102 protein-coding genes, 1 pseudogene and 1 CRISPR repeat array (2 of these 104 cut by a window edge) are annotated in these 115343 nt (G+C 72.1%); of the genes and pseudogenes, 60 read left to right on the forward strand and 43 right to left on the reverse strand.

Translation table 11 applies throughout. The features are described 5' to 3' along the window. The 3 genes in view from IAG44_RS41470 to IAG44_RS41480 are tightly spaced (each overlapping or abutting the next) and all read left to right on the forward strand, a layout consistent with a single transcriptional unit that may run on beyond the window. Positions 1-62 carry the end of an MFS transporter gene (locus IAG44_RS41470; RefSeq protein WP_187752165.1) on the forward strand. 1177 nt of this gene lie to the left of the window's left edge, so 62 of the gene's 1239 nt are visible here — the last part of the coding sequence; its start codon lies off the left edge, out of view; the stop codon is at positions 60-62. Continuing rightward, positions 59-691: an NADPH-dependent FMN reductase gene (locus IAG44_RS41475; RefSeq protein ID WP_187752166.1), complete on the forward strand. Its 633-nt coding sequence runs from the start codon at positions 59-61 to the stop codon at positions 689-691. Before IAG44_RS41470 ends, IAG44_RS41475 begins: the two co-directional genes overlap by 4 nt. Beyond that, positions 688-828 carry a hypothetical protein gene (locus IAG44_RS41480; protein WP_187752167.1) on the forward strand — a complete coding sequence of 47 codons (141 nt, stop codon included), beginning with the start codon at positions 688-690 and terminating at the stop codon, positions 826-828. The genes IAG44_RS41475 and IAG44_RS41480 overlap by 4 nt, the downstream gene beginning before the upstream one ends. Before the next feature lie 90 nt (positions 829-918). Here IAG44_RS41480 and IAG44_RS41485 read toward each other — a convergent pair whose 3' ends face one another. Both IAG44_RS41485 and IAG44_RS41490 read right to left on the reverse strand, forming a co-directional pair. After that, positions 919-2160: an SLC13 family permease gene (locus tag IAG44_RS41485; protein ID WP_187753114.1), complete on the reverse strand. Its 1242-nt coding sequence runs from the start codon at positions 2158-2160 to the stop codon at positions 919-921. A 121-nt stretch (positions 2161-2281) separates the two neighbouring features. Then, positions 2282-3391, reverse strand: coding sequence for a PrpF domain-containing protein (locus IAG44_RS41490; RefSeq protein ID WP_187752168.1), 1110 nt, complete (start codon positions 3389-3391; stop codon positions 2282-2284). Positions 3392-3558: 167 nt separating this feature from the next. Here IAG44_RS41490 and IAG44_RS41495 point away from each other — a divergent pair, with 167 nt between their 5' ends. Next, positions 3559-4512: a LysR family transcriptional regulator gene (locus IAG44_RS41495; RefSeq protein ID WP_187752169.1), complete on the forward strand. Its 954-nt coding sequence runs from the start codon at positions 3559-3561 to the stop codon at positions 4510-4512. Between the two features lie 52 nt (positions 4513-4564). On the opposite strand, the gene IAG44_RS41500 is transcribed toward IAG44_RS41495, so the two are convergent. Genes IAG44_RS41500 through IAG44_RS41510 form a run of 3 tightly spaced genes read right to left on the reverse strand, consistent with a single transcriptional unit; the run spans position 4565 to position 7329 of the window. Beyond that, positions 4565-5776: an FAD-dependent monooxygenase gene (locus IAG44_RS41500; RefSeq protein WP_187752170.1), complete on the reverse strand. Its 1212-nt coding sequence runs from the start codon at positions 5774-5776 to the stop codon at positions 4565-4567. A 39-nt stretch (positions 5777-5815) separates the two neighbouring features. Further along, entirely contained in the window at positions 5816-6040 is a 225-nt protein-coding gene (locus tag IAG44_RS41505; protein WP_187752171.1) for a hypothetical protein, read from the reverse strand. Between the two features lie 47 nt (positions 6041-6087). Further along, complete coding sequence (locus IAG44_RS41510) at positions 6088-7329, reverse strand: MFS transporter (RefSeq protein ID WP_187752172.1); 1242 nt, start codon at positions 7327-7329, stop codon at positions 6088-6090. A gap of 125 nt (positions 7330-7454) precedes the next feature. On the opposite strand from IAG44_RS41510, the gene IAG44_RS41515 reads away from it, so the two are divergent. Next, entirely contained in the window at positions 7455-8399 is a 945-nt protein-coding gene (locus IAG44_RS41515) for a LysR family transcriptional regulator (RefSeq protein WP_187752173.1), read from the forward strand. Positions 8400-8408: 9 nt separating this feature from the next. Continuing rightward, entirely contained in the window at positions 8409-9467 is a 1059-nt protein-coding gene (locus IAG44_RS41520) for a GlxA family transcriptional regulator (protein ID WP_187752174.1), read from the forward strand. Here the strand turns inward: IAG44_RS41520 and IAG44_RS41525 are convergent. From IAG44_RS41525 to IAG44_RS41545, 5 genes and pseudogenes are all read right to left on the reverse strand, one after another. Beyond that, positions 9368-9937, reverse strand: a complete 570-nt coding sequence (locus tag IAG44_RS41525; protein WP_223006848.1) for a hypothetical protein — start codon at positions 9935-9937, stop codon at positions 9368-9370. The genes IAG44_RS41520 and IAG44_RS41525 overlap by 100 nt on opposite strands. 109 nt (positions 9938-10046) lie before the next feature. Beyond that, positions 10047-11264, reverse strand: coding sequence for an MFS transporter (locus IAG44_RS41530; RefSeq protein ID WP_187752175.1), 1218 nt, complete (start codon positions 11262-11264; stop codon positions 10047-10049). Positions 11265-11509: 245 nt separating this feature from the next. After that, positions 11510-12175 (reverse strand): annotated as a pseudogene (locus tag IAG44_RS41535) (cation efflux transmembrane domain-containing protein); the annotation flags it as partial. A gap of 1 nt (position 12176) precedes the next feature. Next, complete coding sequence (locus IAG44_RS41540; RefSeq protein WP_187752177.1) at positions 12177-12512, reverse strand: ArsR/SmtB family transcription factor; 336 nt, start codon at positions 12510-12512, stop codon at positions 12177-12179. Positions 12513-12539: 27 nt separating this feature from the next. Further along, positions 12540-13055, reverse strand: a complete 516-nt coding sequence (locus IAG44_RS41545) for a 2OG-Fe(II) oxygenase family protein (RefSeq protein WP_246562979.1) — start codon at positions 13053-13055, stop codon at positions 12540-12542. A 158-nt stretch (positions 13056-13213) separates the two neighbouring features. Here IAG44_RS41545 and IAG44_RS41550 point away from each other — a divergent pair, with 158 nt between their 5' ends. Beyond that, entirely contained in the window at positions 13214-14410 is a 1197-nt protein-coding gene (locus IAG44_RS41550) for an RNA-guided endonuclease InsQ/TnpB family protein (RefSeq protein WP_187752178.1), read from the forward strand. A 13-nt stretch (positions 14411-14423) separates the two neighbouring features. Here IAG44_RS41550 and IAG44_RS41555 read toward each other — a convergent pair whose 3' ends face one another. Together IAG44_RS41555 and IAG44_RS41560 are read right to left on the reverse strand one after the other, a co-directional pair. Next, positions 14424-15002 (reverse strand): 2-oxoglutarate and iron-dependent oxygenase domain-containing protein, encoded by a 579-nt coding sequence (locus tag IAG44_RS41555; RefSeq protein WP_187752179.1) that lies wholly within the window; start codon positions 15000-15002, stop codon positions 14424-14426. Positions 15003-15135: 133 nt separating this feature from the next. Further along, positions 15136-15828 carry a TetR/AcrR family transcriptional regulator gene (locus tag IAG44_RS41560; RefSeq protein ID WP_187752180.1) on the reverse strand — a complete coding sequence of 231 codons (693 nt, stop codon included), beginning with the start codon at positions 15826-15828 and terminating at the stop codon, positions 15136-15138. Between the two features lie 53 nt (positions 15829-15881). On the opposite strand from IAG44_RS41560, the gene IAG44_RS41565 reads away from it, so the two are divergent. Together IAG44_RS41565 and IAG44_RS41570 are read left to right on the forward strand one after the other, a co-directional pair. Beyond that, on the forward strand, positions 15882-16976 hold the full coding sequence (locus IAG44_RS41565) for an FAD-dependent oxidoreductase (protein WP_187752181.1): 1095 nt from the start codon (positions 15882-15884) through the stop codon (positions 16974-16976). A gap of 137 nt (positions 16977-17113) precedes the next feature. Further along, the gene (locus IAG44_RS41570) at positions 17114-18910 is read left to right on the forward strand and encodes an alpha-L-fucosidase (protein ID WP_187752182.1); all 1797 of its coding nucleotides are present in this window, start codon (positions 17114-17116) and stop codon (positions 18908-18910) included. A gap of 55 nt (positions 18911-18965) precedes the next feature. Here IAG44_RS41570 and IAG44_RS41575 read toward each other — a convergent pair whose 3' ends face one another. Beyond that, positions 18966-19535: a TetR/AcrR family transcriptional regulator gene (locus IAG44_RS41575; protein WP_187752183.1), complete on the reverse strand. Its 570-nt coding sequence runs from the start codon at positions 19533-19535 to the stop codon at positions 18966-18968. A 143-nt stretch (positions 19536-19678) separates the two neighbouring features. Between IAG44_RS41575 and IAG44_RS41580 the strand changes: the two genes are divergently transcribed. The 5 genes from IAG44_RS41580 (at position 19679) to IAG44_RS41600 (ending at position 25574) form a co-directional block, all read left to right on the forward strand. After that, positions 19679-20302: a (2Fe-2S)-binding protein gene (locus tag IAG44_RS41580; protein ID WP_187752184.1), complete on the forward strand. Its 624-nt coding sequence runs from the start codon at positions 19679-19681 to the stop codon at positions 20300-20302. After that, complete coding sequence (locus IAG44_RS41585; RefSeq protein ID WP_187752185.1) at positions 20302-21285, forward strand: FAD binding domain-containing protein; 984 nt, start codon at positions 20302-20304, stop codon at positions 21283-21285. Before IAG44_RS41580 ends, IAG44_RS41585 begins: the two co-directional genes overlap by 1 nt. Beyond that, positions 21282-23498, forward strand: a complete 2217-nt coding sequence (locus IAG44_RS41590) for a xanthine dehydrogenase family protein molybdopterin-binding subunit (RefSeq protein ID WP_187752186.1) — start codon at positions 21282-21284, stop codon at positions 23496-23498. Before IAG44_RS41585 ends, IAG44_RS41590 begins: the two co-directional genes overlap by 4 nt. After that, on the forward strand, positions 23495-24589 hold the full coding sequence (locus tag IAG44_RS41595) for an XdhC family protein (protein ID WP_187752187.1): 1095 nt from the start codon (positions 23495-23497) through the stop codon (positions 24587-24589). The genes IAG44_RS41590 and IAG44_RS41595 overlap by 4 nt, the downstream gene beginning before the upstream one ends. Positions 24590-24704: 115 nt before the next feature. After that, positions 24705-25574: an alpha/beta fold hydrolase gene (locus IAG44_RS41600; protein ID WP_187752188.1), complete on the forward strand. Its 870-nt coding sequence runs from the start codon at positions 24705-24707 to the stop codon at positions 25572-25574. A gap of 290 nt (positions 25575-25864) precedes the next feature. Here the strand turns inward: IAG44_RS41600 and IAG44_RS41605 are convergent, their stop codons facing one another. Next, positions 25865-26209, reverse strand: a complete 345-nt coding sequence (locus IAG44_RS41605) for a hypothetical protein (protein ID WP_187752189.1) — start codon at positions 26207-26209, stop codon at positions 25865-25867. 343 nt (positions 26210-26552) lie between these two features. On the opposite strand from IAG44_RS41605, the gene IAG44_RS41610 reads away from it, so the two are divergent. Continuing rightward, positions 26553-27554 (forward strand): acyl-CoA desaturase, encoded by a 1002-nt coding sequence (locus IAG44_RS41610; protein ID WP_187752190.1) that lies wholly within the window; start codon positions 26553-26555, stop codon positions 27552-27554. A 42-nt stretch (positions 27555-27596) separates the two neighbouring features. Beyond that, entirely contained in the window at positions 27597-27995 is a 399-nt protein-coding gene (locus IAG44_RS41615; protein WP_187752191.1) for a DUF5994 family protein, read from the forward strand. A gap of 102 nt (positions 27996-28097) precedes the next feature. Here the strand turns inward: IAG44_RS41615 and IAG44_RS41620 are convergent, their stop codons facing one another. Further along, complete coding sequence (locus tag IAG44_RS41620; protein ID WP_187752192.1) at positions 28098-28592, reverse strand: DUF5994 family protein; 495 nt, start codon at positions 28590-28592, stop codon at positions 28098-28100. Positions 28593-28916: 324 nt separating this feature from the next. On the opposite strand from IAG44_RS41620, the gene IAG44_RS41625 reads away from it, so the two are divergent. Beyond that, entirely contained in the window at positions 28917-29408 is a 492-nt protein-coding gene (locus IAG44_RS41625) for a DUF5994 family protein (protein WP_187752193.1), read from the forward strand. 7 nt (positions 29409-29415) lie between these two features. On the opposite strand, the gene IAG44_RS41630 is transcribed toward IAG44_RS41625, so the two are convergent. Continuing rightward, a complete protein-coding gene (locus tag IAG44_RS41630; protein ID WP_187752194.1) occupies positions 29416-30183 on the reverse strand; it encodes a GAF and ANTAR domain-containing protein in 768 nt (255 codons plus the stop codon). Then, a complete protein-coding gene (locus IAG44_RS41635; protein WP_246562985.1) occupies positions 30180-31232 on the reverse strand; it encodes a GAF and ANTAR domain-containing protein in 1053 nt (350 codons plus the stop codon). The genes IAG44_RS41630 and IAG44_RS41635 overlap by 4 nt, the downstream gene beginning before the upstream one ends. A gap of 483 nt (positions 31233-31715) precedes the next feature. Between IAG44_RS41635 and IAG44_RS41645 the strand changes: the two genes are divergently transcribed. From IAG44_RS41645 to IAG44_RS41655, 3 genes are read left to right on the forward strand one after another with little or no spacing between them, the layout of a single operon-like run. Continuing rightward, complete coding sequence (locus tag IAG44_RS41645) at positions 31716-32441, forward strand: hypothetical protein (RefSeq protein ID WP_187752196.1); 726 nt, start codon at positions 31716-31718, stop codon at positions 32439-32441. A gap of 19 nt (positions 32442-32460) precedes the next feature. Continuing rightward, positions 32461-34083, forward strand: coding sequence for a hypothetical protein (locus IAG44_RS41650; protein ID WP_246563011.1), 1623 nt, complete (start codon positions 32461-32463; stop codon positions 34081-34083). A 2-nt stretch (positions 34084-34085) separates the two neighbouring features. After that, positions 34086-34778 carry a TIR domain-containing protein gene (locus IAG44_RS41655; RefSeq protein WP_187752197.1) on the forward strand — a complete coding sequence of 231 codons (693 nt, stop codon included), beginning with the start codon at positions 34086-34088 and terminating at the stop codon, positions 34776-34778. 65 nt (positions 34779-34843) lie between these two features. Here IAG44_RS41655 and IAG44_RS41660 read toward each other — a convergent pair whose 3' ends face one another. Next, on the reverse strand, positions 34844-35674 hold the full coding sequence (locus IAG44_RS41660; RefSeq protein ID WP_246563030.1) for a macro domain-containing protein: 831 nt from the start codon (positions 35672-35674) through the stop codon (positions 34844-34846). A 176-nt stretch (positions 35675-35850) separates the two neighbouring features. On the opposite strand from IAG44_RS41660, the gene IAG44_RS41665 reads away from it, so the two are divergent. Then, positions 35851-37257, forward strand: a complete 1407-nt coding sequence (locus IAG44_RS41665; RefSeq protein ID WP_246563057.1) for an AfsR/SARP family transcriptional regulator — start codon at positions 35851-35853, stop codon at positions 37255-37257. Between the two features lie 538 nt (positions 37258-37795). Here the strand turns inward: IAG44_RS41665 and IAG44_RS41670 are convergent. Beyond that, a complete protein-coding gene (locus IAG44_RS41670; protein WP_246565158.1) occupies positions 37796-37993 on the reverse strand; it encodes a lysozyme family protein in 198 nt (65 codons plus the stop codon). 187 nt (positions 37994-38180) lie between these two features. Between IAG44_RS41670 and IAG44_RS41675 the strand changes: the two genes are divergently transcribed. Both IAG44_RS41675 and IAG44_RS41680 read left to right on the forward strand, forming a co-directional pair. Then, positions 38181-38567, forward strand: a complete 387-nt coding sequence (locus IAG44_RS41675; RefSeq protein WP_187752199.1) for a hypothetical protein — start codon at positions 38181-38183, stop codon at positions 38565-38567. Positions 38568-38706: 139 nt separating this feature from the next. Further along, the gene (locus IAG44_RS41680) at positions 38707-39084 is read left to right on the forward strand and encodes a hypothetical protein (protein ID WP_187752200.1); all 378 of its coding nucleotides are present in this window, start codon (positions 38707-38709) and stop codon (positions 39082-39084) included. A gap of 348 nt (positions 39085-39432) precedes the next feature. Here IAG44_RS41680 and IAG44_RS41685 read toward each other — a convergent pair whose 3' ends face one another. Next, on the reverse strand, positions 39433-40392 hold the full coding sequence (locus IAG44_RS41685) for an MAB_1171c family putative transporter (RefSeq protein WP_187752201.1): 960 nt from the start codon (positions 40390-40392) through the stop codon (positions 39433-39435). After that, complete coding sequence (locus tag IAG44_RS41690) at positions 40379-40882, reverse strand: hypothetical protein (protein ID WP_187752202.1); 504 nt, start codon at positions 40880-40882, stop codon at positions 40379-40381. Before IAG44_RS41690 ends, IAG44_RS41685 begins: the two co-directional genes overlap by 14 nt. Positions 40883-41453: 571 nt before the next feature. Here IAG44_RS41690 and IAG44_RS41695 point away from each other — a divergent pair. From IAG44_RS41695 to cas2e, 9 genes are all read left to right on the forward strand, one after another. Beyond that, a complete protein-coding gene (locus IAG44_RS41695; protein WP_187752203.1) occupies positions 41454-42293 on the forward strand; it encodes a helix-turn-helix domain-containing protein in 840 nt (279 codons plus the stop codon). A gap of 69 nt (positions 42294-42362) precedes the next feature. Continuing rightward, positions 42363-46111: direct repeats of the CRISPR family, unit length 29 nt; unit sequence CGGATCACCTCCGCTCGCGCGGAGCCGAC. A 192-nt stretch (positions 46112-46303) separates the two neighbouring features. Beyond that, on the forward strand, positions 46304-49162 hold the full coding sequence (gene cas3 / locus IAG44_RS41700) for a CRISPR-associated helicase Cas3' (protein WP_187752204.1): 2859 nt from the start codon (positions 46304-46306) through the stop codon (positions 49160-49162). 234 nt (positions 49163-49396) lie between these two features. Then, positions 49397-50953 (forward strand): type I-E CRISPR-associated protein Cse1/CasA, encoded by a 1557-nt coding sequence (casA, locus tag IAG44_RS41705; RefSeq protein WP_187752205.1) that lies wholly within the window; start codon positions 49397-49399, stop codon positions 50951-50953. Positions 50954-50987: 34 nt separating this feature from the next. Further along, positions 50988-51719 carry a type I-E CRISPR-associated protein Cse2/CasB gene (gene casB / locus IAG44_RS41710; RefSeq protein ID WP_187752206.1) on the forward strand — a complete coding sequence of 244 codons (732 nt, stop codon included), beginning with the start codon at positions 50988-50990 and terminating at the stop codon, positions 51717-51719. A 42-nt stretch (positions 51720-51761) separates the two neighbouring features. After that, positions 51762-52937 (forward strand): type I-E CRISPR-associated protein Cas7/Cse4/CasC, encoded by a 1176-nt coding sequence (gene cas7e, locus IAG44_RS41715; RefSeq protein ID WP_187752207.1) that lies wholly within the window; start codon positions 51762-51764, stop codon positions 52935-52937. Next, positions 52934-53755 carry a type I-E CRISPR-associated protein Cas5/CasD gene (gene cas5e / locus IAG44_RS41720; RefSeq protein ID WP_187752208.1) on the forward strand — a complete coding sequence of 274 codons (822 nt, stop codon included), beginning with the start codon at positions 52934-52936 and terminating at the stop codon, positions 53753-53755. The genes cas7e and cas5e overlap by 4 nt, the downstream gene beginning before the upstream one ends. Beyond that, on the forward strand, positions 53752-54423 hold the full coding sequence (gene cas6e / locus IAG44_RS41725; RefSeq protein WP_187752209.1) for a type I-E CRISPR-associated protein Cas6/Cse3/CasE: 672 nt from the start codon (positions 53752-53754) through the stop codon (positions 54421-54423). The genes cas5e and cas6e overlap by 4 nt, the downstream gene beginning before the upstream one ends. Then, positions 54420-55400, forward strand: a complete 981-nt coding sequence (cas1e, locus tag IAG44_RS41730; RefSeq protein ID WP_187752210.1) for a type I-E CRISPR-associated endonuclease Cas1e — start codon at positions 54420-54422, stop codon at positions 55398-55400. Before cas6e ends, cas1e begins: the two co-directional genes overlap by 4 nt. A gap of 20 nt (positions 55401-55420) precedes the next feature. After that, a complete protein-coding gene (gene cas2e / locus IAG44_RS41735) occupies positions 55421-55732 on the forward strand; it encodes a type I-E CRISPR-associated endoribonuclease Cas2e (RefSeq protein ID WP_187752211.1) in 312 nt (103 codons plus the stop codon). Between the two features lie 1042 nt (positions 55733-56774). Here the strand turns inward: cas2e and IAG44_RS41740 are convergent. Beyond that, positions 56775-57533: a hypothetical protein gene (locus IAG44_RS41740; RefSeq protein WP_246563061.1), complete on the reverse strand. Its 759-nt coding sequence runs from the start codon at positions 57531-57533 to the stop codon at positions 56775-56777. A 190-nt stretch (positions 57534-57723) separates the two neighbouring features. Further along, complete coding sequence (locus IAG44_RS41745) at positions 57724-59505, reverse strand: ABC transporter ATP-binding protein (RefSeq protein ID WP_187752212.1); 1782 nt, start codon at positions 59503-59505, stop codon at positions 57724-57726. Between the two features lie 307 nt (positions 59506-59812). Between IAG44_RS41745 and IAG44_RS41750 the strand changes: the two genes are divergently transcribed. Then, positions 59813-60499, forward strand: coding sequence for a hypothetical protein (locus IAG44_RS41750; protein ID WP_187752213.1), 687 nt, complete (start codon positions 59813-59815; stop codon positions 60497-60499). 235 nt (positions 60500-60734) lie between these two features. Here the strand turns inward: IAG44_RS41750 and IAG44_RS41755 are convergent, their stop codons facing one another. Then, entirely contained in the window at positions 60735-61442 is a 708-nt protein-coding gene (locus IAG44_RS41755; RefSeq protein ID WP_187752214.1) for a B3/B4 domain-containing protein, read from the reverse strand. A 186-nt stretch (positions 61443-61628) separates the two neighbouring features. On the opposite strand from IAG44_RS41755, the gene IAG44_RS41760 reads away from it, so the two are divergent. From IAG44_RS41760 to IAG44_RS41770, 3 genes are all read left to right on the forward strand, one after another. Next, positions 61629-62204, forward strand: a complete 576-nt coding sequence (locus IAG44_RS41760; RefSeq protein WP_187752215.1) for a helix-turn-helix domain-containing protein — start codon at positions 61629-61631, stop codon at positions 62202-62204. Positions 62205-62431: 227 nt separating this feature from the next. Beyond that, a complete protein-coding gene (locus IAG44_RS41765) occupies positions 62432-63241 on the forward strand; it encodes an MBL fold metallo-hydrolase (RefSeq protein WP_187752216.1) in 810 nt (269 codons plus the stop codon). Between the two features lie 35 nt (positions 63242-63276). After that, positions 63277-63729 carry a nuclear transport factor 2 family protein gene (locus IAG44_RS41770; RefSeq protein WP_187752217.1) on the forward strand — a complete coding sequence of 151 codons (453 nt, stop codon included), beginning with the start codon at positions 63277-63279 and terminating at the stop codon, positions 63727-63729. Positions 63730-63825: 96 nt separating this feature from the next. On the opposite strand, the gene IAG44_RS41775 is transcribed toward IAG44_RS41770, so the two are convergent. Beyond that, positions 63826-64680 (reverse strand): NmrA family NAD(P)-binding protein, encoded by an 855-nt coding sequence (locus IAG44_RS41775; RefSeq protein WP_223006850.1) that lies wholly within the window; start codon positions 64678-64680, stop codon positions 63826-63828. Here IAG44_RS41775 and IAG44_RS41780 point away from each other — a divergent pair. From IAG44_RS41780 to IAG44_RS44055, 8 genes are all read left to right on the forward strand, one after another. Beyond that, the gene (locus tag IAG44_RS41780) at positions 64672-65064 is read left to right on the forward strand and encodes a winged helix-turn-helix transcriptional regulator (RefSeq protein ID WP_246563073.1); all 393 of its coding nucleotides are present in this window, start codon (positions 64672-64674) and stop codon (positions 65062-65064) included. The two genes, IAG44_RS41775 and IAG44_RS41780, sit on opposite strands and share 9 nt — an antisense overlap. Positions 65065-65150: 86 nt before the next feature. Beyond that, a complete protein-coding gene (locus tag IAG44_RS41785) occupies positions 65151-65978 on the forward strand; it encodes a helix-turn-helix domain-containing protein (RefSeq protein WP_187752219.1) in 828 nt (275 codons plus the stop codon). Positions 65979-66048: 70 nt separating this feature from the next. After that, positions 66049-66489 carry a cupin domain-containing protein gene (locus tag IAG44_RS41790; RefSeq protein ID WP_187752220.1) on the forward strand — a complete coding sequence of 147 codons (441 nt, stop codon included), beginning with the start codon at positions 66049-66051 and terminating at the stop codon, positions 66487-66489. Next, entirely contained in the window at positions 66486-67205 is a 720-nt protein-coding gene (locus IAG44_RS41795; RefSeq protein ID WP_187752221.1) for an SGNH/GDSL hydrolase family protein, read from the forward strand. Before IAG44_RS41790 ends, IAG44_RS41795 begins: the two co-directional genes overlap by 4 nt. Positions 67206-67326: 121 nt before the next feature. Then, positions 67327-69804 (forward strand): NACHT domain-containing protein, encoded by a 2478-nt coding sequence (locus IAG44_RS41800; protein WP_187752222.1) that lies wholly within the window; start codon positions 67327-67329, stop codon positions 69802-69804. A gap of 114 nt (positions 69805-69918) precedes the next feature. Next, a complete protein-coding gene (locus IAG44_RS41805) occupies positions 69919-70479 on the forward strand; it encodes a TetR/AcrR family transcriptional regulator (protein WP_187752223.1) in 561 nt (186 codons plus the stop codon). Positions 70480-70509: 30 nt separating this feature from the next. Then, positions 70510-71058, forward strand: coding sequence for an MDR/zinc-dependent alcohol dehydrogenase-like family protein (locus IAG44_RS44050; protein ID WP_246565160.1), 549 nt, complete (start codon positions 70510-70512; stop codon positions 71056-71058). Further along, positions 71055-71663, forward strand: coding sequence for a zinc-binding dehydrogenase (locus tag IAG44_RS44055; RefSeq protein WP_281404343.1), 609 nt, complete (start codon positions 71055-71057; stop codon positions 71661-71663). The genes IAG44_RS44050 and IAG44_RS44055 overlap by 4 nt, the downstream gene beginning before the upstream one ends. Before the next feature lie 54 nt (positions 71664-71717). Here the strand turns inward: IAG44_RS44055 and IAG44_RS41815 are convergent, their stop codons facing one another. Next, entirely contained in the window at positions 71718-74219 is a 2502-nt protein-coding gene (locus tag IAG44_RS41815) for a tetratricopeptide repeat protein (protein WP_187752225.1), read from the reverse strand. Between the two features lie 209 nt (positions 74220-74428). Between IAG44_RS41815 and IAG44_RS41820 the strand changes: the two genes are divergently transcribed. Next, positions 74429-76216 (forward strand): eCIS core domain-containing protein, encoded by a 1788-nt coding sequence (locus IAG44_RS41820; RefSeq protein ID WP_425508506.1) that lies wholly within the window; start codon positions 74429-74431, stop codon positions 76214-76216. A gap of 91 nt (positions 76217-76307) precedes the next feature. Further along, on the forward strand, positions 76308-77351 hold the full coding sequence (locus IAG44_RS41825) for a LacI family DNA-binding transcriptional regulator (protein WP_187752226.1): 1044 nt from the start codon (positions 76308-76310) through the stop codon (positions 77349-77351). Positions 77352-77391: 40 nt separating this feature from the next. On the opposite strand, the gene IAG44_RS41830 is transcribed toward IAG44_RS41825, so the two are convergent. From IAG44_RS41830 to IAG44_RS41875, 10 genes are all read right to left on the reverse strand, one after another. Continuing rightward, entirely contained in the window at positions 77392-79116 is a 1725-nt protein-coding gene (locus tag IAG44_RS41830) for a cellulase family glycosylhydrolase (protein WP_187752227.1), read from the reverse strand. Next, positions 79116-81269 (reverse strand): glycoside hydrolase family 36 protein, encoded by a 2154-nt coding sequence (locus tag IAG44_RS41835; protein WP_187752228.1) that lies wholly within the window; start codon positions 81267-81269, stop codon positions 79116-79118. Before IAG44_RS41835 ends, IAG44_RS41830 begins: the two co-directional genes overlap by 1 nt. 24 nt (positions 81270-81293) lie before the next feature. Then, entirely contained in the window at positions 81294-83279 is a 1986-nt protein-coding gene (locus tag IAG44_RS41840; protein WP_187752229.1) for a beta-galactosidase, read from the reverse strand. 7 nt (positions 83280-83286) lie between these two features. Continuing rightward, entirely contained in the window at positions 83287-84261 is a 975-nt protein-coding gene (locus IAG44_RS41845; RefSeq protein WP_187752230.1) for a carbohydrate ABC transporter permease, read from the reverse strand. Then, the gene (locus IAG44_RS41850; protein ID WP_246563086.1) at positions 84258-85196 is read right to left on the reverse strand and encodes an ABC transporter permease; all 939 of its coding nucleotides are present in this window, start codon (positions 85194-85196) and stop codon (positions 84258-84260) included. Before IAG44_RS41850 ends, IAG44_RS41845 begins: the two co-directional genes overlap by 4 nt. Continuing rightward, positions 85193-86866, reverse strand: a complete 1674-nt coding sequence (locus tag IAG44_RS41855; protein WP_187752231.1) for a type 2 periplasmic-binding domain-containing protein — start codon at positions 86864-86866, stop codon at positions 85193-85195. Before IAG44_RS41855 ends, IAG44_RS41850 begins: the two co-directional genes overlap by 4 nt. A 227-nt stretch (positions 86867-87093) precedes the next feature. After that, entirely contained in the window at positions 87094-88104 is a 1011-nt protein-coding gene (locus IAG44_RS41860) for an ABC transporter permease (RefSeq protein WP_187752232.1), read from the reverse strand. After that, positions 88097-89605, reverse strand: coding sequence for a sugar ABC transporter ATP-binding protein (locus tag IAG44_RS41865; protein ID WP_187752233.1), 1509 nt, complete (start codon positions 89603-89605; stop codon positions 88097-88099). The genes IAG44_RS41860 and IAG44_RS41865 overlap by 8 nt, the downstream gene beginning before the upstream one ends. 20 nt (positions 89606-89625) lie before the next feature. Beyond that, positions 89626-90693, reverse strand: a complete 1068-nt coding sequence (locus IAG44_RS41870) for a sugar ABC transporter substrate-binding protein (RefSeq protein WP_187752234.1) — start codon at positions 90691-90693, stop codon at positions 89626-89628. A gap of 70 nt (positions 90694-90763) precedes the next feature. After that, the gene (locus IAG44_RS41875; protein WP_187752235.1) at positions 90764-92071 is read right to left on the reverse strand and encodes an enolase C-terminal domain-like protein; all 1308 of its coding nucleotides are present in this window, start codon (positions 92069-92071) and stop codon (positions 90764-90766) included. A 169-nt stretch (positions 92072-92240) separates the two neighbouring features. Here IAG44_RS41875 and larA point away from each other — a divergent pair, with 169 nt between their 5' ends. The 4 genes from larA to larE are packed head-to-tail and all read left to right on the forward strand — an operon-like array spanning position 92241 to position 96190. Then, positions 92241-93521 (forward strand): nickel-dependent lactate racemase, encoded by a 1281-nt coding sequence (gene larA, locus IAG44_RS41880; protein ID WP_187752236.1) that lies wholly within the window; start codon positions 92241-92243, stop codon positions 93519-93521. Beyond that, positions 93518-94216 carry a nickel pincer cofactor biosynthesis protein LarB gene (gene larB, locus IAG44_RS41885; RefSeq protein ID WP_187752237.1) on the forward strand — a complete coding sequence of 233 codons (699 nt, stop codon included), beginning with the start codon at positions 93518-93520 and terminating at the stop codon, positions 94214-94216. The genes larA and larB overlap by 4 nt, the downstream gene beginning before the upstream one ends. After that, the gene (gene larC / locus IAG44_RS41890; RefSeq protein WP_187752238.1) at positions 94213-95388 is read left to right on the forward strand and encodes a nickel pincer cofactor biosynthesis protein LarC; all 1176 of its coding nucleotides are present in this window, start codon (positions 94213-94215) and stop codon (positions 95386-95388) included. The genes larB and larC overlap by 4 nt, the downstream gene beginning before the upstream one ends. Then, on the forward strand, positions 95378-96190 hold the full coding sequence (gene larE, locus IAG44_RS41895) for an ATP-dependent sacrificial sulfur transferase LarE (protein ID WP_187752239.1): 813 nt from the start codon (positions 95378-95380) through the stop codon (positions 96188-96190). Before larC ends, larE begins: the two co-directional genes overlap by 11 nt. Before the next feature lie 9 nt (positions 96191-96199). Here the strand turns inward: larE and IAG44_RS41900 are convergent, their stop codons facing one another. The 5 genes from IAG44_RS41900 to IAG44_RS41920 are packed head-to-tail and all read right to left on the reverse strand — an operon-like array spanning position 96200 to position 102173. Beyond that, entirely contained in the window at positions 96200-97096 is an 897-nt protein-coding gene (locus IAG44_RS41900) for an amidohydrolase family protein (RefSeq protein WP_187752240.1), read from the reverse strand. Continuing rightward, a complete protein-coding gene (locus IAG44_RS41905) occupies positions 97093-99066 on the reverse strand; it encodes a DUF8034 domain-containing protein (protein WP_187752241.1) in 1974 nt (657 codons plus the stop codon). The genes IAG44_RS41900 and IAG44_RS41905 overlap by 4 nt, the downstream gene beginning before the upstream one ends. An 8-nt stretch (positions 99067-99074) precedes the next feature. Further along, a complete protein-coding gene (locus IAG44_RS41910) occupies positions 99075-99971 on the reverse strand; it encodes a carbohydrate ABC transporter permease (RefSeq protein WP_187752242.1) in 897 nt (298 codons plus the stop codon). Then, positions 99961-100872, reverse strand: a complete 912-nt coding sequence (locus IAG44_RS41915) for a carbohydrate ABC transporter permease (protein WP_187752243.1) — start codon at positions 100870-100872, stop codon at positions 99961-99963. The genes IAG44_RS41910 and IAG44_RS41915 overlap by 11 nt, the downstream gene beginning before the upstream one ends. Beyond that, entirely contained in the window at positions 100869-102173 is a 1305-nt protein-coding gene (locus IAG44_RS41920) for an ABC transporter substrate-binding protein (RefSeq protein WP_187752244.1), read from the reverse strand. Before IAG44_RS41920 ends, IAG44_RS41915 begins: the two co-directional genes overlap by 4 nt. Positions 102174-102479: 306 nt before the next feature. Here IAG44_RS41920 and IAG44_RS41925 point away from each other — a divergent pair, with 306 nt between their 5' ends. Both IAG44_RS41925 and IAG44_RS41930 read left to right on the forward strand, forming a co-directional pair. Further along, entirely contained in the window at positions 102480-103241 is a 762-nt protein-coding gene (locus IAG44_RS41925; RefSeq protein ID WP_187752245.1) for a FadR/GntR family transcriptional regulator, read from the forward strand. A 205-nt stretch (positions 103242-103446) separates the two neighbouring features. Next, positions 103447-105687 carry an alpha-L-fucosidase gene (locus IAG44_RS41930; RefSeq protein ID WP_187752246.1) on the forward strand — a complete coding sequence of 747 codons (2241 nt, stop codon included), beginning with the start codon at positions 103447-103449 and terminating at the stop codon, positions 105685-105687. 25 nt (positions 105688-105712) lie between these two features. Here IAG44_RS41930 and IAG44_RS41935 read toward each other — a convergent pair whose 3' ends face one another. Next, entirely contained in the window at positions 105713-106768 is a 1056-nt protein-coding gene (locus IAG44_RS41935) for an endonuclease/exonuclease/phosphatase family protein (RefSeq protein ID WP_187752247.1), read from the reverse strand. 87 nt (positions 106769-106855) lie between these two features. Here IAG44_RS41935 and IAG44_RS41940 point away from each other — a divergent pair, with 87 nt between their 5' ends. Next, positions 106856-107527 (forward strand): response regulator transcription factor, encoded by a 672-nt coding sequence (locus IAG44_RS41940; protein WP_187752248.1) that lies wholly within the window; start codon positions 106856-106858, stop codon positions 107525-107527. 128 nt (positions 107528-107655) lie between these two features. On the opposite strand, the gene IAG44_RS41945 is transcribed toward IAG44_RS41940, so the two are convergent. Then, on the reverse strand, positions 107656-108249 hold the full coding sequence (locus IAG44_RS41945) for a TetR/AcrR family transcriptional regulator (protein ID WP_187752249.1): 594 nt from the start codon (positions 108247-108249) through the stop codon (positions 107656-107658). A gap of 101 nt (positions 108250-108350) precedes the next feature. Between IAG44_RS41945 and IAG44_RS41950 the strand changes: the two genes are divergently transcribed. From IAG44_RS41950 to IAG44_RS41980, 7 genes are all read left to right on the forward strand, one after another. Beyond that, the gene (locus IAG44_RS41950; protein WP_187752250.1) at positions 108351-109775 is read left to right on the forward strand and encodes an amidase; all 1425 of its coding nucleotides are present in this window, start codon (positions 108351-108353) and stop codon (positions 109773-109775) included. Between the two features lie 362 nt (positions 109776-110137). Further along, positions 110138-110455 (forward strand): hypothetical protein, encoded by a 318-nt coding sequence (locus IAG44_RS44060; RefSeq protein WP_246563089.1) that lies wholly within the window; start codon positions 110138-110140, stop codon positions 110453-110455. Between the two features lie 311 nt (positions 110456-110766). Beyond that, positions 110767-111978, forward strand: coding sequence for a glucuronoarabinoxylan endo-1,4-beta-xylanase XynC (xynC, locus tag IAG44_RS41960; protein ID WP_187753121.1), 1212 nt, complete (start codon positions 110767-110769; stop codon positions 111976-111978). 191 nt (positions 111979-112169) lie between these two features. Then, entirely contained in the window at positions 112170-113306 is a 1137-nt protein-coding gene (locus tag IAG44_RS41965; RefSeq protein ID WP_187752251.1) for a PQQ-dependent sugar dehydrogenase, read from the forward strand. A 274-nt stretch (positions 113307-113580) separates the two neighbouring features. Next, a complete protein-coding gene (locus IAG44_RS41970; protein ID WP_187752252.1) occupies positions 113581-114222 on the forward strand; it encodes a hypothetical protein in 642 nt (213 codons plus the stop codon). Between the two features lie 124 nt (positions 114223-114346). Further along, positions 114347-115216: a glycine betaine ABC transporter substrate-binding protein gene (locus tag IAG44_RS41975; RefSeq protein WP_187752253.1), complete on the forward strand. Its 870-nt coding sequence runs from the start codon at positions 114347-114349 to the stop codon at positions 115214-115216. A 40-nt stretch (positions 115217-115256) separates the two neighbouring features. Beyond that, positions 115257-115343, forward strand: partial view of a hypothetical protein gene (locus IAG44_RS41980; RefSeq protein ID WP_187752254.1) — the beginning only. Its footprint extends 276 nt past the window's final position; only the first 87 of its 363 coding nucleotides appear in the window; it begins with the start codon at positions 115257-115259; the stop codon falls past the right edge of the window.

Below are 115343 nucleotides of genomic sequence, written 5' to 3' on the forward strand. Positions count from 1 at the left end.
CCGGCCTGCTCATCGCCCTCACCGGGCTGCGACCCGGCACCGACCGAAAGGGACAGGCATGACAGAACCGGCCACAGCGGATCCAGCGCCCCCGGCCTCCGACACGGGGCCGATCCGGCTGACGGTGATCATCGCGAGCGTGCGCGAGGGGCGGCTCGGCCCCGTCGTCGCGACCTGGTTCACCGAACGGGCCACGGCCCACGACGACGTCGTCGTCCGGGTCGTCGACCTGCGCGCGTACCCGCTGCCCCTGGTCATGCCCGAGCCCGGCCACGCCCCGCCGCCGGACGCCGCCCGCGTACGGCGACTGCTGGCCGGACAGCTGGCCGAGGCCGACGCGTTCGTCGTGGTCACGCCCGAGTACAACCACACCGTTCCGGCGGCACTGAAGAACGCCATCGACTGGTTCCACGAGGAATGGGCCGCCAAGCCCGTCGGCTTCGTCTCCTACGGCGGGCTGAGCGGGGGCCTTCGGGCCGTGGAGCACCTGCGGCAGATCTTCGCCGAACTGCACACGGTCTCCGTACGTGACTCGGTGAGCTTCCACAACGCGTGGGACCGGTTCGACGAGCGGGGCCGTCCGCTGAACCCGCAGGACTGCGAAGGCGCGGCGAAGGTGCTGCTGGACCAGCTCACCTGGTGGGGGCGGGTACTGCGCCGGGCCCGGAGCGAACGGCCGTACGGGACATGACGGCGGACCGGACGACGGTGATCGCGCAGACGGCCGAGCACCCGCCGAAGGCCCTGGTGGACGCGCCCGCGCCCTTGCTGGCGGGAGAGGACGAGCGGGAACCGGAGGAGTCGCACATCCTGCGCGGCATCGACTGAGACCGCGGGAGCGGGAAGGAGCGGCCCCGGCCGGCGGACGGCAGGAGAGCGATGCCGTCCGCCGGCCGAGGCCGGGCCCGGGAGCGGACGTCAGGACCAGGGCAGCACCAGCGCCCCCCACGCCACCACCGGCCCCAGCGCCACGATGCCCGTCGTGTAGCCGATGACCTGGCGGTAGAAGCGCCGGGGATCGACGCCGCGCGCGTTGCTGAGGACGAGCGCCCCGTTGGTGGAGAAGGGCGAGGTGTCGACGATGGTCGTGGAGACGGCGAGCGCGGCGATGAGGCCGGCGGCGCTGAGGTGGGAGGAGAGCAGCAGGGGGACGGCGATCGGGATGATCGCGGTGAGGATCGCCGTCGAGGAGGCGAACGCGGAGGTGACGGCCACGGTGAAGCAGAGCAGCAGGGCGACGACGAGCGGCGCGCCCAGGTTCGCGGCGTGCTCGGAGACGTTCTCGATGACGCCGGCCTTCTCCAGCATCGCGATGTACGTCATCATCCCCGCGACCAGGAGCAGCGTGGACCAGCTGACCCCGTCGACGGCCTTCTCCTGCCGCTTCATGTCCACCAGCGCGAGCAGCGCGCCCGCGGCCAGCGCGAGGAACCCGATCTCCAGGTGGAAGCCGAGCGCGCCGACGACCAGGGCCAGCAGACAGCCGAGGGTGAGCCACTGCCGCCAGTCGGGCCTGCCGGAGACGCCGAGGTCGTCGTCCCCGGCCTCCCGCACCACGCCCTCGGCCAGCGGCGCCGGACGCTTCGCCAGCAGGACGTAGGTGAGCACCGCCAGCAGCAGGTTGATCACGAAGCTCGCGGTGAACAGCGTCACCGCCGACACGTGCAGGTCGGTCTTGTCGACGAGCCCGAGCACCAGCGCACCGGACACGGCCAGCGGGGAGAACGCCCCCGCATGCCCGCCGCTGATCACCATCATGCCGACGACCAGCGGATTGAGCTTGTACCGGTAAGCGAAGTTCATGCCGATCGGCGCGAGGATCGCGACCGCCGCCGGGGTGAACGTCCCGAACGCCGTCAGCAGCGCCGCCACCAGGAACAGCACCCAGGGAATGAGCTGCACCCTGCCCCGCACCAGCCGCACCCCGGCCAGCACGAGCCAGTCGATGGTCCCGTTGCGCCGGGCGACGGAGAACAGGTACGTGACACCGACGATGGTGACGAACAGCTTCGCCGGGAACCCGTCGAACAGCTCGTCCTCGGTGAGGCCCAGCGAGGCGGTACCGACCGCGAAGGTGGCGACGAAGGCGAGGATGCCCAGGTTGATCGGCAGCACGGTGCCGACCACGAACATCACCAACAGGGCGCCTATGGAGATCACTTCAGCAGACATCTTTGTCCTTGGTGCGGGTGGGGACGGGGAGACGCGCACCCGAGGGCACGCGGACGTCCCGGTGCGGCCGGCGGGGGACCGGCCCGGCCGGGACGAGGATCGTCGCGGCTCAGGCGGCCCTGACACCGCCCGAATGCGGAACGTAGATCCGGGCGTCGGCCAGCAGCCGCGCCGCCCGCCGCACGGTGACCCGGCGCGGCAGACCGTCCTCGACGTCGGCGCAGCGCACCGCGACGACGCCCGCCGGCGTGCCGACGCGCAGCCACTCGGAGGTCGGCCCGCCCGCCGCCCGCGCGACCACGGACCCCTCCAGCAGCCCGGCCGCCGCGACCGCGACGGCGGAGGTCAGCCCGATCGCGGGGTGCGGCGCGTTCATGGAGAGCATCCGCACCGACACGTCGTAGTCCCCGGCACCGACCGGCTCCCCGAGCGTGGTCGTGTACGGCGCGGGCGGGCCGACCAGCCCCACCTTGGGCACCGCGTCCCCCGGCTCCGCACCCGCCGCCACCAGCCCCATCAGCACGGCGGCGGCATGCCGGACCGAGCGCAGCCAGGCGACGTCCGCGCCCATCCGCTCCAGCGACTCGACCCCGGTGCGCCCGGCGCTCGCCGCGTCGACCAGGACCACCGGGGCGCCCGCAGTCACCATGCTCACGCGCACCGGCCCGGCACCGCCGACCCGCAGCTCCTCGGCGGCGCGCCCGGTGGGCAGCAGCGCGACGGCAGGATCCCGGAAGGTGAGGCCGACCCCGACCCCGCCCGCCCGCGTCCCCGGCACCGTCTGGCTGCCGAAGTGGCTCACCACACCCCCGGGCGTGTCCACGAGCCCTTCCAGGACCGCGCCCGTGTTGGTGTTGCGCATCACCACGCGCGTCCGGTCACCGGTGACCGGCACCAGCCCCTTGGCCACCGCGTACAGGGCCACGCCCGTCGCACAGTTGCCGCAGTTGCTCGTCCACTCCACCGCCCCCGTCCCGATGCCGACCTGCGCGAACAGGTAGTCGACGTCGACGCCGGGCTCGGGGGAGACGCCGACCACGGCCGCCTTCGAGGTGGTGGGGGTCGCCCCGCCCACCCCGTCCAGCTCGACGGGGTCGGTGGCGCCGTACGCGGCGACCAGCAGTCGTTCGAGGTCGGCGCGGTCGGCGGGGACCTCGACCTGGCTGAACAGCCAGCACTTGCTGGTGCCACCACGCACCAGGGTCGCGGGAATGTGCACGTCTGAAGCTCTTCCTGGATCAAGGGGAGGGAAGACACCGAGACCGCGTGACGGCCGTGTTGCGGGCCGGTGAACAGCTCGGTGACTGCGCAGACCTTGACAGAGGCGTGCCTTCGGAACAATCGCAGTTCGCTTCACCAGGGTTTAGCTCGGCTAAAGTCACCGGCATGCTCAACGTCCGCCGCCTGCTGCTGCTCACCGAGGCCACCGAACGCGGTTCGCTCACCGCCGCCGCGCAGGCCCTCGGCATGACCACCTCCGCCGCCTCCCAGCAGATGTCCCTCCTCGAACAGGAGGCGGGCCAGCCCCTCATCGAGCGCCTGCCCCGGGGCATCCGCCCCACCCCGCCGGGCGCCGCCCTGGCCGAACGCGGCCGGGCCATCCGCCGTGAACTGCGCGCCGCCCAGGCCGACCTGGACTCCTTCGCCGCCCTCGACCAAGGCACCCTGCGGCTCGGCTCGTTCCCCACCGCGAGCGCGTCCCTGCTGCCGCTGGCCCTCACCCGCTTCCGCCGCCGCCACGCCGGGATCCGCATCGAGGTGCGCGCCGGAGTCCTCGCCGAACTCCGGGAGATGCTGCACACCGGCGAAGTGGAGCAGGGCCTGCTGTGGGACTACGAGTGGAACCGCCTCGACGACTCCTCCCTCGCCCTCACCCACCTCCTCGACGACCCCACCGTCCTCGTCGTCCCCGCCGACTCACCCCTGCGCACCCACCCCGCCGCACGCCTCAGCGACCTCGCCGACCAGGAGTGGATCATCCGCGCCGACAACCACCCCGTCGCCGACGTCCTGCGCCGCAGCTGCCGCCAGGCGGGGTTCGAGCCGCGCATCGCCTACTCCTCGCACGACTACCAGGAGGCCCAGGCCATGGTCGCCGCCGGCCTCGGCATCGCCCTTGCACCCCGCCTCGCCCTCACCAGCCGCCGCAGCGACGTCCGCCTCCTGCCGTTCGCCTCCGACGTCCCCGCCCCCACCCGCCGCATCCTCCTCGCCCGCGCCGCGACCCGCCCCGCCACCCCGCCCGCACAGGCGATGGCCCGCGTCCTGCGGACGGTGGCACAACGGTTCACCGCGCCGGACCTGCACCGGACACAACTCGGCGCGGTGCGGAGGGGATGACGGCGAGCAGGTGCCGCGAGTCAACTGCCTCGCAGCACCGGCGAGTTGACTACTAACGCTTCAACTCCCGCCCCCCGAACGGCCCCGTCCCCGTCACCTCGGCCCACCACATCCCCAGGCTCTCCTGGTCCAACGCCCCCCACTCCGGCGTCTCCAGGACCAGCCCGCGCCCGAGCCGCCGGCCCAGCTCCACCATGGCCTGCCCGGACGGCGCGCGGTCCGCGTCGTACGCGGCCAGGGCCTCCGTCCAGGTCGCCGTCGAGGTGAGCGCGGCTTCGAGGACGGTGGCGTCCTGGAGCGCCTTGACGGCGCCGGCGCCGGTGTGCGGGCGGGCGACCGTCGCGGCGTCGCCCACCAGGAAGGCCCGGCCGACCGCGTAGTGGGGCGCCGTGAAGTCGTACAGGGGCTGGAGGAAGAGTTCGTCGTGGGTCGTCGCGCGCACCAGGCCGCCCCAGAAGGCGGGCAGCAACTCGTCGGCCACATGGGCGAGATGGGCGCGCAGCCCGTCGCCCGCCGTGCCGGGCGGCAGGCTCGTCGGCGTCCGCATGCCCTGGTCGAGGCCGGCCGGCGGGACGGTGTAGAGGACCCAGTTGACGCGGTGCCCGCCGGCCCCGTCCGGGATGCGGTACACGACGAGATGGCCGCCCGGGAAGACGACGTACGCGCACTCGTCCTCGGCCCACAGCTCCGCGTCGCCCAGCCGCTCCACCGGGTAGGCGCCGCGCCAGGCCAGGTAACCGGCGTACTCGGGCAGGACGTCGGCGTACAGCGCGGCCCGGACGGTCGAGCGGTAGCCGTCCGCGCCGATCACCACGTCGTAGCGCTCGGTCCGCCCGCCCGCGTGCACCTCGGCGCCCCCGGGCGTGAACTCGACGGCCTCGATCGCCGAACCGGCCCGGAAGTCCGCCGTCGCCGGCACCCGGCCGCGCAACTCCCGCCACAGCGGACCCCAGTTGTAGCTGTGGAACGGGAACGGATCCGTCGCGATCGCCCGGCCCAGGGGGCTGCGGACGTCGCTGTCGTCGCGGACGTACCAGCGCCGGCGGGTTATCGGCACCCACGGGACGGCCGCGTCGATGTACCCCGCCGACTCCAGCTCCGCGTGCCGGGCGTTGTGCACGGCCACCCCGACGCCGCGTTCGGCGAGGCCGTCCGCCGCGCGCTCGTACACGGTGATGTCCTCGGCCCCGCCGCGCTCCAGCGCGATCGACGCCGCGCACCCCGCGATGCTCCCGCCGACGATCGCGACCCTGCCACCACGCATGCCACTCACTCCCAGTTTGCTGTTGTGCACGCCGCGATCCTAGGCGGACGACCGCGAACTCCCCGGCGCCGGGCGGCCGGAGAGGGCGGACGCGGCCAGCGGACGGGGCGCGCCCAGCGGCGGATCGCGTCGACCGTGTCCTCCGGCCTCGCGCACCGTCTCCCGGCTCGCGGCGACCCGCGCCGGCAGGGTGTCCTCGCCGTACTCCGGGTGCCGGGCGAAGCCGATGAGGACTGGATCCAGCCCGATGTCCGTGTTCCCCACGCCTGATGTATCCGCATACCGTCCGGTGACGGCGGTGCGGATGGCCCTCACCGGCGCGCAACCGCTGCCCGCTCGCGCCCCGGCGTGCGCTCCCGCCGGGGCAGGAGGAGCGGCGTCGCCAGGACGAGCAGACCGGCGGCGACGAGCGCGGTGCGGGGGCTGGTCACGTCGGCGAGGAGCCCGGCGAGCGCGGTGAGGACCGCGATGGACGCCTGCTGCCCGATCGACCAGGCCGACAGCGTACGGGCGACGAGATGCCCGGGGGTGTGCGCGAGCCGGTACGTGGCGAGCACCGGCGCGAACAGGCTCATGTTGACGATGATCGCCAGCTCCACGGCCATCACGGTGACGAGCCCGACGACACCGGGCCCGACGAGGACCAGGCCGATCAGCCAGACGGCCCGCAGCGCGCCGGCGGTCCGCAGCACCGCGTCCTGCCCGTAGCGGGCCACGACCGGGCGGGCCAGCCGGGAGCCGATGAGCCCGCCGACACACGGAACGGCGAAGGCGAGGCCGTACTGCCAGGGCGAGAACCCGAGCCCGCGCAGCATGAGCACGGCCAGCAGTGGCTCGGTGGCCATGATCAGACCGGAGACGAGCACGGTGTTGAGGTAGAGCGCCCGCAGCCCGGGATGGCGCATGATGTGCCGCCAGCCGTCGAGCCACGCACCCGCCCGCGCCCGGCCCTCGCCGGCAGCCGGCGGCGCCTCCTCCTTGCCGCCGATCGCCGCGATGCCCAGCGCGGACAGCAGGTAGCTGAGCGCGTCGGCGAGCACGGTGGCGACCGGCCCGAACACCCCGATCGCCGCCCCGCCCAGCGGCGGACCGACCGCGATGGAGCTCCAGTTCGTCGACTCGAACCGCGCGTTGGCCACGAGCAGGTCGTCCGGCCGCACGAGGGCCTTGAGGTAGGCGCCGCTCGCCGCACTGAACGCGATCTTCGCAGTGGCGACCACGGCCGACACCACGAGCAGGTGGACGAAACCGAGCCGCCCGAACGCGTAGGCCACCGGGACCGTCGCCATGGCCGCGCACCGGACCAGGTCCATCCCGATCATGACCGGGCGCTTGCGCCGGAACTCCACCCACGGCGCGAGCGGCACCGCGAGCAGCGCGCCCACCGCGGGCCCCACCGCCGACAGCGCGGACACCTCGGCGGGCCCCGCGTGCACCACCAGCACGGCGATCAGGGGCAACGCCCCGAACCCCAGCCCGGACCCGTAGGCGCTCACCGCGTACGCCGCCCACAGCCACCCGAACCGCCGGCCCAACCGCCTCCTGCCCGCCATCCCCGCACACCTCTCGGAACAAATCCACATTGACCGGCGAGAGCTAACCGAGCAGCACAACCGCAGGTCAAACAACCGTCCGGCCGCCAACCCACAACCATCCGTTGTTCACTAAGGTGACCGGCGTGGACCTCGAAGCCGTACGCACCTTCGTCGCCGTCGCGGAAGCGGGCCGCTTCCAGGAAGCCGCCGCCGACCTGTCGATCACCCAGCAGGCCGTCTCCAAGCGCGTCGCCCTGCTGGAGAAGAACCTGGACGTGCGCCTGTTCACCCGCACCGCCCGAGGCTCACGGCTCACCGTCGACGGACAGGCGTTCCTGCCGCACGCCCGTGAACTGCTGCGGGCGGCCGAGCGGGCCGACGCGTCCGTCCGCCCCGGCCGGCGCGCGCTGCGCGTCGACGTCGTCAACCGGCGGGTCGTGATGGCGGGACTCGTCCAGGACTTCTACCGCCTGCGCCCCGGCACCGAACTCGACGTCCTGAGGCTGGACACCGACGTCGAGGGCGCGATCGCCGCCGTCGACGCCGGCACGATCGACGCCACCTTCCACGCGGTCCCCCCGCAGCAGCACCTGCCCGACGGGATCAGGACGGCCCGGGTGATCGACGAACCGCACCAACTCCTCGTCGGACCGCGCCACCCGCTCGCCGACGCCCGCGCCGTCACCCCGGGGGAACTCGCCGGCCACCGGATCTGGATGCCCGGTCTGGACGCCCGAGGCGAAGTCGCCGTCTACTACGACGAACTCGCCGCCGCCTTCGGCCTCACCATCGACGTGGTGGGACCCGTCTTCGGCAACGAGGCGCTGCTGGACGAGATCGCCGACTCCGCCGACCTGGGGACCCTGGTCGGCGAAGGCTCCCGGTACCTGTGGCCGGACAGCTACGACCTGCGGCGCGTACCGATCCGGGATCCCGCGCCGGTCTACCCGCTCTCCCTGATCTGGCGCGCCGACAACCCCCACCCCGCGCTCACCGAACTCCGCGCCCACCTGCTCTCCCGGCGGACGAGCCCACCCGGCACCGACGTCTGGACACCTCGGTGGTCACGGCCCGGCCGGTCCCAGTAGGGTCGCCGCATGGAGGGGCACCCGGTCGTGGTCGTCGTCGGTTATCCCGGCGCGGAGTTGCTGGACATCGCCTGCCTGACCACGGCGTTCGACTACGCGAACCGGGCCGGGGCCACCCCCGCCTACCAGGTGCGCGTGGTGACGCCGGGCGGCGGGGCGATCGCGTGCCAGTCCGGGCTGACGCTGCGGGCGCAGGGCGCGCTGGAGCGGTTCCGGGGCCCGCTGGACACGGTCGTCGTGTCGGGCGGCGAGGGACACGAGGCGGCTGCCGCGAACGGCGGGCTGATCGCCCACGTCCGCAGGCTGGCCCGCGTGTCCCGACGTGTCGCGTCCGTGTGCACCGGCGCCTCGGTGCTCGCCGCGACCGGACTGCTCGACGGCCGCCGGGCCACCACGCACTGGCTGTTCGCCGACCTGCTCGCCGCCAGCTACCCCGCGGTCGACGTCGACCCGGCGCCCGTCTACATCCGCGACGGCCGGGTGACGACGGCGGCCGGGGTCACCAGCGCGCTGGACCTGGCGCTGGCGTTCATCGAGGAGGACCACGGCGGCGAACTGGCCCGGCAGGTGGCCCGCGGCCTGGTCACCTACCTCCAACGGCCGGGGAACCAGGCCCAGATGAGCATGTTCGTCGCCGCCCCGGCCCCCGCCGACGACCTGGTCCGCGACCTCGTGGCACGGGTGCGCGCCGCGCCGGAAGCCGACCTGCGGATCACCACGCTCGCCGCCCGCGCCGGCGTCAGCGAACGCCACCTCACCCGCCTCTTCCTCGCCCACACGGGACAGACCCCGGCCCGCTACGTGCGCCTCGCCCGCACCGAGGCCGCCGCCCGGCTCCTCACGTCCAGCCGGCTGTCCCTGGCCCAGACAGCCGCCCGCTGCGGCTTCACGTCCGCCGAGACGCTGCGCCAGGCGTTCGTCGCCCTGTACGGCGTCACGCCGTCGCACTACCGGGCCACCCAGACCGGTCAGGCCACCGCCACCACGACGGCGCCGATCCCCAGCGGCACGTCCAGCAGCACGCAGAACTCGGCCAGCGACCTGGGCACCACCTCGTCGCGCAGGTAGTGCCGCAGATCCCACGCCGCGTGCGCCATCAGCGCGAGACCGGCCAGCGCCAGCCCGAGCCGGGGCGCGAGGAACAGCGCGGTCACCGCGAGAGAGCCGTACCCGAGCAGGGCGACGGTCTGCGCGGTCAGCACCGGCCGGGACGCGCCCGTCACCACGCCGACGACCACGAGCGCCCCAGCCGCGCCCCCCACCCCGCCCCACCACACCAGCCCGGCCACCTCGCTCACCACGACCACCACAGACCCACCGGCGATCCCCGCCCACGCGATCCACGGCCGCCCCCACGCCGCCGCGCCGAGATAACACAGTGCGGCCACACACAACGTGATCGCCACCGACTCCCGCTCCACCCCGGCGGCGAACTGGAGCCCGGCAGCCACCAACCCGAGCACACTCGGCCAGCGATACAGAACCCCGCGCCCCTCACGGGCTCCGGCGTCCACGGTCACGGATCTCATCATCGTCATGCCGACGACCGTGCCCGCACCCCACCCACCGCGTCGAGCCCACCCCGACCGTCGGTCCGAAATCCTGGGACACCTGTCGGACAGACCCGGCCCCGGCGCGGCGTCCCGCTCACCGCACCCCCCGCTCCGTCCGCAGGAACGCGGCGGCGAGCAGGCCGAGGCCGCAGAACGCCGCCCCCGTGAGCATCACGAGGGACGGTCCCGAGTGGTCGAGGGCGAGGGCGCCGGTGAGGGCGCCGAGGGCGATGGAGATGTTGAAGCACAGGACGTAGAGGGAGGTCGCCGCCTCGCGGGCCCGGGGCGCGCTGCGGAAGACCAGGGTCTGGAGGGCGACGGGCAGCGCGGAGTAGGCGAACCCCCAGGCGAGGAGGAAGAAGAGGGCGCCGGGCAGCCATGAATCGGTGAGCAGCAGGAGGGCCATCGACGCGCCGGTGCAGGCGAGAAGGGCGAGGAGCACGGTGCGCAGCGCGGGCCCGCGTCCGATCAGCGTCCCGGACAGGAAGTTCCCGGCGACCCCGGCGACGCCGACGCCCAGCAGGAGCACACCGACCGCGTCCGACGGCACCCCCACGTTGCGCAGCAGGAAGGGCGTGACGTACGTGAACGCCGCGTAGTGCCCGACGACGACGATCGCGGTCACCGCAAGGGCCGTGCGCAGGTTCCCGGCCCGCAGCAGACGCGGCAGCTCGGCGAGGTGCACGCCGCCGCTCGGCGGCATCGGCGGCACGAGCAGGACGGTCGCGGCGAGGGCGACCGCGCTGCACGCGGCGAGCCCCCAGAACGCCGCACGCCAGTCGAGCCACTGCCCGACGACCGTCCCGAGCGGCACCCCGACGACCGACGCGAGGGAGATCCCGGAGAACACGACGGCCGTCGCCCGCACGGCCCGCTCCGGCGGCACCAGCCGTACGGCCACGCTCGCGACGATCGCCCACAGCACACCGTGGATGAACCCCACCAGCAGCCGCACCAGCATGAGCCACGCGTAGCCCGTCGCCGTCGCGGTCAGCACGTTGCCGACGACGAACACGGCCAGGACGACGACCAACAGCCGCCCCCGGTCGAGCCGGCGCGTGGCCGCCGTCAGGAACGGCGCGAGCGCGCCCGCGAACAGGCCGTACAACGTCACCGTCAGCCCGACCGACCCCTCCGAGACACCCAGGCCGGCCGCCATCTCGGGGAGCAGGCCGATGGGCATCGTCTCCGTCGTGGTCACGGTGAACACGCCGAACGCGACGGCGAGGACGGCGAGCCAGGGCCTGCGGCCGGGGGCGGGCGGGACGGTTTCGACGGCGGGCGGTGACTGCCGACTGCGCGAGGACGCCAACGTTTCGCTCCGGGACGGTGGGGGCGGTCGCCTCCATCCTCACCGAGACCGGCAACCGCACGGACAGCCGGGGGTCAGCTGTCCCCGAGTCCGCCGCGCGCCTCACCGAGCCGACCGGCCCCGCCCGCTGACACCGAGGCAGGCGAGGCTCCCCGGACATCACCGCGACGCGACGGGCCCCGCGTCGCCCGCGCCGGGACGACGAGAGTGCCTGGCCCGGACTCCCGGCCCGGCTGCCCGCAAGGCCCCGTGCCGCAGCCGCACCCGTCCGCCGCCCTGGGCGCGCAGCACCCCTCGCCCCGCCAGGCGTCCCGCCCCTCCTTCACCGCGACGACGGCGATGACGAGCGCGGCGACCGGATCGGCCCAGGACCAGCCGAGACCGGCGTTGAGCAGCAGACCGGCCAGGAGGACGCCGGAGAGGTAGGTGCACAGCAGTGTCTGCTTCGAGTCCGCGACGGCCGAGGCGGACCCGAGTTCACGCCCGGCCCGGCGCTGCGCGGCGGACAGGAACGGCATCACGGCCAGGGACAGCGCGGCGAGCCCGATCCCGGTGACCGACCGGTCCGCCTCCCCGGCACCGGCCAGCGCACGGACCGCGTCGACGCCCACATAGGCGGCCAGCGCGAAGAACGAGAGGGCGACGATCCGCAGCGCCCGCCGCTCGCGCCCCTCCCGGACGGTGTGGTCACCGGCCGAGAACTGCCAGGCGATCGCGGCGGCCGAGGACACCTCGACGACCGAGTCCAGCCCGAACCCGATGAGCGCGGACGACGAGGCGGCGGCCCCGGCGCCCAGCGCGACGACCGCCTCGACGACGTTGTAGCCGATCGTCACGCCGACCAGCACCCGTATCCGGCGGACCAGCAGCTCGCGCCGGACCGGCGAGGGTCCGACGGGGATCGACACCACGTCAGCAGCACCCCTTCGCGTCGGCGTCGGGGCAGCTCCGGTCCGCCTCGACCGCCACCACGGCGGCCCGCAGGTCGTCCAGGGCGCGCCCGAGGCGTTCGTCGGCGAGCTCGTAGCGCGTACGGCGGCCGTCGGGGACGGCGACGACCAGACCGCAGTCCCGCAGACACGCCAGGTGGTTCGAGAGGCGGGTGCGTGAGATCCCGAGCGTGTCGGCGAGGTCCGCCGGGTGGGCGGGGGCCTGTCGCAGGGCGAGCAGGATCCGGCAGCGGATCGGGTCGGCGAGCGCGCGGCCGAAGCGGGCCAGCACGTCGATGTCGGAGGCGACGGTCAGCATCCCACGACAGTACAGACAATCCTGAATTCAGGAAACCCTGAACTGTCGTGGCGGGTGTCCGGCCGACGCCGCCCGCACCCGCGCCGCCTCGCGCACCGCGCCGGTGTTGGCCTTGCCCTGCCGGGAGCCGGCGAGTTTGGCCCTGATGTGGTCGCGGACGAGGACCGGCTCGTAGGCGAGGCCGTCGTCCGCGTCGAGGTGGCTGGGGAGGGTCGAGACGACGGCGTCGATGTTGCCGTCGTGGAAGTAGGCGACCGAGCGGCGGCGCCGGACGGTGCCGTCGACGACCGGGGGCTTCACCCGGTGCAGGGTGGACATCCAGCGGTCGTTGGTGAGGCGGGCGGTGAGGTCGCCGAGGTTGACGAGGAGGGCGCCGTCGACGGGGGAGACGTCGTGCCAGGCGCCGTCGGCGGACAGGACCTGGAGCCCGGGGACCTGGTCGGCCCACAGGACGGTGACGAAACCGAAGTCGGTGTGCTCGCCCATGCCGGTCAGGTCGCCGTCGAGGGCGGCGCTGCCGTCCGGGAGGGCGTAGTGGTTCATCGGTTCTTCCCTTCGTGGATACCCCGTCCTTCAGGGCGGGGAGGGAACGAAGCTCCTGCGGAGCAGGGCAAGAAAAGCCGGTTCGCCGCCAGGGCGGACCGGTGTTCATCCCCAACTGTCCGCGCTCCGTCACAAACTGATGCAGTAATATGTGAGCCGTGAAGACCGCCCACGTGAAGCGGGCTTTCAAGTACCGCTTCTACCCGACCGATGCGCAGGCAGCCGAGTTGTCGCGCACGTTCGGATGCGTGCGGAAGGTCTACAACCTCGCCCTCGCGGCGCGCACCGAGGCGTGGACGCGGCAGGAGCGGGTGAACTACGACCAGACGTCGGCGATGCTGACGGCCTGGAAGAAGACCGAGGAGCTCGCGTACCTCAACGAGGTCTCCTCCGTCCCGCTGCAACAGGCCCTGCGCCACCTTCAGGTGGCGTTCACGAACTTCTTCGGCAAGCGGGCGAAGTACCCGCGGTTCAAGTCGCGGAAGAAGTCGCGGAAGTCCGCCGAGTACACGACCAGCGCGTTCCGGTTCCGGGACGGGAAACTGACTCTGGCGAAGATGGCAGAGCCGCTCGACATCGTGTGGTCCCGTCCGTTCCCCGAAGGTGCGGCGCCGTCCACGGTGACCGTGTCGCAGGACGCGGCCGGACGCTGGTACGTGTCCATGCTGGTCGAGGACCCGACGCTCAAGCCACTCCCCGCCATCGATACGGCCGTCGGCGTGGACGTCGGACTCAACCACCTTCTGACCCTGTCGACCGGGGAGAAGGTCTCCAACCCCCGGCATGAGCGCAAGGACCGTGCCCGTCTGGCCAAGGCCCAGCGGCAGCTTGCCCGCAAGGCCAAGGGTGACGGCGCCAACCGGCGCAAGGCCCGTCAGAAGGTCGCCAAGGTGTACGCCCGAATCGCCGATCGGCGCCGGGACAACCTGCACAAGCTGACCACTCGGCTCGTTCGTGAAAACCAAACGATCGTGATCGAGGACCTCACCGTTCGGAACATGGTGAAGAACGGCAGACTGGCCCGCGCCATCAGCGACGCGGCGTGGGCCGACTTCCGGTGCATGCTCGAATACAAGGCAGTCTGGTACGGGCGCGAAGTGATCGCGGTCGACCGCTGGTTCCCTTCGTCCAAGCTGTGCTCCACCTGCGGCACCTTGCGGGACAAGATGCCGCTGAGCGTCCGTGAGTGGACGTGCGACTGCGGGACGACCCACGACCGGGACGTCAACGCGGCGAAGAACATTCTGGCGGCCGGGCTGGCCGTGTCTGTCTGTGGAGCTGGTGTAAGACCTCAACGGAGAACTCCGGGCGGGCAGTCGGCGACGAAGCAGAAACACCTACGGCGCGAGCCGTAGGAATCCCCTCCCTTCAGGGAGGGGAGGAAGCCAACCGCAGCACGTCCACCGAGTGGTCGGTGATCCCGGCGAAGAAGCCGGCCGGCAGGCCGAGCGCGTCGGCGAAGACCGACGTGAGCGTGCGCGCGACCCGGCCCGCCTCGGCGAAGTACGCCTCCGTCCGGGCGCGGAACCCCTCGACGTCGGGCCAGACGTTGATGCCGTAGTCGTCCTCGGACAGGTCGAGGTGGGGGAGCGACCGGGCCTCCGTGCCGACGTTGAACGCCTCGAAGAAGTCGTTCATGCGCCCGGCGGACTCGACGCCCAGACTCAGGCTCAGCGACTCGCTCCTGGGCGGGCTGTACCCGCGGTTGGCGCCCTCGACGCGGTAGGACTTCTTGACGTCGGCCGGCAGGGCGAAGAAGCCGTCCACGGCCTCCTTCAGGCCCTCCAGTACGGCGTCCGGGATCCCGTGGCCGAGGACCTGGACGAAGCCGACCGTCGAGCAGGCGGCGTCCATCAGCCGGCTGACCTGGGCCTTCTCCTCCGGTGTCCCGGCGTGCGTGTAGGGGCTGATGTCGACGACCGGGACCGCGAAAGCGGGGCGGGACATGGGCTCTCCTCCTCGGGGTGCCGTCACGCGGCCGGCGCGGGCAGGAGTCGGCGGCGGTCCTCGCATTCTCCCAGGCACGCCGACGCCGCGTCATCCGACGAGACGCCGGCGCCGCGTCATCCGGCGAGCGCGCTCACCCCGCCGCCCGCCCGAGCTTCGCCGCCACCGCGTCCAGCACCCATTCGAGCCCCGTCGAGAACGTGTCCTCCGCGTCCATGTCGGTGCCGTCGTGGACGGCCTGGGAGAGGGAGGGGAAGCGGCCGGTGGCGAGGAGGCGCGTGACGTGGGGGCCGTGGGCGCGCTGCCAGGCGTGCTTGGAGAGGCCGGAGGCGCGCTCGGCGCGGAGGTCGGCGATCTCGCGGCGGATCGCGCCGGTGGTGTACGCGCTGACCGTTCCCACGGCACGCAGCACGGTGTCGATGTCCGTGAGGCCGGTGAGCGCGGAGAGGGTCGACTCGGTGACGGCGAGACCGTTGGGGCCGAGGCCGGGACGGCCGCCGAGGAGGTCGGCGAGCCATTCGTGGCGCAGGGCGGCGTGCCGGGTGCGGTGGGCGAGCGTGCGCAGCGCCTCGCGCCAGTCGCCGGGCGGCGACTCGGGCAGGATCTCGCCCTGGACCTCGTCGAGCATGAGGTCGTACAGCTCCTCCTTGGTCGCGATGTACCCGTACAGCCGCATCGGCCCGGCGCCGAGCCGGGCGGCGACCTTGCGCACGGACACCGCGTCGAGCCCGCCCTCGTCGGCGAGTGCGACGGCGGCGGCGACGATCCGCTCCCGGTCGAGCGGCACGGGGCGGTTCGGCGGCTCCGGCCGGTCCCAGACAGTCATGGTCACATCGTACTGTTGCGATACGGCGTAGCGAGAAAATACAGTGTATCGACATGAGACAGCGTATCGCCGTGGTCGGCGCGGGCCCCGCCGGCCTCACCTTCGCCCGCGTCCTGCACCGCCACGGCCACCCCGTCACCGTCCTCGAACGCGACCCCGCCCCCGACGCCCGCCCGCAGGGCGGCACCCTGGACCTGCACGAAGGGCTCGGTCAACTCGCCCTGGAGAAAGCGGGCTTGCTCGCCGAGTTCGACGAACTCTCCCGCCCCGAGGGCCAGTCCATGCGCATCCTGGCCCCCGACGGCACCGTCCTGCGCGACTGGCCCGCCCGCCCCGGCGATCGCGCGAACCCCGAGATCGACCGGGGCCGGCTGCGCGACCTGCTGCGCGGCCCCCTCGACGTCCGGTGGGGGAGTGCGGTGACGGCGGTGACGCCGGGCACCCCAGGCGGCGTCCGCGTCGACCTCGCCGACGGCCGTCAGGAGGTGTACGACCTCGTCGTCGGCGCGGACGGCGCCTGGTCGCGCGTCCGCCCGGCGCTCTCGCCCGCGACGCCGCGCTACACCGGCGTCACCACGGTCGAGACGTCCCTGGACGACGTCGACGCCCGCCACCCCGGCCTCGCCCGGCTGATCGGCGACGGCTCGCTGGCCGTGTACGGCGTCCACCGCGCGATCGTCGCCCAGCGCAACAGCGGCGGGCACGTCAAGGTGTACGCCCAGTACCGGGCGCCGCTGGAGAGCCGGCCGGCGTCCGACGCCGACGCCGTACGGGCGGGGCTGCTGGACCTGTTCGCCGGCTGGGCCGCCCCCGTCCTCGAACTCCTGCGCCACGGCACCGAGTTCACCCACCGCCCGCTGTACGTCCTGCCTGTCGGCCACACCTGGACCCACCTCCCCGGCGTGACGCTCCTCGGCGACGCCGCCCACCTGATGCCACCGCTCGGCGCGGGCGCGAACCTCGCCATGCTGGAGGGCGCGGAACTCGCCGAGACCGTGCTCGGCACCGGTGACCTGCGCACCTTCGAGCAACACATGTGGGCCCGCGCCGAACACTGGGCGAGGATCACCACCACCGGCCTGGACCGCCTCACCGGCCCGGACCCCGCCCGGGCGATCGCCCACTTCGACGAGGTACAGCCCGCCTGAGCCCCGGAAGGGTGCCGCATATACATCCAATGTCTGAAGGGAAAAGCGCAACTACTGCCCGCACTCTAGACAGCGAGACCCGGCTCCTCCTATAAATCCATCCGATGTCTACCTCGCCGATCAACGGAGCTGCCCCCATGTCCTCAGCCCGTCTCAGCAGACGTTCCGTGATGAAGGCCGCCGCGCTGGCCGGGGGAGTGGCGGCCTTCGGGCTGCCGCAGGCCCTGTGGCCCGCCACGGCCGAGGCGTACCCGGTCCCGGCGAAGATGGAGTGGTGGTACCGGGCCAGGTTCGGGATGTTCATCCACTTCGGCTCCTACTCCCACCTCGGCCACGGCGAGTGGGCGTTCTACAACGAGAACTGGGCCAAGGCCCCCTACCAGACCCAGGTCAGCGAGCCGTTCGACCCGGCCGACTTCGACGCCGCCGCCATCGCCGAACTCGCCGCGAACGCCGGCATGAAGTACCTCGTGATCACCGCCAAGCACCACGAGGGCTACGCGATGTGGGACTCGGACGTGGCGGGCTTCACCGACACCACCGGCACCCGGCAGTACAACCTGCACGACTACAGCGGCCACCGGGCCGACGTCCTCGCGGAGCTGAAGCGCGAGTGCGAGAGCCGGGGCGTCCGCTTCGGCCTGTACTACTCGATCATGGACTGGAGCCACGGGTCCCAGGTCGCCAACCACACCACCAACTTCTCCACCATGACCCTGGCCGCCCGCGGCGCCTACATCGCCGACATGAAGGCCCAGTTGCGGGAGCTGCTGGACCGCTACGACCCCGCCGTCCTGTGGTTCGACGGCGACTGGTGCGGCAACCCGGCCACCCCCACCCCCGACGACTGGTGGATCGAGCGGGACGGCCAGGACCTGTACGACTGGCTGATCAGCCGCAAGCCCGACCTCGTCGTGAACGAGCGGGTCAAACGCGACCTCGGCCTCGGCGACTTCATGTGCCCGGAGGAGAAGGTCCCCCCGGCGCCGCTGGAACGCCCCTGGGAGACCTGCGTCACCATGAACGGCGCCTGGGGCTACAACCAGGCCCGGGAGAACTCCTACCGATCGGTGCGCGACCTCCTGCGCGAGTACGTCACCGTCGTCTCCCGCGACGGCAACTACCTCCTCAACGTCGGCCCCAAGGGCGACGGCACCCTCACCCCGGGCACCGTGAACGTCCTGAACGGCTTCGCCGCCTGGATGCGCACCTACGGCGACAGCATCCACGGCACCAGCGGCAGCCCCTTCGCCGCCGAACCCTCCTGGGGCAAGGTCACCAAGAAGGACGGCAAGCTCTTCGCCCACGTCTTCACCTGGCCCGCCGATGGCGTGCTGCGCATCCCGGCGGTCCACAACACCGTCACCCGCGCCTACCTGCTGAACAACCCCGCCGTCTCCCTCGCGTACACCGCCGGCGCCGGCACCATCGACGTCACCGTCCCGGCCGGCGCGCCCCACCCGGACGTCTCCGTCGTCTGTGTCGAGGTCACCGGCATGCCCGCCGTCCTCGCCGACGGCGTCTACCGGCTGGTGTGCGCCAACAGCGGCAAGGCCCTCGACAACGGCGACGTCACCACCGACGGCGGTCCGGTGGTCCAGTGGACCCCCAACGGCGGCACACCCCAGCAGTGGCGGCTCACCCACGCCGGGCACGGCTACTACACGCTGGTCAGCGCCCGCAGCGGCAAGGCCCTCGACAACGGCGGCGTCACCACCGAGGGCGCCAAGGCCGTCCAGCGCACGCCCGGCACCGGGGCCTCGCAGCAGTGGGCGGTCTCCGCGCTCGGCGGGGGCCGCTACAAGCTCGTCAACCGCCACAGCGGCAAGGCGCTGGACAACGGCAACGTCAGGACCGAGGGGAGCGCGGTCGTCCAGTGGACCTCCAACTCCGGTACCCCGCAGCAGTGGGGGGTGACCAGGACCGGGAACTGAGGGTTCGCGTGCACGGGCCGGCCGGCGGTACAGCCGCGCCGGCCCTTTCGCGCGGTCAGGCCCAGGCCGTGGCGAGCCGGCGGGCCATCGCGCGCAGGGCCGGCCGCGCGGGCGCGGGCGCGCCCGTCATCACCGACAGGGCGAGCGGCCCGCACAGTTCGGCGACGGCGAACCGGTCCTCCGGCACCGCGCCGAGGCGGGAGCGGACGTGGTCCAGCACGACGCGGGCCGGCGCCCCCAGCAGGTCGGCGTCGGCGACGAGACGGCCGACCTCCGGATCGTGCTGGGCTTCCCCCAGCAGCGCCCGGTAGGCGGCGCCCGCCGGTGAGGCCGTGAGGAAGGCGGCCAGCCCGGCCAGGAAGTCGGTCAACGTGCGGACCGGGTCGGCGTGGGCGGTGACGGCCAGCTCGCCGCGCGCGTCCTCGGCACAGGCTTCGACCAGGATGTGCGCCTTGGTCGGCCACCACCGGTACACGGTCATCCGCCCCACCCCGGCGCGCTCCGCGATGCCCTTCATGGTCATCGCGGAGTAGCCGACCTCCACGAGCAGATCGTCGACGGCGTGCAGGACGGCGACACGGGCGCTCTCGCTGCGCGGGCGCCCGGGGGCGACGGAACCAGTCATGCCGGACAGAGTATCGAGATATTTCGAGGCTTCATGTATCGAATCTGCTAGGGTTTCGATGCACGGAGCCTCGTTATGACTCCGACCCTCCGCACCACGGCACGACCCGGACCACCCGCGATCAGCCGAGGAGACGCAGCAGGATGCCCGACCACGACAAACACGACGACACCGACGAAGCACCCATCGCCCGGCACAGCCGCCGGACCGTACTCAAGGCGAGCGGGTTCACCCTGGTCGCCACCGGCGGTGCGCCGATCACCACCGCCCAAGACGGCGAACGACCCGCGCCACCCGCACCGACCGCCGACGTGACGCTCGACGTCAACGGCACAACCCATCACCTCACCGTCGAGGCCCGCATGACCCTCCTGGAGACCCTGCGCGAACGCCTCGGCCTGACGGGCACGAAGAAGGGCTGCGACCGGGGCGAGTGCGGCGCCTGCACGGTCCTCGTCGACGGCCGGCGCGTCAAGTCCTGCCTGACCCTCGCGGTCATGGAGGACGGCCGGGAGATCACCACCGTCGAAGGGCTGGCCCGAGGCGAGCAACTGCACCCCGTGCAGGAGGCGTTCATCCGCCGGGACGCCTTCCAGTGCGGGTTCTGCACCCCCGGACAGATCATGTCCGCCGTCGCCTGCGTCGACGAGGGCCACACGGGCTCCGACGACGAGATCCGGGAGTGGATGAGCGGCAACCTCTGCCGGTGCGGCTGCTATCCGAACATCGTCGACGCCGTACGGGACGCGGCGAGGGAGCACGCGTGATGAAACCGTTCGACTACACACGCACGACACGCGCGTCCGAGGCCGTACGCCTGGTGGCGGCCCGCCCGCAGGGCGCGTTCGTCGCGGGCGGCACCGAACTGCTGAACCTCGTCAAGGACCAGGTCGTCGCCCCGGACCTGGTCGTGGACATCAGCCGGCTCCCGCTGTCCGGCGTCGAACTGCGCGACGGCACGTTACGCGTGGGGGCGCTGGCCCGGATGCGCGAGGTCGCCGACCACGCGGACGTCCGCACGGCGTTCCCCGTCCTCGCCCAGGCGCTGCTGGCCTCCGCCTCCCCGCAGATCCGCAACCGGGCCACCATCGGCGGGAACCTCATGCAGCGCACGCGGTGCTGGTACTACCGCGACGCCGGCAGCCCCTGCAACAAGCGCGCACCCGGCAGCGGATGCCCGGCTCTCACCGGGCAGAACCGCCGGCACGCGATCCACGGCGGCAGCGGCCACTGCATCGCCGTCCACCCCTCCGACCTCGCGGTCGCACTGACGGCTCTGCGGGCCACCGTGATCGTCCTCGGCCCGCAGGGCACCCGTGCCGTCCCGCTGGAGGACTTCTACCTCCTGCCAGGCACGACCCCGCACAAGGAGACGGCACTGCGCCACGGCGAGCTGATCACCGAGGTCACCGTCCCCGCGAGCCGCCCCGCCCGCCACTCCCGCTACCTCAAGCTGCGCGACCGGGCGACGTTCGAGTTCGCCGTCGTCTCCGTGGCCGCGGCGCTGACCATGGACGACGGCGAGGTGAGCGACGCCCGCCTCGCCTTCGGGGGCATCGCCCCGCGGCCCTGGCGCTCGGCCGAGGCCGAAGAGGCCCTGCGCGGACGGCCGTTGACCGGCGCCACCATCGAGTCGGCCGCCCGAGCACTGCTCAGCGGCGCGCGACCCCGCAGGCACAACGCGTTCAAGGCCGAGCTGGTACGCCGTGCCCTGGCCGACGTCCTGACCGGCCTGGGAGGCGGGCGATGAGCCGGATCGTGGGCAGGCCCGTGCCCCGCGTCGAGGGCCGCGCGAAGGTGACCGGCGCGGCCGAGTACACCGCCGACGTGCACGTCCCCGGCGCCCTGCACGGCGCATGGGTGCTCAGCACCGTCACCCGGGGACGGATCACCCGCCTGGAGACCCGGCGGGCCGAACGCTCCGCCGGTGTGGCCGCCGTGCTGACCCACCGCACCATGCCACGCCTGACCGTCCCCGAACCGCACCTGCTGGTCAAGCGCTTCCTCCCGCTCCAGGACACGGAGATCCACCACCAAGGCCAGCCCGTCGCCCTCGTCCTCGCCGAGACCCCGGAACAGGCCCGGCACGCGGCGACCCTCGTGAACGTCTCCTACAACCACGACATCCGGCCCGTCGACACGGTCTTCGAAGACGCCCTGGACGACGCCTGGATCCCCCCACCCGAGGAGGAGCCCGGCGAGGCGCCCGTGCCCAACGAACTCACCCGAGGCGACCCCGAGAGCGCCCTCGCACGCGCCGACCTGCGCATCGACGTCACCTACACGACGCCCGTCCACCACCACAACCCCATCGAACCGTCCGCGACCACGGCCGTGTGGCGGGGCGGAAAGGTGACGGTGTACGACACCACCCAGGGAGTCACCGCCGCCCAGGAGACCATCGCCCAGGCCCTCGGCCTGCCGGTCGGGCACGTCCGCGTGATCTCGCGGTATCTCGGCGGAGGGTTCGGCTGCAAGACGCCGTGGCCGCACACTGTCCTCACCGCTGCCGCCGCCCGGGAGGCCGGCCGCCCGGTCAAGGTCGTCCTGACCCGCGCCGACTCCTACAGCCTGCACGGGCACCGCGCCCAGGCCCACCAGCGCCTGCGGCTCGGGGCCCGGCGGGACGGCACGCTCACCGCCATCGACCACGTCACCACCCAGCAGGTCTCCCGGACCGAGGACGCGTTCCTGCCCAGCGCCAGCGTCCCCACCCGCCGCCTGTACGCCTGCGCCAACGTCTCCCTCGCCCAGCGGGCGGTCCGGCTCGACCTGCCCACCCCGGCCTGGACGCGCTCGCCCGAGGTCATGCCGGCCCACGGCCTGGAGTGCGCGCTCGACGAACTGGCGTACGCGGCGGGCCTGGACCCCGTCGAGCTGCGGTTGCGCAACCACACCGCCACCGACCCCGAGACCGGCGAACCGTTCCCGAGCAGACACCTCGAGGAGTGCTACCGGCGCGGCGCCGCCGCGTTCGGCTGGCGCGAGCGCGACCCGCGCCCCGGCTCGATGCGCGACGGCCGCGTCCGCGTCGGCTGGGGCATGGCGACCGCCGCCCACAGCGCGGGCGGCATGCCCGGCGCGGCCGCCCGCGTCACTCTCTCCACCGACGGCACGGCACGCGTACGGGTCGCCACCCAGGACATCGGCACCGGCACCTACACGGTCATGTCCCAACTGGCCGCGCACACGCTGGGTCTGCCCCTGGACGACGTCGACTTCGTGCTCGGCGACACCGACCTGCCCTACGCGTCGCTGTCCGCCTCCTCCGCCACCGTCCCGGCCGTCGGCGGCGCCGTCCACCGCACCTGCACGGCGGCCCGGCAGAGGCTGATCGGCCTCGCCACCGCCGACCCGCGCTCCCCGCTGCACGGCCTGCCCGCCGACGAGATCACCGCCGAGGACGGGACCCTCCACCAGGCGGGCCGGCCCGAGCGGCGCGACAGCGTCCGGGCGGTGCTCACCCGCCACGGCCGGCCGCTCGACGTCACCACCGAGGCCCCGGCGGAGACGGGGGAGCAGTACTCCACCGGGGCTGTCTTCGCCGAGGTCCGCGTCGACCCGCTGCTCGGCCGGGTCCGCGTCACCCGCACGCTCGGCGCCTTCGACCCCGGGCGCGTCCTCAACCGCAGGACGATCCGCAGCCAGGTCGTCGGCGGCTTCGTCTGGGCGGTCGGTTTCACCCTCACCGAGCACACTTTCCTCGACACCCGGAACGGCCGGTTCGTCAACCGCGACCTCTCCGGCTACCTGCTCCCCGTCAACGCCGACATCCCCGACGTCCAGGCCCTCTTCATCGACGAACCGGACCCCACCAGCGAGGCGTTCGGCGCCCGTGGGTTCGGAGAGACACCGATGTGCGGGATGACCGCCGCGATCGCCAACGCCGTCCACCACGCCACCGGGCGCCGGATCCGCGACCTGCCCCTCACCCCGGACAAGCTCATCGCGAGCGCGTCATGAGCGACGCCTGGCAGCAGGTGGACCGCTTGTGGGGGTCGGGCACGCCCGGCGCTCTGGCCACCGTCGTCTCCGCCCACGGCTCGGCGCCCAGGCAGCCCGGCGCGATCATGGTCTGCACCCCGCGCGGGACGGTCGTCGGCGGCGTGTCGGGGGGCTGCGTTGAGGGAGCCGTGTACGACAGGGCCCAGGAGGTGCTGCGGGACGGCGGCGCGGTGCTGGAACGCTACGGGATCGGTGACGGCGACGCCGGCGCGGTCGGCCTGACGTGCGGCGGCACCATCGAGGTGTTCGTCGAACGCGTCGACCGCTCCTCCTTCCCCGAACTGGGGGTCCTCCTCGCCCACCGGCGGGCCGGCACCGCCGTCGCCCTGGCCACCCTCCTCGACGACGGCCGGGGCGGGCACCTGGTCTGCTGGGCCGACGGCACGAGCGGCAGCACCGGCAGCGGTGCCCTCGACGAGGAGATCGCGCGGGAGGCGAGACGGCTGCTGGCCCGGGGCCGCTCCGGCATCGTCCGTCCCACGAGCGGCCCCCGCGTGTTCGTCAACTGCCTGACGCCCCCGCCGCGTCTGCTGGTCTACGGCGCGAACGACTTCGCCGCCGCCCTGGCCCGGCAGGGCGCCCTGCTCGGCCACCGGGTCACCGTGTGCGACGCCCGCCCGGTGTTCACCACGCCGGAACGGTTCCCGGACGCGGACGACGTCGTCGTGGCCTGGCCTCACCGCCACCTCGCCGGCGAGGCCGAGGCCGGGCGCGTCGACGCCCGTACGGCGGTCGTGTCGCTCACGCACGATCCCAAGTTCGACCAGCCGCTGCTGACGGCCGCGTTGGGCCTGGACCTCGCCTACGTCGGTGCCCTGGGCTCGCGGCGTACCGCCCGGCGCCGGGCGGCGGCGCTGCGGGGCGCGGGGGTGCCCGAGGGGCAGCTCGCGCGCCTGAGTTCGCCCGCGGGGCTGGATCTGACCGGTGCCGGGCCGGCGGAGACGGCGCTGTCCATCTGCGCCGAGATCCTCCATCTGCGCAACGGGGGCAGCCGGAGGCGGCTGCGCGACATCGACGGGCCGGTTCACCGGGAGGCCGGGTCGCGGTGACGGAGTGAGTCGGCCGGCGTGCCCGTCTCGCGGAGGCGTCGGCTTGCGCGTTGAAACCGATCGGTTTACCTTAAGTGTAAACCGATCGGTTTCGATGTTGTGAGGAGTCAGCGAGATGACCGTCCAGACCCCCGGCCCCACCCTCCACCTGCCCGGCACCACCACCCACACCCTCGCCCCGCGCACACCCCGCGAAGGCACCCTGCGCTACCTCAAGGCGGGCACCGGCGCCCCCTTGGTCCTGCTGCACACCGTCCGCACCCAGGCCGAGCACTTCCGCCACCTGATCCCGCTGCTCACCGACCACTACACCGTGTACGCCCTCGACCTGCCCGGCATGGGGTACTCCGAGATCGTGCCCGGCGCCTCCTACGACGAGCCCGCGATGCGCGCCGGCGTCACCCGCCTGCTCACCGGCCTCGACCTGCGCGACGTGACGCTGGCCGGCGAGTCCATGGGCGCCGTCCTCGCCCTGACCACCGCCGCCGACCTGCCCGGCCGGGTCCGGCGCGTCGTCGCCGTCAACGCCTACGACTTCCCCGGCGGCGTCGCCCGATCGAGCCTCCTCGCCCGCGCCGTCGTCACCGGCGTCCTCGCCCCCGTGGTGGGCCCGTACGTCGCCAGGGTCGAACCCAAGGGCGCGCTGCGCCGGATCCTGCAAGGCGGCCTGGTCGACAAGAGCGCCCTGCGCGAGGACTACGTGGACGAACTCCTGCGCGTCGGTGCCCGCCCCGGCTACCCGGCCGTCGCCAGAGGCGTCTACCGAAACCTCCCGAGCCTCATCGCCGCCCGCTCCCGCTACCCCGAGATCGAGGCGCCCGTCCACCTCGTCTACGGCGAGCGGGACTGGTCGCGCGTGTCGGACCGGGCGGCGAACCGGCGACTGCTGCCGGACGCCGGGTTCACGCAGGTCGCGGGGGCCGGGCACTTCATCGCGCTGGAGCGGCCCGACGTCCTGGCTGACCTGCTCATCGCGCGGGCGTGACATGGGCCGGTGCACACAGTGTGCGTCCGGCCGGGCAGGCGTTACGCATCTCGTGCATGGGCGGGGCCGCCCAGGGCCGCAGGGGATCACCCCGCCGGCGATCACCGCCGCCGCCGACACCGACGAGATCAGCACCGACGTCCTGATCACCGGCTCCGGCATGCGCGGCTCCTCCGACGGCGACGTCCTCATGGCCGCCGAGGAGACCGCCCTCAACGCCACCGTCGGCCCCCCGGTCGTCGCGGCGGCCACGAACGGGGGTGCGCCCGGTGACACCCCGTGGCCCTGGCCTAGAGGCGGAGCAGGAGTTGAGCGGTCTCCCGGTACTGCCTCAGCGCGAGGTGGAGTTCGGCGGTCTGTGTCTCGGGGTCCTGGTCCTGCCAGCCCGCGCGGAGGGCACGCCGCCGCTCGGCCAGGGCGTCCATGAGGAGGGCGGTGGTCTCGTCGAAGGCGGCTTCGGCTTCCTCCAGTGATTCACGCGGAGCGTCGGGGAAGGTGTTGAGGGCCCGCCCGAGGCGCTGGACGATCTTGTCCCGTGCGTCCGACGGGAGCAGCGGTGCCGGGCCGGGCGCGCGGCGTCCCGCGAGGCCATCGGGCCCGTCCGCCGCTTGCTGAGCGCGTGTCTGGTCGTACATCGAGTTCCGCTTTCCTGTGCGTTGTGCCGGGCTTTCGGAGCGGCGTGGCGATGGGCCGTGCCGCCTGTCGGCCTCCGGCGGTGACCCGTGTGTGTCCGATACCGCTTGCGAGGCAGGCCCGGTTGTCACACAGCCGGGAGTACGGTGGAGAGAACGAGGCCCTTTTCGTATGCCGCAACCCCGACCGGTTCCGGACCGTTCGCTCGTGTTCCAGCCCTCGTGTTCCCGTGGGTCCACCAGACCACATTCCTTCCGCAGTGCGCCACCGGCTTCAGCACGACACGACCTATGGGCAGCCCCAGACTCCGGCCGCGCCATCCGCCTCAAGCCAGAGGAGTCCCGCATGCCGCACGGCCCGAATCCCTCCACGACGGCCGCACCGTCGAACCCCGCCCCGCCGCCCCCGCGTTACGACGGAACATCCCCCTTCCCACCCGAAGGACCCGCGCCCGCACGCGACGGCGGTGAACGGCTGTACGTCACGGTGACGGCCGCGATCGTCGTCCTGCCGTTCCTGGTGCTCGGCCTGGCCGGCTGGTTGCTGTGGGGGAGTCTCATCCATCCCGCCGACATCGTGCTCGCGCTCGTCCTCTACACGATCACGGGTCTCGGCGTCACCGTCGGCTTCCATCGCGGTCTCACCCACGGCGGCTACCGGGCCGTCCGTCCGGTGCGGATCGCGCTCGCGGCGGCCGGTTCGATGAGTTTCCAGGGTGACGTCATCGGCTGGGTCGCCACCCACCGCCGCCACCACGCGTTCACCGACCGGCCCGGCGACCCGCACTCCCCGTACCGCTACGGCACGCATCTGCGCGGCCAGTTGCGCGGGCTCGCGCACGCGCACGTCGGCTGGCTGTTCCGCAACGACCGCACATCCGCCGAACGGTACGCCCCCGACCTGCTGGCCGACCGCGACATCCGTGCCGTGGCCCGCGCCTTCCCCGCCCTGTGCGTCCTCACCCTCGCCGTTCCCTTCGGAGCGGGCTGGCTCATCGGCGGGACCTGGGCGCACGCGCTGACCGCCCTGCTGTGGGCGGGGCTGATCCGCATCGCCCTGCTCCACCACGTCACCTGGAGCGTGAACTCCCTCTGCCACATGATCGGCGAGCGGCCGTTCCGCACCCGGCACCACGACCGGGCCACCAACCTGTGGCCCCTCGCCCTGCTCTCGTTCGGCGAGAGCTGGCACAACCTCCACCACGCCGACCCCACCAGCGCCCGCCACGGCGTCGACCGCGGTCAGCTCGACCCGTCGGCCGCCGTGATCCGCCTGCTCGAACGGCTCGGCTGGGTGCACGACGTGCGCTGGCCCACGCCCATGCGCGTCGACGCCCGTCGCGCCTGACATCAACCACTCGCCCGTACAGGGCAGTCGGCAGGAGTTCTCATGACCACCGCGACCCAACCCCCGCCCCCCTCCCATCCCCTTCTCCGGCTGCGCCTGGCACCGCACAGCGGCATGCCCCGACCCATCGACGGAGCGTGGTGGCCCCGTTCGTACGACCTGCTCGCCGAACTTCCCCGGCTGCTGGCCGGGGTGCCGCGCGCATGGGGCCACATCACCAGCGCCACCGTCAACGGGGCGACATGGGCCGCCGCGCCCGGCCGGATGCTCGTGTCCAACCAGGTCGTACGGCTGCACCGGACCCTCACGGCATCCGCCGCGCACACCATCGTCCTGCTCGCGCCCGGCCAGGGCCGCTGGGACCTGGTGGTCGTACCGCCGGACACGACCGAGGAAGCCGCGGAACAGCTCATGGCCGCCGCGGCGGGCGGTCAGGCATGACGCGATCCGCCGGGGGGCGCGCCTCGAACCGGTGAACCAGGCGGGTGACGCCGGCGACCAGGATCAGCAGACCGCTGACGGCCAGAGAGGTGACCACAGCGGTCACCTCCCCGGGGCGCTCTGCTGATCACGGCCGTGTGCCGCGAGGACATCGCCGTCCCCGCCTGCGTCCCGTCCCGCCTGGCGGGCCCGTTCCGCCGCCATGACCGCGGCAGCCGTCATCGGCGTGCCGGTGTCCCCACTCGCGGCCGCCATCAGCCGGGCGGCCGAGGGGGCACCGGTCTCCGGCGGGATCACCAGCAGGTCCCAGCGGCCCGCGGTGTAGGACAGCAGAAGGATCTGGTGTGGATCGAGCTCCGACGTGAACCGACCGACCTCCACCACATGGCCGTTGACGAAGATCCTCGGCGGGAGGGGCGGCCAGTGGCGGGGGTTGACCGCGACACGCGTGATCCGTCCCCACAGCGGGTCGAGCACGTCCGCCAGCGCGGACAGCTCGCTCACCAGGTCGCGGGAACGAGGCCACCAGGCGCCGTCCAGCGCGGCACGTCCGCCGGCGGGGCTCTCGTCCCTCAGCGCGAGGCGCGCGGTCGGCACCCTGAAGGGAACGGCCCGTAACGGGGGACAAGAGGTGGTCGCGGACATCGTGCGGGCCTGTCTCCGGCACTGCCGCGTGAGGGCGGCCGCCCGGTGTCGTCGTTCACCGGGAACGACACCGGCACCGGGGCCGGTGCGCGAAGTGCTCCCGATGAGTCCACGCTACTCCCCGAACACGCCGGGCGGACCGTTCCCGGACGCCGTCCCGGACGAGACACGCCTCGGCGGCTCCCGCACTGCGCTTTCCGGCGGCCACCGGCCGGGGAGTACCGTGAGACGAGGAAGCCGCTCGGTTTCCGTGCCCAGAGCAGGCAGGCGAGTGCGATGTCCGACTCCGACTCCCCACGTGTGCCCGGTCTGCTGCCGGACGCCGTCCACCAAGCCGTACGGCCCGGGACGGCCGTCCTGCGGCTGGAGACGACACACGACCGGCAGGGGGTCCTCGACGGGGCCTGGTGGCCGCGCTCCCGCGACGTCGCCGTCGAGCTTCCCACCCTGATCGCCGCCCTGACCGAGCACCTCGGGCCCATCACCCGGGTCGGCCTGGACACCGACGCCTGGGACGGGCTGCCGACGCGGATGACCATCGACGGCCGGGTCGTGCGCATCGACGCCTCGCCGGTCGGCGACGACACCGTCCTCGTCACCCGGGGCGAGCGGGACCTCTTCTCGCTCCTCGTGGTCCCGCCGCACGCGACGCCCGAGGCGGCGCGCACCGCCATGGCCGAGGCCGTCCGCGCCGGCAGCGCCGCGCAGGCCGGACAACTCCTCATCGACACCGGCACCGGCACCGGGCGGGCGTCGGCACAGACATGAACGGCGGTCAGCCGCGGCGGTCCACGGGCGGGACCGTCGCGGGCGCCGGGATGGCGGCGGTGTCGAACGTGCCCGAGACGATCTGCGCGGCGAGGTCCGACAGGCGCAGGTGACGGGTGCGGGCATAGGACCGGAACGCGGCGAAGGCGTCGTCGACAGAGGTGTTCCAGCGCTCCGCCAGGACGCCCTTGACCTGCTCGATGAGAACACGGCTGGTGAGCGCGGTCTCCAACTGGCTGTTCTCGACGTACGACCGCTCCAGTGTGCGCTGCTGAAGGATCGCGATCGTGGCCACGTCGGCGAGGGCCTGGGCGAGCGCGACGTCGTCGTCGCCGAGGCGGTGAGGCGCGGTCTGGAAGAGGTTGAGCGCACCGACGACCCGGTTGCGCAGGCGCAGTGGGACGGCGTGGGTGGCCACATACCCCGTCTCGCGGGCCCGCGCGGCGAATCGCGGCCAGTCGGCGGTCACCTCCGGCCGCGTCAGGTCGATGTTCGTCCGGGCGGCGCCGGAGCGGTAGCACTCGACGCACGGGCCCTGATCGTGCTGGAGCGCGAAGAGTTCCAGCAGCCGGGTGTGCTCGTCGGAGGCGGCGATGATCTGCAGTTCCCCGTGCACGTCCGCGAGCAGGATCCCGGCCGCCGACACGTCGAGCAGTTCGACGCAGCGCGCGGACAGCCGCTGCAGCAGGTCGATCACGTCGAAGTCCTCGACGAGGGAGTCCGCGACCTCCACGAAGATCTCGGCCAGACGTCGTTCCCGGGCCATGGCGATCATCCCTCTCCACCGTCGGGCGAATACGGCCCGCTCACATCGTCGTCGAAGTCGTTGTCGAAGCGCAGCCTGCGGGCGATCACGTCCGCCGACACCTCTCCGAGGGGGCGCTCGCTGCCGAACGCGTAGGCGCGCAGACGCAGCATCGCCTCCTCCAAGGACACACCGAGCTGGACACTGATCATTCCCGTCGCCTGATGCACGACCGCGCGGCGCAGCCCCGCGGGAGGCTCCAGCGCTCTGCCGCCCCCCGGCCTGCCGCCCCCGCCGTGAGGATCCCCGTTCAGGAAAGCGCTGGTCAGCGCCGCCGCCAGGGCGACGGCATCCGTGTACTGCTGCTCGCCCAGCTGTCGCTTCTTGTCACACAGCACGGTCAGGACGCCGATCCGGATGGCCCCGACGCCCAGCGGGAAACAGCACACCCCGGACACGTCCAGCTCCCGCGCGAACGACAACAGCGTGGGCCACCGCCCGGGGCGCACCCGGTCCAGGTCCGGAGCCATGACGGGCGTTCCGGTGCGGACCGCGTCCGGTCCAGGGCCCTCACCCAACGTGAACTGCAACTCCTCGAACCGGGCACTCGTCTCCGGATGGCACCAGACCGGCTCGGCGGCCCGAGACGGGCCGACCAGCAGCGACAGTGAGACCCCCGCGGCGTCCAGCGCCCGCGCACACTCCCGGGCCAGGTCGTCGACCCCGCCGAGGCGCAGCGACCGCAGGACTCCGGCCATGGCGTCGCTGATCACCTGTCTCCGTCCCGCGGCGGCCGGAACACCCCGGGATGAGGTGCCGCTCGGCCTGCGCCGTACATTACGGTGCCCCGACGGCCGCCGCACGGCCTGCGGGGATGCCCCGCCAGGCGTCCCGGGCGCTCGCGTACCGCGGGAAGCGCTGTGCCGGGCCGAGCACAACGGGCCCAGGACGTTGCCGTCCATGAACGTCACGGCGCTGAGGCCGACGATGAGGAACAGACGCCCGCTGCCGTGGCGGGCGTCCGACAGGTCGCGTGCGAAGGACGGCGTGGTCATCAGGTCCAGCTCACCGCGGGCCACGACCACATGGCACGCGTCGAATGAGCGGAAACCACGTCACGGAGAGGGCCGGGGGCCACTGCCGAGGGGGGAGACGGCGGATCCGTCCTCCGGTTGTGGACGGAACTGTCGGATGCCCGTCAGTACTTGGCGGTCGCGATCGGCCCGGGGCGGGGTCAGGGCCCGCGCCATGACCGCGACCGTCTCCTCCTCGCCGGCACTCGAAGCCGAGAACCCGCTCCCCCCTGGTGCGCGAGCGCGTCGACGACGCCGTGCGGCATGCCGCGCATCGGCTCCAGACCACCGTGCGGGAGGAGGACGCGCGGCCCCGGGACCACGGAGCCCTCCCCCGCCGGCGGAAGCGCATCGGAAGCGGATCGGTTCTGGTCGCGGAAGCGGGCGTGCTGGTCGCATCGGCGGTGTCAACCAGCCGTTCCGCGCGCTCCTTGCCGTCGGCTCGCTGCCGACTCGTGCGTCCCACGGGTCGTGAACGTTGGAGTACCCATGAACGACCCAGGACCACCACCGCCCCGGAAGATGCCCGGGGAGGACTTCCCCGCCGCGCCGGGGACACCGTCGGCCTACCACGGTGTGGGGCTCATCCCCCCGGCCGGGCCCGCCCGCACGTGGGGGCTCGCCGTCGTCGGCGTACCGCTCGTGCTGGTGCTGCTCCTGGCGCTGGCCGGGAACCTGTCGGGCGACAGCGACAACTCCGGTCGGTCCGGCAGCACATGGAGCGGCACGTCGGGCTGGCCGGGCACCTATGAGACGACGGAGGAGACGCCGGAGACGTTGGACGCGACCGACACCCCGTCGCCGGACGACTCCGACACTCCCACGCCGTACGACTCGACCACCGCTCCCGCCTACGAGGAGAGTCCCACCCCGTCCGTCTCCTCGTCCGCCTTCGAGGAGAGCCCCACGCCGTCCCCGGCCGACACCACCGGCCCTGAAGCCGTCGTCACCGCCTACTTCGAGGCCATCAACAACCGTGACTACGCGACGGCTTGGGCCCTCGGCGGGAAGAACCTCGACAGCGACTACGACACGTTCGCCGCGGGGTTCGCCACCACGCGGTCGGACACCATCACCATCAACTCCGTGCAGGGCGACGAGGTGGCACTGACGCTCGAAGCCCGCCAGACGGACGGCACGACGAAGACGTTCGAGAACGTCTACACCGTCAGCGGCGGAGAGATCGTCAGCGCCACGGGAAAACAGACCAGTTGAGCATCCGGCAGGAGTCGTCGTGACCACCCAGGTGATCCATCCCCGTCCGCCCGACCCGGGGCACCAACCACCGCGGACCGCCCGCGCGTACGCCCGCACCAAGGCAACTCGCCTGCTGTCCGCGGGCACTTACCTCGACGCCGGCTACCGCCGCGCGGTCGTCCGGGAGTTGCTGCGCAACTACCCCCGGGTCGTGGCGCCTTCGTACGGCTACGACGCCGTGTCGGTGCTCGCCCACGCGCTCGCGGCCCGCCGGCTGCACCGCCTCCAGTGGGCCGTGGGCCTCGGTTCGGCCTTCGTGATCTGGCTGCTGCTGGTGCAGGGCACGCTGAACAGCCTCACAGCCACGCTGTTCCTGGTGTGGGCGCTGTGGGGCGCGGCCTATCTGCGGCGCATCGTGACCCTGCACATCCTGATGACCCGGCTGAAGGAGACCCGCCCCGACGGCGGTTTCGACGGCGCCTACCCAGCCCATCGGGCCCTCACCGACGCCGTCGTCCGCAAGATCGACCACGAGCAGTCCAGCGGCAGCGGCCTCGTCTTCTACGGCGGCTTCCGGCCGTTCGTCGGCGCCGGTGAACTCCTGCGCGAGTGGTCCAACGCCCAACTCCTGCTCGGTGCGCGCAAGAAGCGGATCGACACCCGGGCGCAGGCCGACGGCGGCGGCGCCACCCTGGACCTGGAGGCGCGCGAGACCCCCGTCCCGTTCACCGTCCACGAGATCACCGACTACGTGGCCGCCCGGATGCGGGCCCAACTGCGCGACGAGGTCCGCGGGGACGAGCGCATCGAGGGCCTGACCGTCGAGCAGCGCCGCTTCACCACCGCGATCCGCACCAACGACCGTACGCGCGGCCCCGGTTGGTCCCGGCTGCCCGGCGTGGACGACCTGCCCGACATCCACTGGCGGGAGGACTACGACTCCGCCCGCGCCTACCTGTGCGTGCGGGTCGGGTCGTGGAACGAGGAGCTGGTGACCTCGGTCTTCGTCGGGTTCGACCTCAAGGGCGACACCCTGCACACCGAGTTCTACACCTACGTACTCGGGCCGCTGGTGGGGGACTTCCACCTCGTCGACCGGCTGCCCGACGCCTTCGACGGCCGGCTGGCCGTGCGCGTCGCGTGGGACATGGTCAAGGCCGTGCCGATGCGCGCCCTGGCGCTGGCGCTGTGGCCGCTGTACCTGGTCCCGCAGCGGTTCCTGCCGGCGTCGGTACGACGGCTGCTGCGCCCCGGACGCAGTCGCACCACCGTCGCCGTCGCCGAGGCGGAGACCGTGTCGGTCGACAACAGCGAGTTCCAGCTGGGCCGTTACGTGACCGAGGCGGTCGACTGCGGTGCGCTGACCAGCGTCCGGGAGATGGCCACCAGCGCCACCTACCACCACTTCTTCCAGAAGACCGACGCCGTCAAGTACATGCAGATCGTGCAGCGCCGCACGCTCCAGAACATCCGGACGTTCCTGGCGGAGCACAAGATCGACCTCGCCGAGCACGACCGCGCGCAGACCAACATCCTGATGGGCGGCGGGAATCAGGTGTTCACGGGCGACAACAACCACGACATCGGCTACCACTACAACGAGTCCGACGGCGGTTCGCCCGGTTCCCCCGGTCCGGCCGGCGATCGAGGGGGACAGTGACCATGAGCGGCAACAACACGTTCGGCGACGGCAACATGGTCTTCACCGGCGACGGCAACAAGCGGATGGGCTTCCACTACCACGAGGCATCGGCGGCCCCCGCCGCCGAGGAGCGGGAGCAGGCGCCGGGGACACCCACGTTCCCCTCCGACGACGTCCGCGCCCGCAGCGTCTTCGTCGTGCACGGCCGCGACGAGGAGGTGCGCTCGGCGATGTTCGGCCTGCTGCGTCGCCTGGACCTGCGGCCCCTGGAATGGGAGCAGTTGGTGCGCGCCACCGGCAAGGCGTCGCCGTTCCTCGGCGAGGTCGTCGCGCACGCGCCGTCCCAGGCACAGGCCGCGCTGGTACTGCTCACGCCGGACGACAGCGCCAAGCTCCACCCCCAACTGCTGGGCGACCGCGAGCCCGACCACGAGACCCGGCTCACCGGACAGCCGCGGCAGAACGTGCTGATCGAGATGGGGATGGTGCTGATGGCCTATCCCGAGCGAACCGTGATCGTCGAGGTCGGTCACCTGCGGCCGGCCGCCGACACCACGGGCCGCAACGTCATCCGCTTCGACGGTTCGGAGGAGTCCCTCATGAAGATCGTCGCGCGGCTGAAGGTGGCCGAGTGCCAGTTGGACGACTCCCGGTCCGACTGGCGCGACACCTCGCCCTTCGAGAACCTGTCGGCCTATCGACGGCTCGCCTGAACGCCCCTCGGCGTGAGGTGAGTTGAGTACGGCGGTGAGGGCGGGCGTGGTGGGGACGCCCGCCCTCACGTCGCTGCGGGCCCCGCCGCGAGGGCGCTCAGGAAGGCGCCCAGCTCCCGCATGTCGATCCGCTCCAGGTCCGACGGCCGTACCACCACCCGCAGTTCGCGGCAGATCGCGCCCTCACGGGACCGGGCGACGAACGACATCAGCAGCAGCCGCAGCAGGCTGTCCAGGTCGAGATGGCCGAGCCGGGACAGCCCCGAGCCCACCAACGGCATGGCCACACACTCCAGTTGGGCGTGGTCGCGCAGCGCCTCCCACAGCCGGGTCAACCCTGCCGAAAGGTCCTCGACGCTGGACGCGGCCACGTAGTCGTTGCCGATCCGGCTGTACGCGACGGCGAACACCAGCCGGGGCCGGGCGCCGAGCACCGCGACCGTGCCGATCGGATACCGGTCCAGTTTGCCGAGCGGTTTGCGGGCCCGATCCTCGCGCGCGACCGGTGCCAAATGGGCCAGCGCCGCGGCCAGTTCGGCGTCCAGCCGCTGTACGTCGCCGTCGTAGCGCCGGGCCAGCAACTGGGCCTGCACGCTGTCGCCGTTGATGACGACGGACCGGTCGGACTCGGTGTCGAAGGTGTCGCAGAACCCGACGACCAGGTGTGCGCTCTGGTCGAAGACGTCGCCCGCCTCGACCACCACCGTCATGTCCGGCCGCCGGAACTCCTGTCGCACCCGCTCCACCGGCCGGGCCGCGCGAAGCCCCCACACCAGGCAGGCGCCCACCGACACCGCGCTGACGAGGCCGGCGTCGGGCAGGCTGCCGGGGAAGAACTGGCCGGCGAACTGGAGCAGCGCGGACATCCCGCCGAACGCGACGGCCGTGCTTCGCACGAAGATCTGCCGGGCGCGGCGGGTTCCGACCAGCCGCGACGGCCGCCATAGCAGCCGTGACGCCCGCAGTCCACCGGAATCACCCGAACACATCTTTCCTCCAAGGCATCGTGATAATCTGCCGGTCACTTGAGGGTTACGCAGAGTGGCGCGCAGATGCGGCGGGGGCGACGCGGGTGGCCGATGCACGGACGCACATCCAAGTGAAGGTGCTGGGCCCGGTCCGGCTCGAAGTCGACGGCGTCGCGGTGCGGTTGACACCGCTGACCACCCGGTTGCTGGTCCGCCTGGTGGCCGCCGAGGGCGAGGCCGTTCCGGTACGGCAACTGCGGCGCGACGTCTGGGGGTTGGCCGACGAGCCGCGCCATCTGGCCCAGCGCAACCGCAACGAGGTACAGAAACGCGTGCTGGAGCTGCGGCGCGCCCTCGACCCCCGGCAGGACGGCACCGGCGCCCGCGTCCTGCGCACCGAGCAGCAAGTCACCGTGCACGGCACGGAGTCGGCCTACCGCCTGGTGCTGCGGCCCGGGGAACTCGACAGCGCGCGGTTCACCGACGTCGTCCGCGGCGCCCTGCTCGACCCGCCGGCCACCGCCGCGCACCGGCTCGACGAGGCGCTGTCCCTGCTCTACGGCCGCCCGCTGGCCGAGGTCGACGGGGAGGGTTTCGCGGAGCCCTTCATCCGCCGCCTCGCCGCCCTGCGGGATGCCGCCCGCCGCGAACTCGTCCGCGTCCAGGCCGACTTGGGCCGTCCCGAACTCGCCCTGCCGGTCGCCGAGTCGATCGCCCGCGACCATCCCGACGACCCCGAGACCGCGCACACCCTGGACACCCTGCGCGCCACGCTGCGTGCCCGGCACGGCGCCGAACTCATGCGCCACCGCGTACCGTTGCCGGGGCAGCGGGCCGATGTCGTCCTGGTCCGGGGCGACTTGTTCGAGCAGACGGACTCCAACCTGGTGGTCGGCTTCACGGACACCTTCGACACCGAGTCGGACCAGTCGGTCGTCATCAGCAGCGAGAGCGTGCAGAGTCAGCTCGTGGACCGCCTGTTCGCCGGGGAACGCCGCCGCCTGGACGAGAAGTTGAAGTCCGGTCTGCGTACGGTCCGGGCCGTCGCGACCGAGAGCGCGCGGGCCAAACCCCGTGGGCGGCGCGTGCGTTACCCGGTCGGCACCACCGTCGTCGTCCCCGTCGACGGCGGACGCCGGGTGTTCGCCACCGCCTACTCGAGGCTCGGCAACGACCTCGTGGCCCACTCCGGCCACGACGACCTGTGCGTCAGCCTGGAGAACCTGTGGGCGTCGGTCGCGGTGCACGGCCTGTTCAAACCGGTCGCCGTCCCCCTCATCGGCTCCGGGCTCGCCCGCGTCACCGAACTCGACCGCGGGCAGCTCGTCGCCCTGATCGTCGACTCGTTCATCGACGCCTGCCGCCGTCATCCCGCGCTCACACCCGAACTCCGCATCGTGGTGCGCCCCGAGGACCTGGCGAGAACCGACCTCTCGTCGGTCGAGAGACGCTTCCAGGAACTGGTCCCGGACCTGGAACGGGGCCCGGAGGGGCCGCCCGGGAGGGATTGACCGGGGCTCGGACGAACAGGGCTCGGACGAGTGGGGCTCGGATGAATGAGGCCCGGCCGAACGGGGTCCGGACGAACGCGGCCCGGCCGAACGGGCGCTGTCGTAGCACCCGCGACGGCTCCAAGGTGAGACCGGGCGACGGCCGTCGGCTCCCGCCCCCCGGTCCGGTGGGTTCCTCCGCATCTCTGGGCTCCCCGTGCGCGGCGTCGTCCCACCGGTCACGCGGTCCGCCACCGCCGCCCGGCCTCACCGGGTTCCACTGCACCGCGCCCACCGCTTCCGCGGGCACCCACCCCCCGCTTCCGAACCGATTCCGACGGCGGAGCGTACTTCCGGGGACGGCGCCGGGTATCTCCTCCTTGTGGATTTGGGCGGTGTCGGAGGGCTTGGGGCGTCGGGAGCAGAGGCTGGCCCCGGTCGGACGATCGGCAGGGTGTCGTCCTTGCTGTTGCGCACCTCCACCTTCACGCCGGTGTCTCCGCCGCGTGACGTCGCGTTGAGGAACCAGCTCGATTTGCGTAACGTCACCGTCCAGGTCCTACCAGCTCCCCAGCGCGGTCTTCCCGGCGGCGATGGCCGCAGCCGCACCCTTACCGGCAGGTGAACGCGCGCTGCTGGCCGCCCACTTCGCGGCCAGATCCCGGATTGCCTTCACGTAGTTCCGGGTCTCCGAGTACGGCGGGACGCCCCCGAACTTCAGCACCGCACCGGCGCCCGCGTTGTACGCCGCGAGCATGTTGTCCGTCGAGTCCCCGGCACGGCCCCGATTTCCTTCGCGAGGACACAGTCGTAGGCGGCCTGCGACGCGACGGCATCGGCCGGATCGCACCGCTCTGGGGGATCAGCACCTCACCGACAGCGTGGCCGACTGGGTGACACGGGTGTCGAGTGACACCGGGTCCTCCGACAACCCCGTCGCGTCGATGGCCCAGGAGATCCGGAACATGTTCTTCAAGCCGGGCCTCACGGGATCGATCTTCGGCTCCGCGCCGCCGATCTGGCAGGAACTCGATTTCAAGACCTGCACCGACGGTACCGTCAAGACGGTCGGCGGGGCTCCGGTCCTGCGCTCCAGCTTCATGCCGAACCAGTATCTGTACCGCAACGACAAAGCCATCGACCTGAACGGTTCCTACACCGGATCCAGCGCTCCGGTGACAACCGGCGACTTCTATCACTTCAGCGGGCCCGACATCCCCCACCTCCCGCTGAACCAGATCAGTCGATGTACCCGTATGCTTCGTGCGACATCACCAGTGGCCATGGAGGAAATCCATGGAATATCGGAGCGATCGCCGACGCCGCCATAGATCCGTCAACAGCTCACTTCTGCAACGCCCCGGGGAAGAGTCCTGACCCAGCCTTCAGCCAGTAATGCAATGGGCGGGGTAGTCTTCCGGGAAATAGCGAGGCGAAGCCACCCCGCCCCACCAAGGGAAAGGTGCACCGGTGCCGAACTATTTGTACGTGGCATCCGCAGTTTTGAGCGTCGCATGTGGAACCGTGTTCGGCATTCGGCAGAGATCACTGAGGGACGGGCTCACGGCCGGCTTGATGTGCGCCACCGCGATCAGCTGCTTTCTGTCTCTGCGCTATGCGGAAATCGCCATATTCTGGCTGTTCGGGTCGCCGGTGGCAGGATGGGGACTCCTTGGCGCGATGTTCCTGATCGTACTCGCCTGGCTACCGTTCCGGGGCAGCAAAAAGTCTGCCGTCGTCTCTGCTGCCTGTATTGCGGCGGTCTCGGCTTGCCTCTGGATCCGCTCTGCGGTGACACGGATCGCGCTCGAACTCCGCACAAGCGAGCCCAGCCTCGAAATTTCGTGACGGTCCGCCGACGGAGTCGGCGGACCGTTTTCATGTCATGGGCTGGGGCTGTGCAGGCTGAAGACCCGAGTGTCGCCTCGGGAAGGCGCCGGATTCCACTGCTCCGGGTGTTGAGGTGCTGTCGAAGGGGCGGGAATCCGCTGGTCAGTCGAGGTCGGGCAGGTGGGTGAGCCGGTCGAGGGCTACGGTGATGTGACCGGTCCAGGTCCAGTGCCGGGCCAGGTGAGGGATCCGCCGACGGCCGGTGGCCACGAGTTGCCCGTGGTGAACCGTACTCCCCGATGCCGACGCTCAGCGACGCTCAGCAAGGGAACGACTTGTTGGAGCCGTTGGGTGTCGAGTCGCCGGTTAATCACCCAGTGGCGGCCGAGGCGGATCTGCGGGGGGTGGCGTCGTGGGAGAGGACGTCGCGCAGGGGTGCTGAGCGGCGCGGTGGCCTCGGAGGAGGTGGGCGGGCTGGTAGAGGGCGATGCCGTCGACCGCGAGGGCGAGGTCGCGCCAGAGCGGGTGGAGCCTGAGGATCGCGTGGATGCTGCGGGCGCGGGTGAGGAGGGCGCGGAGCGCGGGGACGATCGAGCCGAGGAGCCACAGGAGGAAGCCCGCGTACAGGACGGTGTCGGTGATGTGTTCCTGGTCGGCGAGGTCGCGGGCCGGGAGCGGGTGCAGGGTCGCGACGCTCAGGAAGACCGTCCGCATGACGGCGTAGACGACGATCAGCGTCATGCCCGCCGACATCATCGTGAGGCCGGTACGCAGGGACCAGTGGCCGGCGCGGCGTGCGGCGCGGCCCCACTGGTAGGCGCAGACGAGCGCGGCGGCCACGACGTACGCGTAGAAGAGGCCCATGTAGAGGGCGAGGCCGGGGTCGCCCATGTGCCGGCCGATGAAGTACGGGCTGTCCTTGCCGGTCTTCGAGCGGTCGAGGACGAGGAAGAACACCGCCGTCATGCACACCACGGTTGCCACCGAGGCGTACGCGGTGGCCCGTTGGATCCACGCGGAGATCCTTATGTGGCGGGCGGAGGTGTCCTCCTCGGCGTAGACGTCGCACACGTACATCAGCAGGACGCAGATCCCGGCGATGGCCAGGACGTGCTTGAGGAGGGTCGGCAGGTCGTTGACGCCGAGCGGGTCGACGGCGGTCCGGCCGAGGCCGGTGCGCAGCCACCAGGCGATCGCGAAGGCGGTGAAGGCGCCGGAGAGGGAGCGGCTGCGGCGTTGTCCTCGCAGTGTGCCGGGCAGGCGGACGGCGGCCTGGAGCAGGAGCAGCGCCAGGATGAGGGTGGCGATCAGGTCAGAGACGGACACGGGGTTTCCGGGAGGTGTGGGGGGTGTGGGTGAGGTCTTCGGCGAGGTGGCGCAGGGTGGGGTCGTCGATGTGCTCGGTGGCGTACGCCTCCTGGTGCAGGAGGTCGGCCAGCATCTCCGCGCGGCGCTCGGTGGGGGAGTCGTAGCGGTGGCGGGCCATCACCCGGCCCCGCGTCAGGAGGCGGCGCAGGGTGTCGGGCGGGAAGTCGGGGAGCAGGCGGGCCAGCTCCTCGAAGTTCGCCTCGGTGGTGTCGTCGCACCAGATGTGGGCCAGCTCGTGGAGGATGATCCGCTGGCGGTGGAAGGACGTGGTGCCCTCCACGTGCAGGATCAGGTCCACGGGGACGTCGTCGAGCTGGAGCCACAGGCCGCACACGTCGGTGTTGGCCAGCAGGTGGTCGGGGACCGGGACCAGCTTGATGCGGCGGTTGCGGGCGGCCTCGATGCCCGAGATCAGGCCGTCCAGGGTGAACGGGCTCGGGACGGGCATCCCGGCGAGATGGGAGCGGCACTCCTCATGCAGTTCACGCCGGGCTGCTGCCGCTGCACGGCGCCTGCGCACGCACGCGATCGCTCGACTCCACCTGCGACCACCGGAACGGAGTATCCGGCGCCTGGGACTTCCTGAACCAGTTGTTCCGAACATTGCCACGGGCTGCTCAGAGCGAAATTTCAAGGACGGCGGGTGAAATCGTGCGGATTTCACGGAGGGAACAGATTATGGGAGACGGTGTTCCGCTGGTGCCTGCGGTGAACGGAACGGAGCGCGACATGAAGATCCTTTACGTGCGCAAGCCGAACGAGGGCCGTAGGAGGATTCCCTGGCTCCGTGAGACTACGGCCGGAGCCGGAACAACACAGGATTCACAGACTCTGCTTATCCTGCAGATGAGAACTACCAGTTCCCATAGCCGGTTAGTTCCCTATTCAACTGTTTCCGGGGTGGAGTCGGTGCGACCTCAACTTGCCGGAAAGCAGGCCGCACTGCACAGAAACCCGGCGAGGTCCGCCGATGCTGAAGGCGGGGAATCTGTGACACAGCTCCCACCCTGGGGTGTTATGTGAACGTTACGGATGGCGAGGAGCGGGGGCGGTTACTCCTTACGCACGTTCTACGTCGAGCCCGCGCACGCCGCGACACGGCCGACATACCGGGATTCCACAGCACGTTCGGCGTGAAGACCGCTCGCGGGATCACCCAGCAGCAGACCGCCAAGCTGGCAGGCGTCAGCCGGCGCTGGTACAGCAACCTCGAATCCGGACGCCCGGGGAACTACAGCGACACCTTCCTCCACGCGGTGCGCCGCATCCTCGCCCTGGACGACGACGAGTGGGCCATCGTCTACGGCATCGCCCGAGGCCGCGCCCCGAACGCCAGCCTCTCCCGTCCTCCGGACCACAAGGTGCCCCAGGCCCTTCTGTCCCTCGTCGAGCAGAGTCCGACCTGGGGGATCTACCTCAGCAACCACTGCTGGGACCTCCTCGCCTGCAACCGGAAGGCTCAGGAGTACTTCCCGTGGATGGTCGACGGGGCCAACGTCGTGGAATGGGTCCTGACCTCCCCGGAAGCACGCACCCAGCTCATCGACTGGCGGAAATCCTGGGCGCTGCCCTCGATGGCGGCACTCCGGGTGCACGCGGAACGATGGCCCGACGACGAACGGCTCCACGAGATAATCGAGAAAGTGCGGCTCGATCCGACCGCCCGTAAAATGTGGAACGACGCAGACCTGCCGGCCGTGACCTATCCCGTATCCAGTTCACCGCGGCGTCTTCACCTGCCGCAGTATGGCGGCAAAGAATTCTCCGTCCGAATTCTCGTACTGGAGCCTCTGGAGTTGCCGACCTGTCGGCTTGTGGCGCTCACGCCCGCAGAGTTGGTTCCTTACATCGACGGCTGATGCGCCTTCGGCGCGATCTTTGCTCGCGGGGAGCCGAATCGGTATAGACGTGACCTGCCACGACGTCCGCGCACCATCTCCGTTCACGCGGAGCCGACCTGGCCGGTCATGCTCGATGTTCGGCTGGTCGCGGATCACTTCCGCTCGCGCGGAGCCGACCGGCCGAAGAGCCGCCCCCACCGGCCCGGCTGCGGATCACCTCCGCTCGCGCGGAGCCGACGCATCACCGAGGGACTGCCCGCCGGTGTCGAACGGATCACCTCCGCGCGCGCGGAGCCGACGAGGCCCTGATGCGCCCCACCGCCGACGTCGCCGGATCACCTCCGCTCGCGCGGAGCCGACCGGTCGAGACGGTCCTCGGCACACTCAGCCGCCGGATCACCTCCGCTCGCGCGGAGCCGACGTGGCGGTGGAGCTGTGCTGGAGGGCGCGCATCGGATCACCTCCGCTCGCGCGGAGCCGACATGATCAGCTTGGACTTGCCGTCGTCCTGTTTCGGATCACCTCCGCTCGCGCGGAGCCGACGGCTACGCACCCGTCGGTGAGGACGTTCCCGCCGGATCACCTCCGCTCGCGCGGAGCCGACGTTGGGGAAGCCGGTCTCCTGGCTGGCGTCGGCGGATCACCTCCGCTCGCGCGGAGCCGACGAGTCGGGAACCGCGCTGAGGGCACGCGAGGACGGATCACCTCCGCTCGCGCGGAGCCGACCACTTCGGGGAAGAGCGCCGCACGCAAGATATCGATCACCTCCGCTCGCGCGGAGCCGACGAGGACGTCGTACGGGACGGGGCGGCGGGGGGCGGATCACCTCCGCTCGCGCGGAGCCGACAACAGCAGTGTGCCCGCGACGTTCTCGTACACCGGATCACCTCCGCTCGCGCGGAGCCGACGCGCAAGGCCAAGAAGGCGTAGCTACCGACGACGGATCGCCTCCGCTCGCGCGGAGCCGACCGGGTCGCCAGGTCCTCGGTCTGGCCCTCGTGCGGATCACCTCCGCTCGCGCGGAGCCGACCGCCGAAATCGCCGCGAGCCCAGATGAAATTCCGGATCACCTCCGCTCGCGCGGAGCCGACAGCTGCGGATCAGCTTGACTCGGACCTAAAAACGGATCACCTCCGCTCGCGCGGAGCCGACTCCATCCCGACCAGCTCAAGGTCCAGGGCGGCCGGATCACCTCCGCTCGCGCGGAGCCGACGGCGGCGCGCCGGTCGAGGTCCGCCCCACTTGCGGATCACCTCCGCTCGCGCGGAGCCGACCCCCTACTTGTGGAGGTCCGGGTGCGGGTGGCCGGATCACCTCCGCTCGCGCGGAGCCGACCAGCTCAAGGCGTGGCAACGCGACGTCGACGACGGATCACCTCCGCTCGCGCGGAGCCGACCGCGCCGGCCTGTACCTCGACTGCCACGAGAACGGATCACCTCCGCTCGCGCGGAGCCGACAAGCTGAGGCCCATGACCCGCGCACTGACCGACGGATCACCTCCGCTCGCGCGGAGCCGACCACTCAGCGGGCGAAGCCCGTGACGCAGGCAGCGGATCACCTCCGCTCGCGCGGAGCCGACCGGCTCTGCTCGGCACGGACCGCCTCGATCGTCGGATCACCTCCGCTCGCGCGGAGCCGACATCCTCATCGGGATCGTCGCGTCCGCGTTGATCGGATCACCTCCGCTCGCGCGGAGCCGACCAGCGCTCCGCCGAGTTCGCTACCGTGATCCACGGATCACCTCCGCTCGCGCGGAGCCGACCGCCCTCCGGGCAACGGCCTTCCACGCAAACCCGGATCACCTCCGCTCGCGCGGAGCCGACGCGTCGTACGGCAACTCGCCAGCGCGCATGAACGGATCACCTCCGCTCGCGCGGAGCCGACGGGCGGAACGTCGACGGCACGGGCTGGTGGGCCGGATCACCTCCGCTCGCGCGGAGCCGACGCCCGCACCTGCGTCCGCCGGGGCCTCGCCGTCGGATCACCTCCGCTCGCGCGGAGCCGACAGGGAGAGGACCTTGTCGCGCCACACCTCGTACGGATCACCTCCGCTCGCGCGGAGCCGACAGGCGATGGGGAGGCCCCTTGCCGTGAAGCAGCGGATCACCTCCGCTCGCGCGGAGCCGACATGGCGAACCACATCAGCTCAGGCCCAAGGACCGGATCACCTCCGCTCGCGCGGAGCCGACGGTCCGGGCCCGGCGCCCCGGCCATCCAGACGCGGATCACCTCCGCTCGCGCGGAGCCGACCCGACCCGTTCTGGAGCCAGGCCGCCGGAGATCGGATCACCTCCGCTCGCGCGGAGCCGACTCGGACAGCTCTACGGCCCTCCAGGAGGCGTTCGGATCACCTCCGCTCGCGCGGAGCCGACTGGACATCCGGTGGATGCGCCTCAAGATCAACCGGATCACCTCCGCTCGCGCGGAGCCGACACGCTCACCGACACCTCCTGGCCCTCCTCCTGCGGATCACCTCCGCTCGCGCGGAGCCGACACCATCACCCCGGCCCGGGTGGTGGGTTTGAACGGATCACCTCCGCTCGCGCGGAGCCGACGTTGCCTGCTTGCTTACTGCTGACGGCCGCCTCGGATCACCTCCGCTCGCGCGGAGCCGACTCACCGCCGCGCTGGCGTTCGGCCCTGCGCTGCGGATCACCTCCGCTCGCGCGGAGCCGACGTGTTGTCCTGGATGACGGCCTCGGTGAGGACCGGATCACCTCCGCTCGCGCGGAGCCGACGTCCGTTGCACGCGAATAGGCGGGTAAGCGGTCGGATCACCTCCGCTCGCGCGGAGCCGACCCGGCGGGCGTTCTCCTCCCACGGGCACGCGGCGGATCACCTCGGCTCGCGCGGAGCCGACTCCGCCCAGAACGCGACCGGCAGCGCGATCTCCGGATCACCTCCGCTCGCGCGGAGCCGACGAATCGCCGCCCGCAAGGAGGGGTGGAGCAGCCGGATCACCTCCGCTCGCGCGGAGCCGACGAAAAGGACCTGGTCATCGCCGTCGCCAACCACGGATCACCTCCGCTCGCGCGGAGCCGACTCGTTCCAGTCCTGGAACGGCTTCCAGGACGCCGGATCACCTCCGCTCGCGCGGAGCCGACCGAGCTCCGGCTGGAGCGGGAGGCGTTCGCGTCGGATCACCTCCGCTCGCGCGGAGCCGACACGTCCCGGTCGTTGCGGTCGTATCCGGAGTCCGGATCACCTCCGCTCGCGCGGAGCCGACCCCTTCGTGTGCTTGAACGACTCGATCGCAGCCGGATCACCTCCGCTCGCGCGGAGCCGACTTCGTGTCCACGTCGAACTGGTCGACCAGGTTCGGATCACCTCCGCTCGCGCGGAGCCGACCTGGCCACGGGGACGATCACAGACAGTTCACGCGGATCACCTCCGCTCGCGCGGAGCCGACGACGCTGCCGCTGACTTCCCCTGGGGACAGTTCGGATCACCTCCGCTCGCGCGGAGCCGACGACAGCCTCACGGCCGACGGGACCAACAAGGTCGGATCACCTCCGCTCGCGCGGAGCCGACGCCCCCGTCACCCCCCCGTCCGCCGAATTCCACGGATCACCTCCGCTCGCGCGGAGCCGACAAAGAAGCCCGCCACCCATCAGAGGCGGCGGGCGGATCACCTCCGCTCGCGCGGAGCCGACGGCTCGTGCTGCGGCTTGTCGGGGACCGGCTGCGGATCACCTCCGCTCGCGCGGAGCCGACTTGCCCACGAACGAGGAACAGTCCGAGGACCCCGGATCACCTCCGCTCGCGCGGAGCCGACGCGTGGACCTGCTGGAGTACCGCTACCTGCGGCGGATCACCTCCGCTCGCGCGGAGCCGACACTTCCTGACCTGGGCGTTCTCAGTCGCTTTGCATTTTCTTTGCCGATTGTGGCTTGTCCGGTCCGGCATGTGGGTTCCGGTGCCCCGTGTCAGGTCTCACGGTGTCGACCTTACGGTGTCGGGTGCTGCCGGGGGTGGGGTTTGTGCTGGTGGGGAGGTGTTGTCAGTGGGGGGTGCTATCGATTGTCGGCATGATGAAGCGTCAGGCGGCAGTGCCGGGGTGTCCGTTGGTCGATGTCCGGCTGTGGGGCAAGGAGCGCGGGCTTCCGTGCCGGTATCCGGTGATCTGTCATCTGCTGGACACGGCGGCGGTGTTCGGCGAGTTGTGGGATGTGCTGCTGGGCGACCGGGTGAGGGGGAGGATCGCGGAGGCGCTGGGGCTGTCGGTGGCTCAGGCGCGGCAGGTGCTCGCGTTCTGGGCGGGGCTGCATGACCTGGGGAAGATCACGCCGGTGTTCCAGGCGCAGGTGGAGGAGGCGTTCGCCGAGCTGCGGGCTGATCCGTCGTATGCGTTCGCTGAGGGGGCGGAGCGGGAGACGGAGTTCCGGCATGAGATGGCCACGCACTGGGCGCTGACGCGGCTGTTGGGGGAGGTGGGGTACCCCGATGACCGGCGGATGGTGAACAGGCTGGCGCACCGGGTCGCGCAGTTGCTCGGGGGGCATCACGGGTGGTTCGGGGCGGTTCTGCTGGCCAGGAAGGTGGAGGAGGCGGAGGCACACCAGCCGGGGCTGGGGGGTGAGGGGTGGGCGGATCAGCGCCGGGCTCATCTGGAGGAGCTGAGGCGGGTCACGGGGGCGTGGGCGGTTCCGGAGCGGGGGCTGCCGGCGGAGCTGGCGGTGATTGTGGCGGGGCTGGTGGTGGTCGCGGACTGGCTGGCCAGCCAGACGGAGGCGATCGTCCCGCTGCTGCCCCCGCAGGGGTGGAAGGGGACGGCCGGTGAACTCGACGCGCACTGGGACGCCGCGCAGAAGGCGGCTCCCGGGCTGGTGCGGGAGGCTCGGCTGGGGCGGGCGCAGTTCGTCGCGGAGTGTTTCGAGGACATGTTCCCGTTCTCGCCGAACCTCCTCCAGGGCGATCTCACGGCACGGTTGCCGCAGTTGGTGGGGGAGAAGGGGCCGGGGCTGGTACTGGTGACGGCGCCGACCGGTGACGGCAAGACCGAGGTGGCCCTGTACGCGGCGTCGGTGCTGGGGCGCGCGGCGGATGCCCGCGGGGTGTTCTTCGCGCTGCCGACCATGGCCACGGCCGACGCCATGCACCCGCGGGTGAGTACCTTCGCGCGGCAGGCGCTCGGCGGGGAACGGGCGCTGACGCTCCTGCACTCCATGGCCTGGCTCAGCCCCGCCTACGCCCTGTCCGGCCAGGACGGTGCGCCGGCCTTCGAGATGAGCGCCGACGCGGCGACGGCGACCGAGGCGGGCCTCTGGCTGCGCGGGCCGGGGCGGGGACTTCTGGCGCCGCTGGGCACGGGCACCATCGACCAGGCGCTGGGCGCGGTGCTGCCCACCAAGTTCAACGCGCTGAAGTTGTTCGGGCTGTCCGACAAGGTGTTCGTGGTCGACGAGGCACACGCGTACGGGCCGTGGATGCACCAGATGCTGGTGCGGCTGCTGGAGTGGCTGGGCGCGTTCAACGCCCCGGTGGTCCTGCTGTCGGCCACCCTCTCCGGCCGTACGGCGTCGTCGCTGGTGGACGCCTACCGGCGCGGCGCGGGGTTCCTGGAGCCGTCCGAGGTCCAGCCGTGCTACCCGGGCTGGATGTTCACCGCCGCCGCGACCGGCGAGGTGTCCGCACCGCGTGAGGTCGGCAGCGCGCGCGGGCGGACCCTGGAGGTGCGGCTGCGCCCGGTGAGGTGGGACGCGGCCGAGGCGGCCGGGGACCCGGTGCGCGGGGGAGGACGGCGCGAGGCCCTGCGCGAGGCGCTGGAACCGGTCGCGGCCGAGGGCGGGACCGCTCTGGTGTGCTGCACCACGGTCGCCGAGGCCCAGCAGACCTTCCGCGACCTCACCGCCGCCTTCCCCGAACTCGCCCGCCGCGCAGGAGGCGTACGCCTCCTGCACTCCCGCTATCCCGCCCACGTCCGCCAGCGCATCACCGCCGAGTGCGAGGCCGCCTACGGCAAACCCCGCTCTGACGAGGACACCGCCCGGCCGCGCCCGGCGTCGATCCTGGTCGCCACCCAAGTGGTCGAACAGTCACTCGACTTCGACTTCGATCTGATCGTCAGCGACCTCGCCCCGCTGGCCCAGCTGCTCCAGCGCGCCGGCCGCGGACGCCGGCACGAACGGGGCGACACCGGCCGCCCCGCATGGGCACTGCCCGAAGACCGGCCCCGCCTGCTCGTCCTCGAACCCGTCGACGGAGACGGCGATTTCACGGTCCCGCACACCTGGGGAACCGTCTACGACGCCGGACTCCTGCACCGCACCGCCCTGCTGCTGCACGCGCACGCGGCAGACGGCATCGCCGTCCCCGGGGACATCCAGAGGCTGGTCGACGCCGTCTACGCCGACGACTTCGTCGACGGCCTCGACGAGGCTGTCCAGCAGCAACTGCGGCGCATGGACGCCGAACGGGAAGCGAACGACGCGACAGAAACCCACATGGCCGACATGGTCGTCGTGGACGCGCCCGGCGACGTGGGCGGCAACCTCCACCTCCTCAGCCGCTGCGAGGCCGGAGTCACCCAGGAACTGCTGACCACCCGGCTCGGAGCCGACACCGGACGCGTGCTGTGCCTGTACGAGCAGCCCGACGGCACCCTCACCCTCGACGCCGACGGCACGACTCCCCTGCCGGTCGGCGGCCGTAAAGGGCTCACTCACCCGGAACTCGCGCAGATCATGGCGCACGTCGCTCCCGTCCCGGGCAAGTGGACGCGCGGAGCCGACGGCCACCCCCAGTCGAAGCCGTGGGCCAAACACCCGGTACTGCGCGGCGTGACGCTCCTGCCTGTACGCCCTGCTGAGGGCAGCGGCTCGCCGTGGAGCGGGAGGCACGGCACGCGGACGATCACCATCTCCGACGTCGGCCTGGAGGCGCGTTAACCCGAACGAGTGACACTCCGTCAAATCTCCCTACGGGCAGCCCACTTCTGCAACGCTGATGCGGTCGCCACGGCGTCAGATCTCCTCTCTCCGGTCTGCGCCGTGGCGGCGTCCGCCCGCTCCTGCGGGCCGAGGGGGAACGGTCTCGGCTCTCTGCGAGCAGCCCACGGTTCACCTCCGTCTTCACGGAGACCCCGCCCTCATTGTGGCCAGCAAAATCATGATCGGAGTCGAATGCCGACCAGTTCTCACAACTTGTTCGAAGAGCCCTGGGTCCCTGTCCGCTGGCTTCCCACGGCCCCTGCCCCGCACCCCGACCGGGTCGGGCTGCGGGACCTGTTGCTGCGCAGTCACGACATCGAGACGCTTGCGATCGCGGATCCCCCGGCGCACTCGGCGTTGCTGAGGGTCCTGTACGCGCTGACCGCGCGGGTGACCGACCTGGACGAGGCCGGTCCTGGGGACTGGGGTGAGCGCCGTCTGGACGTCCACGACGCCGGACAGTTTCCCCCTGAGGGGATCGAGAAGTACGTCGCCCGCTTCCGGCACCGGTTCTTCCTCTACGACCCGGGGGGCGGCCGTCCGTGGATGCAGGACGCCCGGCTGGCCGCGCAGTGCGACGCGGACAAGACGGCCGGGGTGAACAAGCTGATCGTGACGCGTCCGGCGGGCAACACGCACGCCTGGTTCCGGCACGGCAGCGACGCGAGCCCGGACTTTCCGACGGTCTCCGAGGCAGTGCTGAACCTGCTGGTGTGGCACTACTACGGTCCCTCGGGCCGCTGTTCGGCCCGTGAGGTCGACGGAGTCAAGACCGCCAGCGCCACCGCGGGCCCGCTGCGCACCGCGCTCTCCTACCACCCCGAGGGCAAGAACCTCTTCGAGACACTGCTGGCGGGCTTGGTCAAACCGCCGCTCACGGTACGGCGCGAGAGGGACCTGTGCCCGTGGGAGTGGGCGAATCTCCCGGACCCCGACGGTTCGCCGCCGGTTCCGGAGGGTCCGTGCGCGCGGCTGACGGCGTGTTCCCAGCATGCGTTGCTGTTGGTCGCGGACGAGAATGATCCTGGTCTGGTCCGGGACGCGTACATCACCTGGGCCTACCGCAGCGGACGTATCCCGCGCGATGACGATTACCTGATCTGGCAGGTCAGCCAGCAGGGGAACCGCTACCCCAGGCCCGCCGATTCGCGGCGTGCGCTGTGGCGGGATTTGGACGCGCTGCTGTTGAAGGAGCCTCCGGGGGTGGCGCAGCCGCAGCGGCCGAAGGTGTTCGAGTACGCGAGCGAGGTCTCCGAGGACCTGCGGGTGCGGGCGCTGGGCTTCGACCAGGAGGGCCAGGCCAAGGACATCCAGTTCGTGGACGCCGCGACGCCCGCCGTGCTGGGGCTGGTGGAGCGGGACCTGCCGACGTCGGCGCCCGCGGTGGGGCGGATGCGGCAGCTCGGCGAACAGTACGGGCGCCGTCTGGAGCGGGCCGTCAAGCGGGCCTGGACGTTGTATGTGGACGATCCGAAGGCGGACGGGGACACCTGGGCGGCTGAGGCCGCGGCCCGTTACTGGCCCGCTGCCGAGGCCGAGTTCTGGGCCCGGTTCCGTGCGTTGGACGGCGCTGGCCAGGTGGTGCCGGCCACGTTCGGTGCCGCGGAGGCCAGGACGGTGTTCCTGCGGCTGGCGCTGGGCGCCTACGAGACGGTGACGGCGTCCGTCACCCGTACCCAGCGGGGCGCGAAGGCGGTCTCCGACGCCCGTATCGAACTCTTCGGCGGCCCGTGCAAGAAGGCGTCGTAGCCCACTCATTCACGTTGGTGGAGGAAGGATCCGAATGCCCCCCGAGAACAGCACCGACGAGCGCATCGCGGCCCGGCGCCGCAGGCTCCTGGAATTCACCGGCGAGATCGAGGAACTGTGCCGGGACGATCCCGGCGCCCGGACCGCGTTGCGCACCGGCTTGCGCCGCGACCTCGACCATGTCCCCCGGATGCACCGGTTTATCGCCAGGTGGCTTCCGCGCGACAGCTCGGAGGCCGAACAGCGGGCTTATTACGCGGTGGCCGCGATGATCGCCGCCCAGCCCCGCAGCCGCTACCCCGACCCCGACGACGAACCCGGCACCGACCCGCAGCAGGAGACGTCCGCCGAGCAGGAGCCGCCGGAGTCCGCCGGCCAGGAGTCGCAGGCCGACGGCGACAGCCCCGCGGCGGAGCGGTACGGCGCGAGCCTGGGGCGTGCGTTCGCGCTCGCCGTGTACGAGAGCCCGGAGCGGGAGCGGACGATGCGGGAGGCGGCTGCGGAGGCGCGGCTGAACCTGCTGACCCGGCAGAGTCTGGGCGGTCTGCACCGCCACCTTCCCGCCTCGGTCGGCTACCTGCGCGAGCTGGACGTCCCTGTCGACTGGGCCCAGTTGCTGTCCGACCTCGCCTCTTGGCCCGCCTACTGCGACCGCATCGCGCGGCGCTGGTTGCAGGACTACTACATCGAGCGCAACCGGGCCCTCAGTCAGGTCGCCGACCACGCCGACCAGGACGAGGCCACCCGCCTCAGCACCCCCGCCTGACCATTTCGTCCCGTACACCGAGAGAACAGAGGAACCACGGCCATGACCGCTCCCGCCCGTTTCATCGACATCCACATCCTGCACTCCGTCCCGTTCGCCAATCTGAACCGCGACGACACGAATTCTGTGAAGACCGTCCAGTACGGCAACACGCTGCGTACGCGGGTTAGCAGCCAGTCCTGGAAGCGTGCCGCGCGGACGGTCTTCGAGGAGCAGTTCGGTGAGGCGGCCCTGCGTACCCGCCGTATCGGGGAGCGCGTCAGCCGTGAGCTGGAGCTGCGCGGCTGGCCGTCCGAGCTGGCGCAGCGGGCCGGCGGCCATGCCGCGGTGGCCAGCGGCATCAAGTTCGAGCTGGCCAAGAAGTCCGGCGAGGCCAAGGAGACCGTGCCCAACAAGGTCCTCACCAACGCGATGGTCTACGTCCCGGAGACGGCCGTCGCCGAGCTGGCCGACCTCGCCGAGCGCCACCGCGAGGCCCTGGAGCAGGCCAAGGACATCAAGAAGCCCGCCGACAAGAGCGTCCTGCCCTCCGGCGAGGTCGAGGCCGTGCTGCGGTCGCGCAACGGGGTCATCAACCTCTTCGGCCGGATGCTCGCCGAGATCGACGACGCCGGCGTGGACGGCGCCGTCCAGGTCGCCCACGCCCTGACCACCCACGAGACGGACGTCGAGCTTGATTACTTCTCGGCCGTGGACGACGTCACCGCGCTGTGGGACGACGCCACCGGCAGCGGCCACATGGGGCACGCCGAGTTCAGCGCGGGGACCTTCTACCGCTACGCCACCCTCGACCTGCGCGACCTCGCCGCGAACATCGGCGACGACCAGGACGCGGCCCGCGAACTCGCCGCCGGCTTCCTGACCGCGTTCGTCGGCTCCCTGCCCCAGGCGAAGAAGAACTCCACCGCCCCGCACACCATGCCCGACCTCGTCCACATCAGCGTCCGCTCCGACCGCCCCCTGTCCTACGCGGCGGCCTTCGAGAAGCCCGTCCGCGCGAGCGCGCAGGGCGGCTTCGCCGAGGTCTCCCGCACCCAGCTCGACACCTACGCCCAGGCCGCGAACACCCTGCTGGGCGCCAAGGGCCTGATCGCCTCCGGCTGGGCCGGCCTGGACACCGGCCTCACCGGCCTGGGCGAGCGCCACCCCTCCTTCGAGGAACTGATCACCACCGCCGTCGACGCCGCCCTCGCCCCGGCTCCCGAGGCCACCGCGTGAACCCCCAGCCCCTGCCCGGACTTCTTCTGCGCCTGAGCGGGCCGCTCCAGTCCTGGGGCGAACGCAGCCACTTCAACGAACGCGACACCGCAAGCTTCCCCACCCGCTCCGGGATCATCGGCCTGCTCGCCTCAGCCCTCGGCCGCCGGCGCGGCGAGAACATCGACGACCTCACCCGCCTGTCGGTCACCGTCCGCACGGACCGGCCCGGCGTCCTCCTGCGCGACCTGCACACCGTCGGCGGCGGCCTGCCCGCCAAAGCCACCGTCACCACCGCCGAGGGCAAGAAACGCAGCGGCGACACCGCCACCCTCCTCACCCACCGCACCTACCTCGCCGACGCCGCCTTCACCGTCGCCCTCACCACCGACGACACCACCCTCCTCACCCAGGCGGAAACCGCCCTCACCCACCCCTACTGGCCCCCCTACCTCGGCCGCCGCTCCTGCCCGCCCGAAGGCCCCCTCCTGCTGGGCCGCTTCGACGACGCCCTGCACCATCTCGTCCACCTGCCCCTCGCCGCACCCCCGCCCGCCAACCCCACCGCCCCGGTCGACTTCCTCGCCGACCACCCCCTCACCCACCTGGCCCCCACCACATCCGCCACCACCGACAGCGGCGCCCACCCGGCAGGCCGGGTCAACGACCAGCCCCTCACCTTCCACCCCCGGCGCCGCGCCCACCGCGACCGCCCCCTGTACCGCCGCACCCTCCACCTGCCCGCCGACCAGCACACCGGCCTGGGCACCGACCACCTCACCACGCTGGCCGCCTACCTCGACGGCCACCGCCATCAGTCCGAAGAGAGCCCCCGATGAGTGTCTGGCTGACCCGCATCGTCCCCGACCCCCGCTCCGCCCAGGCCCGCCGAGACCTCACCGGCCGCGAGGCGGCCATGCACCTGCACCGCCGCCTGATGTCCCTCTTCCCCGACGACGCCGGCCCCGACCCCCGCGCCCGCTTCGGCGTCCTCTTCCGCCTCGACGACACCCCCACCGGCTCCCACATCCTCCTCCAGAGCACCCACCAGCCCGACCTCACCCGCCTCCCCGACGGCTACGGCACCACCCAGACCCGCCCCCTCGACCCCCTCCTCGACGCCCTCAAACCCGGCCTCACCATCCGCTACCGCTGCACCGCAAGCCCCGTACGCAAACCCGGCGCCACCACCCGCGCCCTCTACAACCTCCCCGCCGTCGTCCCCCTCACCGGCGCCCACGCCGACGAATGGTTCACCCGCCAGGCGGACACCGCAGGACTCACCCCCCTCACCCTCCACTCCCAGCCCCTCGACACCGCCCGCGCCCTGCGCACCCCCGACACCAAGAAAACCCAGTCCATCCGCCACACCCGCACCCGCTTCGACGGCTCCGCCACCATCACCGACCCCGACCTCCTGCGCCAGAAGATCACCGAAGGCATCGGACGCGGCAAGGCATACGGCTGCGGACTCCTCAGCATCGCCCCCGCCCGGAACACCCCATGACCCCACCCGCCCACACCCCCGGCCAGGCACGCCGCCGCCTCGCCGCACCCACCGTCGCCATGCTCCCCCGCATCGCCGACTCCCTCTCCTTCCTCTACCTCGACATCGTCCGCATCCACCAGGACGACACCGGCGTCCGCGCCGAAATCACCAGCCCCGAACGCGGCACCGAAACCGTCTACCTCCCCACCGCAGCCCTCTCCTGCATCCTCCTCGGCCCCGGCACCTCCATCACCGCCCGCGCCCTCACCACCCTCGCCCGCCACGGCACCACCGTCCTCATCACCGGCTCCGGCGGCGTCCGCACCTACGCCGCCGCCCTCCCCGACTCCCTCACCACCACCTGGCTCGAACGCCAGACCCGCACCTGGGCCGACGACCAGCAACGCCTCGCCGTCGCCACCGCCATGTACGAACTGCGCTTCGGCCCCGGCACCGTCAAACCCGGCACCACCCTCGCCCAGCTCCGCGGACTCGAAGGCCACCGCGTCAAAGCCCACTACCGCCTCCTCGCCCAGCAATACCGCATCGGCCGCTTCCGCCGCACCTACGACCCGGCCTCCTGGGACACCCAGGACCCCGTCAACCTCGCCCTCTCCGCCGCCAACACCTGCCTCTACGGCATCGTCCACGCCGCCATCCTCGCCCTCGGCTGCTCACCCGCCCTCGGCTACGTCCACAACGGCAACCAGCAAGCCTTCGTCTACGACATCGCCGACCTCTACAAAGCCGACCTCACCATCCCCCTCGCCTTCTCCCTCCACAACTCCACCAACCCCGAAGCCGAAGCCCGCCGCTCCTTCCGCGACGGACTCCGCCTCTTCCGGCTCCTGCCCCGCATCGTCACCGACATCCAAAACCTCCTCGACCCCGACACCACCCACCAACCACCCGACCCCGAAGAACACCTCGTCGACCTCTGGGACCCCGTCACCGGCCCCATCCCCGGCGGCACCAACCACGCCACCCCACCCTGACACCCGCTGGGAGCCTCCCGATGACCTCCATGATCGCCATCTCCCTCACCGCCGTCCCCGACCACCTCCGCGGCGCCCTCACCCGCTGGCTCCTCGAAGTCACCCCCCACCTCTACGTCGGCACCGTCTCCGCCCGCGTCCGCGACGAACTCTGGTCCACCGTCACCGCCACCACCGCCGACGGCGTCTCCGTCCTCATCCACCCCACCGACAACGAACAAGGCTTCACCCTCCACACCACCGGCACCCAACGCCGCAACCCCATCGACTTCGACGGCCTCACCCTCATCTCCTACCAACCACAGGGCAAAGAAACCGCACAGCCCTTATAGAAGAGCAGGTCAGGGAGTCTGCTCTCTGCACGAGCGGAGGTGAACCGGACAACCCTTGCATACGCCGCGAGTGTGTCGCCTGTTCTCTGCACGAGCGGAGGTGAACCGCCGTACCAGCTCGTGAACAGGCGGTCGTTGTACTGTTCTCTGCGCGAGCGGAGGTGAACCGTTCTTGAGCTGGGCCTCGGGGAACTGGATGACCTGCTCTTTGCGCGAGCGGAGGTGAACCGGACGCGGACCGCGCCGGACCGGCCGGTCAGGACTGCTCTTTGCGCGAGCGGAGGTAAACCGACAGCGTTCGCGACCTGGCTGTTACACCTCCTCTGCTCTCTGCGCGAGCGGAGGTCAACCGCCGTCGGGCACCGGAATGTCCAGCCGATCCAGCTGTTTTCTGCGCGAGCGGAGGTGACCCGGCGGGACATGCCACGCCCCACCCCGGAACCTGGCTGTTCTCCGCGCGAGCGTAGGTGGACCGGCTTTTGAGCGGATCGATGTCTGCTCTCCGCCCAGGCAGGGAGGAGCCACGGCAGGCCGAAAAGGGCATGATTTGCAGAGGTCCTTCAGCGACCAGCCAAGTCACCCTGTAGGCCGGAGGGTTGCAAGCGCGAGGTTCGCGGATGCAATCGCCTTGAGCTGCGTGCACACGCGTGCGCACCGGCCCTGGATCGATGGGGGCCGAGGCGGATCGAGCAGGGTCGAATAGGGTGCCAATGTCCGGCTCTCTGGAATAATCGCAGGTCAGAGGCGTCCCCGCCTCGGGTTCGACTCCCCTGGGATTCATCTCTCCGAAGCCTCCTTGTCCTGTGAAAGCGTTGATTTGGGAGGTTTTTCTGGTGGTCATCGGTGGGTGTAGTGGGTGTTATCTGGGACTTCGTGTGCGTGCCAGTCGGGGTTGTTCGGTGGTCGTTCCTGGGGGCTGAGGGTGTTGTTGCGGAATTGCTGCCGTTCCTCCGTGCCTGGGTTCCGTCCATAGGTGCGGTCTGTTTTGGGTGGTTGCCGGGCTGGTCTTGTCGTCGGCCGCTGCCGGTTTTCCCGGCGTGCTTCACCCCTTTCCCCAGTCCTCGACATAGGTGGCGATCAGCGAGAGAAGCGCGTCGGCGCGGTGGCGGTCCTCTCGCTGGGCCCGCAGGGACGCGTCGGCGGCTCGGAGGCGGGCAAGGGTGGCTGGGTGGCCGTCCACCAGGTCGTCGACGACTGGCGTGGTGATGAGGTCGAGGCATTCGGTGAGTAGTTGGCGTGTGGTGTTGGAGGGGAGAGTGGGGGAGGGGGTGGAGAAGCCAGTGGTCAGGTAGTGCGCGGGGTTGGTGAGGGTCCAGCCGACTACGGTGTCGCGCTGGATGAGGAGTGCCACGTCGGGGGCGATGCCGAGACGGGCGTCCAGCGGTTTGCTCAGGATGTCCATGTCCCGCAGGCAGATCAGGGTGGCGTCCCCAGGCGTGCGGCACAGCACCGAGCACATCTCATGCCGGAAGTTGCGCACCTCGTCCGCGCGGAGCCCGCCCGGGCGGACGGCGGGGAGGGTGGGACAGCGGGGGGAGGTCTCCATGGCGGCTGACCTGTACGGCATCTGGAGTTCGAGTCCGGCCAGTTGTCGGCCGGCCGGGTCGAACCGGAGCGTGTCTGGGATGTCCCACAGCCATTCCTGGCTGCCGAAGGTGGTCGCGAGGAGGTGCTCGCGTTCCGTCACGTTCGTGTAGGGCGCGACATACACGGTGCCGCCCGCGAAACGGGGGGCGAGGTGCAGCGGATCGTCCGTCACCGTTGCCCGCCAGCCGCCGTCGAACGACAGTTTCATGGTCATCCCCGCCTTGTCGGATCGGTACGGCTGGGGCTGGACAGCAGCCCTGGGCAGGAATCCTGCCTTTCACGATGTCCTCGGGAAAAAAAATCGGTCCACCGGGGTGCGGCTTGGCACCCGGCGATCGGCTTCACACGCCATGTGGCTGTCCGGCGTCGCGCCGTCGGACAGCCACCGGTGGAGGCGCCTCCTCTCAGTCGTCAGCCCGGACCAGGAGCTGGGTCGCGGCGAGCCGCGCGTACAACTCGTCCGTGGACACCAACTCCTCGTGGGTACCGACCGCGCGGACCATCCCGGCGTCCATGACGACGATGCGGTCCGCGTCCGTGACCGTCGAGAGGCGATGGGCGACCACGAGGACGGTCGTGTCGCGGGCGGTCTCGGCGATGGCGTCCCGCAGGGCCAGTTCGTTGACGGCGTCGAGCTGGGAGGTCGCCTCGTCGAGGAGGAGGAGCCGGGGGCGGCGCAGCAGGGCGCGGGCGATGGCGACACGTTGACGCTCGCCGCCGGAGAGCTTCGAGCCGCGGTGGCCGACGAGGGTGTCGAGGCCGTGCGGGAGACGCGCGACGAGGGTGTCGAGCCTGGTCCGGGCGAGGACGGCGTGGATGTCGTCGTCCGTGGCGTCCGGCGCGCTGAAGACCAGGTTCTCCCGCAGGGTGCCGGCCAGCACGGGCGCGTCCTGCTCGACGTACCCGATGGCGGACCGCAGCTCGTGCAGCGGCCAGTCGCGGACGTCCTCGCCGTCGACGAGGATGCGGCCGCCGGTCGTCTCGTAGAACCGTTCGATGAGCGCGAAGACCGTCGACTTGCCCGCGCCGGAAGGGCCGACGAAGGCGGTCAGCCCGGCGCCGGGCACCTCGAAGTCCACCTGCCGGTGGATGGGGGGCAGCCCGGGGCCGTAGCTGAAGGACACGGCCTCGAAGCGGACCGACGCCGGGCCGCGCACCGTCGCCGCGACCGGGCGGTGCTCGGCCGGGGGCTCCGCCGCCAGGCGGTCCACCTCCGTGATCCGGGAGATCGCGGCGGCGCCCTCCTGGTACTGGGTGGCGGCCTCGACCAGCTTGTAGACCGGCTCCATCAGATAGAACAGGTACAGCAGGAAGGCGATGAGCGTGGAGACGGGGATGTCCCCGGACGCCACCCGCGCCCCGCCGACCGCGAGCACCGCGAGGAACGCCAGCTCGACGGCGAGATTGTCCGCCGTGCCCAGCAGGGCCTCCCACTTCGCTCCGCGCACGCCGTGCCGCCACGCCCGCAGGGCCGACGCCTCGACGCGCGCCGTCTCCCGCTCCTCGGCGCCGGACGCCTTCACCGTGCGGAACGCGCCGAAGACCCGCTCCAGGCCGGTCGACATCTCCCCGACGGCCTCCTGCGAGCGCTCGGCGGCCTGCCCGATCCGCGGCATCACCAGGGCGGCGCCCACTCCGACGACCGCGACCACGGCGAGCGCGACGCCGAGCAGGACGACGTCCAGGAACGCCATCACCACGACCGCGGCGACCAGCGTCACCGTCCCGGTCGCGGCGTTGACCACTGCCTGGGTCGTGACGGCCCGCAACAGCGTGGTGTCGGAGGTCACCCGCGACATCAGGTCGCCGGGCTGTGTCCGGTCCACCGCCGGGAGCCGCAGCCGCAGCAGACGGCCGATGAGGCTGCGGCGGGCGGCCAGGACGACCGACTCCGCCGTCCGCTCCAGCACGTACGCGCCGAACGCCTCGGCCACCGTGCTCAGCAGCACCAGTACGGTCAGGGCCAGCACGATGGTCGCGATCGTGCCGCCGGACGAGAGCCGGTCGACCAGCGCCTTCGTGGCCAGCGGCTGCAGCAGTCCTCCGGCGGCCCCCGCCAGCGCCAGCAGCAGACCGAGCGCGACGGTCCACCGGTGCGGACGGACGTACCCGTACAGCGCCTTCAGCGTCTCGCGGGTGCGGGGGGAGTCGGCACCCGTCGCCTCCGGGGCGGATGCGGTGTTCACAGGATTCCTTTCCTACGCGGCCTGCCGCGCGCCGTGCCGGCGGCGGCGTGTCATGCCCCCAGCCTGGAAGCCCGCACGTTCCCCCGCCCATCCGGCGATCGTCGGGTGCACCCCCGCCGACTGGCTGGAGACACGGCCTGTTCCGGAGGGGCGAGTGGGCCGGTGCCGGACCAGAGAAAATAAGCACGAACCGGTCTGGACGGGGCATCGGAGAGCCGCGATCTTGGGGTGCGGGAAACCGGGCGTTGCGGCTTTCGGACGGAGGCGGGGCGCAACGCCTTCTTGCCGAACACAGGGGGGAGGCCCGATGCCCGATCGGTCCGACAGGCCGTCGGAGGACGTCGACGAGGTGACCGGGGAGGACCCCGGCCGTACGCCTCGGGGAACCGGCCGGTGGGGGAAGGCCGTCGCCGCGGTGGCCGCGCTGGGGGGATTCGGCGGACTCGCCCTGCTGCTGCCCGTGCTGGTGGGGATGTTCGACGACGATCCGAAAAAGCCCGCCCCCACGGTCGTGGCGAGCGAGTCCCCGAGCGCCACGGCCACCGCGCGGGACGAGTTCTTCGTCAGGTTCGAGCAGCCCGCCGCACGGGGCGGCGAACAGGCGGAGATCAGCCTCTGCTCGGAGTTCCGGGGGCGCTCGCGACTGGCCGACGGCTACCGGCTGTGGGTCGCCGGACGGGTCACCACCGAGGACGTCTACACCCTCTTCGGCGAAGCGACCGTGTCCGCCGCGACCGGCACGTGGCGCCTCACCGCGCAAGTGGGGAACGAGGAGCAGAAAGGCGTCAGCTTCGAGATCACCGCGGTCCCCGTACCGGTGTCCGTGTCGGACTACCTGCTCGACGCCACCGACTACCAGGGCCGTCACCTGACTCCCCACGACGGCGACGACCCTCCCCCGCTCGGCCTGCGCAACACGGCCCTCCCGCCCGGCTCCGACACACGCCACGGCGACAGCATCACCGTCCGGCGAAACACGGACAGCAGGTGCTGAGCCGAAGCCGTGCGGACGACTGCACGACGACGCCCCGTCAGACGGTGACCGTCGTGGCCCGGGGGCGGGTGAGGGCCGGCACTCCGGAGGGCTGGGCGACCGCCCCCACGTCGAGGGGCGGAGGGGTGCACGACATCGGCGGCTCCGGAACAGGCGACGAGACGTAGCGTGCTCTCCGGCAGGCACCGCGCCGGGAGGTTCGCCGCTTTCCGCCCCGGGGGAGAGGGGAGGTGGTTCAGACGGTGAGTTCCGGGTGCGCCGGGCTCAGGTAACCGACCGTGGTCCGGGCCGAGTGCGCCGTGAGCAGATCCCGAAGTTCACCGGCGGCCGTCCTGAGGAGGTGGCCGTCGCGGTCGGCGTGGAGGGTTTCGAGGACGAAGGCGACGTGGGTGGAGTCGGGGGTGACCCGGGTGCGGTGGGCGTCGCGGTGGTTCCAGTGGCGGGTGAGGACGTCCGTGGTGTCGGTGTAGATGATCTCGCCGGGGGCGGGGTGGTCGAGGGTGCCGGGTTCGCCGAGGGGCGTGAAGGTCTCGGCGCCGGTGGCGTGACGGATCTCGACGGCGCCGGTGACGTGGGCGAGGTCGAAGGCGCCGGCGGGCAGGCCGTGGCGGACGGAGACGGTGTTGTAGGAGTCGACGGCAGGGTTGATGCGGGGGAGCGAGCCCTTCTTCGCGAGGCGGCGGCCGAGCGCGTCGACGCTGGGGCGGACGCGGCGGGGGTTGGTGCCGAAGGAGCGGTAGGCGGCGTGCCAGGACGCGATGCGGGGGTCGGTCTCGTCGGCGGGCCGCCAGGTGCCGGCGGCGAGCCGGCGCTCCAGGTCGTCGAGGGCGGCGTCGGTGGCGGGCCAGGGTTCGTGGCCGCGCAGCCCGGTCGCGGTGACGACGGCGATGAGGGCGTCGGGGAAGGCGTCCGCGACGGCGGTGCTGATGCGGAAGGTGGTCATGGGAGGTCCGTTTCAGGGTGCCCAGGCGCTGACGCGGTCCGGGAGGGGAGCGATCGCGCGTACGATCAGTGGAACGACCACACCGTACAGCAGATCGACCACCTCGAGTCAACCGAACGACCGGGTGGTGCATTCCAGTGAACCGGCAGGGCCGGTAGCAACTGAACCGGCAGAAAGGGCGAGGAGATGGCCGAGACCGAGGAAGCGCTGCGGACGCTCGCGCACAACGTCCGCGCGGCCCGCACCCGCGCCGGCCTCTCCCTGGACGAACTCGGCCGCCGCGCCAAGGTCAGCAAGGGAGCACTCGTCGGCCTGGAGAAAGCACAGGGCAACCCGAACTTCGCGACCCTGGTCCGCCTCGCCGACACCCTGGGCGTCTCCGTGTCCGCGCTGCTCGACGGGCCCGCCGAGAGCCGCGTCCGCGTGGTGAGCGCCGGCGCCGTCGCGCCGCTGTGGACGGGGGAGCACGGCAGCGAGGCCCGGCTCATGCTGACGACCGGCGGACCGGCGCCCACCGAGGTCTGGCGCTGGACGCTGGAGCCCGGCGAGGAGTACCCCAGCCACCCCCATCAGGCAGGCGTCACCGAGACCGTCAGTGTCACCGCCGGCCGGATGACCCTCGTCGTCGACGGCACCGAGCACCCCGTCGAAGCCGGCCAGACCGCGGCCTTCGACGCCGACGCCCCCCACACGTACCGGGGCGCGGGCACCGGGACCTGCCACCTGATCATGACCGTCCACCTGCCACCCGGCCCGGCGTGACGGCACCGCGCTCCCACCCGGACAGGGTTCCGTGAGTGACGCCGAATATCCGGCGCGAGGCGCGGAAACGCCGGTTACGCTGCGGCCATGTTCCCCAGGCACTGCGCGAGGCGACCGTGACCCGCACCCATACGAGCGAGGCATAGCCGCACCGCGGACGGCATTTCCCCGCGCCCCCGCCCCTGCCTACCGTCGATCACGAAGCACCCCGCCGAACAAGGAGCCGCATGCCGTCGCCGTCCCCTCTCCTCCCGCGCACCGAGGGCTCGGCCCTGGTCGTCGGCGGCCCCACGACCGTCCTGGACCTCGGCGGACTGCGCATCGTCTCCGACCCGACCTTCGACGACCCGGGCCCGCACGGCTACCTCACCAAGACCGAGGGCCCGGCCCTGACGGAGGACCGGCTGGCGGACGTCGACCTGGTGCTCGTCAGCCACGACAACCACGCCGACAACCTCGACGACCGGGGCCGCGCCTTCGCGCTCGCCGCGCCGCTGCTGCTCACCACCACCGGCGGCGCCACCCGCCTCGGCGCCCTCGCGCAGGGCCTGCCCGCCTGGCAGAGCCACACGCTCGCCCGCCCGGACGGCGGCGAGCTCACCGTCACCGCCGTACCGGCCGTGCACGGCCCCGAGGACGGCGAGCGCGACGCGGACGGCGACGTCAACTGCCAGGTCGTCGGCTTCGTCCTCGCCGGGGACGGCCTGCCCACCGTCTACGTCAGCGGCGACAACGCCTCCCTGCGGACCGTCACCGAGATCGCCCGCCGCGTCCCGCGCGTCGACGCGACCGTCCTGCACGCCGGCGCCGCCCGCGTCACCGGCAAGTTCCGCCAGCGCCCCGTCAGCCTCGACAGCGCCCGCGCCGCAGCAGCCGCCGCGATCCTCGGCGCCCCCGTCAACATCCCGGCCCACTACACGGGTTGGGCCCACTTCACCGAGGGCCGCGACGCCATCGAGCACGCCTTCGACGACGCCGGCCTCACGCCCGTCCTGCGCGTCGCCGGCCACGGGACCTGGCTCCCCCTCACCCCCTGACCACCCGCATCGACATATCGACAGGAGCAGCACACGTGAGACCCCCCGTACCGCCGTTCACCCACGCCGACGCCCTCGCCAAGGTCCAGGCCGCCGAGGACGCCTGGAACACCCGCGACCCCGACCGGGTCGCCCTCGCTTACACGGAGGACTCCGTGTGGCGCAACCGCGACACCTTCGTCACCGGCCGCGACGAGATACGCCGCTTCCTCGCCGACAAGTGGAGCCGCGAACTCGACTACGCCCTGCGCAAGGAACTGTGGACCTACGGCGACGACCGGATCGCCGTCCGCTTCCAGTACGAATGGCGTGACGCGGACGGCGGCCACTGGCGCTCCTACGGCAACGAACTGTGGGAGTTCGACAGCGCGGGCCTCATGCGGCGGCGCGAGGCCAGCATCAACGACGTCCCGATCAAGGCGGAGGACCGCCGCATCCTGGGGCCACGGACGCCGCAGGAGCACGGGGAGCCGTTGCCGCTGCAGTGACGGCACGCGCGGGGCGGGGAGGCGGCGGTCGCCATGACACCGGCGAACGTCTGTCCCTCGCCCGGGGCGCGGCCGGCGTGAAGCCGCCGGGCAGGCTCACACGCCGAGCTGGGCCAGCCATTGCCCGGTCGTGCGAGGCTCCAGATCCAGCAGTCGCTGGGCGCTGTTGGCCTGGCTGATGGTGTTGTCCGGTGCGGTGGCGAGGTGGCGGTACACGGTGGTGACTTCGCGGGCGCCCGTGTCGCCGAGGAAGGGGACGAGGAGGTCGCCGAACGCCTCGGGGGTGGGGGGTTCGTAGGTGACGTCGCGGCCGAGGTGGGTGGCGAAGGCGCGCGCGAGGTTGGGGCCCGTGAGGCCGGTATGCCGGCCGACGGCGACTGTGCCGGTGATCTCGGGGCGGTCGAGGAGGGCGGCGGCGACGTCCGCGTTGTCCAGGTGGGACGACCAGGAGATCGCGAAGTCCGGGGCCGGCGGGTAGCGCAGGACGCCCTGCGTGCGTACGGCGTTGAGGAGCGGCGGCAGGAGCAGGTTCTCCAGGAACAGGCGGGGCGCGACCACCGCGTACGACAGCCCGGACTCCGCGAGGCCGCGCACGAGGATCTGGACGGCGGAGTCGTCCGGGGCCCGGAGCTGGGGGTGGGGGCCGTCGACGACCGTGCCGCTGGTGGAGACGACCACCCGGCGCGGCTTCGCCTCGGTCAGCGCGGCGACGATGTTGCGCGCGTACACCACGCGCTCGTCCTCGGCGGCGACCGGGAGGTGGACGAAGACGCCGTCGGCGTCCGTGTAGACGCCGGCCAGGTCCTCGACGGAGGTGTAGGAGGCCGCGACGACCGGGGTGCCGTCCGGATGCGCGCCGGGCTTGCGGCCCACCGCCACGACGGGCTTGCCCGTGGCCTTCAGACGGGACAGGAGGGGGTTGCCCTGGGCGCCCGAGGCGCCGTGGATCACGCGGACATCCCGGCCCTCCCCGAATGCGGCGTCGCCCGTTTCCTCGCCGTGCTCGAAGGCTCCTGGGCGACCCTCGTCGTACGCGAACTCCTCCCCGGGAAACGCCGCTTCACCGACCTCCGCGCCGCCCTCCCGGGCATCAGCCCGCACACCCTCACCAGCCGCCTGCGCCGCTTCGAGGCGTACGGCATCGTGACCCGCTCCGTCCACGCCGAGGTACCCCCGCGCGTCGAGTACGAACTCACCCCGCTGGGACAGAAGTTGCGGACGGTCCTGGACGCGATGGCGGAGTGGGCCGGGGATGTGCCGGATCCGCACACGGACGGGACCGGCGAGGACCAGGGACACGACGACCCCGCGACGAGGCCGTCACCGGCCCCCTGACCGGCTCCGTCCGGCACCGGCGAGCGGCGGTGATCAGTCCTGGGACGGTGATCTTCCTGGCCCGTGCGGCTCGTACACTGCCGGGCATGGGGGATCACACGGCCACCGGGATCGGCGCCCGTCCGGCGCCCGCCCTGCGGGAGTACGTCGACTCGTACGTCGGTTTCGATCTGCGCGGGCTCCCGGCGGGGGTGCACTGCGGCCCGCCGAGCCGCACGCTCACCGCGGTGATCAGCCTGTCGGATCCGCTGGAGGTGGCGGCGGGCGTCGACGACGGGTCACCGGTCACCCGGTTCGGCAGCGTGGCCGGCGGTCTGATGTCCCGGTCCGTCGCGATTCACCACGACGGACGCCAGCACGGCGTGAAGGTGTCGCTGACGCCGCTCGGGGCGCGTGCCGTCTACGGCGTGCCCGCCGTCGAACTCGCCCACCAACTGGTCCCGTTGGACGAGCTTCTGGGAGCGCTCGGCGTCGAACTCGTCGACCGGCTCCGATCGGCGACGACCTGGGCGGCGCGGTTCGCCGCGCTGGACGAAGTGCTCCTGCGAGCCGTCAGCAGAGGCGCCGGCGGCGACCGTGTGCGCCCCGAGGTGGCCGAGGCGTGGCGCCGCCTCGTCGCCGCGCGGGGCCAGGTCCAGGTCGGTGAGATCGCCGCGGAACTCGGCTGGAGCCGCCGGTACTTCACCGAGCGGTTCCGCGACGAGGTGGGCCTGGCGCCGAAGACCTTCGCCCGCGTCCTGCGCTTCGAGCACGCGCACGACCTCGCGGCGGCGCGGGACCCGCTCCCGTGGGGCGACGTGGCGGCCGTCTCCGGCTACGCCGACCAGGCCCATCTCGTCCGGGACTGGCGCGAGTTCACGAACCGCTCGCCGACGGCCTGGCGGCGCGGCGAGGTCCTGCTCGGAGCCGGGTAGCCGCCGGCAGTCCGGTTTCCGTTCCCATTTCTTCAAGACCGCCCGATCGCTGTCCTGGACGATCGTCGGCATGAGACTTGTCAACGACGAACGCGCTGCCATGGACCTGCGGACCACCCCCGTGCACCTCGGACTGGGGTCGAGAGCGAACCCCGTCGAGGGCTTCGCCTGGGACCCGGAGGTGCTGCGCGCCTACAGCACGGCGGTCGCGGCGGACGGCGCCGAGGGCCGGATGGTGATGATCTTCGACGGCGACGGCCCCGGCGACCACTGGGAGAGCCACCCCGCGGGCGACGAACTGGTCGTCTGCCTCACCGGATCCGTGACGGTCACCCGCGACGTGGACGGGGCACACGAACGCGTCCTGCTCGGGCCCGGCGAGGCCACCGTCAACCCGGCCGGGGTGTGGCACGCGGTCGACATGGAGGGGCCGGCGTCCATCCTGTCCATCACCGCGACCCTCGGCACCGACCACCGCCCCCGCCAGGCCGGCCCGGAGCGGACGCCGTGACGACACGCGTCGCCTGCCTCGGCGACAGCCTCACCCGCGCCCAGTTCAGCGTCGACTACCTGGACCTCCTCGGACGCCGCCACCCTCCCGGCGACGTGCGGCTCGCCCGGTTCGGCGTCAACGGCGACTTCGCCTGGAACCTCCTACAGCGTCTCGACGCCGTCGTCACGGACCCGCCCGATGTGATCACCGTGCTGATCGGGACCAACGACGCCCGAGCGAGCCTCGCCGGCTACCCCGTCGAGCAGGCCATGAAGCGCAAACGGCTCCCCGAACGCCCGTCGGCGGGCTGGTTCCAGCAGTGCCTGGGAGCCGTCGTCGCACGGCTGCGGGCGGAGACCGACGCGACGATCGCCCTGCTGTCCCTCCCGGTCCTAGGCCAGCAGCTCGACGCGGCGGCGGCACAGGCGTCGCAGGCGTACAGCCGGATGATCGCCGAGGTCGCCGCCGCCGAGCAGGTGACCTGCCTCCCACTCCACGAACGCCAGACCGAGGAACTGCGCCGAGCGGACCCACCCCCGATCCCCTACCGGGAGCCGACACCCGCAGCAGTCCTCGGCGTCCTCGCCCAGCACACGCTGCTGCGTCGCGACCTCGACACGATCTCGCGGCGCCACGGCCTCCTCCTCACAACCGACCACATCCACCAGAACAGCCGCGGCGCCACCCTCATCGCCGAGGTCATCGACGCCGGCCTGCTGACCCGGAGCGCGTAACCGATCCCGGCACCCGGCCGGCCGGACCGCGCGGATCAACCTGCCACCCGGTTTCACCCACTTGTGTGGCACCGCCCCGAACGGACGCCCGTCGCGGCGCGCGTAGGCAACTCTTGCTCGGATGAACGGTGTTGGCCCTGGAGCCCGGGTGCGGCGTGCCGGGATCGTGTACCTGACCCTCCTGGCCGTGGGCACCACGGGAGCGCTCCTGGTCGCCCCGCGCCTGGAGGACCCGGCGTCCGTGCTCGCGGCGCTCCTGCCGACCTGGGCCGGCGCCTATCTGGCCTGGAGCGCCTACCGGGCCGACCGGGTCGAGGCGGCAGTGACACCGAGCCCCGCCGAGGCGGCCGACCGGCTGGCCGACGCGGTACGACGACAGTGGGAGGCCGAGGCGGCGGCACGGCGCCTGGCCGACCCGTATCCGCTGCCCGTCGCCTGGCGGGGCACCAGCCGCGATCTGGCCGAGGCATCGGACCCGCAGCGGCTCGCCGGCCGGGACGACGAGATCGCCGACGTCCTCACCCGGCGCGTCACGGCCCGGCGGCTGCTGGTCCTGGGCGAGCCGGGGGCGGGCAAGACCCTCCTGCTGGTGCGGCTCGTGCTGGCGCTGATCGAAAGACGGCAGGACGGCGATCCGGTGCCGGTGCTGTTCCCGCTGGTCTCCTGGGACCCCACTGCGCTGGACCTGCGGACCTGGATGGAGCGCCGGCTCGTGCAGGACCACCCGGAGCTGGGTGCCCCCGCGTCCGGCGTCCATGGAGAGCGGGTCACCCTGGCCCGTCTGCTGCTGGAGCGGCGGCTGGTCCTGCCGGTGCTCGACGGGTTCGACGAACTCCCGCCCGAGATGGGGGCGTCGGCCCTGCACCGCGTCAACGAGGCCCTGCCGTACGGCTGCGGCATGGTCCTGTCGAGCCGTCCGGACGAGTACCGTGCGGCGCTGCGGCCGCGTGGCGCGGTTCCCGCCCGGCTCGCGGACCTGGCCGGCATCCAGCTTCTGCCGCTCGGCGCCAGGGACGTCGCGGACTACCTGCGACGGGATGCAGGAGGCCCCGGCACCCCTGCGGCCGGTCGCTGGAGCGCGGTGACCCGGGTGCTGGGGACGGCCGAGCCGGTGGGGCAGGCCCTGGCCAGCCCACTGATGGTGTCGCTGGCGCGGTCCGTCTACAACCCGCGCCCGCAGGAGGGGCACGAGCGGCTGCCGGACCCCGGAGAACTGCTGCGGCTGCGCACCCGCACGGCCGTGGAGCACCACCTCCTCGACGCCTTCCTCGACGCCGCGTACCGGCCGCACGCGGGCGGCCTCACCCGGTGGAGCGCGACCCGGGCCCGCCCTGCCCTGCGCTTCCTCGCCCGGCACACGGAGCGCGGACGCGACGGCGCCGCCGAACTCGCCTGGTGGAAGCTCCGGTACGCCGTCCCCGCCGCTCTGCCCCAGGCGCTGGCCGGAGTGCTGCTGGGCGTCACGGCCTGGCTGTCCGAGGGTCTGATCATGGAACTGACCCACCGTCTCACCCCGGGCGGGGTACCGGTGCGCTGGGACGAGCGCGGCGGCCTCGGCGTCGTGGCGGCCGGCATCTGCGGCGGCCTGACCTGCGGGCTCGTCGCGGGCTGCGCCGTCCTGGTGCTGTGTGTCCTCGCCGTCGCGCCCGACGTCACGGCCGCGCTCGTGCTCAACCGCGTGGCCGACGGCATCTCGCTGGCCCTGGTCGGGGCGATCATCTCCGGCTTCGCCTTCGGGAGCCGGCCGGGTATGCGGCGGCTCGCCGACTGGGACCGACGCGCCCTGGCGGCCGGAGCCGTGGCCGGCGTCTGCTACGCGGCGGCGTTCGGCAACGGCTGCGGCATGGTCAGCGCGCTCCTCTACGGTGTGGCTGCGGCCGGGGTGGGTGCGGACGGTGTGCTCGCCGACCCTGCCTGTCCGGCCGCCCGGGTGCGCTGGCACTGGAGTCTGCGGGGGCTCAGCCGTGGGCTCCTGGTCGGCATGCTGCTCGGCGGCAGCATCCTGCTGGAAGGGCTGCTCGCGGATGTCCTGTCGGGCGGCGACGGCGTCGAGTACGTCGCGCCGCCGGATCCGCTCGCGGCGTTCTGGGCGGCCGAGCAGACGGGCGTGGTGTTCGCCGTGTCCTGCGTGCTCGTGCACGGCCTGCGCGCCGTCCCGGTCGATCTGGGCACCTCGATCGACAGCCGGGCCCTGCTCGCCAACGACCGGCGTACCTTCGTCAGTTGCGTATCGGCCGCGGCCGTCGTCGGTGCCATGGTCATCGGGTTGCAGGGCTGGTGCGCCGTGCTGACGGGCTCGACGCGGGTGTGGGGTGCCGGGGCGGTCGGCGGGCCGCTGTGGGCGTTCGTGGTCGGACTCGTTCCGGCCGTCCTGACCGGGCTGGCCATCGGGATCCGGCAGGCCGCCTGGGGGCACTACGCCGTTGCCCGCTGCTATCTGGCCCTGCGTCAGGGGCTGCCGTACGACCTGATGGCCTTCCTCGCGGACGCCTATGACCGGGGGGTGCTCCGGCGGGTCGGGGCCGTTCACCAGTTCCGGCACCTCGAACTACAGCACCGGCTCGCTGCTGCGCGCGGGCCTGGCAGCGGGGGAGGGTGACCGCGTCGTTCTGGCTTGCTCCCTCAAGTTACTACCTGTAAGTTACGGGTGGTAATAACGGGGGAGCGGGAGGCGGTGCGCATGGCGGCGGAGAGTCCGGTGAGGCGACGGAGGGTGTCCGCCGCGGTCCGGAAGGAGGCGCTGCTGGAGACCGCCCTGCGCATGGCGCGGGAGGACGGGGCCGGCGCGCTGACGCTGGCCCGGCTCGCGGACGCCTGCGGGCTCAGCAAGCCGATCGCCTATCAGCACTTCGGCACCCTCACCGGGCTGCTGCGCGCCATGGCCGAACGGGTCGGCGCCGAGTACGAGGACACCGTCAGGGCGGTGATGGCCGGACACCGCGAGACCGGGACGGCGCCCGAGGGCGCGCTGCGGGCCCTGTGCGCGACCTACGTCACGTGCACGCTGGAGAACGGGGCCCTGCACGCGGACGTCTGCGCCGCCCTCGTCGCCGCGGGCGAACCCGCCCAGACCGTGTACGGGGACGACGCCGCGCGGTACTGCCCGCTCGTGGCCGAGCTGATCGACGCCGACCCGCGCACGGCGTACGCCCTCACCGTGGCCTTCCTCGGCGCCGCCGACCGCCTCTGCGAAGCCGTGCTCGCGAAGCGGCTGGGCCAGGACGAGGCCGTGACGGTGCTCATGCGGCTCTTCCTGCTGCCGGACCGCTCGTAAGGACCCACCACTTCACAGGGAGACCGCTCCATGGAAGCAGTACTCATCGACCCCGCCCGGACAGGGGCTGACAAGTTCTACGTCGGAACCGTGCCCACACCGCGCCCCCGCGCCGGAGAAGTGCTCGTCGAGGTCAGAGCCGTCGCCCTCAGTGCGTGGGAGAAGGGCTTCGCCCAGGACGACGATCCCCGCTCCCTGGCCCGCAGGACGCGCCGCAGGGCCGTCAACCTCGGCCTGGAGTTCTCCGGCGTCGTCCGCTCGGACGGCCGGCGCTTCACACGGGGCCGGCGCGTCATGGGCGGCACCCACCTCACGAAGGACGAGAAGGCCCTCGCCCAGTACGTCACCGTCCGCGAGGACTACCTCGCCGAACTCCCCGACACCCTTGGCTTCCCGGACGCCGCCGTCCTCCCCAGCGGCGCGCAGACCGCCCTGACGGCTTTCGACAAGGCCCCTGCCCCCACCGACGTCCTGATCACCGGCGCGAGCGGTGGCGTGGGCGTGTACGCCGTCCAGCTCGCCGCGGCCCGCGGCGCCACCGTCACCGCACTCGGCGGCCACGACGCCGGCCCCGCCTGAAGGCCCTCGGCGCGACGACCGTCCACTCCTACCACGACACCCCCCTCTCCGCCCTGACCATCACCTACGACCTCATCCTCGACGCCGCCGGCCACCTCCGCTTCCGCCGGGCCGCCGGAAAACTCACCCGCACAGGCACCTACATCACCCTCAACGCCCACAAAGACCTAGCCGGCCTGACCACCTCCCTCCTCACCCGACACCGCACCCCCCTCGTCTACGTCCCCCACCCCACCACCCCGCCCCAGACCCGCATCCTCGACATGGTCACCCGAGGCACCCTCACCCCGGTCGTCGAAGCCACCCACACCCTCGGCGAACTCCACACCGCCTTCACCACACGGGCCCAGGGCGAGCGAGCCGTCGTCTCACCGCCCACGCCCGCCGCCGGCGAGGGCCGGACGCTGGGCGGGACCCGCGAGGAAGCCGCGGCGGCACGTGCGCGCATCGCCGCCCTCGGCCTGCGCGTGAGCGACGCCGACTGGCTCGCCATGCCCCCCTGCGGCAACGCCCGTGCCGGGGCAGAGCGTGCCCAGGGATCAGCCAGACACGGCACGGGCCTACGACCACGGCCTGGCCGAACCGGCTCGCGGCTGCGGCGGTGACGTCACTGGACAGCCCGGATCAGCCACCGGATTCGTTCCGTGCGTTTCGCTCTCTCACAGCCCGGCGAGGAGATCGCGGGCCTCCGTGCTCTGTGGGGCGCCGAGTTGGGTGTAGAGGGTGAGGGAGGTGGTGAGGTGGGTTCTGGCTTCGGCCCGGTTTTCGCGGGTCAGTTCGAGGCGGCCGAGTTCGAGGTGGGCGCGGGCGTTGCCGGAGCGGTCGCCTATGCGGGTGTGGATGTGCTGTGCGTGGTTGAAGCGGCCGGCCGCGGAGGTCAGGTGGCCTGCCGCGGCGTCGAGCGCCCCCAGTTCCAGTTCCGCCCATGCCTCGCCGCGGCGGTTGCCCATGTCGGCGTACAGGGTGTGGGCGGTTTGGGTGTGGACGCGGGCGGTGGTGAGGTCGCCCAGCGCCCGGTGGAGGGTGCCGAGTTCGACGTGGGCGTCCGCGATGTTGCGCGGACTGCCGAGGTCTTCGAACTCGCGCAGGGCGGAGTCGAGAAGGGCGCGGGCCTCGGTGTGGTGGCCGAGGACGCGGTGGACGATGCCCAGTTCACGGCGGGCCCAGGCGCGGCCGTTGCGGTCTGCCGCGTCGGAGTAGAGGTCCAGGGCCTCGGAGAACCGGGTGAGGGCGCGGTCCTGGTCGCCGGTGAGGCGGTCGACGGTACCGAGTTCGATGAGGATCCAGGCCCTGTTGCGGTGGTTGCCCAGGGCGGCATACAACGCGTACGCCCGAGTCAGGCTGTCGCGGGCCTCCCGGTAGTCGCCGGTCGCGCGGCTGAACATCCCGAGGTTGCCGAGCCCGTTGGCCTCCCCGCGCCGGTCGGACACGGAGCGGTAGAGGCCGACCGCCTGCCGGGTGACCTCGCGGGCGGCCGCGTAGCGCGCCGAGTGGTAGAGGATCACCCCCAGCTCGCTCGCGCAGGCGGCCTGGTTGCGCGGTTCGCCCGGCTGGAGATCGGCGAAGAGGGCCAGCGCTGTGCGCGTGTGCTCCTCGGCCGAGCCGTAGCGGCCCGACACCCGGTGCAGGGTGCCCAGTTGGGCGCGGCAGTGGGCCTGTCCCGGCAGATCGCCCGACGCGAGCGCGATCCGCAACGCCGCCTCGTTCAGCTCCTCGGCCTGGGCCAGGTTGCGCCGGATGCGCAGGAAGTAGGCGAGCCCGGCCGTCAGCCACCAGCTTCTGGGCCAGGCGCATTCGACGGCGAGCCGTGCCACCGACCGCAGGTCGTCGAGGTGGTGGTCCAGCCACTCCAGGGCCTGCCGCTCGGTCAGCGGCACCTCGGGACCCGCGTGGACGCTGTCCGGCACGGGCAACTCCATGGACGCGGAGATGGCGGTGTTCGCCCGCCGCAGCAGACACGCCATCACCTCGAACAGCCTCACGCGGGCCTGCGCGGACGCGTCGTCGTCGGGCACCGTGTCCTCCGTCCGGGCCAGTGAGCGCACCAGGTCGTGGAACCCGAAACCGTGCGGGTCGGGTCTCATGAGCAGCCCCCGCCGGTGCAGCACGGTGAGGGAGTGCTCGGCGTCCGCGAGGCCCGTCCCCGCGAGGGCCGCCGCGATCTCGGCCGTCACATGGGGCCCGGGGTGCAGCGCGGCCCGCCGCAGCACCAGCCGGTCCGACGCCGCGAGCGCCTGGATCGTCGCCAGCACCGGCGCGAGCCCGCCCCCGCTCACGCGGTTCCCGCCGGACCCGGCATGCGCGTCCGGCGTCACGGGCTCGGCGACCAGCCGGTCCGCGAGATGCCGCACCGTCAGCGGCAGCCGGTACGCCGCCGCCAGCCCGTCGAGCACCGAGCCGTCGACGGCGCGCGAACCCCGCCGCAGGACGGCGTCGAGGACGGACCGCGCGGCCTCCTCGGTGAGGGTGTCGACGGCGATGTGCAGGTCCGCGTCGATCCCGGCGACCATGCGCCGGCCGGTGACCAGCACGAGACAGCGGGGCGAGCGGGGAAGGACCTCCAGCACCTGGGAGGCGTCATCGACGTCGTCCAGCACGAGCAGGAACGGCTCGCTTCCCGCGACGGCCTGCCACTGCCCGCTCAGGCTCCCGGACGTCTGCGTGGCGCCGACCGCGGTCAGGAGCGCGGCCAGGGCGTCCAGCGGGGCGAGCCGCCCGGCCGCGTCGGCGTGGCTGCGGTACCCGACGAAGAGCTGCCCCGCCGGATACCGGCCGGCGAGCCGGTGCGCCGCCTGGACCGCCAGCTCCGTCTTGCCGCTTCCCGACCGGCCCGTGATGACACAGACGAACGGACGGGTGCCCCTCCTGGACGGGCGGACGCCGAGGAGCGCGCGCAGCTCCCGCTCCCGCCCGGCGAACACCGCGGCACCCGGAGGAAGCGTGCACGGAGGGCTCCGGCGCCCGGCGAAGCCGTTGCCGGGCACCAGGACGGCGACAGCGGAAGCGGCGCTGATCAACACCACCAGCGCCCCGAAGAGCCACCAACTCCACGTGGACGTCACCACGTTGGTCACCGCCCCCACGGCGGCGCCGAGGACCGGCCCCGAGGCGAGGAACAGGGCCTCACGCCGGCGACCGACACCGACGGGACTGCTGGTCATCGACGCCCCCCTCCTGCCACGAGCAGAACTGAGCATGCCCATGGGGACGTTGACGCACTCCCCGGGACCCGCCGCGCCCTCCGGCAGCCGGGCCGGTGCCGATCAAGGAAACCGGGTTGCCCCGAGGTCTGCCCGTGCGGCCCTGGTCCGGGCGGGGAAACCCCGGTAGAAGGGACGTCGTTGGACAGACGGCACGGACGGAGAGCCCCTTGCACGCGCACGAGAAGCCGGACCGGCCGACCCCAAAGGCACCGCGCCGCGCACAGCAGACGGACGCGGGCCCGGCGAGCCCGGGGGCGAGGCTCCTGACGGCGACCGTCCTCGGCGCGCTGCAACGCAGCGTCGGCAACGCCGCCGTGAGCCGGATGGTCACCGGCCAGGAGGCACCGGTGCAGCGCTCGTCCGCCCACCGGGTGCTCGCCTCCCCGGGCAAACCGCTCGACGAACCCGTCCGCGCCGACATGGAGTCCCGCCTCGGGCACGACTTCTCCGACGTCCGGCTGCACACCGGCGAGGCCGCGCGGCGCTCGGCGGCGGAACTCGGCGCACGCGCCTGGACCTCGGGCAACCACGTCGTGATCGGCAAGGGCGGCGGCGACCCGCACACGCTCGCGCACGAGCTGACGCACGTCGTCCAGCAGCGCCGGGGCCCCGTCTCCGGCACCGACAACGGCTCCGGCCTGTCCGTCTCCGACCCCTCGGACCGCTTCGAACGCGAGGCCGAGGCGACGGCCAGGCGCGTGATGTCCCGCCCGGCCGGCGAACCGGCGGCGGCCCCAACCGCGCAGGCCGACCACGGCCACGCCCACCACGCCCACGCCCACGGGGCGTCCGTGCAGCGCATGGAGGGCTTCGAGACGGAGATGGACAAGCGGATCAGGGACCGGCTCGGCCAGAAACTCGCCGGTGACACGAACGTCGCCGAGAGCGAGCGGGAGGACTTCACGGTCGTCTCCGACAGCCGGAGCCTGGTCGGCGGCGGCTCGTACTCCAACATCGAGTTCGTCTCCGGCGCCGTCCAGGTCGTGGGCACCAAGAAGGACGCCGGTCCCGACGAACTCGACCGGATCGTCGACGAGATGAAACGCGTCCGCGACTCCTTCTACGACGCCGTCGACGGCACGACCCTCGCGGAGGCCACCGTCGACCTGAAGATCCTGCCCGGCGGCGAGGGCGTGACCCTCAGCAGCCAGGGCTACAACGAGACGGCCGGACGGCCGGGCCGGGGCGACGGGCTCTACGTCCAGTACACGATCGGTGTGCCGCTCGCCGGCGTCCCTCTGATGTTCGACCACTACCGCGCCGAGGCCCCGCCCGTCGAGCAGGCACCCCTGCCCCGCGCCCTGTTCCGGCTGAACCAGGCCAAGCCGTTCGCGGAGGCCGAGGTGGCCAAGTTCGACAACTCGGCCGCCGGCAAGAAGCGCAACCGCGACGAGACCGAGACCGACTCCCTGAACGGCTTCCTCCAGCTCTACTTCACCCAGGTCGCCGCGATGGCCGACTACGTCGCGCAGCCCCAGGACCGGGGCCAGATCAAGAACCAGACCATCTTCCTGTCCCGCTCGAAACTCACCGACGCCTACCAGCTCCTGCCCGCCTACGCGCGGGACTACCTCCGCAGGAACAACAACCACATCGTCACCCGCCTGTCGACGTTCCAGGAGAAGACCGAGGTCGAGGGCGAGAGCCTGTCCTTCCTCGACAACGCCACCCGCCAGGTCGGCGAACTCGCCGAGGTGAGCCTGGAGACCTTCGCGCGGTCCGCCCTGCGCGGCGAGCCCGAGATCTCCCAGCAGCAGGTCTTCGGCGGCATGAACGAGATCGCCCCCCACGACGTCGAGGGCACCAAGGTCATCCCCATGGAGATCCGCGCCATCGGCAACTACTTCAAGACCTGGGACGAACTCAAGGCCGAACTCCGCAAGATCGCCGGCTGGGCCCAGGAGGGCTACGAACGCGACCAGGAGGTCGGCGGCTCGGGAGCCAGTAAACGCTGACAGCCGCGCGCCTCCGCCGGCGAAAGTGGCGCGAAAGTCGCGGGTATGCTTTCGTTTCCGCTTCACTGGCGAGGGATGAGGGCAGGCGACCGTGCCGGACAACCGATCAGAAGACCCCGCGGACGAGCCGAAGCCGGGGGACGGCGGCCCCGCCGCGGTCACGATCGCCTACATCGCCGAGTCCGCCGGGGTCTCGGTGCCCACGGTGTCCAAGGTCCTCAACGGCCGCACCGGCGTGTCGGACGAGACCAGGGCCCGGGTCGAGGAGCTGATCCGCCGGTACGGGTACCGCAAGCCGCCGAAGAACCGCAGCAATCTCGTGGAACTGGTGTTCCGCGAGATGGAGAGCATGTGGGCGGTGGAGATCATCCGGGGCGTGGAGCGGGCGGCGCGCAGGAACCGGGTCGGGGTCCTGGTGTCGGAACTCGGCCTCCAGGACGAGCCGGTCAGGACCATCGACGACACCCTGGGCCGGCGCCCGCAGTGCGTCCTGTCGGTGGCGTGGCTGTCGGAGGAGGAGCGGGACCAGCTCACCGCGAAGGGCATCCCGTTCGTCGTCTTCGACCCGAACCGGGAACTGCCCGACGGCGTCCCCTTCGTCGGCGCGACGAACTTCCGGGGCGGCCGGGCCGCGACCCGCCACCTGCTCGGACTCGGCCACCGCCGGATCGCGATGATCTCCGGCCCCGACCACCCCTTCTGCCTCGCGCGGACGGCCGGCTACACCTCGGCGCTGATCGAGGCCGGCGTGCCGGTGGAGCCCGAGCTGATGGCCAAGGCGCAGCTCACCCGCGAGGACGGCCGCACGGCGGCCCACGGCCTGCTCTCCCGCCCCGACCGGCCCACCGCGATCTTCGCCGCCAACGACATGCAGGCCCTCGGCGTCTACAAGGCCGCCCACGAACTCGGTCTGCGCATCCCGGACGACCTGAGCGTGGTCGGCTTCGACGACGTCCCCGCCGTCGCCTGGGTGGAACCGCCCCTGACGACCGTCCACCAGCCCCTCGCGGAGATGGCCGTGGCCGCGACGGAACTCGCGCTGGCGCTGGGGCGCGGCGACGACGTGCCGCAGGTCGGCGTGGAGATCGCCACCAGGCTCACCGTCCGCGAGAGCACGGCCCCGCCGAAGAGCTGAGCCCCGGACGCGGCCGGGCGCCCGGGGCCGACAGGCACGGTCAGACGACGGTCCCCGTCACCGAGCCCCCGTTCCTGGTCACGAGGTACGTCACGGTGGCCCCGCTCCAGAAGTGGAAGACGAGCGTGGCCTGTTGGCCGTCCCGCAGCGAGGTGAGGAAGTCGGAGGTCAGCAGGAGCCCGTTGCCCGCGTAGTCCGGGCGGAAGGACACGTTGAACTCCTGGTAGGGGGTCCAGTTGACCGGCCCGGCGTTGCCGCCGTCCGCGTAGGTGGCCGACATGGTCGCGAGCTGGTCACCCCGGTACTGGGTGGGCACGGTGAGACCACTGGTGGAGCCGTTCGCGCTGCTCAGCACGGGACGGTCGTAGGTGGTGACGTGGATCTGCCAGGGCCGCCCGGCGTTGAAGCGGGCCTCGATCGTGGCGTTGATCCCGTAGGCGCGGTTGCCGGCGAGACGGGTGAGGGCGGAGGCGGTGAGGGTGAGTTGGCTGCCGGAGACGGTGTAGTCCCGGCCCTGGACGAGCCGGGTGCCGCCCTGCCAAAGGCCCCGGAAACTCAGGCCGTTGAGGTTCAGGGTGAGCGTCTTGGCGGTGATCGCCGAGGACTTCGCGAGGAAGACCCGGTCCGAGGAGGCGGTGCCCGAGCGGGTCGTCCAGCTGGACTTGACGGCGGCGAACAGCGCGGGGTCGGACCACCGGAGCGTCGTCCGGTCGAGGAACGCGAAGGTGCCCGGGTCCCACAGGGCCGTCGTCACCCCGGCGCTTCGGGCGTCGTGGCCCAGCTGCTCGAAGAACTTGAGCGCTTCGCCCCGCTCGATGCGCGGCGGGTGGTTGGTGTCGGGGTAGGCCAGCAGGCCGTACTCACCGAGGTAGACGGGGATGCCCCGGGAGGTGAACGTGGCGCGGACGCGGGCGAAGTGGTCGCGCATGTCGGCCTGCGAGGTCGCGTCGAACGTCGTGCCGCCGGCGACGTTCACGCTGAACGGGTAGTAGCCGTAGTAGTGCACGGTCGGCACGAGGTTGGTGTCGTTGCGCGCCCGCATCCAGGCGTCCAGCGCGTCGAGGAAGATCTGCCCGGAGTTGGTGTGCAGCGTGGGCACCACGAGCAGCCGGGTCGCGTTGCCGCCGCCGGACTGCCGCACCAGCGTGTGGAACGCGGTGTTCAGCTCGTCGTTGTACTGGATGCCCTGCGCGTCGGTCGTGTTGTTGAACTGCGGCTCGTTGTTGCTCTCGAACAGCAGCGACGCCGGGTGGTCGCGGAACGCCGCGGCGATCTGCGTCCAGGTGGCCTTGAAGCGGGCCAGCACGTTGTCGTGGTCGGCGGGCATCGTCGAGATCCACTGCCACGAGTCGTGGTGCACGTTCAGCACGACGTACAGGCCGTCGGCCAGCGCCATGTCGACGACCTCCTTGACGCGGTTCATCCACGCCCCGTCGATCGTGTACGGCGCCGAAGCCGACTGGTGCCCGTTCCAGGTGACGGGGATCCGCACGCTGCGGAAGCCCTGCGCCTTGACGGTGTCGAACACGGCCTTGGTGACCTTCGGGTTGCCCCACGACGTCTCGTCCGGGATGGCGTCCAGGGTGTTGCCCAGGTTCCAGCTCGGCTGCATGGCCGCGACCGTCTCCATCGGCGTCGCGGCGCGCTGCGGGGAGCCTTCGCGGTCCGGCGCTGCGGAGGCGGCCACGCTGGTCACCCCGAGCAGGGTGACCAGCGCCAGCAGCAGCCCGAGCAGCCGGCGGGTGAGGTGGTGCGTTCCTCTCATCACTGACCCTTCTGTCGTCGGGCGGGGGATTCGCCCGTGGGGAGACGGTGGTCCAGGCGCAGCAGCACCGCCGACGGCGCCGTCGGCAGCGTCAGGGAGAGCAGGGCCGCGTCCGGGTCCCAGCCGGCGTCCGCGCGGCTCGCGGCCGGGTACAGGACGTCGACGGGGACCGGACGGCCCTGGAGGTGGGGGAGGGGGAGCGAGACGGTGGCCTCGGTACCGGGGCGGCGCCACACGGTGACGTAGGTGGTGGCGGGGGTGCGCAGCGCCAGGGCCAGCCAGGGGTCGTCCCAGGCCGGCAGGCCCAGCGGCCAGGCGGGGACGGCGTGGGGGAGGTCGGCGCGGATCGACTTGTACACGGCGACGGCCTCGTGGACCAGGGCGCCGGCCTCCGGGCCCAGCTCCGGGAGCAGACCGGAGAGGTGGATGCGGCCCAGGAGGGAGTTGGCCATGGTGAAGGCCACCTCGTCCGGGGAGTCCGTGGGGAGCGGGTAGGACCAGACGGCGCCCTGCTCGGGCGTGACGGCGGTGGGCGCCGAGGCGGCGATGGGCGCGTACAGCTGGAGGTTCTGCTGGTCGCTGGTGGACTGGAGCTGGAGCCGGGACAGCAGCGCGTGGTCCCAGCGCATGCCGCCCGACGAGCAGTTCTCCAGCACCAGGCCCGGGTGCCGGTCGAGGACGCCGTCGAGCCAGTCGAGGTGGGCGCGGTTGTGGCCCAGCAGCCCGGCGCCGGGGGTCTCCCCGGGGTGGGCGCTGGTCCCGGAACCCGGGTCGATGTTGTGGTCCAGCTTGAGATAGCCGACGCCCCACTCACCGACCAGACGGTCCACGACCTCGTCCAGGTGCGCGCGGGCGGCCGGATGACGCAGGTCCAGATGGTGCCGTCGGGTCTCCGTGACCCGGACCCCGTCGCGGCGGAAGAACGCCTCGTCCGGCAGGGACTTCGCCATGGGGCTGCGGACGCCGATCACCTCCGGCTCCAGCCACAGGCCCGGCACCATCCCGCGCTCGCGGATCCGGTCCAGCACCTCGTGGATCCCGCGCTCGCCGGGGAAGCGCGAGGCGGCGGGCTCCCAGGCGCCCACACTGTCCCACCAGCCGCCGTTCTCCCCGTCGTACCAGCCCGCGTCGATCACGAAGTACTCGGCGCCAGCCTCGGCCGCCGCGTCGATCAGCGGCAGCAGCTTCTCCGTCGTGGGGTCGCCCATCAGGCAGTTCATGTAGTCGTTGAAGACGACCGGCAGCCGCTCGTGGTCCGGGTGCGGACGGCGCGCCGCGCGCCGGTAGCGGGTGAGCGCGGCGAACGCCTCGTCAGGGCCGCCGTCCTCGCTGAGGGCGAGCGCGGCGGGGACGGTGGTGAACTCGGCGCCCGGCTCCAGCGGGTGCCGCCAGCCGTGGTGGGTGTCGGTCGGGCCGTGCAGGGCGAGGTAGGCGAGCGTGTCGCGCTCACCGCACTCCCCGTGCCAGCCACCGCCGTTGTGCTCGATCTGCCACACCCACGTACGCCCCTGCTGCCGGTCCGTCAGCCCGCCCATGGGCAGCCGCCCGCAGCTCGACCACACACCCCGCCCGGTGAGCGTGAACTCACCCTTGCCGTTGTCGTAGCGGACCCCGCCGGACAGGGCCGGCGACAGGGCCGGCGAGGTCTCCCGCATCGCCCGGCGCTGCCAGCGGCACTCGGCGACCCAGCCGTTCTCCGCCCACAGCAGGTCCGCCGCGTCGATGGCGTCGGTGAGACACCCCACGACCAGCGACGACACCGACTCCAGGTGCAGCGTGTCCGTGCCCTCGTTGCGCAGCCGCACCTCCGAGCGCAGCACGGGCACCCCGTCGGGCGAACGCCAGTCGACCTCCGCGACGAGCCCCGTGACGGGATCGTCGAGGACGACGACGAGGACGTGCCAGTCGCCGTCGCGGCTCACCCGGTGCGTCCGGTACCGCAGCCGTCCGCCGAGGTACGTGTCGATCAGCCGACCGCCGGACCAGGCGCGGCCGTGGCCCGCCGCCGTCACCTCGACCAGCGGCAGCGGGGGCCAGCCGGGCGGCACACCCCCGGCGGCACCGAGCCGCGTCAGGCGCGGGACGCCGTCCTCGTCGATGCCGATCTCGGCCTCCAGCGCCGGGTGGCCCCAGCGGAGGGTCTGCGGTGTCATGGGTTCCTTTCGGTGGGGGGGAGTTCAGGGAAGGCGCAGGACGGCGGCGCCGCCTGCCGGGAGCACGGACACGGTGGTGCCCGTGAGGAGGTCGTGGCCGGGTTTGGGCAGCGGGACCGGCTCGGCGCGGTGGTTGACCAGGAAGCGCCAGCGGCGGCCGTCCGGGGCGTGCCGGGTGACGGCCTCGACGTGCGCGGGCAGCCCCGGCAGCTCGGGCCCTGCGCCCGCCTCGCGCAGCAGCCGGGCGAACAGGGCGCCGTAGCCGGCGTCGTCGAGGCGGGTCGACACGTACCAGGCGTGCCCCGCGCCGAACCCGTGCCGGGTGACGGCGGGGCGGCCGGCGAGCATGCCGTGCGTGTACGCGGCGACCGCCTCGGCGCCCTCCGCGCGCAGGGACTCGCTCCACGCCGTGCCGTGCGAACCGTCGGACAGGGCGACGCGCTCGGCCCGGCGCAGCGGCCGGTACTCCTCGACCCGCACCCCCAGCGCCTCCCGCAGCGGCGCCGCCGGATAGCCGCCGAGGCGGGCGTGCAGACGGTCGTCGACGTACCCGCTCGCGTGCTGGACCAGCAGCGTCCCGCCGCCGGCGACGTAGTCCCGCAGGCCCGCTGCGCCGGCGTCGGACAGGAGGAACAGGGCCGGGGCGACGACGAGCCGGTAGCGGCTCAGCGCGTGCGCGGGGTGCGCGAAGTCGGCCGTCACCCCGGCGTCCCACAGCACGCGGTGCGCGCGGGCCAGCGACCCGTGGTAGTCGAGTTCCGCCGACGGCAGCCCGTCCACGCCGAGCGCCCACCAGGCGTCCGGATCGTGCAGGACCGCCACCTCGGCGCGCACCGTCGACCCCGCCAGCTCGGCCAGCCGGGCGACCGCCTCGCCGGTCTCGGTCACCTCGCGGAAGATCCGGCTGTCGGGTCCCGCGTGCGGGACCATCGCCGAGTGCCAGGTCTCGGAGCCCGCCTTCGACTGCCGCCACTGGAAGAAGAGGGCGCCCTCCGAACCGCGCGCGATATGCCCGAGGGTGTGGCGCAGGACGTCCCCGGGGTCCTTGGCGAGGACCCGGTCCCCGTCGTACACGGTGCTGGTGCCCTGCTCCATCAGCAGCCACGGCCGCCCGCCGCCCAGCGAGCGGGCGCGGTCCGCGTGGAAGGCGACGTCGGCCGCCGCGTCCAGCCCCGGGGCGCCCGGGTACTGGTCGACGCTGACGACGTCCAGCTCACGTGCGAGGTCCCACAGGTTCAGGTTCTGGTAGCCCGGCAGCATCAGGTTCGTCGTCACCGGCCGGTCGCTGTGCGCGCGGATCGCGTCGCGCTGCTCGCGGTAGGCGGCGACCACCACGTCCGACCAGAAGCGCCGGAAGTCCAGGTGCCGGCCGGGGTTTCCGTGCCAGTTCGTGGCGCGCGGCGGCAGCACCTGCTCCCAGGAGCCGTACCGCTGGCTCCAGAACGCCGTCCCCCACGCCTCGTTGAGGGCGTCGAGGGAGCCGTGCCGCTCCCGCAGCCACACCCGGAACGCGGCGGCCGTGTGGTCGCAGTAACAGAGGGTGGCGTACTCGTTGTGGACGTGCCACAGCGCGACGGCGGGATGGTCGCCGTAACGCCGGGCGAGGGCCCCGGCGATGTCGCGGGCCGCCTTCCGGTAGGCGGGCGCGGTCAGGCAGTAGGTGTCCCGGCTGCCGTGGGTGAGGCGGGTGCCGTCGGGCCGGACCGTCAGGGCGTCGGGGTGGGCCAGGGTGAACCACGGCGGCGGCGAGGCGGTGGGCGTGGCCAGGTCGACGCGCACACCGGCCGCGTGCAGCCGCTCCAGGTGGGCGTCCAGCCACGCGAAGTCGTAGCGCCCCTCCTCCGGCTCCAGCAGGGCCCAGGAGAACACGCCGACCGTGACCAGGTTGACCCCGGCCCGGCGCATCAGCTCGTCGTCCTCCTTCCACACCGGCTCGTCCCACTGCTCGGGGTTGTAGTCACCGCCGAAGGCGAGGCCGCCCAGACGGTCGGTCAGACTGCGCGAGGTCATGACGGGTTCACCCCTTGATCGCGCCCGTCAGCACCCCGGTACGGAAGTGCTTCTGGACGAACGGATAGACGACCAGCAGCGGCACGAGCGTCAGCACGACCACCGCCATCTGCAAGGACAACGGCGCGGTCTGCGCGCTCTCGGAGCCGAACCCGGAGTTGACCGAACCCGGCAGCCCCACACCCCGGTTGACATAGGTCAGCAGCACGTACTGCAACGGCCACTTCGCGCTCTCGGTCGGCAGGTAGAGCATCACGTTGAAGAAGGAGTTCCAGTAGCCGACCCCGTAGAACAGCGCGATCACCGCCGTCACCGCGCGCGAGGTGGGCAGGACGACCGACCACAGGATCCGCCAGTCGCCCGCGCCGTCCATCCGCGCCGCGTCGATCAGCTCGCCCGACGTCGACGAGTAGAACGAGCGCAGAACCAGGACGTTGAACACGGACACGGCGCTCGGCAGGATCAGCGCCCAGTACTGGTTGTAGCCGCCGAGCCCGGTGACCACCAGGAACGTCGGGATCATGCCGCCGCCGACGAACATCGTGACGATCAGCAGGAGCAGGACCCAGCGGTGCCCGAACGACCTCGGCCGCGACAGGCCGTAGGCGCACAGCACCGACACCACCATCGACAGCGCGGTGCCGACCGCCGTGATGCCGAGGCTCACCAGCAGCGCGGTCCGCACCGTCGGGTCGCCCAGCATCTCCCGGTACGCCTGCAGACTCAGCCCGTCGGGCCAGATCACCAGACCGCCCGCGCGGTTCACCGCGCCGGGGGAGGAGACGCTGGTGAGGGCGACGATCCACAGCGGGACCAGCACCACCGCCAGCACTCCGCCCAGCGTCAGCCCCTTCGCCGCCTGCCCGACGGCCGTCGGCGGCTCCTCCCACACGGGACGGCCACCGCGCCCGCCGTGCCGCAGGCCCGGGGACACGGGGCGGCGCGCGGCCCGGGAACGTTCGATCGTGGACGCGTTCGTCATCGCCGGTACAACCCGTCCTCCCCGAAGGCGTGCGCCAGCTTGTTGGCGCCCCAGATGAGCAGCAGCGAGATGACGCTCTTGAAGAGGCCGGCCGCCGCCCCGTAGCTGTAGTCGTTGGTCGCGATGCCGTAGTAGAAGGCGAAGGTGTCCAGGACGTCGGCCGCGTCATGGCCGACCGCCGCGCGCTGGATCAGGAACTGCTCGAACCCCACCGACAGGGCGTTGCCCAGGCGCAGCACCAGCATCAGGACGATGACCCCGCGCAGCCCCGGCAGCGTGATGTGCCACATCCGCCGCCACCGCCCGGCGCCGTCGGCCGCCGCAGCCTCGTACATCTCGGAGTTGATCGCGCTCAGCGCGGCGAGGAAGACGATGATCCCCCAGCCCGCCTCCTTCCACACCGCCTGAGAGGTGACCAGCAGCGCGAACGTGTCCGGGTCGGTCATGATGTCCCAGGTCCCGATGGAGTGGTCGCGCAGGAACTGGTTGAGCATGCCCGCCCCGCCCAGCATCTGCTGGAAGACCGTGATGGTCAGCACCCACGAGAAGAAGTGCGGCAGGTAGACGACCGACTGGAACAGGTTGCGGATCCGTTCGCTGACCACGGTGTTCAGCAGCAGCGCCAGCGCGATCGGCACCGGGAAGAACAGGATCAGCTGGACGAAGCTCAGGTACAGCGTGTTCTTCAGGGCCTGCCAGAACACCGGGTCGTCCAGCAGCCGCCGGAACTGCTCCAGGCCCGCCCAGTCGCTGTACCGCACCCCGATCAGCGGGTCGTAGTACTGGAACGCCGTGACGATCCCGAAGAGCGGCACGTAGTTGAAGACCAGCAGCAGCGCGACCGCCGGCACCGTCATGAGCAGCAGCGTCCGGTCGCGGCGCAGCCTGACCAGCCGGCCCGCCCGCTCGCCGCGCCGGGACCGGTCCGTGCTCACTGACCGGTCCCGTACTTGTCGAGGACGTTCTCGGTCATCCAGCGCTTCAGCCGCTCACCGCTGCCCGACCGCCAGCCGTCGATGGCGGCCCGCACCTCCGACACCTTCTTCTTGCCGCGCGTGCAGTCGTTGACGGCGTCGTCCACGGACTGCGCGGCCAGCGCCGTCGAGATGTCCTGCGGCATGCCGATGTTCATGTTCCAGAACACCGGCTTGTAGAGCGCCTTCACATTGGCCGCCTGGAACGCCGCGAAGTCCCGGGTGACGACGTCCGCGCCCTGGTTGCTGATCACCGACGAGGGCTGGACGAGGAACCCGTACGTCGTCGGCTGGACGAACTTCTTGCCGTCCTCCGTCGCCGTCGGCACCCCGTCCACCATCGTGTGGTGGACGCCCTCGACGCCATAGTTGACCATCGTGTACTCGCGCGATCCGTACGGGGCGGCCAAGTAGTCGGCGACCGCGAGCAGTTCCTCGATCTGGGCGGGCTTCAGACGGGCGTTGAGGTAGCTGACGATGCTGGTGGAGGCGCCCATGAAGGTGCTGGGGCGGCTCTTGCCGTCGGCGGCGAAGATGTTGAACGCGCCGCGCCGGTAGTTCTTGTCGGCGGCGGTGCCCGACTGGTGGTCGGCGAGGTTCCAGGCGCCGGTGCCGCCGCCCACGATCAGGACCTTCCCGGAGTAGAAACGGGTGTCCGAGGGGGTGTTGGCGAGCGCGTCCGGGTGCATGTAGCCGGCCTTCGCGAGCCGGTGGTGCCAGTCCAGCGCCTCCAGGAACTGCGGCAGCTCGAACTTGTGGACCAGCTCGCCGTCCACGATCCGCCACGTCGGCGGGACGTCCCAGAACGAGAAGAGGTACGTCCACACCTGGTCGAAGGCCCACACCCCGCGCCTGGCGTCGGTGAGTTCCTTGCCCAGGTTCATCATGTCGTCGGCGGACGTCACGTCGTCCGCGGTGATCCCCCTCGACTCCAGGATGTCGCGGCGGTGGAAGACCGTGCCGGCGATCGAGAACCGGGTGGAGCCGCCCGGCAGGCCGTACAGCTTGTCGCCCCAGGCGCCGGCCTGCCAGGCGCCGGTGGGGATCGCGGCCAGGTTGGGATACCTCCTGACCTTGTCGCCGGACAGGTACGGGGTGAGGTCCGCGAGCTGGGTACCCGCCAGGCGGCCCAGGTTGAAGTTGGCGTTCCACCAGGTCGGGAGCTGGATCCAGTCCGGCAGCCGCTTGGCGGCCGTCATCGTCGGGACGATCGTCGCGTAGTTGTTGCCGTCCGCCGGCTTGATCGTCAGATCGACGCCGAGGGCCTTGTTCATCGCCCGGTAGAAGGAGTTCCCGGGCGGCGGCACGGTGCCCCACAGGGGCGTGACCGCCGTGTACGACCCACCCCTGCCGGGGACGCCGGAGACCGTGACCGGGCGTTCGGCGGGGTAGCGCAGGAACGCCGGGTCGGTGGCCGCGTCGGGGGCGCCCGACACCGAGGGGATGTCCGGCCTGAGGGACGTGCTGGGCACATACGCCGGCAGCGCAGCCTTCAGCCCCGCCCGCGTGTTGGACCCCGTCTGCTTCCCGCCGCCGCCCCCGCACGCCGACAGCACCGGAGCCAGCGCCACGCTCCCGGCCACGGCGGCGGCCTTCCCGACGAACGTTCTCCGGCTCGGTTCCTCGGTCATGACGGCCCTTCTCCCTCACGTGTCGAAGCGCTTCACTTGGCCGCGAACGCTAATGACATGTTTCGTGCGAAACAAGATGCCGTAACCCTAGAAAGTTTCTTCCGCCCGGACCGTTGACAGCACGTACGCCCGGTGGCAGCGTCGAAGCGCTTCAACAACACGACGGCGCGAAGACGGCCTGACCCCGGCCGCCTCCGCGCCACCTACCGCCCTCCGGGGCGGCCCCGCTACTCCTGCGCCTTGCCTCCCGTCACCCGGGACAGCGCCAGCGCGATGAGGATGATCGCGCCGTTGAGCGCGCCGATCCACTGGGCGGGGACCCCGGCGAGGGTGAGGACGTTCTGGATGAGGAAGAGGAGGAGGACGCCGGTGAAGGCGCCGAAGACGCTGCCCCTGCCGCCGTTGAGACTGATGCCGCCGATGACGGCGGCGGCGAACACCGTGAAGATGTAGCCGTTGCCCTGCGCCGAGGCGACCGAGGCGAGCCGGCCCGACAGGAGGAGGCCGCTCAGCGCCGCCAGCAGGCTCGCGACGACGATGACCGTCCACAGGACCCGGTCCGTACGGATCCCGGCCGCCTTCGCCGCGTCGACGTTCCCCCCGATCGCGTACAGGGAACGCCCGAAGCTGGTGAAGCCGAGGACGACGATCCCGACGGCGAACAGGGCCAGGCACACCCACACCGACGCCGGCATCCCCAGCCACTGGGCTGTCCCCAGGTAGAGCATCGACCCCGGCAGCTGGAAGAACGTCTGCCCGCCCGAGATCCCCGTGAGGATCCCGCGCAGCACGATCAGCATCCCCAGGGTCACGATGAACCCGTTCAGCCCGAACCGGATGATGAACAGCGCGTTGACCACGCCGACCAGCAGACCGACGGCCAGCGTGACCGGCACCGCCCACCCGCCCGGCAGCAGCCCGAGCCCGTGCGTGGCGCCCGCCGGCACCGTGAGCCAGGCCGCGACACCGGGCGCGAGCCCCACCGTCGACTCCAGAGAGAGGTCCATCTTCTTGACGATCAGCACCAGCGTCTGCGCCAGCACCAGGACCGCCACCTCCGACATCGTCTGGAGGATGTTGATCAGGTTGTCCACCTGAAGGAACACGGGGTTGACGAGCTGCCCCACGATCGCGATGACGACGATCGCGGGGACGAGGGCGAAGTCACGCAGCCGGGCCAGCGCGATCCCGCGCCCGCCCGCGTCGAGAGCGCCCGGCGTGGCCGCCGTCTCAGACATCGAGGTCCACTCCTTCCATCGCGGCCACCAGTTCGTGGTCGTGCCAGCCGCTGGTCTTCTCGGCGACCACACGGCCCTGGAACATCACCAGCACCCGGTCGCACATCCGCAGGTCGTCGAGTTCGTCGGAGGCGATGAGCACCCCGGTGCCCGACTCGGCGGTCTCCTCGACCTTGCCGAGCAGGAACTCCTTGGACCGCACGTCGACACCGGCGGTCGGATTGATGAGCACCAGCACCCGGGGGTCACTGGCGAGCGCACGGGCCATGACGACCTTCTGCTGGTTGCCCCCGGACAGCCCCGACACCTCAAGGCCGGGACCCGGCGTCTTGATCGCCAGGTTCGCGATCATCTCCTCGGCGAGCGCGTCGCGCCTGCGGCGGTCGATGAAACCGCGCCGCCCGAGCTGCCCCGGGATCGTCAGCGTCCCGTTGTCCGCGATGGACATCCCCGGCACGTACCCCTGGTGGTGCCGGTCCTGCGGGACGAACCCGACGCCCGCCCGCAGCGCCGCCGGCACACTGCCCGGCCGGGGCCGCACGCCCGCGACCTCCACCGTCCCGGCGTCCGCGCCGCGCAGCCCCGCCACGGTCTCCGCCAGCTCCGTGCGCCCGCTGCTCGCGGCGCCGGCCAGCCCCACGATCTCGCCCGCGCGGACCGTGAACGACACGCCGTCGTAGGCGCCCGCCAGAGCGGCACCGTCCACCGCGAGGACCGCCGGCGCCGAGGGGTCCGCCGCACGCGCGCGTCCCCGGGCGCTCTCCGCCGCGCCGTCACCCGTCATCGCGGCGACGAGTTCGGCGCGCGGCAGGCCGGCGACGGGCGCGGTGAGGATGTGCCGGGCGTCGCGGAACACCGTCACCGTGTCGCAGATCTCGTAGATCTCCTGGAGGTGATGGCTGATGAACAGGAAGGTGACGCCCTGCTCCTGGAGGTCCCGGATCCGCCCGAACAGCCGGCTGATCGCCGCCGCGTCGAGCTGCGCGGTCGGCTCGTCGAGGATGATGAACCGGGCCCCGAAGGACAGCGCCCGCGCGATCTCCACGAACTGCCGCTGCTCGACGTCGAGTTCACCGGCCGGGGTGCGGACGTCGACGTCGACCGACCAGGTCCGCAGCAGGTCGCGGGCCCGGGTGCGCAGGGTCCGCCAGTCGATCAGACCGGCCCGGCCCCGGGCGTGGCGGCCCAGGAACAGGTTCTCCGCGACCGTCAGTTGGGGGATGATCGTCGACTTCTGGTAGACGCAGGCGACCCGGCGCCGCCAGGCGTCCCGGTCGGCGAGACGGGGCGCCGGCTCGCCGCCGAAGGTCACCGTGCCGGCGTCGGGGGCCTGGAGGCCGGTGAGGACCGACACCAGCGTCGACTTCCCGGCGCCGTTGCGGCCCACCAGCGCGTGCGTCTGGCCCGGTTCGACGGTGATCCGCGCGCCGTCGAGCGCGACCGTGGAGCCGAACCGCTTCGTGATCCCCGCCGCCTCGGCGACGGGCACAGCAGCAACCATGTCCGCGTACCGCCTTCCGGTCAGCCGAGGTTGTTGCCCCACAGGGACGGGTCGTCGCTGCGGACGCTGGGCACACCGCCGTAGGTGCCGCCGTCGGCGGTCACGAGCGGGGCGTTCAGCTGGTCCTCCAGCACGCCGTCACGGACCTGGATGATCGTGCTGTCGTGGTCCGTGGGGCCGGGCTTGAACGTCTTGCCGTCGATCGCCGCCTTCAGGTAGTGCAGCGCGTACTGGGCGTACAGGTCGGCCGGCTGCGAGACCGTGGCGTCGATCTGGCCGGCGGCGATGTCCTTCAGCTCCTCGGGGATGCCGTCGTTCGACACCACGAAGACGTGCTCGGGATCCTTCGGGCCGACCAGCAGGCCCTTCTGCTTCAGCACCTGGAGCGTCCCGGCGAGCGCGAAACTGGACTGCATGTAGACGCCCTTGATGTCCGGGTGCGCGGTCAGGTCCGTCTGGAGCTTCTGCGCGGCGACGGCGCCGTCCCAGTTCGTGGCCTCCCCGAACACCCTGATGCCGGGGTAGTTCTTCTTCATGCAGGCGTTGAACGCCTCCGTGCGGTCACGGCCGTTGATCGAGGAGAGGTCGCCCTGCAGCATGACGACCTTGCCCTTGCCGCCCAGCTTCGTCCCGAGGTACCGGCACGCCTTCTCGCCGTACGCCCGGTTGTCCGCCCGCACCACCATGTAGACCTTGCCGGTGTCCGGGCGGGTGTCCACGGTCACCACGGGGATCTTCTTCGCCGCCATCTGCGCCAGCGTCGGCGCGATCGCCGCGGTGTCCTGCGGGGCCATCGCCACGCCCTTGACGCCCTGGCTGATGAACGTCTGCGCGTTGGCGGTCAGTTTCGCGACGTCGTTCTGCGAGTTGGTGGTCTTCAGGTCGAGGCCCAGCTTCTTGGCGTACTCGGGCGTGTACTTGATGTAGGAGTTCCAGAAGTCGGTGTCGGACCGGGGGTAGTCGACCCCCACCAGACCCTCGCCGCCCGCCCCGGCCGACGAGCCGGAACTCTGGCAGGCGGTGAGCACGGAGACCGACAAGGCGGCGAGCGCGCCGAAACAGGCGTACCGGATGCGTCCGAGCGTCATTGCTCTTCTCCTTGGTGCGGGGGAGGGGAAAGGGGAAGGGGCGAGGCCGGGCGGGGGAGGCCCGCCGCGCTCACGGCGTGGCCGCCTCCCGCCACACCGGCCCGTCCGGATACCGGTGCGCGGCGATCGAGGCGGGGTGCAGCTCGGCGCCGAGACCCGGCGTCGTGGGGGCGAGGTAGCGGCCGTCGCGGAGGCGGACCGGGGCCGTGAAGTGCTCGTGCAGGTGGTCGACGTACTCGATGACACGGTCGTCGGTGGTGCCGCTGACGGCGACGTAGTCGAACATCGCGAGGTGCTGGACCATCTCGCACAGCCCGACGCCGCCCGCGTGCGGGCAGACGGGGACGCCGAACTTGGCGGCCAGCAGGAGCACGGCCACGTTCTCGGTGACGCCGGCGGTCCGGCTGGCGTCGAGCTGGAGGACGTCGAGGGCGCGGGCCTGGAGGAGCTGCTTGAACATCACCTGGTTGTGGGTGTGTTCACCCGTGGCGACCTTGATCGGCGCGAGCGCCGCGCGGACGACGGCGTGGCCGAGGATGTCGTCCGGCGAGGTCGGCTCCTCGATCCAGTACGGGTCGTAGGGGGCGAGCGCCCGCATCCAGTCGATGGCCTGCCGCACCCCCCACGCCTGGTTCGCGTCGACCGCGATCCGGACGTCAGGACCGACCGCCGCCCGCGCGAGCCGCATACGGCGCACGTCCGTGTCGAGGTCGGCGCCGACCTTCAGCTTGATCAGGGAAAACCCCTCGACGACGGCCTCCTTGGACAGGCGCACCAGCTTCTCGTCGTCGTAACCGAGCCAGCCGGGTGTCGTCGTGTACGCCGGATAGCCCCGGTCGAGCAGCCGCGCGGTGCGCTCGGCGCGGCCGGGCTCGGCGCGGCGCAGGATGTCCAGCGCCTCCTCGCGGGTCAGCGCGTCCTCCAGGTACCGGAAGTCCACCAGGTCGACCAGTTGCTCCGGGGACAGCTCGGACAGCAGACGCCACACCGGCTTGCCGGTCCGGCGCCCGTACAGGTCCCACACGGCGTTGACGATCGCCGCCGCGGCCATGTGGACGGCGCCCTTCTCCGGCCCCAGCCAGCGCAGTTGGCTGTCACCGGTCAGCCGCCGGGAGAACGCGCCGAGGTCACCCAGCACCTCCTCCACCGGGAGCCCCACCACCAGCGGGGCCAGCGCGCGCACGGCGGCGACCTCGACCTCGTTCCCGCGCCCCACCGTGAACGCGAGCCCGTGCCCCTCGCCCCCGCCGCTGGTGCGGACCGTCACATACGCGGCCGAGTAGTCGGGTTCGGGGTTCATCGCGTCGGAGCCGTCGAGATGCAGCGAGGTCGGGAACCGGACGTCGACCGCCTCGACGGCGCTGATCAGTTCAGACATGGGATGAATTTAAGGACCCTTTCCGAGTAGGTGTCCATACCTACGGCGAAACAAACTCCTTGACCCTCCCGCACCTTCCGTATCCATGGGATGTATTGCTACCGTGCCGCTGCCGCACATCCGTCCTGGCACCCGTCCCGTGAGCCGTCCGACCCGCAGAGGAAACCCCGTGAAAGTACGCCTGGCCTACGGGCGTTCGGGCCTCGACATCGACGTGGACCCGCACACCGCGACCGTCGTCGAACCCGTCCACCACACGGCGGCCCCCGACCAACGGGCGGCCCTGCGCGCGGCCCTGCGCACCCCGGTCGCCGGCCCCCCGCTGCGCGAACGCGTCCGACCCGGGCAGACGGTGGCGATCTCGGCCTGCGACGGCACCCGCCCCCAGCCGCGCCGCCTCATGATCCCGGCCGTCCTCGACGAACTCGACGGCATCGTCCGCCCCGAGGACGTCGTCGTCCTCGTCGCCACCGGCACCCACCGCGGCAACACCGACACCGAACTGCGCGCGATGTTCGGCGACGACGTCGTCGACACCGTACGGATCGTCAACCACGACGCCCGCGACGCCGGGCAGCTGACCTGGATGGGCACCTACGGCAACCGGGTCCCGGTGTGGCTCAACCGGGAGTGGGCCGAGGCGGACGTCCGCATCACCACCGGCTTCGTCGAACCCCACTTCTTCGCGGGCTTCTCGGGCGGCCCCAAACTCGTCGCCCCCGGCCTCGCCGCCCTGGAGACCGTCCTCGTCCTGCACGACGCCGCCCGCATCGGCGACCCGCGCGCCACCTGGGGCGTCCTGCACGGCAACCCGGTCCACGACGACGTCCGCGCCATCGCCGAGGCCACCGGCGTCACCTTCGCGCTGGACGTCGTCCTCAACCGCGACAAGGACATCGTGGCCGCGTTCGGCGGCGACCTGCCGGCGATGCACGCGGCGGCCACCGCGACCGCCCGCCGCACGGCGATGCGCCCCGTGAAAGCCCCGTTCGACGTCGTCGTCACCACCAACTCCGGCTTCCCGCTGGACCAGAACCTCTACCAGGCCGTCAAAGGCATGTCCGCCGCCTACCAGGTGGTCCGCCCCGGCGGGACGATCGTCTGCGCCGCCGAGTGCCGCGACGGCTTCCCCGACCACGGCTCCTACCGCGAGGTCCTGGCCTCCGCCGCCTCCCCGCAGGCCCTCTTCGACGCCATCACCGCCCGCACCGAGACCGTGCCCGACCAGTGGCAGGTGCAGATCCAGGCCCGCATCCAGTCCGGCAGCCGCGTCGTCATGCACACCGGGTTCCTCAGCGACGCCGACCTCGCGAGCGCCCACCTGGAACAGACCCACGACATCTCGGCCACCGTCGCCGACGCCCTCGCCGCGGCCGGGCCCGGCGCCCGGGTGTGCGTCCTGCCCGAAGGCCCCCAGACGATCCCCTACCTCGACGGAGGCCGCCCGTGAACGAGGTGCTGAACCTCGGCTACGCCCGCGTCGACCTCGACCGCGAATCCCGCCAGGGCCTGCCCGAGGTCGTGTACGGGCCCGGCAAGACACCGGAGCAGATCACCGGGATCGTCACCGGACTGCTCGCCCACAACACGGGCCCGGTCCTGGTCACCCGCGTCACGCCGGACACCGCCGAGACCGTGCTGGCGACCGTCGCGGGCGGCACCTACGACGCCGAGGCCCGGCTGCTGCTGTGGCGGCCGGCCCCCACCGGCCCGTTCTCCGTCCTCGTCGCCGCCGCCGGGACGTCCGACCGGCCCGTCGCCGCCGAGGCCGTCGCCGTCGCCACCGCCGTCGGACTCGACACCGACGCCGTGCACGACGTCGGGGTGGCCGGGCTCGACCGGCTCCTCCAGGTCCGGGGCCGGCTCCAGGGCGCGGACGCGGTGATCGTCGTCGCCGGGATGGAGGGCGCCCTCGCCAGCGTCGTCGGCGGCCTGGTGCGCGCGCCGGTCGTCGCCGTGCCCGTCTCCACCGGCTACGGGGCCTCACTCGAAGGGGTCACCGCGCTCCTCGCGATGCACGCGTCCTGCGCCGCAGGGGTGAGCGTGGTGAACATCGACTCCGGGTTCTCAGCGGCGATGGCCGTGCACCGGATCGCCCAGGCCGCCCTGCCCGGAAAGTCCCCGGACCACGGAGGCTCCTGGTGATCTGCTGGATCAACCCCTTCACCGGCCTCGCCGGAGACATGCTGCTGGCCGCGCTCATCGACGCCGGAGCACCCCTGGACCGCGTCCGCGCCTCGATCGCCGCGACCGGCCTGACCGGCTGGGACCTCACCGCCGACCGCGTCACCGACCACGGCCTCACCGCGACCAGCGTCCACGTCCGCGTCACCGACCCCCACACCGAGCGCCGCGCCGCCGAGGTGATCGCCCTCGCCTCCCGGGCCGCCCCCGACCCCGTCGCCGCCCTCGCCGTCGGCGCGCTGACCGCCGTCGCCGAGGCGGAGGGCCGGCTGCACGGCGCCGACCCCGGCACCGTCCACCTCCACGAACTCGGCGGCCACGACACCCTCGTCGACGTCGTCGGCACCGCCGCCGCCCTGCACGCCCTCGGCGTCACCGACGTCGTCAGCGCACCCCTGCCGCTCGGCCCGGGACGGATCGACGCCGCGCACGGCGTCCTGCCCTGCCCCGCCCCCGCGACCCTCGCGCTGCTGGCCGGCGCCGTCGTCACCGGCACCGACCTGCCCGGCGAGACGGTCACCCCGACCGCCGCCGCGCTCCTGCACGCCACCCGCGCCCGGTACGGGCCGCCCCCGCCCATGTCCCTCGGCCGCACGGGCTACGGCGCCGGCACCCGCCGCCTGCCCGACCGGCCCAACGTCACCGCCGTCACCCTCGGCGAGGCGGCCCACGCCGGGGACCAGGACGTCGTCGTCCTGGAGACCAACCTCGACGACGTCACCGGCGAAGTCCTCGGCCACACCATCAGCCGCGCCCTGGCGGCCGGGGCCCTCGACGCCTGGGCCACGCCCGCCGTGATGAAGAAGGGCCGCCCCGCCCAGATCCTGCACGTCCTCACCACCCCCGAGCACGAACAGGCCCTGCGCCACCTCGTCCTCGCCGAGACCGGTACCCTCGGCGTCCGCCGCCTCACCGCGACCCGCACCGTGCTGCCGCGCCGGTTCGAGACCGTCGACGTCGACGGGCACCCCGTCCGGATCAAACACGGACCCCACCGGGCCAAGCCCGAGCACGACGACCTGGTGGCCGCCGCGAACCGGCTGGGGCTGCCGCTGCGGGAGGTGGCCGACCGGGCGCTGCGGATCGGCGGACAGCCGGAGCAGCCTCAGTCGAAGGAAGCCGATGGAGACTGAACCTCAGGAGCGGCGCCTGCTCGACCGCATGGGCGCGATCGGGCCGGTCGCCGTCGCCTACTCGGGCGGCGTCGACTCCGCGCTCGTCCTCGCCGCCGCCGTCCGTGCCCTCGGGGCGGAGCGGGTCGTGGCCGTCACCGCCGTGTCCGAGAGCCTGGCGGCGGGCGAACTGCCCCGGGCCGCGCGGCTCGCCGAGAGCCTGGGCGTGCTCCACCTGACCCCGCGCACCGGGGAACTGTCCCGCCCCGGCTACCGGGCCAACGGGCGCGATCGCTGCTACTTCTGCAAGTCCGAGGTCCTGGACACCATCATGGCCCTCGCCCGCGCGCACGGCTACGGCCAGGTCGCCACCGGGACCAACGCGGACGACGCCCGCGACCCCCACCGCCCCGGCATCCGGGCCGGTCACGAGCGCGGCGTCCACACCCCGCTCCTCGACACCGGCCTCGACAAGGCGGCCGTCCGCCGGATCAGCAGGGCCTGGGCGCTGCCGACGTGGGACAAGCCCGCGACGCCCTGCCTGGCCAGCCGGATCCGCTACGGCATCGAGGTCACCCCGCACCGGCTCGCCCGCGTCGACCGCGCCGAGACCGCCGTCCGCGCGCTCCTTGCCGACGCCGGTCTGGCCGTCACGGACCTGAGGGTCCGTGACCTGGGGGACACCGTCCGTCTGGAGGTCGACCCGGCGCTGGTCGACCGCGTCGCCGCGCATCCCGGGATTCCCCGGGCGATGACCGGCGCGGGCTTCGACGGGGTGCCGCACCGGGTGGAAGCGTTCCGGTCGGGGCGGCTGAACGAGTAGCGCCCGGGGTCATGGTGGTCCGGCGCTTCCCCCGTCGGCGTGGGGAAGGCCGTAGAACGCCGTCGCGGTGCCGGCGAGGAACGCGGTGGTGTCGGTCTCGCTCCAGCCGGTGACGAGTTCGTCGACGGTGGCGGCCCACCGGTTCCAGCCGCCCGCCAGGTTCGCGACGGGCCAGTCCGAACCGAACATCAGCCGGTCGGGGCCGAAGGAGGAGAGCAGCACGTCCCAGACGGGGCGGATGTCGGCGATGGTCCAGCGCGCGTGGTCGGCCTCGGTGATCAGCCCGGACACCTTGCACACCACATGCGGGTGCCCGGCCAGCAGCCGGATCCGCCGCTCCCAGTCCGCGAGGTCGCGCCGGGCGACGGCCGGCTTGCCCGCGTGGTCGAGCACCTGCGGCAGATCGGGGAACCGCTCCGCGAGCAGGACCGCCTGATCGAGCTGGTGGTCGCGCACGAGGACGTCGTACCCCAGCCCGCGCCGCTCCAGCGCCCTCAACCCGCGCTCCACGTCAGGGCGTTGCAGCCACCGGGGGTCGCTCTCGCCCTGGACGAGGTGCCGCAGGGAACGCAGCCGGCCGCCGCCCGGCCCGGCGATCAGCTCGTCGAGGACGTCACCGACCGCCGGGGACGTGAGGTCGGCCCAGCCGACCACGGCCCCGATCAACGGCTCCCGCTCGGCGAGCGCGAGCAGGTCCCGTGTCTCGTCGACGTCCGCGACGCACTGGACGGCCACCGTGGCGCGCAGCCGCCGGCCCGCGACGGGGCGGGTGGCGGCGCCGCGCAGGTCGTCGGCGGTGAACGTGCGGCGGATCGGCGCCATGCCGGGGTCGTCGAGCCAGGGCTGCGGACGCCGGGCGAGGTCCCACAGGTGGTGGTGGGCGTCGACGAGCACGGGTGCGTTCACGGGGCGGTCCCTGTCGGTTCTTGTCGAGGGGAGGCGGTGTCGAAGGGGCCGCGGTAGCTCGGCCTGCGGGTGCGCAGCCCGAGCCGCAGCGTGAGCCGGATCCGCGTCGACGCGGGCAGACACACCGTCAGGAAGGGGCCGTCACACGGGAGTTCGGCCTCGGACACCACCGGCTCCGTGTGCCCGTAGTCGTAGAGGTCGCCGATCCACCCGTCGTCCGCGCACACCGTGTACCGCACACCGGTGATGGTGTGCTCGGCGAACGCCCCCGCCTGGACGATCACCGTGCGGTCGGCGTCGGGGGAGAGGTTGACCAGTTCGACGGTGGTCGCCCCGGGGTCGACGGAGGTGACGAGGGCGGCGACGTCGGCCGGGAGCCCGGCCCGGCGGGCGCCGGCGTCGTGGTAGCGCAGCCGCGCCTGCTGGAGGCCGCCGTTGTAGAGGACCTGGGGGCCGCCCCAGGTGAGCTGCACCAGCGCCTCGGTGACGACCGGGTTGCACTGCTGCCAGACGTGGATGTCGGCCTCCGGCACCTCCAGCCCGCCGTACCGCTCGACACGCCGCAGCCGGTGTCTGACCTGTGCCTGGGCCGCGGCGAGGATCCGTTCCGGGTAGCCGGGGTCGTCCCCGGCGAGGAAGGCGAACCACGCCTTCTCGTGCCCGGACTCCTCCTTCGCGCGAAACGGCCGCACCGTGCGCCAGTCCACGCCGTCGGCCTCGCGCAGCCGCTCCAGCCGGGCGCGGTCGGCCGGCGCGGCGGTGTGGTGCCACAGGGCCACCGGCACGGGCGGGGTGGCCGGGTTGTAGTCGAACCAGCCCGCGTCGTTGTGCCGGAACGGCAGGTGGAGCGTGGGCGTGTGCCGGTCCGGGCCGAGTTCCGCCGTCCACTTGGACGGCAGGCTGGAGTCCGCCTCCGTGTGCGGCATCACCTTGCCGAGGCCGATCAGCGTGTCGAGCGAGGTCGTGACCAGGGAGAGGTAGCCGTCGTCCCCGGTGGCCGTCGCCGCCGCGAGCGCCGCCACACAGGCCGCGTGACCGACACTGTGCCAGCCGTGCGGCCAGGACCAGCCGTAGTGCCCGCCGTACCAGCGTCCCCCCAGCAGGCTGCCGACGACGCCGTCGGGGCCGACGTTGTCCGGGATCAGGCCGCCGTTGTCCCGGGTCCGCTCCCGCCACGCGCCCACGTACTCGGCGATCCAGTCCCGGTAGCGCTCCTCGCCGGACAGGATCCAGGCGTTGAGGACGAGGCCCGTCGCGGCGAGGTTGAGCGCGGTGTCGCCGACGCCCATCCGGTCACGCATCTGCTGGCCCAGCCGTGGATCCGCCGACAGCGGGAAGGGGCCGTCCTGGGCCTCGGGCAGCCACTCCAGCGGGAAGCCGTAGGTCCGCGCCTCCTGCGGCAGCCACGGGTAGACGTCGCCGTCGAACAGGCCGGTGCGGCCGGGGTCGCTGCCGTTGTGCGGGCGGGTGATGACACGCCGCCCGGGGTCGTAGTTGCCGTGCGCGGGGTCGACGTACAGCTCGGCGAAGCGCAGCGCCCGGCCGGCCCAGCGGTCGGGGGCGGCCATGCACAGGAAGTAGAGCAGCAGCAGGCTCTCGCCCTGGTGGAACCAGTCGTAGCCGCGCTCGAACTCGCCGTGCAGCATGCCCAGTTCGGTGAGCTGCGCGGTGACGCCCGCCCAGTGCCGCTCGCTGGCGGGCAGCAGGTCGTCGGCGCCGCCGAGCAGGTACAGCTGGGGCCAGTTGAAGAAGACCTCGTAGAAATCGTCGGCGCCGTCGCGGCTGGTCAGCCGGTCGTGGTAGGTGAGGCGCCCGTCGGGGCCGGTGAAGGCGTCCTCGAAGCGGCGCCAGGCGTGGTCGAGCAGGTCGAACAGCGCGCGCTGGGAGACGGCCCAGCCCGGCGGTTCGAGCAGCGGCACCGTGGCCCGCACCCGGGGGTGCGCATCGGGGGAGGGGGAGGCGAAGGACATGTGAGCGGTTACTCCTTGGTGGCGCCGGCGAGCATTCCACTGACCAGGAAGCGCTGTGCGAACAGGAACACGACGAGCACCGGCGTGATGGCGACCAGCGTCGCCAGCGCCAGTTGCGGGCGCTCGACGGCGAGGGAGCCCGCCGTCGGGTTGAACGACGGCACGTTGCTGAGCAGACTGCCGACACCCACCTGGATCGGCATCTGCTCGCTCTCGGGGAGCATCACGTACGGCAGGAAGTAGTTGGTCCAGTTGGCGACGAAGCTGAAGAACCCGACCAGCGCGACGACAGGGGTCGCCAGCGGCAGGGCCACGTGACGGAACACCCCGAACTCCGAGCAGCCGTCGATCCGCGCCGCTGCCAGGAGGTCCCTGGGCACGGCGGTGCTGAAGTAGATATACGTCAGGTACACCCCGAACGGGTAGAACGCGTACGGCAGTACGACCGACCACATCGTGCCGATCAGCCGCACCGCGTTCAGCTCCAGGAACAGCGGCACCACCAGCGTGGCGTTCGGCATCAGCATCACGACCAGCGTCGCGACCAGCAGCGCCCGCCGGCCCCGGAACTCGGTCATCGCCAGCGCGTACCCCGCCGGGACGGCCAGGCACAGCGTGATGACCAGGGCGAGCACGGAGTAGACGGCCGAGTTGCGCAGCCACACCAGGACGATGTCGTCCTGGAAGGCCGTGAGCGCCTGCCAGTTGGCGCTCAGCGCGTCCCAGGAGCCGAAGGACAGCGGGCTGTCGTGGACGAGCTGCTGGTCGGTCTTGGTCGCCGCGAGCAGCAGCCACAGCACGGGCAGCACGAAGAACACCACGAACGCGGCGAGCACCGAGCCGACCAGCAGCCGGGACGCCAGGTGCCGCGGCGGCCCCCCGCGCCGCCGGGTCTCAGTCGGCATCGAAGAACCCCGACCGCGCGACGAACACACCGGCGACCGACACGCTGACGACCAGCAGCTCCACCGAGACGGCGGCGGCGCCGTTGACGTCGTTCATCTGGAAGGCGAAGTCGTAGGTGAGCTGGTTGAGCGAGTAGTCGCGCCCCGCCACCCCCACGCTGGCCAGGGACAGCAGCTGCGGCTCGACGAACAGCTGGGCGCCGCCCGCGAACGCCAGGATCACCATGTAGACGATCCACTTGCGCAGCATCGGGATCTGTACCCGCCAGGCCGTCTGCCAGGCGCTCGCGCCGTCGATGCGCGCGGCCTCCATGACGTCCCTGGGGATGTTGTTGAGCGCGCCGTACATGACGACGATCCAGCCGCCCGCGCCGGTCCAGAACGCGATGACCGTGAACAGCAGGGCCAGGTTGCCGGGGGCGATGACCTCGCCGAAGGTGTCGAACCCCAGCACCTCCAGCAGGGAGCTGACCGGGCTGACCGTCGGGTCGAGCATGAACAGCCACACCAGGACGCTCGCGGCGCCGGCGAGCGCGCCGGGGATGTAGTAGAGGAAACGCAGCGTCCGACTCAACGGCCCCGAGGCCAGCCGGTGCAGTAACAGCGCCAGCGCCACCACGAACACCACGAGCGACACGAGCCAGAAGACCAGGTAGAGGGCCACATGGCCGAGGGCGTCGACGAACCGGAAGTCCCGTGCCGTGTCGACGAAGTTGCCGAACCCGGTGAACGCGCCCCCGGCGTCCGTGAACGCGTAGTAGACGGCGTAGCCGGTCGGCAGGACGCCGAACGCGATCAGCAGCACGACGTACCCGGCGACGAACGCCACACCGGCCCGGCTCTGCCGGGAGGCGCCGGTCGAGAGCCGGGAGGCGTTGGCCGGGAGCCGGGGGCGAGTCACCGGGTGACCTGGTATCCGTCGGCCTCGGCGTACTTGACGATCGCGTCCTGCCAGGCGGGCAGCATCGACTCGACGGTCTTTCCCTGCGTCAGACCGGGCTTGACGGTGGCCGCCCAGATCGCCTCCTGGCTGAACTGGCCCGCGCCCCAGCCCGGCCACACCTGCGCGGAGGCGTCCTTGAGGGGCGTGAGGTCGCCGACGAAGTAGCCGGCGGCGGCCTGCGCCTTCAGCCAGTTCTCGGCGGCGGGCGCGTACGCCGGGAAACCGGGGGCCTTCGTGCCCTGGTAGGCGTTGTCGGTGGTGACCCAGGTGAGGAAGTCGGCGGCCTCCTCGGTGCGGTCGGAGTGCTTGGACAGCAGCCAGGTGCCGCCGCCGACGTTGCCGGTGGACGGCGAGGTCTCGCCGCGCCACTGCGGGAGGGGCGCCGCCGCGATCTGCTTCGCCGGGGTCTTGAGCCCGTCCCGGAACACCGCGCCGCCGAACCATGCCGGGCCCGGCATGAGCAGCACCTTGTCGGCCTCGTTCTTCGCGAAGTCGGTGCTGAAGACACCGCTGATCGACATCGACTTGTTCTTGACGAGGACGTCCAGGAGCCGGGCCATCTTGGTGCAGCCCTCGCCGGTGGTGTTCACCGACACCGACTTGGGGCCGGTGATCTGGTTGGCGCCGCACTTGCTTGCCCACAGGTAGATCTCCGGTGTGAAGGAGTCGCCCGCGTCGCCCACGAGGTAGCCGGGGTGCTCCTTGGCGACCTTCTCGCCGAGCGCCTGGTACTCCTCCCAGGTCGTCGGCACCGAGTAGCCGAACTTCCGCAGCAGCGGCGCGTTGTACCAGAGCACCACCTGGGAGAGGTCGTTGCGCAGGCAGTACAGGGTGCCGTCGACCGTGCAGACGTCGTTGGCGCCCTTGGCGAACTTCGCGAGGGTCGGCTGCGGGATCAGGCCCTTGTCCAGCGGGGCCGCGAAGCCCGCGTCGACCGCCCAGGTCGCCTCGTTGTTCTGGGAGCTGAAGACGACGTCCGGCCACCCCTTGCGGGTGCGGTTGAACAACTGGACTTTCGTCTGGAGGTAGTTGGAGCCGTTCGCGTTGCCGTCGTAGCTGACGATGTTCATCTTCACGTCCGGGTGCGACGCCTGGTACAGCTTCGCGGCCTCCATGCGGGTCGCGTCCACCCACACGGTCAGCGCCCCGTCCCCGCCGCCGCCCGTACCGCCGCTGCCGCAGGCGGTGACCGCCAGCAGCAGGGCGGCGGCGCAGCCGGCCAGCGGCGCCGTACGTCTCGAACACTTGTGGACGGACATGAGCGACTCCACGGGGGGTGCGTGAGGCATCGGACAGCTCTGTCGTTACCGCTGCGAAAAATTAGCCGCCACATCGACAGGTGAGTCAAGGGGCTCGTACGCCTTTTCTTGGTCGAGGCGAGGGGGGAGTGGTGGCTGATACGGGATCAAGAGGCTTTTAAATCAGCACTTATGACTCAATTCCCCTCTGTGCTCGCTGGCTGATCTGCTCTTGATGAGTAGTACTCATTTCGGCCTGGGGTACGATGAGTGTGGCTTTCCAACTGATCAGTCATCGTCGTCGCAGTCCCCCCGGAGGCAGCACACATGAAGGACACGCCCACCGCGGACGCGGTGGTGAACGGCGCGGGCGAGCGGCGTGACTACCGGCCCGGGTACGAGGTCGTGGCCGAGCGGATCCTGGAGTTCATCGCCGAGCAACGGCTGACTCCCGGCGACCGGATGCCCACCGAGAACGACCTCGCCCAGCGACTGGACACCAGCAGGGCCGTCGTCCGGGAAGCCGTGAAGATACTCTCCGCGCTCGGCCGGGTCCGCGCGCACAAGGGGCGCGGGCTGTTCGTCGCCGACGACGACGGCATGCTGATCACCAGCCGCTGGGGCGGCTTCTTCCGGCCCGTGGACCTCGACCACGTCCTCATGCTGTTCGAGTTCCGCAGGGTCCAGGAGATGGCCGCCAGCCGCTTCGCGGCCACCCGTGCGACCCCCGCCGAACTGCGCACCATCGAGGTCGCCATGCGGCAGTGCCGGCACGGCTTCGAAACCGGTGACGTCGACGTCTTCAACCAGGCCGACGACGACTTCCACGCGGCCGTCGCCACCGCCTCGCACAACACCTTCCTGTTCAGCGCGGTCCGCGACGCCCGCCGGCTGCAACGCCAGTCCAGCGCCATCGGCATCCACGACACGCTCGGCGAGAACACCTCGGCCGCGGTGGAGGAGCACGAGGCGATCTACCGCGCCATCCGCGACGGCCGCCCCGACGACGCCGCCGAGGCCACGGCGGTGCACCTCGACCGGACGCTGGAGGACTACCGGCGGGAGATCCAGCGGCGCTTGTTCGGCTGACGGCATACATGGGATGGATCGACGTCAAGTATAAAAGTCGTTGCGGGTTTTCCGCCAGAAGTTCGAGGTTCCCTGGATAGCCATCCCATCAATCGCGTGCACGGCTGTTGACACGACCCGGTTTCATGGTCGAACTTCGACCGTGGCACCAGGACGCTCAGGTCTCCCGAGCGCGCCCCCTCCTCCTCCGTACCAGGGATGCCCCATGCCGAGTTGGACGAACAGACGACAGTTCCTTGCCGGCGCGACCTGTGTGGCCGCCGCCTCCGTCGCGGGAGGCGTGTTCGGCGCCGGCGGCGCTCACGCGGCCGGCGGACGGGCCGGGGCGGCGCCGCGCCGCTACACACCTGACTGGCCGTCGGTCGACCAGCACCCGGCGGCCCCCGAGTGGTTCAGGGACGCCAAGTTCGGCATCTACTTCCACTGGGGCGTCTTCAGCGTCCCCGCGTTCGGCAACGAGTGGTACCCGCGCAACATGTACGGCGCGGGTTCCAGCGAGAACCGCCACCACATCGCCACCTACGGCGACCCCGCGGTGTGGCCGTACAACAACTTCGTCGACGGCGCGAAGGACCTCGCCGGCAACACCGTCCAGTTCAAGCCCCAACTGAAGTCAGCCGGCGGGAAGTTCGACCCGGAGGAGTGGGCCGACCTGTTCGTCGAGGCCGGCGCCCGCTTCGCCGGACCCGTCGCCGAACACCACGACGGCTACTCGATGTGGGACAGCGCCGTCAACGAGTGGAACTCCAAGGACCGGGGCCCCCGGCTCGACCTGCTGGACCTGTTCGGCACGGCCATCCGCGCCAGGGGCCTGCGCCTGCTGGTGGCGATGCACCACGCGTACAACTTCACCGGCTTCTACGAGAACGCCCCCGCACAGACCGACCCGAGCCTCAAGAAGTTCTACGGGCAACTGGGTCCGGCGGCGGAGAACCAGCTCTGGTACGACAAGCTCAAGGAAGTCGTCGACCGGGCCAGGCCGGACATCCTCTGGCAGGACTTCAACCTCGTCGCCGTCGACGAACAGCGGCGCCTCGACTTCCTCGCCTACTACTACAACCAGGCCGAGACCTGGGGCAAAGAGGTCGTCGCCACCTACAAGGACGGCATGAACGGCCGGGGCGAGGTCTTCGACTACGAGCGCGGCGGCCCCGCCGACCTCACCGCCCCCTACTGGCTCACCGACGACAGCATCTCCAGCACCAGCTGGTGCTACACGCAGGGCATCGGCTACTACAGCGCCCAGCAGATGCTGCACTCGTTCATCGACCGCGTCAGCAAGAACGGCAACGTCCTGCTCAACATCGCGCCCATGGCCGACGGCACGATCCCCCAGGCCCAGAAGGACATCCTCCTCGGCATCGGCGACCACCTGAAACGGTTCGGGGAGTCCGTGTACGCGACCCGCGCCTGGACGGCGTACGGCGAGGGCCCGACCAAGATGGGCGGCGGTTCCTTCACCAGGCCGACCGCAGGCACGGCCCAGGACATCCGCTTCACCCGGAACGAGGCGAACGACGTCCTGTACGCCACCGTCCTCGGCTGGCCCGGCGCGTCCCTGCGCATCACCACCCTCGACGCGCACCGGATCGACCTCACCTCCCTGCGGTCCGTCCAGCTCCTGAACTCCACGGCCGGCACCTACATCGACCTCCCGACGCCGGTCCAGGACGCGACGGGCCTGCGCGTGAGCCTCCCGGCGGCGGCGCCGTTCACCGCCCAGGCGTACGTCCTGAAACTCACCTTCCGGGGCGGGATCCCGGCCCTGCGCCCGCTGCAGGGCGCCGTCGCCTTCCCGCGGGCACGGTACGGCGGCCCCGGCACAGCTCTCGGACTCGGCGACCACACCGCCGCCGACCTCGCCCTCGCCGGCCTCGACCGCCGCGCCCTCGCCTCCCTGCGCCTGGCCCCCGGCTACCAGTTGGTCGGCTACGCGCAGGACGACCTCACCGGCACGTCCTGGACCGTCTCCGCCGACAGCCCCGACCTCCGGTCCACGCCGATCGCCTCGCTGACGGTCCGCCTCGACCCGTCCGCGTACTTCAAGCTCCTCAACGTCACCAACGGCCTCGCCCTCGACAGCGGCGGCTCCGTCGCCTCCGGCTCGCCTCTCGGCCAGTGGACCTACGACGGCAGCCCCAACCTCCAGTGGCAGGCCGTCGACCTCGGCACCGGCTACTACAAGCTGGTCAACCGCACCAACGGCATGGTCGCCGACGGCTGGGGCGCCACCACCAACGGCTCACCCGTCCGCCAGACCGCCTGGAACGGCGGACCCAACCAGCAGTGGAAACTCACCCACCGGGGCGACGCCCGCTACTCCCTCACCAACCGCACCTCCGGCCTCGCCCTCGACGGCGGCGGCTCCGTCCCCTCCGGCTCCCCCGCCAAGCAGTGGACGTACGAGGCCAGCACCAACCTGATGTGGACGTTCGGCCTGGCGTGAAGCCGAGGCTCCGCGACCCCGGCGCTCACCAGCCCACCCGCGCCGCCACCGGCAGGTGGTCGCTTCCGGTCTCCGGCAGCAGCCACGCGTCGTGCGCCCGCACCCCCCGCACCAGGATCTGATCGATCCGGGCGACAGGAAGCCCCGCCGGCCAGCTGAAGCCGAAGCCCTGGCCGGCGAGGTCCTGGGCGGAGCGCAGGCGGGAGGTGAGGGGGGACAGGGCGCGGTCGTCGACGGTGCCGTTGAGGTCGCCGAGCAGGACGACCCGCTCACCCCGGTCCTCGGCGATCGCGTCGCCGAGGGCGCGGGCGTTGCGGTCGCGGGAGCCCGTGTCGAACCCGGCCGCGGAGGTGACGCGGACGGAGCCGAGGTGGGCGACGTAGACCGTGAGAGGGCCACGGGCGGTGGTGACCGTCGTGCGCAGGGCCCGGTTGGCGGGCAGTGTGACGGAGGCGGGCTTGGCGTCGCCCAGGGGGCCGACGTCCTGCTCGGTGTCGACCCGGCGCGTGTCCGTCAGGGGGAGCCTGCTCCAGACCCCGACCGTGCCCAGCACCATGTGGTGGGGGTACTCCCGCGCGAGCGCCCGCTCGTACGTGCCGCGCGCCTGAGGCGTGATCTCCTCCAGTCCCAGCACGTCCGCGCCGGACGCGGCGAGGGCCCGGGCCGTGCCGTCGGGGTCCGCGTTGCCGGCGCCGACGTTGTGGCTGACGAGGGTGAGGTCGCCGCCGGAGCGGGACTTGTCGGCGAACACCGGGCCGAAGAGGTGCAGCCACACCAGCGCCGGCAGCAGCACCGCGACGACGGCCGAGGCGGAACGCCGCCACAGCGCGACGCCGAGCAGGACCGGCACGCACACGCCGGACCAGGGCAGGAAGGTCTCCACCAGGCTTCCGACGCCGCCCCGGTCGGTCAGATGCGAGTGCGCCGACAGGAGCAGGCCCAGTGCGAGGGCTACAGCCGTCGGCACCGGGCCACGTCTCCACGGCCCCGGCCTCGTGAGGGCGTGGGCCGCGCGACGCGCGTGCGCACGCCACGTCCCGCCCGGCGCAGCCGTCCGCGTCGTCGGTTCGATCAGTTTCATGCCGCCAGTGAAGGCAGGCGTCTGTTGCCCTCGCGTATGCGGTTTTCGATACGCCGACGATATGCGCGGCCCCCTAGCCTGGACGGCATGCGTGTGCTGATCGTCGAGGACGAGCCCTACCTGGCGGAAGCCATCCGCGACGGCCTGCGGCTGGAGGCGATCGCGGCCGACATCGCGGGGGACGGCGACACCGCGCTGGAGCTGCTGGGCGTCAACGCGTACGACATCGCCGTCCTCGACCGGGACATCCCCGGGCCGTCCGGCGACGAGGTCGCCCGGCGCATCGTCGCCTCCGGCAGCGGGACGCCGATCCTCATGCTCACGGCGGCCGACCGGCTCGACGACAAGGCGTCCGGGTTCGGGCTCGGCGCGGACGACTATCTGACGAAACCGTTCGACCTGCGGGAACTGGTGATGCGGCTGAGGGCGCTCGACCGCAGGCGCGCGCATCACCGGCCACCGGTGCGAGAGATCGCGGGGCTGCGCCTCGACCCGTTCCGCCGGGAGGTGTACCGCGACGGACGCTATGTCGCGCTCACCCGCAAGCAGTTCGCCGTGCTCGACGTCCTCGTCGCCGCCGAGGGCGGGGTCGTCAGCGCCGAGGAACTGCTGGAGCGGGCGTGGGACGAGAACGCCGACCCGTTCACCAACGCCGTGCGCATCACGGTGTCGGCGCTGCGCAAGCGGCTCGGGGAACCCTGGCTCATCGTGACCGTGCCCGGGGTCGGGTACCGGATCGGGGCGGGGGAGCGCGGCTAGGGAGCCGGGGCTGAGCGTCCGTCCCGAACTCACGCTCAGCCATGCGGGGTTCCTGCTGGAACACCACCGTGCACAACCTCCCCACGACGTCCCCACACGTCGGCTGATCCTGAGCGACAACTGGCCGCTCAACAACCGGGATCAGCCTGACGTTGCCAGAGGTTGGTCAGGTGGGTGTGGAGGAGGGTTTGGGCCTGGTGGGGGGTGAGGTGGCCGATGAGGACGTGGGTGGTGAGGCCGTCGGTGAGGGCGAGGAGGGTGTGGGCTTCGAGGTGGGGGGTGGGGATGTGCGCTTCGGTGAGGAGACGGGTGAAGAGGTGGTGGAGGGCTGTGTAGTTGGACTGGAGCGTGGTGGCCAGTGGCTTGCTGACCGCTGCCTGGGCCACGAAGGCCAGCCAGACGCGGGCCTCGGCGCGGTGTTCCTCGGCGAGGAGTGAGACCTCGGTGGCCGCGTGGCCGAGGGCGGTGCGCGCGGACTGGGCGGGGCTGCTGAGGATACGGGCCCGGACGCGTTCGGTGATCCGCTCGCCGATGTGCCCGAGGGCGAACAGGAGCATCTCCTCCTTGGTGCGGAAGCACCGCTGGACGGCGCCCATGGACACCTGCGCGCGGGCGGCGACGTCACGGAGGGTCACGCCTTCGAGGCCGCGCTCGTCGGCGAGGGCGCAGACGGCCTCGGCGATGAGACGGCGCCGGCTCACGTGATCGACCTGCTTGGGCATACCCGGCCGCCTTCCTGCCGCACTTTATTCGATGCGCTCGCATCGGTATCAGGTTACAGTCGACGTTCCGATGCGAGCGCATCGGAATGGAGGGAAGCATCATGCAGGACGCCCTGTGGACCATGCCGGCCACCGCCCAGGCGCAGGCCGTACGCGACGGACACGTCTCCGCACGCGAGCTGATCGAGAGCCACCTCGACCGCATCGCCGAGGTCAACCCGCGGGTCAACGCGGTCACCCAGCTCATGGCGGACCGCGCATGCGACGCCGCGACACGAACGGACCGCCGCCGCGCCGCAGGCGAGCCGCTGGGCCCCCTCGCGGGCGTCCCGTTCACCGTGAAGGAGAGCACCGCCGTCGAGGGCGTCCCGACCACGTTCGGCACACCACGCTTCCGCGACCTCGTGGCCCCGGCCGACGCACCCCCGGTGGCCCGCCTGCGCGCGGCCGGCGCCATTCCCGTCGGGCACAGCAACATGCCGACCCTGATCCTGGCCGGGATGCACACCCGCAGCGAACTCTTCGGTGACACCGTCAACCCGTGGGACAGCTCCCGCACCCCGGGCGGCACCAGCGGCGGCGACGCCGTGGCCGTCGCCACCGGCATGGCGGCGCTCGGCCTCGGCAACGACTCCGGCGGATCCGTGCGCATCCCGGCCCAGTTCTGCGGCGTCGCCGGCCTGAAACCCACCACGGGCCGCTTCCCCGCCGACCACCGCGTCCTCGGCCCCGACGACCCGGGCCCGGCGTCCCAGACCCTGGTCACCGACGGCCCGCTCGCCCGGACCGTCGCCGACCTGCGGCTGGCCTACGAGACACTGGCCGGCACCGACCCACGGGACCCACGCGCCGTCCCCGTCCCCCTGTACGGCGAACCGCTCCCCGGCCCGGTGAAGGTCGCGGTCGTCGCCGACCCCGGCGGACACGGCGTCCACCCCGCGATCCGCGCGGCCGTCGACACCGCGGCCGACGCCCTGCGCGACGCCGGATACGACGTGCGCGACGTCCAGGACGTCCCACGGCTGGACGAGGCGCTTGAGGCGTACGGCCGGATCACCCTGACCGAGTTCGCCCCGACCTGGCCGGCCGTCCGCGGGCTGCTCGGCGAGGGCGGCGACCGCTACATCGCCCTGGCGATGGAGAAGACCTCGCCCGCGAGCACCGAGGAGTTCATGAAGCTCATGGGTACCTGGCTGAACATCCGCCGCTCCTGGGCCGAATTCCTCGACGACTACCCCCTGCTGCTCGGCCCCACCTTCACCGAACCCCCGGTCGAACCCGGCCTGGAGTCCCGCGACCGCACCGGCCGCGACCGGGTCGGCTCCGCCATGCGCCTGTGCACCGCGACCAGCTTCGTCGGCGTCCCCGCCATCGCCGTCCCGACCGGCACCACCGACGGCCTCCCCACGGGAGTCCAGATCATCGGACGCGCGTTCCGCGAGGACCTGTGCCTCGACGCGGCCCAGGCCGTCGAGGACCGCCTCGGAGTCCTCGCACCGATCGACCCGCGCGGGGGAGACCGGTAGCGGACGCGGCTACCCTGCCGGAACGCCCTACGAACCCAGCGCCGTCCCGGGCGGCTTCGACCTGCTCCGGAGCCGGGCCGCCGCGACACCGGAGGCGGTCGTCGCCCCGCTGCGGCAGCGCATGGGCCTGGTACCGGTCGCCGGAGAACTCCCCGAGACCTTGAGCCAGTGGCCCGGCGACGGGACGATCGCCCACGTCGAGGCGGAGTTCCACGGCGGCACCGGACAGCAGACCGCCGCCGTGTGGCGGGCCGGCGTACGGGTGTGGGGACCCCGCCGGACCCCGGCACGCGTGGCCGATCAACCCCGCGCTCGCCCTGCCCGGCGTCGTCCCGGGCAGCGCCGAGGACGCCTTCCTGGCGGTGGGCCTCGGCTGGGAACAGGACCGGGACGGCTGGGAGTCGGCCGGACGGAGCGCCCGGTGGGCGGCGACCTGCGACGCGTGGCAGCGGGAACGGGACAAGGAGGTGCGCGCCGCCGAGGAGGCGGAGAAGCGCAGGCGGCTCTCCGGCGTCCCGGCGGCGCTGGACGGCAAGGAGATCATGGAGCTGCCGGCGCTGCCGCCGGGCCCGCTGATCGGCGCCGCCACCCGCCGTCTCCAGGAACTGCACCTCGAACGCGGGCCGCTGCCGCGGGACGAGGCCGTGCGCCTGCTGCGGAGGTGGGCCGCGGACGTCTGACCGCGCGGTGAGGTGGACTGCGGAGGGCCGAAGCAGCTCCCCGCCACCCCAGTGCCGGACCTGACGTACCGCGACCTCCCCGCGCTCCGGCGCTGTCCGAAGGGTTGACCCCGGTAGGTCGCGTCGTTAACTTGCGAAAGGTCTGCCACTTGGACGCTGTTCAGGGTACGGAACATGTCGGCGGCAACTCCCCTCGCGCAGAGCACATCCGTGTGCGGATGCCTGCGGAGGTGGGAGCGCTCCCAGAGCCAGGAGGAGGAGACGTGGCACAGAGTCGCAACGGGGTGAGCCGGAGGGGCGTGCTGGCGGCGATGGGGGCGCTGCCCGTGCTCGCCGCCACCGCGGGCGAGGCCGTCGCCGCGACCGCCGTCATCGACCCGTCGGTGAGCAGGCAGGTCATCCGGGGGTTCGGCGGGATGAACCACACCGCGTGGATCGGCGATCTGACGCCGGCGCAGCGGGAGACGGCGTTCGGGGCGGGGGACGGGCAGCTCGGGTTCTCGGTGCTGCGGATCCCCGTCCCGGAGGACCGCGCCGCGTGGAGCCGCGACCTGGCGACGGCGCAACGCGCGTCCGCGCTCGGGGCCACGGTCATCGCCTCGCCGTGGAACCCGCCCGCCTCGATGACCGAGACGTTCGTACGGGGCACCCAGACCGACGCGCGGCGGCTGCGGCACGACATGTACGGGGCGTACGCGCGGCACCTGGACGACTTCACCGTCCACATGCGCGACAACGGCGTGAACCTGTACGGGATCTCGGTGCAGAACGAACCGGACTACGCGCACGACTGGACGTGGTGGACGGCCGCCGAGCTGGTCCGCTTCCTGCGGGAGAACGCCGGCACGATCAGCACCAGGGTCATCGCGCCGGAGTCGTTCCAGTACCTGAAGAACATGTCGGACCCGATCCTGAACGACCCGGTGGCACTGGCCAACACGGACATCATCGGCGCCCACCTGTACGGCACCTCGCTCGGCAACTTCCCCTACCCCCTGTTCCGGCAGAAGGGCGCGGGCAAGGAGCTGTGGATGACGGAGGTCTACCACCCGAACAGCTCGGACTCGGCGGACCTGTGGCCCCAGGCGCTGGACGTGGGGGAGCACATCCACCACGCGATGGTCGACGCCGAGTTCCAGGCGTACGTCTGGTGGTACATCCGGCGCGGCTACGGACCCATGCGCGAGGACGGCCGGCTCAGCAAGCGCGGCGCGGCCATGGCCCACTTCGCGAGGTTCGTCCGCCCCGGCTACGTCCGGATCCAGGCGACGGCCAACCCGGTGGCGAACCTGTGGGTCTCCGCGTACCGGGGCGGCGGCTCCACGGTCGTCGTCGCCGTCAACAAGGGGACCGGCGCGGTGAGCCAGCAGTTCAGGCTGGTGAACAGCGCGCCGTCGGGCGTCTCGTCGTGGGTGACGGACGCGGGCCGCAACGTCGCGTCCCTCGGGACGGCCGGGGTGTCGAACGGGTCGTTCACGGCGACGCTGCCGGCGCGCAGCGCGATGACGTTCGTACTGCGCTGAGTCCCCCGGCCCGCCCCGGAATCGGCCACACCGTTTGGCCGAAGTGACAGTCTCAGCCGGACCCCGGGTCCCGGTAGCGTCACCCGTGCCAGTAGTGCACCATCCCCCCACTCAGGCCGCGAACCGGTGTGGAGGGCACCCGTCCCGACTCCGGTGACCTCCGCGCGTTCGCCGCCCATAGGAGGACCACGGTGAAACTTCGCACCAGGAACGCGGCGATCGTCGGCAGCCTCTGCCTCGTCGCCTCCCTCGCACTGACCACGGCGTCCGCCGACGCACAGGACGAACAGGCGGCGCAGGTCTCGCTGACCACCGTCGCCACGGCCGCGAGCCCGATCGCCGGCGCGGCCGGCCCCGGCGGCACGCTCTGGATCGCCGAACGCGCCGGAAAAGTACGCGTACTGAAGGACGGCGTGCTCGGCGCGCCCGTCCTCGACATCTCCGACCAGACGACCACCGACGTCGAGCGCGGCCTGCTCGGCATCGCGTTCGACAAGCGCTTCGCGCACTTCTATGTCTCCTACACCAACCTTGAAGGCACCAGCACCATCGACGAGTACGCCGTCCGCAACGGCCAGATCAGGCCGAACACGCGGCGCACCGTCCTCACCCAGACCCAGCCCTTCGCCAACCACAACGGCGGCGACATCCACTTCGGCCCCGACGGCTACCTCTACATCGCCTTCGGTGACGGCGGGTCCGGTGGCGACCCCCAGGGCAACGGCCAGAAACTCGACACGTTCCTCGGCAAGATCCTGCGCATCGACCCGCGCGGCGCCAGGCCGTACGCGGTCCCCCGGGACAACCCGTTCGTGCGCACGCCCGGCGCCAAAGGCGAGATCTGGGCGTACGGGCTGCGCAACCCCTGGCGGTTCTCCTTCGACTCCGCCAACGGCGACCTCCTCATCGGCGACGTCGGCCAGGACGCCTGGGAAGAGGTCGACTGGGCCCCGGCGCGCGACAAGGGCGGCGAGAACTACGGCTGGAACCAGATGGAGGGCAACCACCCCTACCTGGGCGGTACCGCGCCCGCCGACCACGTCCCGCCGGTTTACGAGTACGACCGCTCCGGCGCCGCCTGCTCCGTGACCGGCGGCTACGTCTACCGGGGCGAGGCCATCCCCGCTCTCAAGGGCAAGTACGTCTTCAGCGACGTCTGCGACAGCGGCCTCCAGGCCCTGACCATGAACAACGGCCAGGTGACCGGCGTCACCGACCTCGGCGCCGGCCTCGGCCGGGGCATCGCCTCCTTCGCCCAGGACGGCAAGGGCGAGCTGTACGTCCTCGACCTCCTGAACGGCGGCATCCTGCGCATCGACCCGGCGTGAGGCAACCACGCCGAGTCTGACCGACGGGCACCGGGGCGGGGGCCGCCCGGTGCCCGTCGGCATGGGTGCCGGCCATTGATTTCCCTGGTCAGGAGGGGGTGCCGATCAATTCGGGGCTGATCAAAGTGGTCCCTGCCCGGCCGGTTCCGCAGGAGGCGGACGGGTGATCAGGGCCTCCGGCGGTGCCCATCCCCACCGTCGCCGGGGGCCCTGGAGACCACTTGCACGCGGCCCGCGGACCTCCGCCGGCCACCTTCCCCAGGGAGCTGTATTCATGGACCGCGCACAGACCAAGCGCGCCGGACGTCGTCTCGGCCGGGCCGCCGGGGCGGTCGCGGCGCTCGCGTTCGGGGCGTCGCTGCTCGGCGCTCCGAACGCCGTGGCCGAGGACACGCCCAGCACCAGGCAGCTGCTCGACGCGTGCAGCTGGGCCGACCTCTGCGAGTTCCACCCGCAGAGCTACTGGACGTACGCGGGCCCCGCCCACCAGGTCGGCAGCACGGCCTTCAACTGCGGCAGCCAGACCAACCAGCACCGCATCGACTGGTCCGACACGACCGGCACCACCAACTCGGTCGGCGTCTCGGTCAGCGGCGGCGTGAAGTTCTTCGAGGTCTTCGAGGCCGAGATCCAGGCCACCTACGGCCACACCTGGCAGGCGTCGCACACCGAGAGCCAGGGCGAGACCGTCAACATCCCGCCGGGCTCCAAGGGCTGGGTCGAGCGCGGCACGCCCAAGCAGCAGGCCACCGGCTGGTACGAGATCCACTTCCGGACCCGCTACTACGGCCACTACATCTGGTACGTCCACGACTACAAGTCGTCCGGTTACTACGGCGGCGACGCCAAGCTGGGCTACGTCAACCACAAGGACGCCCGGATGAGCCAGACCGAGCGCAACCAGCACTGCCGCTGACCCGGTCCCGGTGCCGGCACCCGGCCCCGCGCGCGCGGCGGCGCGCGGGGCCGCGTGCCCCATCCCCCCTGCCCTCGCGGCTTCTCCGTACAGAACATCCGACAGAACAGAAGTGACCCGACCGATGACCCGACGCCCGCTGCGCACGGCCGCCCTCGCCCTCTGCTCGCTCCTGCTCGCCGGCTGCGGCGGCACGGCGGCGACCGGCACCACGGTGTCGTCGGGCGACCACCAGGGCCCGCTGGTGATCGGCAGCGACAACGCGCCGGAGAGCCGGATCGTGGCCGCGCTCTACGAGGCGACCCTGACCGGGGCCGGTGAGCCGGTCCAGACGGCCCTCACCCCCTACGCGACCCCCGCCGACAGCGCGCGTGCCGTCGTGCGGGGCGAGATCAGCCTCGCCCCCGCCTACGAGACCGCCCTGCTGCGGGCCATGCCCGGCGGCGGCACCCGGCCCGGCGACATGGCGGCGACGCTCAGCATGGCCCTGCCGCCCGGCGTCGTCGCGCTGCGCCCGGCCCGCGCCGAGCGCGGCGTGGTCCTGGCCGTCACCGAGGAGCTGGCCCACCGCCACGCCCTGCGCGGCCTGCCCGACCTGCGGCGCGCGGGCGCCCGTCTCACCCTGGGCGGCCCGGCGGCCGGTGACCCGGACGCCCCCTCGCCGGCCGCGCTGGCGAAGGCGTACGGCGTCACCTTCACGACGGCACCGAAGGCCGGCACCCCCGACGTCCTGGTCCTGCGCGGCACGGACCCCGTGATCGCCCGCCGGGGCCTGGTGGTGCTGGCCGACCCCGCGGCCGTCGTCCCGCCCGAACACGTCCTCCCGCTCGCCGACGCGGCGGGCGCGGGCCGGACCGCCAGGGACGCGCTCGGCCGGCTCGGTGCCCGGCTGACCACGACCGAGCTGGCCGCGCTCACGGCCCGCGTCGAGGCGGGCCAGTCACCCGCCGAGGCGGCCGCGGCATGGCTGCGGTCCCACGGACTCACCACCTGAGTTCCACCTACTTCAACACCAGCAGAAAGCAACCGTCCCCATGCGTACTCTCCTCAACAAGGTCACCGTGCCCGCGCTCGCGCTGGGCGCCCTGTGCGTCGGACTGGCGCTGCCCGGCACCGCCAGC

The organism is Streptomyces roseirectus (assembly GCF_014489635.1).
In the GTDB taxonomy this organism is placed as follows: domain Bacteria; phylum Actinomycetota; class Actinomycetes; order Streptomycetales; family Streptomycetaceae; genus Streptomyces; species Streptomyces roseirectus.

Coding starts and splice junctions, on each gene's coding strand:
- IAG44_RS41475 (WP_187752166.1), top strand. CDS start 59: ATGACAGAACCGGCCACAGCGGATCCAGCGCCCCCGGCCTCCGACACG.
- IAG44_RS41480 (WP_187752167.1), top strand. CDS start 688: ATGACGGCGGACCGGACGACGGTGATCGCGCAGACGGCCGAGCACCCG.
- IAG44_RS41495 (WP_187752169.1), top strand. CDS start 3,559: ATGCTCAACGTCCGCCGCCTGCTGCTGCTCACCGAGGCCACCGAACGC.
- IAG44_RS41500 (WP_187752170.1), bottom strand. CDS start 5,776: ATGCGTGGTGGCAGGGTCGCGATCGTCGGCGGGAGCATCGCGGGGTGC.
- IAG44_RS41510 (WP_187752172.1), bottom strand. CDS start 7,329: ATGGCGGGCAGGAGGCGGTTGGGCCGGCGGTTCGGGTGGCTGTGGGCG.
- IAG44_RS41520 (WP_187752174.1), top strand. CDS start 8,409: ATGGAGGGGCACCCGGTCGTGGTCGTCGTCGGTTATCCCGGCGCGGAG.
- IAG44_RS41525 (WP_223006848.1), bottom strand. CDS start 9,937: ATGACGATGATGAGATCCGTGACCGTGGACGCCGGAGCCCGTGAGGGG.
- IAG44_RS41540 (WP_187752177.1), bottom strand. CDS start 12,512: ATGCTGACCGTCGCCTCCGACATCGACGTGCTGGCCCGCTTCGGCCGC.
- IAG44_RS41545 (WP_246562979.1), bottom strand. CDS start 13,055: ATGAACCACTACGCCCTCCCGGACGGCAGCGCCGCCCTCGACGGCGAC.
- IAG44_RS41555 (WP_187752179.1), bottom strand. CDS start 15,002: ATGTCCCGCCCCGCTTTCGCGGTCCCGGTCGTCGACATCAGCCCCTAC.
- IAG44_RS41560 (WP_187752180.1), bottom strand. CDS start 15,828: ATGACTGTCTGGGACCGGCCGGAGCCGCCGAACCGCCCCGTGCCGCTC.
- IAG44_RS41565 (WP_187752181.1), top strand. CDS start 15,882: ATGAGACAGCGTATCGCCGTGGTCGGCGCGGGCCCCGCCGGCCTCACC.
- IAG44_RS41570 (WP_187752182.1), top strand. CDS start 17,114: ATGTCCTCAGCCCGTCTCAGCAGACGTTCCGTGATGAAGGCCGCCGCG.
- IAG44_RS41575 (WP_187752183.1), bottom strand. CDS start 19,535: ATGACTGGTTCCGTCGCCCCCGGGCGCCCGCGCAGCGAGAGCGCCCGT.
- IAG44_RS41580 (WP_187752184.1), top strand. CDS start 19,679: ATGCCCGACCACGACAAACACGACGACACCGACGAAGCACCCATCGCC.
- IAG44_RS41585 (WP_187752185.1), top strand. CDS start 20,302: ATGAAACCGTTCGACTACACACGCACGACACGCGCGTCCGAGGCCGTA.
- IAG44_RS41590 (WP_187752186.1), top strand. CDS start 21,282: ATGAGCCGGATCGTGGGCAGGCCCGTGCCCCGCGTCGAGGGCCGCGCG.
- IAG44_RS41595 (WP_187752187.1), top strand. CDS start 23,495: ATGAGCGACGCCTGGCAGCAGGTGGACCGCTTGTGGGGGTCGGGCACG.
- IAG44_RS41600 (WP_187752188.1), top strand. CDS start 24,705: ATGACCGTCCAGACCCCCGGCCCCACCCTCCACCTGCCCGGCACCACC.
- IAG44_RS41605 (WP_187752189.1), bottom strand. CDS start 26,209: ATGTACGACCAGACACGCGCTCAGCAAGCGGCGGACGGGCCCGATGGC.
- IAG44_RS41610 (WP_187752190.1), top strand. CDS start 26,553: ATGCCGCACGGCCCGAATCCCTCCACGACGGCCGCACCGTCGAACCCC.
- IAG44_RS41615 (WP_187752191.1), top strand. CDS start 27,597: ATGACCACCGCGACCCAACCCCCGCCCCCCTCCCATCCCCTTCTCCGG.
- IAG44_RS41625 (WP_187752193.1), top strand. CDS start 28,917: ATGTCCGACTCCGACTCCCCACGTGTGCCCGGTCTGCTGCCGGACGCC.
- IAG44_RS41630 (WP_187752194.1), bottom strand. CDS start 30,183: ATGATCGCCATGGCCCGGGAACGACGTCTGGCCGAGATCTTCGTGGAG.
- IAG44_RS41645 (WP_187752196.1), top strand. CDS start 31,716: ATGAACGACCCAGGACCACCACCGCCCCGGAAGATGCCCGGGGAGGAC.
- IAG44_RS41655 (WP_187752197.1), top strand. CDS start 34,086: ATGAGCGGCAACAACACGTTCGGCGACGGCAACATGGTCTTCACCGGC.
- IAG44_RS41670 (WP_246565158.1), bottom strand. CDS start 37,993: ATGCTCGCGGCGTACAACGCGGGCGCCGGTGCGGTGCTGAAGTTCGGG.
- IAG44_RS41675 (WP_187752199.1), top strand. CDS start 38,181: ATGGCCCAGGAGATCCGGAACATGTTCTTCAAGCCGGGCCTCACGGGA.
- IAG44_RS41690 (WP_187752202.1), bottom strand. CDS start 40,882: ATGCCCGTCCCGAGCCCGTTCACCCTGGACGGCCTGATCTCGGGCATC.
- cas3 (WP_187752204.1), top strand. CDS start 46,304: ATGATGAAGCGTCAGGCGGCAGTGCCGGGGTGTCCGTTGGTCGATGTC.
- casA (WP_187752205.1), top strand. CDS start 49,397: ATGCCGACCAGTTCTCACAACTTGTTCGAAGAGCCCTGGGTCCCTGTC.
- casB (WP_187752206.1), top strand. CDS start 50,988: ATGCCCCCCGAGAACAGCACCGACGAGCGCATCGCGGCCCGGCGCCGC.
- cas7e (WP_187752207.1), top strand. CDS start 51,762: ATGACCGCTCCCGCCCGTTTCATCGACATCCACATCCTGCACTCCGTC.
- cas6e (WP_187752209.1), top strand. CDS start 53,752: ATGAGTGTCTGGCTGACCCGCATCGTCCCCGACCCCCGCTCCGCCCAG.
- cas1e (WP_187752210.1), top strand. CDS start 54,420: ATGACCCCACCCGCCCACACCCCCGGCCAGGCACGCCGCCGCCTCGCC.
- cas2e (WP_187752211.1), top strand. CDS start 55,421: ATGACCTCCATGATCGCCATCTCCCTCACCGCCGTCCCCGACCACCTC.
- IAG44_RS41740 (WP_246563061.1), bottom strand. CDS start 57,533: ATGACCATGAAACTGTCGTTCGACGGCGGCTGGCGGGCAACGGTGACG.
- IAG44_RS41750 (WP_187752213.1), top strand. CDS start 59,813: ATGCCCGATCGGTCCGACAGGCCGTCGGAGGACGTCGACGAGGTGACC.
- IAG44_RS41755 (WP_187752214.1), bottom strand. CDS start 61,442: ATGACCACCTTCCGCATCAGCACCGCCGTCGCGGACGCCTTCCCCGAC.
- IAG44_RS41760 (WP_187752215.1), top strand. CDS start 61,629: ATGGCCGAGACCGAGGAAGCGCTGCGGACGCTCGCGCACAACGTCCGC.
- IAG44_RS41765 (WP_187752216.1), top strand. CDS start 62,432: ATGCCGTCGCCGTCCCCTCTCCTCCCGCGCACCGAGGGCTCGGCCCTG.
- IAG44_RS41785 (WP_187752219.1), top strand. CDS start 65,151: ATGGGGGATCACACGGCCACCGGGATCGGCGCCCGTCCGGCGCCCGCC.
- IAG44_RS41790 (WP_187752220.1), top strand. CDS start 66,049: ATGAGACTTGTCAACGACGAACGCGCTGCCATGGACCTGCGGACCACC.
- IAG44_RS41800 (WP_187752222.1), top strand. CDS start 67,327: ATGAACGGTGTTGGCCCTGGAGCCCGGGTGCGGCGTGCCGGGATCGTG.
- IAG44_RS44050 (WP_246565160.1), top strand. CDS start 70,510: ATGGAAGCAGTACTCATCGACCCCGCCCGGACAGGGGCTGACAAGTTC.
- IAG44_RS41815 (WP_187752225.1), bottom strand. CDS start 74,219: ATGACCAGCAGTCCCGTCGGTGTCGGTCGCCGGCGTGAGGCCCTGTTC.
- IAG44_RS41830 (WP_187752227.1), bottom strand. CDS start 79,116: ATGAGAGGAACGCACCACCTCACCCGCCGGCTGCTCGGGCTGCTGCTG.
- IAG44_RS41835 (WP_187752228.1), bottom strand. CDS start 81,269: ATGACACCGCAGACCCTCCGCTGGGGCCACCCGGCGCTGGAGGCCGAG.
- IAG44_RS41840 (WP_187752229.1), bottom strand. CDS start 83,279: ATGACCTCGCGCAGTCTGACCGACCGTCTGGGCGGCCTCGCCTTCGGC.
- IAG44_RS41845 (WP_187752230.1), bottom strand. CDS start 84,261: ATGACGAACGCGTCCACGATCGAACGTTCCCGGGCCGCGCGCCGCCCC.
- IAG44_RS41855 (WP_187752231.1), bottom strand. CDS start 86,866: ATGACCGAGGAACCGAGCCGGAGAACGTTCGTCGGGAAGGCCGCCGCC.
- IAG44_RS41860 (WP_187752232.1), bottom strand. CDS start 88,104: ATGTCTGAGACGGCGGCCACGCCGGGCGCTCTCGACGCGGGCGGGCGC.
- IAG44_RS41865 (WP_187752233.1), bottom strand. CDS start 89,605: ATGGTTGCTGCTGTGCCCGTCGCCGAGGCGGCGGGGATCACGAAGCGG.
- IAG44_RS41870 (WP_187752234.1), bottom strand. CDS start 90,693: ATGACGCTCGGACGCATCCGGTACGCCTGTTTCGGCGCGCTCGCCGCC.
- IAG44_RS41875 (WP_187752235.1), bottom strand. CDS start 92,071: ATGTCTGAACTGATCAGCGCCGTCGAGGCGGTCGACGTCCGGTTCCCG.
- larE (WP_187752239.1), top strand. CDS start 95,378: ATGGAGACTGAACCTCAGGAGCGGCGCCTGCTCGACCGCATGGGCGCG.
- IAG44_RS41905 (WP_187752241.1), bottom strand. CDS start 99,066: ATGTCCTTCGCCTCCCCCTCCCCCGATGCGCACCCCCGGGTGCGGGCC.
- IAG44_RS41910 (WP_187752242.1), bottom strand. CDS start 99,971: ATGCCGACTGAGACCCGGCGGCGCGGGGGGCCGCCGCGGCACCTGGCG.
- IAG44_RS41920 (WP_187752244.1), bottom strand. CDS start 102,173: ATGTCCGTCCACAAGTGTTCGAGACGTACGGCGCCGCTGGCCGGCTGC.
- IAG44_RS41925 (WP_187752245.1), top strand. CDS start 102,480: ATGAAGGACACGCCCACCGCGGACGCGGTGGTGAACGGCGCGGGCGAG.
- IAG44_RS41930 (WP_187752246.1), top strand. CDS start 103,447: ATGCCGAGTTGGACGAACAGACGACAGTTCCTTGCCGGCGCGACCTGT.
- IAG44_RS41935 (WP_187752247.1), bottom strand. CDS start 106,768: ATGAAACTGATCGAACCGACGACGCGGACGGCTGCGCCGGGCGGGACG.
- IAG44_RS41940 (WP_187752248.1), top strand. CDS start 106,856: ATGCGTGTGCTGATCGTCGAGGACGAGCCCTACCTGGCGGAAGCCATC.
- IAG44_RS41945 (WP_187752249.1), bottom strand. CDS start 108,249: ATGCCCAAGCAGGTCGATCACGTGAGCCGGCGCCGTCTCATCGCCGAG.
- IAG44_RS41950 (WP_187752250.1), top strand. CDS start 108,351: ATGCAGGACGCCCTGTGGACCATGCCGGCCACCGCCCAGGCGCAGGCC.
- xynC (WP_187753121.1), top strand. CDS start 110,767: ATGGGGGCGCTGCCCGTGCTCGCCGCCACCGCGGGCGAGGCCGTCGCC.
- IAG44_RS41970 (WP_187752252.1), top strand. CDS start 113,581: ATGGACCGCGCACAGACCAAGCGCGCCGGACGTCGTCTCGGCCGGGCC.
- IAG44_RS41975 (WP_187752253.1), top strand. CDS start 114,347: ATGACCCGACGCCCGCTGCGCACGGCCGCCCTCGCCCTCTGCTCGCTC.